Origin of the sequence: Nitrosomonas sp. Nm132, from assembly GCF_900100485.1 — a bacterium.
GTDB lineage: Bacteria > Pseudomonadota > Gammaproteobacteria > Burkholderiales > Nitrosomonadaceae > Nitrosomonas.
On the sequence record NZ_FNDH01000005.1, the window covers coordinates 1 to 115,343 of the forward strand.

The following is a 115,343-nucleotide window of genomic DNA, read 5'->3' on the forward strand; positions in this document are numbered from 1 at the left end:
TTCCTCATCATTTATATCCGTTTTGTATGACATCTCTTAGCTTACTATCAAAAAATCCTTGATTCTAATGGAAATCGTTTTGCCAGACAGCTTCTAAGGAAATATGTTCGCTAAAATTTATAATCTCAATTACTTTATGGAAGGTAAATATGGCTTACAGTAAACTCTTGAAGTAAATTCCTGATTTCGTCGTGAATTTTTAATCACATCTCCTCCGTTTTTTATACAAGCCATTGTCGATTTATCAAGGCTAGCAAAATATTCATTACTTCCAGGTAGTGATGATATCGGGATCACTTCTTCCCGAATCCGTCTACATGTTTCTGGCTCATCTGCTGCGACTGTATCAGTAGCCATTGGAGGTAAAGGACATAACCGACAGGGATCACCTGGACAGAGACATCCCTTACACGACGCCTGTGCCGAGGTAGTTAATAAACCTAAAAAAATGCTTAAAATTATTAAAACTATTATATGTGTTAAATTAATCAGTCTTAATCGCATAAGATATACTCCAAAAATATTTTAACTTTTCTACAGCTAAATTATACAAACAATGCACGGTATAAATTCAATGAGTACAATAACCCCAACAATCAAGTTTTTAAATAATCTGCCTATTCAAATAGAAACTATCCTTCAAACCAAGTTTGATCAGTGGAGGTAATGAATGAAATATCTCGTATTTTTCTTACTCAGTTTAGCGCTATTCCCATTAGCTTCTGCTGAGGATATTCTCAGTCTGCAGCAAAGAGCCAGCTTTGCTTACGAACAGATGAAGCAGGTTGAGCGTGAAGCAAGAATTGCTGAACAGCAAACCGAGGTAAAAAAGGAGCGACTGCAGTATTTTAAACAAAAAACTGCAGAAGCTGAACAAGAGCTTAAGATTACTTACGAGAAATCAAAAGAAGCAAATGTGAGAATGGAAGCAGCTAAAAGAAAGTGGGACGAACTCTCCAGGACGCTTACTCAAGAATGGGGCAAGCAAGAAAACAGCAGATAAGAATGAATACAAAGATTACTCAAATGGATGCCTGAAGACAATAGTCTCATCCCGATCAGGTCCCGTTGAAATCATATCTATCGGCACCTCACATACTTCTTCCAGACGCTTCAGATAATTTTGCGCTGCTTTAGGTAACTGCCTGAAATCTCTTAATCCTTGAGTACTATTACTCCACCCAGGCACCTCTTCATAGACAGGCTCACAGGCTATCAGTTCTTCCGCGCCTGCTGGTAGAATGTTAAGAAATCTTTCCTGTTCAGTCCCTTTACTATTTAATCTATAGCCCACACAAAGCTTCAAGGTTTCGATACCATCAAGAACATCCAATTTGGTAATGCATAGTCCTGATACGCCATTGATCTGAGTAGAGCGTTTCATTGCTACCGCATCAAACCAACCACAACGGCGGCGGCGGCCCGTTGTTGAGCCGAACTCATTGCCACGGCTGGCCAAATGCTCGCCCACAGCGTCATTAAGTTCAGTAGGAAACGGACCTGAGCCCACGCGGGTTGTATATGCTTTAGTAATACCCAGAACATAGTGCAACATCTGTGGCCCTACTCCACTGCCAGAAGCTGCTGCACCGGCAATACAATTACTAGATGTCACAAAAGGGTAAGTACCATGATCAATATCCAGCAATGCTCCCTGCGCACCTTCAAATAAAAGATTATTACCTTCTTTATTGATCTCAAAGAGTAATTGCGGCACATCTGCTACCATAGGTCTAATACGCTCAGCCTGAGCGAGGCTTTCATCAACCGTCTTATTGAGATCGACTGTAGGTACTTGGTAATAATTTTTTAGAACAAAATTATGATAATCGAGTATTTCTTCCAATTTGACTATAAATCGTTCACGGTAAAGTAAATCCTGCAAACGTATTGCACGTCGAGCAACTTTATCTTCATAGGCTGGGCCGATACCACGGCCAGTAGTACCGATTTTATCTAAACCTCTGGCTGTTTCTCGTGCACTATCAAGTGCAACGTGATGGGGTAATATGAGTGGACAAGCTTCGCTGATTCGTAATCTCTGGCATACATCAATACCTGCCTCCTCTAGCATATCAATTTCTTCGAGTAAAGCTTGTGGAGACAGCACTACGCCATTACCAATATAGCAAACAACATTCTCACGCAGAATTCCAGAAGGAACGAGGTGCAGGATAGTTTTTTTATTGCCGATTACCAACGTGTGCCCAGCATTATGACCACCCTGAAAGCGAACGACACCCCCTGCATGATCAGTTAGCCAATCGACTATTTTACCTTTTCCCTCGTCACCCCACTGTGTCCCGATAACTACTACATTTCTAGTCATGTCTCAGAATCTCTTTATCTTGATATATATATGGATAAGTTAAATTCCCACTACTTCCCATACACCATTGTGCAAGATAAGTTTTCTGTCATAGTAGGAGGTATCTTCTTCGTTTTCATTTCCTGGCAATTCTGTTACAACGATATGGCCTTCGTCTCTTAGCTGCTCAACTATCTTTTCCAGTGTCTTGTCGTTTCTTTCGTAAGGTGCCAGAATTCCTTTAGGGGAAGTATCCAATGTGGTCAATCTCGACAATTCCCGTAAATCCATACTAAAGCCAGTAGCTGGTCTTGCTCTTCCAAACGCTTTGCCTATTTCATCGTAACGCCCACCCAACGCAATTGCATTGGCACTTCCTTGTGTATAAGCAGCAAATACCATTCCCGTGTGGTAATGGTAGCCACGCAAATCAGATAAATCGAAAGTTATTTTATCCACATATGTTTTCAATTCTTCCTCAATCACTTCAAGCTGATTCAGTGCACTCTCGATTTCTGGATGATTAGGAAGCATTTTTCGAGCATGTGTAAGGATTTTTCTATCACCATATAATTCAGGCAGAAGCATCAGAGCTTCCCGAATGGATTTATCCAGTCGCTTATCAAGCCTAGTGCATAACAATTCCCTTAGAGTAGCTGTATCTTTGGTTTGTAATATATTGTACAAATCCACTTCAAGCTCAGGGAGAACTCCGGAACCCTTAATCAGGCTTCGGAAAATAGCCACATGCCCAAGATCAAGATGAATTTTGTCAATCCCCGATACTGCGAGACATTTCAACATTACTCGTTGAATCTCAAGATCGCTTTCCAAACCAGGGTGACCAAATAATTCAGCACCAATTTGGAATGGTTCACGAGTACGTGTAATTTCGCAAGGAGCAGTATGTAATACACTATTAGCGTAACAAAGGCGAATCACTCCTTTAGCATTCAATAAGTGTGCATCTATCCGGACAGTTTGTGGTGTCGTATCTGCTCGCAATCCCATCATTCTGCCACTTAATTGATCCAACACCTTGAACATACGCAGATCCATATCGCTCCCGCTGCCAGACAATAACGACTCCACATATTCGAGCAATGGCGGAATAACAAACAGATAACCATGCACAAGGAGTAAATCCAGAATGCTGCGACGCATTCTTTCGATTCGTAATGCCTCAGACGGCAGAACATCTTCGACGTATTCAGGAAGAAGCCAGTTACGCATTCTTGTAATTTAGCAACTGCTCAATTTATTCACTGCTTAGAAAAGAAAGATATATAGGAATTTAGTTTACCAAATAGAGCATAATCAACCCTACCACCATTGAAGTCAAGCCTATAAATCGGATCTGGCCATCTTCCAGTTCTATGAGTTTTCTAAAAGTATCGCGCCAAGCATTAGGGGATGTAAAAGGAAAAATACCTTCCAACACCAACATTAATGCAATGGCCATAAGAAAGGTATCCCACATACAACAATATCTCCAACGAAATCCTTGGTGATCTAGCATTTTCTGTAACGCTATTTACTTTACCAGATCAATTTTTACTAGAATAAAATGCAATACACTGTTTGAGCAACTCAGTCTATTTTACTTTTTTACTGGCCGCGCTATTCAAATATCTGAAAAACTCTGAATTAGGCTCAAGTACTAACATATCTCCCTTATTCTTGAAAGATTGCTTATAGGCTTCCATGCTTCGATAGAACGTATAAAACTCAGAGTTCTTTTCAAAGGCGCCCGCATATATTGCAGCAGCTTGACCATCGCCATCTCCCATAATTTTCTGTGCTTCCCGATAAGCTTCTGCCAAAATTACTTCACGTTGTCGGTCAGCATCCGCACGAATCTTTTCAGCTTCTGCAGCACCTGTAGAACGCAATTCATTGGCCACCCGTTTTCGTTCAGCTTCCATTCTGCGATATACTGAATCGCTAACTTCTTGTGGCAAATCAACACGTTTCAAACGCACATCCACTACTTCAACACCGATTTTTTTTGCATCTAAATTAGCTTTCTGACGCATGATTTCCATAATCTTATCTCGCTCACCAGAAACGACATCATGCACGGTACGGTTACCAAACTCGTCACGCATACTTGAGTTCACAGTTTGTGACAACCGAGTCTGTGCCAACATTTCATCTCCTCGTACACTAACATAATATTGCTTTACATCAACGATGCGCCATTTCACAAATAAATCGACCAGAACGTTCTTTTTTTCTGAAGTAATAAAGCGTTCCGGTTCTTCAGTACTCATGGTAAGAATACGGGAATCAAAGTAGTGTACATTCTGTAACATAGGAATCTTAAAATACAACCCTGGCGAAGTCTTTACGCCAACCACTTCCCCTAATTGAAACAAAATTGCTTGTTCACGTTCATCAACAATATATACTGCAGAACTCGCCACCAAGACTAGTACTGCGGCTATACTCGATAATACTGATGATAATTTCCCCATTTTATCTTACCTCCCGTTCACGACTTCGGAATGATTCACGCGTACGCGTGCTCACATCAGGCGTTTCCTGAATAGTTTGAGTTTGTACCGTCATGGGTGGTTTCGGCATGGTTCCATCCATTTGAATCAACTTATCCAGTGGCAGATACAGCAAGTTGTTCCCATCTTTTTGATCAATCAGAATTTTACTGGTATTGGAAAGTACTTGTTGCATCATATCCAAATATAGGCGATCACGTGTGACACCAGGCGCCTTACTGTACTCGACAAGGATCTGCTCAAAACGGCTAATATCACCCTCTGCACTAGAAATAATACGTTGCTGATATCCACTTGCTTCTTCCAATAAACGTGCCGCGGCACCTCTCGCTCTAGGAATCACATCATTGGCATAAGCTTGACCTTCATTACGTTGCCGCTCTCTATCCTGACCAGCCTTAACAGCATCATCGAATGCTGCCTGCACCTGTTCTGGCGGTTGCGCATTCTGCATCGTTACTCTACTGACAGTAATACCTATCTGATAGCGATCCAGAATAGTCTGCATTATTTGGGTTGTCCGGGCGGTTACTTCCTCACGCCCCTCATATAAAACAAAATCCATCTTGTTTTTTCCGATAACTTCACGAATAGCCGTCTCAGCGATTTGCAACACGGCGTTGTCAGGATCGCGATTATTAAACAAGAAACTCTCAGGGTTATTTAATATGTATTGCACAGCAAACTGGATATCAATAATGTTTTCATCATCGGTCAACATCAGCGATTCTTTCAGTACTTTGCTTCTAACATTGTTCCGATAACCAATTTCTACCGTACGCACCTGACTAACATTAACAGCTTCCACTTTTTCAATTGGGTAAGGCATATGCCAACGCAATCCCGCTTGAGTAGTATCAACATGCTTACCGAAGCGAAGCACGACACCGCGCTGCCCCTCGTCAACAATGTAAAAACCGCTAGCCGCCCAAACAGTTAGCAGCAAAATGACGATAACTACAACACCACCACTGCTACTTTGTCTTTTGGGGCCTTCACTCCCAGGATCCTCATCGCCGCCGCCGCTCTTACGACCCAAAATTTCGTTAATTCTTTTGCTGATATTACGCAACACATCATCCAGATCTGGTGGGTTAGAATTACCTTTCCTTCTTCCCCATTGAGGATCATTTAATCCCATGATAATTTAATCCTTCCTCTCGTTCTAAAAAAGCTGTAGCACTACTGTCGTTCACTCTCCCAACTTCCAAGAAATTCTCTCTTAAGTCAACAGAATTCTGCGCAATTGCTTCTGCCAGGGCCAGTCTAATAAATTCTAACCCTTCTCCAGTCTTAGCACTTAGTCGAATACACGTTATTCTACCATACTCATCCCGCACATAATTTGCAGTCCTGCTCGATTCAGCAAGATCAATTTTATTCAATACTAAAATCTGCGGAATAGTTTCCGCGCCAATTTCTTTAAGCAACTTATTTACCTCCGCAATTTGCTCATTGCGGGATGGACTAGCCGCATCGACTATGTGCAAGAGCATATCAGCTTGCGCTGTTTCTTCCAACGTAGCGCGAAATGCAGCAACTAAAGTGTGAGGCAGCCCACGAATAAACCCAACCGTATCTGAAATAACCAAATGTCCATTGTTCGGAATGAATAATCTACGTGTTGTTGTATCTAGAGTAGCAAACAACTGGTCAGCTGCATATGCCTGAGCACGAGTTAGACTATTGAATAGAGTTGACTTGCCTGCATTAGTATAACCAACAATAGATATGGACATCACCTTAGTACGCTGCCTAGACTTTCGCTGAACTCTTCGCTGGCGTTGAAGCTCTTTGAGTTTTTCTCTCAGATACTTAACCCTCTTGGCTAGCAACCGTCGATCCGTTTCAAGTTGTGTTTCGCCTGGACCACGCAGACCAATCCCCCCCTTTTGTCGCTCCAAGTGAGTCCATCCCCGTACCAACCGTGATGCAAGATACTCTAGTTGAGCAAGTTCAACCTGCAATCTACCTTCGCGGCTTTTAGCACGCTGCGCAAAGATATCAAGAATCAGGCTAGCACGATCAATAACTTGGCACTGCAGCCGCTCAGTTAGATTTCGCTGCTGAATTGGAGAAAGATCATGATTGAATATCACCAGTGACGCGTTGGTCTGATTCAAAAGTTGATAGATTTCATCTATCTTGCCGCCACCAACATAGGTAGCAGGGTCAGGTCGCGAGCGTCTTCCTTCCACAATGGCCACAACCACGAGCTGATCGCTCATGGCAAGCTGACGTAATTCTTCTAGGCTTTCTTTATCACTATCGCCTAGATTGAGGCCTACTAAGATGGCAGTGTTGTTCTTACCTGTTATAAATTCTGTGAAATCAGTCATCACGTACAACGGGTGTTTCAATCGGAATGGCAACAGCCCTAGCTGGAACCACTGTAGAAATCGCGTGTTTATATACCATTTGTGTAACTGAGTTTTTCAATAGCACGACATATTGATCAAATGAATCAATATGTCCCTGCAGTTTTATACCATTAACCAAGTAAATGGATACTGGAATATGTTCCTTTCGCAGAATATTTAAAAATGGATCTTGCAACAGCTGACCCTTGGCACTCATGAACAACCCTCCCCGTTTTATTTCAATTCTAATTATTAGATAAGAGACTCTACTTTATTTTTTTAAGTGGATCCATATCCACCAACAGGATTATCATCAAAATAAACAAGTAGAAGAATGAGATATTGTAGCGTGATGTTAACAAATACACGGGATTAATTTTAAAAAAGATCTAAATGCCGAACTGAGTAAAGTATCCATGATACAAGTAACAATTAAGCTCTGCGGAATTTAGTTATTTATACCAAGAACAGCTTATATGCTGGATTATTACTTTCATCCCAATATCGATAACCGAGATTATCAAGAAAATTTTTAAAATCAGCTTTCTCACTAGGGGGCACTTCTATTCCCACCAACACGCGCCCGAAATCCGCACCATGATTACGATAATGAAATAAACTGATATTCCAGAGATGGCTCATATTATCAAGAAAATTCATTAATGCACCCGGTCTGTCAGGAAATTCAAAACGATAGAGGATTTCATTTTTGACATCTCTAGAGCGTCCTCCTACCATGTGACGAATATGCAACTTTGCCATCTCATTACCGCACAGATCTTCGGTGTGTAATCCACTTGCTTCCAGACCTCTGACTAAATCAAGTGCTTCTTCACGATTACGGACTGATACTCCAACAAATACATGCGCCACTTTAGGATCTGCATAGCGATAATTGAATTCAGTAATGCTCCTTGTTCCCAACATGGCGCAAAACTTCTTGAAGCTACCAGGTTCCTCAGGAATCGTGACCGCCATTACTGCCTCACGTTGTTCACCTAATTCTGCCCGTTCAGAAACATGGCGCAAACGATCAAAATTCATGTTGGCACCTGATGCTATCGCCACCAATGTTTTATGAAGTAATTTTTCACGTTCGACGTAGGCCTTTAACCCAGCAACAGAGAGTGCTCCAGAAGGCTCAAGAATGGCACGGGTATCTTCAAATACGTCTTTAATAGCCGCACAGATAGCATCCGAATCCACCAAAAAAATCTCGTCAACCAGCTCCCGGCACAAGCGAAAAGTTTCCTTACCAACATGCCTAACAGCCACACCATCAGCAAACAGTCCTACTTGTGAAAGTTTAACGCGGCGTCCTTTCTGCAACGAACGATACATGGCATCCGAATCAACTGGCTCAACCCCGATAATCTTAGTATCCGGATATAACCTTTTTACGTATGCTGCAATTCCGGAAATAAGCCCCCCCCCTCCTACCGGCACGAATATAGCGTGAATTCCTGCTCCATGCTGACGCAAGATCTCCATACCGATTGTTCCTTGCCCTGCAATAACGTCTGGATCATCATAAGGATGAACAAAAGTAGCATGCTCTTGCTGCGTAAGCTCTAAAGCATGCTCATATGCTTCATTATACGAATCACCATAGAGTAATACCGTTGCACCCAGCGCCATCACCGCATTGATCTTGATCTGAGGAGTTGTCACAGGCATCACAATCGTGGCAGAACAGCCCAATTTCTGTGCAGCCAACGCTACACCTTGCGCATGATTACCAGCTGAAGCGGCTATCACACCTCGTTTGAGCATGGCAGGGGATAACTTTGCCATTTTATTGTAAGCACCCCGCAACTTGAATGAAAATACCTGTTGCATATCCTCACGTTTCAAAAACACTTGGTTATGAATACGTGCTGAAAGATTGACTGCCTCCTCCAGTGGTGTTTCTACAGCAACATCATAAACACGGGCGGTAAGTACTCTTTCGAGATAATCATTCCTCATAAGATTACGCTTTAGAAATAGTAAATAAGGTTAAGACTATGAATTTTCAAGAGTGCGCAGATTTTATCATGCTAAATAAATTGCAAGTCTAATTAAAAGCATAGATTTATCGGAATAAATTTCCCTTTACATAAAATTTTATTCTATTTCTATCGCTATAGAAATAAGTAGGTTCTTAAAAACGATCAACAGCTAAGCTCCGAAAATACTAATACTACCCTCTATGATTTAGAGGGATCACTTCACACCTTTATCTATACCACCATATAAAATTTATCTCCCGCAGGCGCGCGCGCTATATCAAATTTTTAAATAGACTCTGAGAAAAGCAAGCCGGCTAAGCTTTCAAATCAGGAGGAATTGTAATTGCTTGAAATAAAACTACTTAGATTAAAGCCGGCGTAATAAAGGAAGTTGATTATTGATCAGACTTATTTTGAGACAAATGCTATTTACAGCATGGAGTAAATTGAAAAATCAATGATCTAGTTAAACTGTAACAATAAAGATCCAGAACAAAACAATAAATAAGCTTCTTAATAAAAACTTACCCAGACTATCTTAGTCTGGGTAAGTTTAAGAGCACCTGAAATTCCAGATTATTTAATCTAAGCTAGATCCTTCAAAATCATTTATCAAATGGCTGAGATCTTGGAGTTTCATTATTAGAAGGTGGCAAAATCGGTAATTTAAAATCAGGCTGCTTACCAGTCAGTGTTTTCAAGAACGCTACGATATCAGCAATTTCTTCTTTCTTAAACTCGCGGTTCACTTGTATCTTGCCCATGATATTTACTGCTTCCTCCAGCGTTGCAGCACCGCCATCGTGGAAATAAGGGTATGTCAATGCTACATTTCTCAGGGTTGGAACTTTAAATACATAACGATCTTCTTCTTTACCCGTCATATCCATACGACCTACCGCAGCATTATTTGTCTCATAAGGTTTATAAACACCCATTTTTTCGAATGAATTCCCACCAACTGCCGGACCGTTGTGACATTTTGTGCAACCACTGCTCTTGAATAAATTGTATCCATCCAGTTCTGCTTTCGTCAGTGCATCTTTATCACCTTCCAGCCATTTATCGAAACGAGAATCCGGCGTAACCAAGGTTTCCTCAAAAGCAGCAATCGCAGTCGTGATTCGGTCAATATCCACCTGATTTGAATTAAAAGCTTTCTTAAATTGCTCCTGATATTCAGGAATAGAGCTAATCACTTTTACCGCCATATCGTGGGTAGAAGCCATCTCACCAGGATTAGCAATCGGTCCGCCAGCCTGCTCTTTGAGATCCTTAGCACGCCCATCCCAGAACTGCGCCAGATTCATGCTCGAATTTAATACGGTGGGTGCATTGATCGGACCCTGTTGCCATTTATGACCAATGGAAGTTTTGATATTATCAGTACCTCCCATGCTCAGATTATGGCAGGAATTACAGGAAATAAAACCGGATTTGGATAACCGAGGATCAAAAAACAGCATCTTCCCAAGCTCAACCATTTCTGCATTCTCTGGCTTTACCGGTTTAATGGATTGTATCGGCTCATTAGCAGCAAATACATGGACGGACGTAATCATTACACCAATCGATAATAGCGAGGCAGTCAGCGTACGCATCATCATTGAAAATCTCCTAAAAAACGCGGCTGTAATGGCGCAGCCGGTTACGCCTAAATGTACCCTATCAGAATAAAATTCAGCAAAAATGGTTGGCTATAATTTACCTGGAGCCGGCTACTCCTGTATCACAGGCAGGAAAAATTATTTTTGTGTTTTCACAGAAGTGACAGCAATCTCTGGGGTGATTTGATCATTTTCCCCATAACCGTAATCGCAGCCTTGCCCAATGTCACAACCAAGTAAGTGAGATAGCTCCACAAGCGCCTGCCGATAAACCTGACGCTTAAATTCAACAACTGAGTCAAGCTCTACCCAATATCGATTCCAACGCCATGCATCAAATTCAGGGTGTAGGCTTTTTCTGAGCGACACATCGCTATCATGCCCAAGCAAACGCAGCAGAAACCAAATCTGTTTCTGCCCCCTGTAGCTCCTGCGCCATTCTCGCCTTATCCAGCACTCTGGCACGTCATAACGCAACCACTCTCGAGTGCGCCCCAAAATTTCTACGTGATAGGGTTGCAGTCCTACCTCTTCAGTTAATTCTCGATACATCGCCTGCGTTGGGGTTTCACCCGATTTAATGCCCCCCTGAGGAAATTGCCAAGAATCCTGCCTGACACGTTTCCCCCAGAAAACTTCATTTCTCGAATTCAATAGAATAATTCCAACATTAGGACGATATCCGTTACGGTCGATCATTTGATTCATCCGTCATTTGATACGTCAATTACTAACCATTTTTCCATACTTTCTCCCAGATTAAAAGTCATCATAAAATAAAAATCTGGGCATACTTTCCTTTAATTTACCCATATCTCCCTTTCTTAACTGTATATGATAAGTCGCAACAAGTTTAAACCGTATAGATAACTGTCTTTTTCAGGGTAAAATTCTTCCTCTTTATTTAATATAACGATAAAACATACGGAATCAATACATGCGTGTTTCTCAATTCTTTATTTCAACGCTCAAAGAAGCTCCCGCAGAAGCGGAATTGATTAGTCATAAGCTGATGCTACGGGCTGGTCTCATCAAGCGCCTTGGTAGTGGACTTTATACCTGGATGCCTTTAGGTTTAAGAGTACTGCGTAAAATCGAACACATCATCCGCGAGGAAATGAATAAAAGTGGCGCCATCGAGCTTTTAATGCCGGCAGTTCAACCCGCAGAACTCTGGCAGGAAACTGAGCGCTGGGAATTATTCGGGCCACAAATGTTGAAAATTCAGGATAGACACAAACACAATTATTGTTTTGGCCCTACTCACGAAGAGATTATCACTGATATCACACGCAGGGAAATAAAAAGCTATCGCCAATTACCTTTGAATTTTTATCAGATCCAAACCAAATTTCGCGATGAGATTCGTCCCCGTTTTGGCGTCATGAGAGCACGTGAATTTATAATGAAAGATGCCTATTCGTTTCATACCGCCCTGGAAAGCTTGGAGCAAACCTATCGTCTGATGCATGATACGTATAGCCGAATATTTACCCGTATCGGCTTGAATTTCCGAGCTGTAACAGCAGACACTGGGGCGATGGGTGGTAGCCGTTCACACGAATTCCATGTACTCGCAGACTCAGGTGAAGATGCGATTGCTTTCTGCCCTGATTCAGATTATGCAGCTAATATTGAAATGGCTGAGACCATTTCTCCTGGAAAATCTCGCGAGGCGCCAAATGGCATAAAGCAAAAAATTTCAACACCTGATCAAAAAACCTGTACAGAAGTTGCAGATTTCCTTGGCATCCCCGTACAAAAAACCATAAAAACACTGGCTATTACTGCGGACAATCAGTTTTACCTATTATTACTACGCGGCGATCACCAACTAAACGAAACAAAAGTCAGAAAAATCCCATTTTTAAGCAATTTTGAATTGGCAAGTGAAGAAAGAATTCTAGCCGAGACCGGTTCCAGACCAGGGTTCATCGGGCCTGTGGGGCTAGAAAATTGCATCATCGCTGACAAGGCTGTTATAAAAATGAGTAATTTCGTCTGCGGCGCAAATGAGGAAGGCTTCCATTTCACTCATATCAATTTCGAACGTGACTTGAAATTACCCGATCATATTTTTGATATCCGCAATATCGTTGAAGGTGATCCTTCACCAGATGGTAAGGGCTTACTGGAAATTTGCCGAGGCATTGAAGTTGGTCACATTTTCCAATTACGCACCAAATATTCTGAAAAGATGAAGGCTACTTACCTGGATGAATCCGGTCAGATGAGAGCGATGGAAATGGGATGTTACGGCATCGGTGTGTCACGTGTTGTGGCAGCGGCCATTGAGCAGAATCACGATAAGCATGGCATCATATTTCCCATCGCAATCGCACCATTTCAGCTTGCCATCATCCCGATTGGTTTGAAAAAGAATCCGCAAGTGCAAGCTGAAGCCGAAAGACTGTATCATGAACTTTCTGCAGCTCACATTGAAGTACTGATGGATGATCGTGATGAACGCCCCGGCGTAATGTTTGCTGACATGGAGTTGATAGGTATTCCCCATCGAATCGTTATTGGTGAACGAGGTCTGAAAGATGACATTATTGAATATCGTGGGCGACGTGATGAGAAATCTCAAATGATCTCTCTGAAGGAGATCACTTCATTCATCATTTCAAAAATATGTGGAAATTGATCGGCCTGATTCCGATCCTTATTTCTCCGATTGCACAGGCAGGCGCCCAAATATATGAGCCATTATCCGCCAGCACGAGAACAGTATTGCAACGGGCTGTAAGCGATCAGGCCATTTCACATTTTATTACGTTGCCTGAAGCAGAAAGTAAGGTATGGCTTGTTACTATGTCTGAGCGATTAAAAGGGCGCATGCCTGATCATAATGAACGAGAAGATTTCCTTACTACAGTTCATTATGAGGCCACCCGCGCTGGACTTGATCCACAACTGGTGTTGAGTATTATCCATGTCGAAAGCGGTTTCAGAAAATATGCTATATCGACTGCAGGTGCGCGCGGCTATATGCAGATCATGCCATTTTGGGTTGATACCATTGGCAGCAAAGACCATAATCTCTTCCATCTGCGAGTCAATTTACGTTATGGGTGCACCATACTGCGCCACTATCTTGATATTGAAAAAGGCGATTATTTTCGTACTCTCGGAAGATATAACGGAAGCCTAGGGCAAGCAACCTACCCAGAGCTCGTTTTTAATGCATGGAACAAGTACTGGCGCCACCCCGCAACTCAAGAAGTAGCTCAACATTGAAAGCTCTACTCAGTATGAATCGAATCAGTTGTTTTTCCGAGCTAGCACTTTCTAATAACTCTGTATGAATTTCTCAATATCCTCTCGTGTAAGCAATCCAATCTTTCGTGCTGCGGGTTTACCGTCAGGGTCAAATAAATAGGTACTTGGCAACATCGATAACTCATCAAGCTGCGAAGCAATCTGTCTGTTACCCAATACGATAGGATAAGAAACAGACATCGCCTCGGTAAATTTCATCACGGTTTCCGTATCCGCATAATCCATTGCGATACCAATAATCATGACATCATTCCGATCTTCATAAAGCGATATCAGATCGGGAATCTCCTCCAAGCAGGGAGGACACCAGGTTGCCCAGAAATTTACCAGCACCCACTTTCCTTTATAATCGCTCAACCGGTGTATTTTTCCCTTGCTATCCTCAAATCTGAACTGAAATTCTTCCGCTTGAATACAAAAAGATAGGAAATTCAATAAAAAAAGTAAACAAAGGATAAAGTGTTTCATTTCATCAGATCTGCGGATGGGCTCTCTCAAGCTTACTGTACAGTTTATTAAATGCACTTAGATAAGCTTTGGCAGAAGCAACTACAATGTCCGTGTCTGCCCCATGACCGTTTACGATTCTTCCAGACCTCTGCAATCTGACGGTCACCTCACCTTGCGCATCCGTTCCACTAGTAATGTTATTGACTGAAAATAATTGTAATTCAGCGCCACTATTCAATATCTTCTCGATCGCACGGTAAGTTGCGTCAACTGGGCCGCTTCCTTCAGATTCGGCATGTAGCTCATTATTTTCAGCAGCAATCACTATGCGAGCAAAAGGAACCTCGCCTGTCTCACTATGCGCAATCAGTGAAAGCAATCGATAATGCTCTTCAGGGGCTTGTACCTCATCCGAGACCAGTGCGTGCAAATCTTCATCAAAAATTTCGTGCTTTTTGTCCGCTAAATCCTTAAAGCGCATGAACATGGTATTCAACACTTCCTCCGACTCAAACTCAATTCCCAGCTCCTTCAAGCGGCTGCGAAACGCGTTACGGCCAGAATGCTTACCAAGTAACAGTTTATTGGTCCCCCAGCCGACATCTTCAGCACGCATGATTTCATAAGTTTCACGATGTTTGAGCACGCCATCCTGATGAATTCCTGACTCGTGCGCAAAAGCATTTGCACCAACAATCGCTTTATTAGGTTGTACTGGGAAACCGGTAACTCCTGAAACCAGCTTACTGGCCGGGACGATATGAGTCGTATCTATCCGCGTATCACATGGAAAGAAGTCCTGTCGTGTACGAACAGCCATGACCACTTCTTCAAGAGCCGCATTTCCAGCACGCTCACCCAATCCATTAATTGTACATTCTACTTGTCTCGCACCATTCATGACCGCTGACAGCGAATTAGCCACCGCCAATCCTAGATCATTGTGACAATGAACTGAAAAAACCACCTTATCTGAATTGGGAATACGCTCACGTAGCGTACGGATAAGCTGGCCAAACTGATCTGGCATGGTATACCCCACTGTATCTGGAATATTCACTGTCTTCGCACCAACATCAATGACCGCTTCCAAAACACGGCAAAGAAAACTGATCTCAGAACGGCCTGCATCCTCTGGAGAAAATTCAATATTGTCCGTATATTGGCGCGCCCATTTTATTGCTTTAACTGCTTGCTCGATCACTTGTTCAGGAGACATCCGCAATTTATTCTTCATGTGAATGGGTGATGTCGCAATAAACGTATGAATACGCGCTACATTAGCACCACGTAACGCTTCACCAGCACGGTCTATATCCGCTTCGATAGCACGAGCGAGTCCACAAACCACACTATCCTTAACTGTGTCGGCCACTGCCTTGACCGCTTCAAAATCTCCATTAGAAGCCGCTGGAAAACCTGCCTCAATAACATCTACCCCCATCCGCTCAAGCTGTCGAGCAATGCGCACCTTCTCTTCCTTTGTCATGGATGCACCGGGGCTTTGCTCACCATCGCGCAAAGTCGTATCAAAAATAATCAAATGATCTCGCATCATTTTCTCCATCGAATGAAGTCCGAATTATAAAACAAAGATTAAAAAATTCGGATTCCGAATTTTTTAGATTATTAATGAAATAACGTATTGAATTTAGCGCCCAGGGCGCAGCAGGAAGCCTATTAAATACAACAAGGCCAAAGAAGAGAAGAGGTCTGGAAAAATTGTAGCGTTACTTGTAAAACTTTTCATAGTGGACAATATAAATCGTTTTCGATGTTTCTGCAACAATAAGATCGCTACGTGATATTCTGATTCTGTGCTTCATCGTTCTTTTTGTTCTTACCAAGGTGCCATAATTTCATGAAATAACCGGATAAAGCGTATAAAGAAAACAGACCAAAAAGCACAACTGGTGGATGACTCGGTATCAACACAAAAAAGAACAATAACAATAATAAAATTGAGAAAAAAGGAACTCGTCTACGCAGATTAAATTCTTTACCGCTATAGTAAGGCAAGTTACTCACCATGGTCAGTCCAGCAAATAACGTAGTTGTCCATACCACCCACTTGATGTCCACACCCTGTATTTGAAAATCCAGTGCTACCCATACCAGTCCGGCAATCAGCGCAGCAGCTGCCGGACTAGGTAGTCCTTGAAAAAATCGCTTATCCACTACTTCTATATTGGTGTTAAAACGGGCTAACCGCAATGCAGCACAAGCGCAATAAATAAATGCTGCTATCCAACCCAATTTATCCATATCTTTTAATGCCCACTCATACACGACGAGCGCGGGAGCGACTCCAAAGGAAACCATGTCCGACAAGCTGTCATACTCAGCTCCGAATTCGCTCTGGGTATGGGTTAGGCGCGCCACTCGCCCATCTAGGCCGTCCAACACCATCGCAATGAAAATAGCTATTGCAGAATGCTCATAATTACCATTCATCGCCTGCACGATTGCAAAAAAACCCGCAAACAATGCTGCTGTCGTAAACAAATTCGGTAACAGATAAATCCCTCGCCGTCGCAATCGGGATTTGAGCACAAAGCGAGCTGGGTTTGGTTCATGCATTTTCAGTATGAACTATAAAAACTCTATGATAGGGCATAGAAAAATAAATAGCAGAAAAATAGGAGATAATATTACTCTTCCAGCAAACCATTACACGGCAATCAATAAATCTAATAAACAAGTCAAGTTTACTTAACCTCGTAATTCGGCAAGGATGGTTAGTGTCGCATAAACTTTGTCACCAATATTGACATTAATTTTAGTATCGGCGGGAAGATAAACATCTACTCGTGAGCCAAAACGAATAAATCCAAAACGCTGTCCACGTGAAAGGTGATCCCCAGGTTTGACATGACATAAAATACGCTTTGCAATTAAACCTGCAACCTGCACACAAGTAACATCAATACCTCTATCTGTTTTTATCCACAGAGCATTACGTTCATTCTCTAATGAGGCCTTCGGCAAACTTGCATTAATAAATCTACCCGGGAAATACCAACGGTCATTTACTACACCATCAACAGGACTGCGATTGGAATGAACATTAAATACATTCATGAAAACACTTACTTTAATCGCTTCACGATTAAGATAAGGATCTTGTGTTTTTTCTACAGCTACAATCCGCCCATCCGCAGGGGCTAATATTGCATTAACCTGTAACGGAATAATACGGGGAGGATCACGAAAAAACTGCAGTACGAAAAAAGCAATTAACCATAAAGGCAATGCCCATAGCCAACCTAGAAATATATGAACAAATAATGCAATCAGAAACGCTATGGCAATATGAAACCAACCTTCGCGGGCAATGATAGGATGAGGATAAGATGACATAAATAACTCTGAGAAAAGGTAAACCCGATATTTGATAAAATATCGGGTTAATAAAACTGAGTATTTTAAATCAACCTTAGAGAAATGCGTAGATCATTTCTTACTAATGTTCAACTGCATTATTTCATTACATACTTTTTGAGTAAGAATTTCATTTCGGAACAAATAGTTACTCATTAAAATGAAATTACCTATTTTTGCAATCAGACATTAGTTCTTTACTTGGTCGACTAATTTGTTTTTCTTAATCCAAGGCATCATATCACGCAATTTTGCGCCGATTGTTTCAATCGGATGCTCAGCTGCAAGGCGGCGACTAGATTTGAGCATGGGCGCGCCCGCATGGTTCTCAAGTATAAACTCACGAGCATACTGACCTGTTTGAATTTCACGCAGGATCTTACGCATTTCTGTACGAGTTTCTTCAGTGATAATACGGGGTCCACGTGAAATATCACCATATTCTGCATTATTAGAAATAGAATAACGCATATTGGCTATTCCGCCCTCGTAGATCAAATCCACAATCAATTTCACTTCATGAAGACACTCAAAGTAAGCCATTTCTGGTGCATAACCCGCCTCCACCAACGTCTCAAAGCCAGTTTGAATTAATGCAGTAAGACCACCACACAATACGACTTGCTCACCAAACAAATCTGTTTCCGTTTCTTCACGGAAAGTTGTTTCAATCACTCCCCCCCGTGTGCCCCCATTAGCAGCTGCATAGGATAGGGCCAGATCGCGCGCTTGACCTGATTTATCTTGATGAATAGCAATAAGTGAAGGCACCCCCCCACCCTGAGTATAGGTTGAACGCACGAGGTGTCCAGGTCCCTTTGGCGCAATCATGATCACATCAAGATCGCTACGAGGGGTTACCTGCCCATAGTGAATATTAAAACCATGAGCAAATGCAAGTGTTGCATTATTTTTTAAACCTGCCTCAATCTCAGATTGATATATAGCAGCAATTTGCTCATCTGGAAGCAGCAGCATAACAACATCTGCATCCTTAATTGAAGATGCAATTTCTTTTACCGTAAAACCGGCTTTTTTTGCTTTCTCCCAGGATACTCCATCCTTACGCAAACCTACCGTAACTTCGACACCCGAATCACGTAAATTATTAGCATGCGCATGTCCTTGTGACCCATAACCGACTATTGTTACTTTCTTCTTTTTAATGAGAGATAAATCGGCATCTTTATCGTAATAAACTTTCATTATGCTCCTTATTAATATGTGACAGGTGGCGCAAAAAATATCAAAACAAAACGTTAGGAACTAATACCACATGGGATTAGTTAACCCGAATATTTCATAAATTCGCGTGATGATCACGCAGAATTTTGATTAATAGGGAAGTTTTGAGAAGGAGGGGTGTAGTGATTCATACACCCGACTGAGCAAAATCTTTCTTATTAATCAAAAGACAAATGAGGACACGTGCCAATTTATGAAATATTCGGGTTAATTATCTTTATTAAATCTATCTCTTATAACTTCAGGATTCGCTCTCCACGACCCAAACCGGAAGCGCCAGTCCGAATCGTCTCCAGAATCATATTCCGTTCTATTGTTGCAAGAAATGCATCAAGTTTTGAGCTTGTTCCCGTCAACTCTATGGTGTATGACTTGTCTGTTACGTCAATAATATTGCCGCGAAAAATATCGGCCAATCGTTTTACTTCATCACGATCACTATCGATGGCCCTTATTTTCACCAACATGAGCTCTCGCTCTATATGATCTCCTTCACTCAAATCAACTATTTTGACGACTTCGATTAATTTATTTAGTTGTTTAGTGATTTGCTCAATTACCTCATCCGAGCCTATTGTGACCAATGTCATACGAGACAAGGTTGGATCTTCCGTAGGCGCTACATTCAGCGATTCAATGTTATAGCCACGCGCCGAAAACAAGCCCGCCACTCGGGACAAAGCACCCGCCTCATTTTCCATCAATAAAGAGATAATATGTCGCATTTTTTACACCAGAATCATTTCAGACAAACCCTTGCCACCCGGCACCATAGGGAATACATTCTCCGTCTGGTCAGTGATAAAATCCATAAAAACTAATCGCTCTTTGAGTTTAAAAGCTTCTTTTAGAGCAGCTTCGACATCTTCCGGTTTTTCTATCTTCATACCGACGTGACCATAACTCTCAGCCAGTTTGACAAAATCTGGAAGTGCATTCATATAAGATTCCGAATAACGGTTTCCATGAAAAAACTCCTGCCATTGACGAACCATACCCATATAGCGATTATTAAGATTAATGATTTTAAGCGGCAATTGGTACTGTTTACAGGTCGATAATTCCTGTATACACATCTGTATACTTGCCTCACCCGTAATACAAGCCACTACTCCTTTAGGATTAGCTAATTGCACACCCATTGCTGAAGGCAGCCCAAATCCCATAGTACCTAGACCACCCGAATTAATCCAACGGCGAGGCTTATCGAATTGATAGAATTGTGCTGCCCACATCTGATGTTGCCCCACATCCGAGGTAATAAATGCATCACCTTTTGTCACCGCATAGAGTTTTTCCACAACCATCTGCGGTTTGATGACTGCACTCGTACGATCATACCTCAGGCAATCTCGTTCGCGCCATAAATCTATTTGTTTCCACCATTCCTTGAGTGCATGAGCATCCGTTTCTTCTCTACTGGCCTTGATCAGTTTGATCAACTCTTTCAATACTTCTGAAACACTCCCCACTATTGGAACGTCTACCTTGACACGCTTGGAAATAGACGAAGGATCAATATCGATATGAATTATCTTGCGCTCTTCACTGTAAAAATGCTTGGGATTACCAATGACGCGATCATCGAAACGCGCACCTACCGCAATCAATACATCACAATATTGCATCGCCATGTTGGCTTCATAGGTTCCATGCATACCTAGCATACCAACAAACCGTTTATCTGTAGCGGGGTAACCGCCAAGTCCCATTAATGTGTTAGTACATGGAAAATTCAGCAAGCGCACTAATTCAGTCAATGCATCCGATGCATTATCCAGAATCACACCCCCACCAGAATAAATCATCGGCCGCTTTGCACTCAATATCAGTTGCGCCGCCTTTTTTATCTGCCGGGAATTCCCATCAACCACTGGATTATAAGAACGCATACTTACGCTGCTTGGGTAAGCAAATACCGTCTTTTGTTGTGTGACATCTTTCGGAATATCAACCAGAACGGGCCCAGGGCGGCCGCTTGAAGCAATGTAAAAAGCTTTTTTTATGGTTGATGCAAGCTCAGTAATGTCTTTCACCAGAAAATTATGTTTTACACAAGGACGCGTAATTCCAACGGTATCCACTTCCTGAAACGCATCCTGGCCAATTGCCGCTGTAGGTACCTGCCCACTGATAACAACTAACGGAATAGAATCCATATAAGCGGTTGCAATACCTGTTACAGCATTCGTTACGCCAGGTCCCGACGTTACCAAAGCCACTCCTACATTTTTACTAGAGCGGGCATAACCATCTGCAGCATGAAGTGCTGCTTGTTCATGACGCACCAAAATATGTTTTACTTTATCTTGCTTAAAAAGCTCATCATAAATAAACAATACTGCGCCGCCAGGATAGCCAAAAATATAATTTACGCCTTCTTCCTGCAGGCAACGCACCGTAATCTCGGCACCTGTTAGTTCTACACTCATACTTTGTGTATCCTGGTATCAAAAAAATAAAAAATAAAGATTTTAGCTAGATGCATCTTTGCTCTGCTGTTTCCTGTCACATAAATATATCTCGGCCATAACATCATTATGGCTCTTGGTTTACCCTCAGTTTTCCTAACGCAAGCTGTAAGGAGTCATTGCCGCGATTTCGCAATACAAGAAATACATGCATCTGCATATGTTATATGTTACTAGGAATCTGGATTTTATTCCCGACTAACTAACGCTGACAAAAATACCCTGGTTAATTTAATTAACCAGCGGCATGACTACTGATCTCTGCTAAGGAAATCCTGAATAAGGACTTCCTTAACCCGAATATTTCATGAATTCGCGTGATGATCACGCAGGATTTTGATTAATAGGGAAGTTTTGAGAAAGAGGGGTGTAGTGATTCATACACCCGACTGAGCAAAATCTTTCTTATTAATCAAAAGGCAAGTGAGGGCATGTGCCAATTTATGAAATATTCGGGTTAACTACCACTGCCTGTTCCACCTACGGTTAATCCATCCACTCGTAATGTTGGCTGCCCCACACCCACCGGCACACTCTGTCCCTCTTTCCCACATGTGCCAATGCCTGGATCAAGCGCCATATCATTGCCAATCATGGAAACACGTGTCAGCACATCCGGGCCATTACCAATTAAAGTAGCCCCTTTGACCGGATAAGTGATTTTTCCATTCTCTATCATGTAAGCTTCCGCGGCAGTAAATACGAATTTACCGCTTGTAATATCCACTTGCCCGCCCCCAAAATTTGCGGCATACAATCCCTGTTTCACTGACGCAATAATTTCTTCCGGATCTTTATCTCCATTGAGCATATAGGTATTCGTCATACGCGGCATGGGAATATGGGCAAAAGACTCTCGTCTCCCATTACCTGTAAGGGGTTGATTCATGAGTCTTGCATTCAGACTGTCTTGCAGATAGCCTTTGAGCACGCCATTCTCAATCAATACCGTACATTGGGTGGGATTACCTTCATCATCAATATTCAAAGATCCGCGACGCCGGGCAATCGTACCATCATCCACGACGGTTACCCCATCGGCCGCAACACGTTCGCCAACGCGTCCAGAAAACGCTGAACTACCCTTCCGGTTAAAATCGCCTTCTAATCCATGGCCAATGGCTTCATGCAGCAGTATCCCCGGCCAACCATTTCCCAGGACTACTGTCATGGTGCCTGCTGGAGCAGGCTTTGCATTCAGATTCACTACAGCCTGATGCACTGCCTTTTGCGCATAATCACTTAATATTTCATCGGTAAAGTAAGTGTAATCAAATCGCCCTCCCCCTCCAGCGACACCCTGCTCACGTCGTCCCTGTTCCTCTACTATCACCTGTAGCGATACACGCACCAATGGCCTCACATCAGCAGCCAGCAGGCCATCGCTGCGCGCAATCATGACGATCTCATACTCCCCGGCAAGTGACGCCATAACCTGAATAACGCGTTTATCTATCGCGCGTGCAAAACCCTCAAGCTTCTCCAGCAATGCCACTTTATCGCTATCCTTAAAGTGCGCGATGGGATCCTGAGGAAGGTAAAGCGACCGATGTGCTGCCTGCTTAACGAGTTGAACTGAATGCACCTTTCCCTGGCTAGCAATGGCGCGCGTCGCTTTTGCTGCAGATACCAATGCATCAAGGCTGATATCATCCGAATAGGCAAACGCAGTTTTTTCACCGCTGATTGCACGCACCCCTACACCTTGGTCAATATTAAAACTACCTGATTTAACGATACCTTCTTCGAGGACCCAACCCTCAGAACGATTATATTGAAAATAAAGATCGGCATAATCGATCTGATGTGTCAGTATTTGCCCAAACACCTGATGTAATCTACCTGCATCCAACTCGTATGGCATCAGCAGGCAACGATCAGCAATTGTAAAAAACTCGTTGTTCATCTTAAGATTAAACTCACTTGCCACGGTAGTAGCTTTATCAGTTTGCAGTAAAGAAACCAGACTGGAATCACGCTATTCATCGATACATCAAATTCCTCAATTCTTCCCTGTTCATAGCGAACAGTTTTCCTTCCTATATTTAACATGGCTATAAGCAACGATGTTCCAGCGCGGGCAGACTGGCACGCACGCTGGATTGGTACGCGCGATCCACCGTCGCCACCACAACCCCTGGCCCACGGGCTAGCCGATCAATCACCACACCCCAAGGATCAACGATCATACTATCTCCATTGGTTTCACGGCCATTGACATGAAACCCACCCTGCGCTGGCGCAATGACATAAGCTTGATTCTCTATAGCACGCGCACGGATCAAAGTTTCCCAATGGGCTTTACCCGTAATTGCAGTAAAAGCAGAGGGAGCAAGAATAATATCAACTTTTCCCATCATACGATAAAGTTCAGGAAACCTAAGATCATAGCAAATAGATAACCCTATTCGCCCAAAAGGAGAATCCAGCGCAATCACTTTATCTCCGGCCGCGATCGTTTTTTCTTCTGCGAAACGTTCATTACCCAATGCAAGGCCAAATAAATGAATCTTATCGTAACGCGCCACCTGCCTGCCATCATCGTCATAAACCAGGCAGCTATTATAAATCTTATCAGGCACATGAGATACCAGTGGCACTGATCCGCCCACCAGCCAAACCCCCAAGCGTTTAGCTGTCTCACTCAAAAACGACTGAACCACGCCTTCGCCTGGTTGCTCACGAACACTTAATTTATCGGTATCCTGCAATCCCATGATACAGAAATATTCCGGAAGCACAACCAGCTTCGCTCCTTGTGATACCGCCAGCTCAATCAAACGTAAAGCTTCTTCCAGATTTGCAGACACACTCGGCCCTGATGCCATCTGAACAGCTGCAACACGCAATTCGCCGCCACCCTCCTTTTCAAGCAAGTGCTCTGAAAAAATACTCGAATGGTTCAGCATGATGCCCCCCAGCACTCCCCTCCATTTCCACAGGATTCAGACAAGAAAAGAATCCCGCTCACAAAAACAATAAAGCAACTCATGATACCTCTCTCCCCAAAGAAACAATCCAATCGATACCGGTTAATTCACATTGCGCTTGTATTCTGGCTGTGTTTCTTTAATTTCTTGTGAGCTTTGCGACTTATTCACTATGGGTTCAGCCCACGTCCCTGTTATAGCATATTCATTAAATAAAACACGATCAAATGGATCCTTCAGAGACTGGTTTGCAATCATGGAAGCAATTCCTGCCACGGGCGTAGCCAACCCAAGCGAAGGAAACATTTTGACCAGGAGCGCCTGGGTTTCTTCTACCAAATCAATTTCTCCACTCACAGCAAGATAGGCTGCGCTTCCTGCAATCTGCAGCTCATCTATCGCCGCTACCCCTCTGGTGATTCTAACATCGCCCAATATATCATCGAAACCAAAACCTTGACTGAATACATCATAAAAATCCAATGTCAGTCTGCGAGGAAGTGATTTTAGATCAAAAATCCCCAGCAATTTACTCACCCCTGGCCTAAATCGGGTAAATTGTCCTCGCTGGGCAGTTACGCGCAGATCGCCAGATAAAGAAGGAAAATCTATGGAAAAAGGCTTACCCATCCAGGCTAGCGAACCTTCCAGCTCTCCTTCCCCGCGCGCAATACGCCCTGGATAACCCAAACGCGCCAGAAATTTGCCAATGTTACTTGCTTGCAATTTAGCCTCGGCCCGCATTTGAAAGGGCGCAATGCGATTCTGCCATACGCCCTGCATCAAAAGAGAACTCTCGGCATGCGTAATCTGCAGTTTATCGATATGCCAGCCATCTTTCTGCTGCTGAGCCAGCAACATCAATTTACCTAACGGTTTTTCCCTGGCGATAAACTCGTCAGCACGCAGATCAATGGCGGGCCAATCCTTGGGCTGATGCTTTTTTTCTGCCGCCAGGTCAGACTCCGCAACCGCTTCTGGCATCACCAATTTTTTTAACCGCGCCACAGCCTTCCGTTTTACACCTGCATCCCAGTCTATATTCCCAATGACTTCTGTGCTTGCAACAGAAGTATGCCATTGCCCGCCCTGTTTATTCGCGTTCAAGACAAACTCATTGAAACGGCTTCCCAAGAAATCAAGTCTGCCGATGTTTAGGTTGAAATTAATCTGGTCAGTCAGTAACGCCTTGGTTCCCCGATCAGCCTGCCCTGATCGCGCAGCAATCTCATTATGTCGATCGAACAGCTCTCTCCACTTATCCCACTCCAGCGCGGAAATCGTGCCCTGCACCAATGTGACCGCATCCTTGGGTAATTCAACGGGCGCAGCACGAAAATTCATCACGCCACGCGCTGGAGTGTAATGACCATTTTCTCCCCGTACACGTTGAATTTCTGCCGTCACGACCTCACCGTACCGGAAGCGCAGCACCTCATGGTCTGAATCAATGGATTTCCTCGCAAAACTGAAAGGAATCACCTCTGCAGCAGATTTGGAAAAAGGTTCGGGTAATGAGAAAGCAGCGCCCGCTAGCGTTGATTCAACCATCATATCCATTCCTTTCTCACCCCTATCAAAAACTGCCGACCAATCAGTCGTTCCCTGCATAAACCGCGTCCACAACTGCAAAGCACCCGCTGATTGCTCAGGTTTAAGTGAATGCAAGCGATCGAAATTAACCTTGCCTGCCGCTACAATGCGCATCCTACCGTCTGGCGAAGCGGTAGAGTGAATCGTCACCGGGCCCCCTAGCACTTGGGCGCTCACATCCTCAATGGTGAAAGTGGATTGAGTAAAAGCAAGCAACCCGTTGACCTTACTCAAAGCAGGCAAATTATGGCCTAAATTGATCTCATTATCGATCAACTGGTAGCGCCCCATTAGCTCGATGCGTCTATCATCACTGCGTGGTGAGTATATCGGCATCGTCAATTCCAGTCGCAATTTTCCATTTCCGGCAACATTGCCCAAGCTGGAGAAATCAGCAGCATGTGTATTTACTGGGTTTTTTCCAATCAAATCGATTATTTTTTGAGTCGCGCCCTCAGCATTCCCTGTCAGTTGCAAAATGGGATTTGCCGTGTGCACCTCCGCAATCTGCAGCCGGGTATCCTTCAATACAATATCCGCCATCCTTGCCCGGGAAACCGTCATGTCGAGATGATTATTCTGAAACGAAAGATTGGCCTGAATATCGGTCATATTCGGCCACCCTTCCGGCAAATCTACCGTTGCGTCAGTGATTTTTGTTGAGAGCTTTAAAGCAAGCTTATTGCGCTGCTCTGACAAGGCTCCATCCAACTCACCGCGGACATGAAACCTGGCCTCAGCTAATCGTCCCGTCACAATTGCCTTACCTAGCCAGTTTTGCGTAGCTTCCTGATCAACTAGGAGTGCCCTATACTTATTAAGGTAATTGACCTCTGCATTTGCCAATTCCCCCTCCAGATCAATAGCGCTTGGTTGACCAGGCGTAGCACGATAACGGCCGTGGATCGTTCCGGACATATGGTTATTCGAAAATGAAAGGCGATTGAGTTCAAATAAAGTCATCCCCTGGTCAGGCGATGTCTGCCAATCGGCCTGCGCGATGAGTCTGTCGAGTTCCAGCGGTTCATCCAATGTTTCGAGCAACTTCATGCTGGCTTTATCCGAATCAAGACTGAGTGTCCCCCCCTGATGGGTTGCTTTGATCTTCCCACTCATCCCGCTCACCGAGGAAACTTTGCCCAAATCATTCATGGTCAGCTCGCGGAAGCGCCCCTCCACACGAAAAGATGAAGGCTTTGTCCAATCACCCTGCCAATAGACTTGCGCACGCTCAATTTCTCCCTTAGGGGATAATTCACCGAGCTGCTTGCGCAATGCATCCTCAATCGGCAGGTAACTCGCCAGGGAAGCAACCACACCCAGATCAAGATCATCTATCCACAGTGTGTTCTCCCCGGACATGTCTCCATGCCCTCCCTGCCTTCGCCACAAAATGTTTACCGGCTCGGTGAGCCATTCGTTTTCAATGGCAATGCTCAACTGCCGGGCAAACCATTCCTCTCCCTGCTGTGCCGCGCCGTCATTTCTTTTCCATCCCAGACGACCCCGCAAATGTTCAAGATCAAGCCTGGGGAGATCCTTCGCCCACTGCATACGGGCTTCATGAAGATCCACATCAGCCGTCCAGGATGTGACAAGCTGATCCTCCATGCCGATCCACGCGCGGAAAGCGCCCCTGCCACGATTAAATGCCACATCTTGTGGAAACGATAACCAGGTTTGCAAGGCGGCCAAATCGACATGATCCAGTTGAGCGAATAATCGCCCGCGCCACCGGCCCAATGCATTAATCGATTTTCCCGTAAAATCACCGCGTATCTCCAGGGGAGCGGCCACTTCAACGGGCGGAGTGGCCCTCAGCCCAAAACGGTGTCGCCCGCCCTTATTATGCATGTGTAAATTTACTTTTTTCAGATACAACACTGGCGCTGCCCGCAATTCATCCAGCCAATACACATCCGCGTCGTTGATGACCAACTGGCGCTGGCGCAATAGCCAATCGAAAAAGCCATTATCCGCCTCTTCTTGATCAAAGGCGCCACCTGCCATGTGCATAACGCCCTCAGCGTCACGGCGGATAATCAGAGCCGGCCGTTCAATTCTGATGTTGCGGAAGCGCAACTCACCATGCAGTAATGATCGCCAGGAAAGCGTTCCATTCAGCTCGGTCAGAATCAGCACCGGGACGCCGAGCCGATCATGCACGCGCACGCCATGCAACTGCAAGTAGGGGCGTAACCCGTCCCAATTGGCATCAATGCTCTCTATGCTGATCGCGCGTCCGGCCACCTGAGAAATGGCTGCTGCAATGTTGGGGCGATACCGTTCAATATCAGGCAGCAGCCAATAACGCAACAACAACAGCGACAAGGAAAAAAACAAAATAACCGCAAACACAGTCCATCCGAGCCAACGCAAGATGAAAGTGCTATGCTTAATAAAAGAATGCATCATGGAACCCATTTAATAAGAAGCACAGCCTTATCCTGAAAAAACTGCTTAAAGCAAGTAACAAGAAGATCCTGATAACAATGAATAGCCTATCTAGCAGATTGGCCGCTTATGACACTTCGTCACTTCCGCAGCTCGGGGGCTCAGCACAGAAAACCCATTCTGTCTACGTATCTGCATAGCGGGTCTTGGCAAGTGCAAAATGGCTTATTTTAACCTTGAATATGTTTTCACACACCATCAATCCCTCTGCTGAATCAACGCTTGAGCGCACCCTGCGCTTCAGTCGCTATGCGCAACGTCTACTGGAAAGCGAACCTGAGCTACGCGCCTATCTGGTAGAAACCCTCCACAGCCCATTCTCACGCGAGGAAATGCGTGCATTCCTGGGCACGGCCTGCGCGAACTCAAGCCTGGCTGAAACAGACTTGCATAGCGCCCTGCGCAAACTCCGTAAACGGATCATGCTGCGCCTGGCTGTCCGCGATCTGGCCGGTATGGCGGATCTGACTGAAGTCATGGTCACCATGACCAACCTCGCGGAGATTACCATTGGCTTTGCGCTCGACCATCACCAAAACTGGATGACCCAGCCCAGTCAGTTTGGTTCACCCATCGGTGAAAAAAGTGCCACTCCCCAGCAATTATTAGTGGTCGCCATGGGCAAATTGGGAGGAGGCGAACTCAATGTTTCCTCCGACGTCGATCTGATTTTCATCTACCCGGAAGATGGAGAAACGAATGGCAGAAAACCCATTTCCAATCACGACTTCTTTGCTCGGCTGGGACGTAAGCTGATTGCCAGTCTGAATGATTACACGGTGGATGGCTATGTATTCCGCGTCGATATGCGCTTGCGCCCGCATGGGGAAAACAGCCCTTTGGCCATCAGTTTCGACATGCTTGAGGACTATTTCGTCACGCAAGGGCGGGAATGGGAGCGCCATGCCTGGCTCAAAAGCCGCGTCATTGCAGGACCCGCCACCGCGACCGCGACGCTGATGGAAGACATCACCCGTCCTTTCGTCTTTCGCAAATATCTGGATTTTGAAGCCTATGAAGCCATGCGCCGCATGCATGCGCAACTGCGCAAGGAAGTGGATCGCCGTGAAATGCATGACAACATTAAGCTGGGCCCTGGCGGAATCCGTGAAATTGAATTCATCACCCAGGTTTTTCAACTGATACGCGGCGGACGGGATGCGGATCTCTGCATCCGTCCGACGCTGACCGCCCTGCAACGCCTGCAGCAAAAACCGCCCCTGCCCGCCCAAACCATCACGGAACTGATCGATGCCTACCGCTTTCTGCGCAAGCTGGAACATCGCCTGCAATATCTGGATGACCAACAAACGCAGAATCTGCCGGAAAATGCCGAAGATCAGGAACTCATTGCCGCGGCCATGGGATATCCCTGCTTTGCCGACTTCATGCAGCAATTCGATATTCACCGCAACAATGTCACCCGCCATTTTGAATTGATCTTCGCCGCTCCGCGCAAATCTCCGGCCCATGACATCCTGGCGAGCCTGTGGCAGGAACAGACCGGAGACAGCACCCAAGTAGAAGCCGCCACCACGCAGCTCACGACGCTGGGGTTTACCGAGCCTGAAAAAATCTCGGCGCGCATCCAGCAATTCTATGGCGGCCATTTTTTCCAGCAATCACCGCCAGCCAATCAGCAGAAAATCAAATCGTTGATGCCTATTCTGGTCGAAGCCATTGCCCCGTTTCTGCCCGTGGAAGCCACGCTGGAACGCATGCTGCAGCTCCTGGAACACATCGGTCAACAAACAGCTTACCTGGCCCTGCTGCAGGAACACCCGCAAACCCTGCCGCGGGTCACTAAGCTGGTCAGTGCCAGTCAATGGGCAAGCAATTATCTGGGCAGGCACCCCATCCTGCTCGATCAGCTGCTGGCGCCGCGTGGCCCGTATCAACTGCCGGATTGGCCGGTGCTCAGGCAGGAACTGGCGCGCCAGCTCAACCATGCCGACAGCCCCAAAAGCAATCTCACCGAATGGCAAATGGATGTGCTGCGGCACTTCCAGCATGCGCAGGTTTTTCAGTTGCTGGTGATCGACCTGGAAGGCAAGCTGCTGCTGGAATCGCTCAGCGATCATCTGACCGAGCTCGCCGATCTCAATCTCAGCAACGTCCTCAGCCTGGCCTGGCGAGGACTCAAGAAAAAACATCGCGACCAGCCCGCTTTCGCCATCATCGGTTATGGCAAGCTGGGCGGCAAGGAGCTCGGCTACGCCTCCGATCTCGACATCATCTTCCTGTTCCAGGACAACCACCCCGATGCGCAGGAGATTTACACCAAACTGGGACAGAGCATCAACACCTGGCTCACCAGCCACACGTCCGCCGGGGTGCTGTATGAAACGGATTTACGGCTGCGTCCCAACGGCGCCAGCGGCCTATTGGCCGGCTCCATCGAAGCGTTTACCGAATACCAGCATAACCAAGCCTGGGTATGGGAGCACCAGGCCTTGACGCGCGCGCGCTTCGTCACCGGCGATCAGCAGGTGGGGAAGCTGTTCGAGCAAACCCGTAAGGAGATTTTATGTGAACCGCGCGATCTCGCCCGGCTCAGGCAGGAAATCCTGATAATGCGCGAGAAAATGCTGGACGCCCACCCTAATCCCACCGCGCTGTTCGATATCAAACATGACCGTGGCGGCATCATTGATGTCGAATTCATCGTGCAGTACCTGGTGCTGGGCTATGCCCACGTCTATCCGCAGCTTACCGGCAATATCGGCAATATCGCGCTGCTGAAACTGGCTGGAGATCTGGGGCTCATCCCGGCAAAATCCGCCGAGCAGGTGCGCACCGCCTACCGTGAATTCCGCCGCCTGCAACACCGCCTGAGATTAAGCGGCGACCCCGATCTGGCCGGCTCAGCAGCTTCCCCGGAAAAATCCGCCGGCTTTGCGCGCATTGAAGCCGATTACCTCAGCCATGCGCGCCTGGCGGTATTGCAACTGTGGGAAGAAGTGTTTGGCGGATAAACCGGGTCGAATGGACTAATTGGAAAATAGCCCTTAATAAAGCGCTTATTTCCCACTAAGCTTTTTTTTATGAAGAGTCGTTATACTTCCAGTAGCATGCTTTTTAGCAACAAAGCGGGCGCGAATTCTGCCCGTATATTCCCACACTGGGTGTGGCCGTTATTTTTTAACCCAAAGGAGAGTGATTCATGCAACAGATGCAAAAAGGCTTTACCCTGATCGAACTGATGATCGTGGTGGCGATTATTGGTATTTTGGCGGCGGTAGCGATTCCGGCTTATCAGGATTACACCATCAAAGCTAAGTTATCAAATGCAATTTCAGGAGTAAATTCATTAAAAACTGCTATTGCAGTTTGTGGTCAAGAGGCGGGAGGGGTTCTTGACAATTGCAACTCTAAATCTAATGGTGTTCCAGATGTTTCAACTTTGACTTCCAAGGAAATTACAGAAGCTAAGGTTGCTGCTGGGGTAATAACCATTAAATTAGCAACCGGAATCAGTAAAGATGTTGATGGCAAAACCATAATCTTTACTCCCAAGTTTGACGCAAACGGCAACAATTTAAAATGGACGAATTCCACTGATATTGCTGCTGGTGTAGGTAAGGAGCATATTGAAAAAACTAATGAAGCTGCAGCTGCAGCGCCAGCACCATAACCAGCCCGCGTAGGGCGCAACCCGCGTAAGGCGCAATAACCACCGGGCATTGCGCCATATGTGTCTATATTGAACTTCCGGTGCAATGCGCTGCGCTGATTGCACCCTACAAGTTGTACCCCACCGCCTGAACCGCTCTCGAAAAACCTTGAGCGGCTTTTTTTACTTCCGGATGTTATTCCGCCTAAACTAAAAGACAGGGTCCTACCTTACCCCCTGTCGCTCACGCCGCTTCCATCCTGCCAACCAACCCGCGTAAGGCGCAATAACCATCGGGCATTGCGCCATATGTGCCCATATTGAACTTCCGGTGCAATGCGCTGCGCTTATTGCACCTTATAACCCAAACCGCCTAAAAAAACTCCGCGGTGGTTTTTTTATTGCTATTTTTTAATACCTCTGATGCTTTTATATCAGTATGACTTTCATGATTATCCACATACCCCCACTTCCTGAACTGAGACTGTAACTCGGGATCATCTTTAAATGCCTGAAAATAAATATACTCAGGCGCGAGATCTGCACCATTAGGCCAAACGATTGTTTCCAGCTCTTCGTCAACAACAAAGCTTGAAAATACCGATTTATCTTTTAATGGCTCAAATACCAAACCTTTTAAAGCGCCTGATAGATCGGCCACGCCCTTCCTGCCATTATTAAATGACACGGCTATTTTATAATCTTCCAAATACTCGGCGCTGATAACATGAAGAAACATAATAATCACTCCAGTGGTTCTATAGCCTTTGGGGTTTCACTTTTTTGACAAAGTTCCCAATTCTTGATTAATTCACTTTTATGCAGTTCATACCATTCAAGCACATGCCCTAATGCACGTTTTGGAAATTTTCCTTCTACCACTCCATTTAAAATATTTACAGTTATCTCATATTCTGAATATCTTGCATGAAAATGCGGTGGTGCATGATCTTCCCAATACATCACTATGATTATCCCTAGGAATCTACTAATTACCGACATTTGAAATATTTGTTTGTTTTTCAATCACTTTCACTGGGAGTACCTTTCAATTACATAACAATCGTAAATTACAAAACTAAAACTACCCTCTTTTCCAGGCCAGGCAGAAATTTACTTTTACTTGATGCACACCGCCCGTACCTGATGAATGTCAGTAATGCCCTGTAACACTTTATCGATGCCATCCTGTTTCAAGGTGCGCATGCCATCATTGAGCGCGGTCACGAGCATTTCGGCTACCCGCGCATGTTCCTGGATGTTCTTTTTCAGCGCATCGGTTGCGGTCAGGAGCTCATGTAACGCCACCCGTCCGGCATAACCTGTGCCATTGCAGCGATCGCAGCCAACCGCTTCATACAGCGTGATCTGCCTTTGCTCACCGCCATATTCCTGCAGCCAGCGGCTTTCGATTTCCTGGTAAGCCGCTTCAGGGCTAACCTTGAAATGATCGATATATTTCAATTCTTCGCAGTATTCTGTCAACAACCTGCGGATTTCTTCGCGCGGTGCGATATGGGGTTTCTTGCACTTGCACAGGCGCTTGGCCAGGCGTTGTGCCAGAATACCCAACAAAGCATCGGAAAAATTGAACGGATCCATGCCCATATCCAGCAGGCGGATGACCGATTCCGGCGCGCTGTTGGTATGCAGCGTGGCAAACACCAGATGACCGGTCAGCGAGGCTTCGATACCGATGCTGGTGGTTTCCTTGTCGCGCATCTCCCCCACCATGATGATATCAGGATCGGCGCGCAGAAAAGACCTCATCACCGCGGCAAACGTCAGACCGGCCTTGACGTTGACCTGTACCTGGCGCAATCCTTTCTGGGTGATCTCCACCGGGTCTTCAGCCGTCCAGATTTTGGTTTCGGGGGTATTGAGGTGCTTCAGCACCGAATGCAGCGTCGTGGTTTTACCGGAACCCGTCGGGCCACAGACGAAAAATAACCCATAGGGCTTGCTGATAATTGACTTGAGTTCCTGCAGATTGCGGGAAGTGAAATTCATTTTCTCCAGCGGTATCGGCTCTCCTGCAGACAGGATCCGCATGACCACATCTTCCAGTCCACCGGCTGAAGGGAGCGTGGCTACCCGCAATTCGATATCGAGCGGCGCAAATTTCCTGAACTTTATTTTGCCATCCTGCGGTTTACGCTTCTCGGAAATATCCAAATCACACATGATCTTGATCCGTGTCACCAGCGCATTGCGGTAGCTTGCCGGAATTTCGATATAGGGCATTAGCGTGCCATCCTTGCGAAAACGGATCTTGGTTTTTTCCTTGCCCGGATAAGGCTCGATATGAATATCGGAAACACCCATCTTATAGGCGTCTACGATGATCTTGTTGACCAGCTTGACGAGCTCGTTTTCAGAAGCGGCAGAAGCTTCGTCTACCTCGATTACAGATTCTTCCTCGTCCTCCTGGAGGTTAAAGAGCATGTCATTGATATTGCCGGTATCTTCCAGGACAGCGCCTTTTCCAGCCCCATAAAATAAATCCAGGGTCGCCTTGAACTCTCGCTGGGTGCAGACGGTATAGATGATGTCGTGCTTGGGGAAAATCTGATTGACGACACGCAGCGCCTTGATTCTTTCAGGATCAAGCGTCAACACCACCAGACCTTCTGCTGTGTCGTCAATCGGTAGCCAGTGGTTGCTTTCGGCAAAATCCCGCTTGAGATGCTTCAACACTTCCATCGGCTTAATCCGCTCAGCCTGGTACGGCTCATAGCGCACACGGAAGTAGCTCGATAGCGCTTCGCCAATTTGCGCCGGGCTGATCCGAAACTCATCGATCAGCACATTTTCCAGATCACACCCCTGTTCACGTGCAGATCGTGCCGCCAGCTCAAGTTCAGAAGCTGACAGGACCGCATTTGCAATCAAATGATCATATCGGGATTTGGCGAGTAATTGCTGCTTCTGGCGTTGCTTGAAAGCAATGGCCAGTACCTGGCAGATTTCGCCTGCTCCCTCAACAATCATGTTGGGAAAAGGGGTATCCTCCTTATGATTGATGGCTTGCAGCACACCCAGTAATTCGTTATCCCCTGCATTCAGAATCGGTACTGCCAGCATTTGCCTGGTTCGGTAGCCGGTTCGTTTATCCCCTTCCTTGAGAAAGCGCAAGCGTGCGTCCACTTTCACCAGTTCATGCTGATCGTAAACATCCTTCAAATTGACGATTTTTTTGTTCAGGCTGACAAAACCCACAATACTGTGTTCGGTAATCGGTCGCTTCAAGTCCTGGAATAAACCGACGCCAGTCTTCACCCGTGAAATAATAGACGATTTATCTTCACTCACCGTATAAACGATCAGACGATCTGCATTGAACAAAGCGCAGATGTCCTTACTGACTTCCAGCATGATCTCATCGAGATTGTTGGCAGCCTGAATCCTGTTGACGATCTCGTGTAATTTCTGCGAAAAATTCTGCTGGCGATTGACCCCAGAAAAATTATCTGATAATGGTTCCAGTGCGATTTGCATATTCATAATGATATTTATTCAGGAAGATCTCCATGCAAAAGATTACCCATTAACCTGCGAAGATCGCGCCTGGAAATCACTTCCAGGCGCAATCAGTCAGCGCATTCTTTTATTTCAGGTGCGATCAGCTCAGCCTCGCCTGCCGAGATGAGCTCGTACTGCATAGATGGCCGATCACTATTGGGAGTATTGGCAACATCGGGCTACTATGCCCATTAGACGCATGCCTAATGCGGGTTTATCTTTACCAGCTTACCCAGCTTGTGAATTTCAAGATGTGATTACCTTCTTGCCCTGATATTTAACACGACTTGCCTACAGGGCATTTCTGGTAACAGCAGAGGAATTACACCCGATTCCTGTTATTTGATCAAAAGGACCGGAATCGGTGAAAGATGGATCAATTTGCTCGCGACTGAACCGAGCAACACGCCTTGTACCGAGCCAAGTCCACGCGGCCCGATAACAATCTGGTCACACTGTTTTTCTGTCGCAAATTGAACGATCATTTTTGCCGCATCGCCGACTGTCACATGGTACTGATAGGCAACACCTGCCTGGTCCAGCAGATCGCGCGTTTCTTTTAAATCCTTCAATCCTTCTTCCTGATGATATTCCCGGATACTTTCCTGGCTGATAAACATGGAAACATCGCCACGCAAAGGAAACTGCACATTGAGCAAGTGAATTTGCGGCACTTCCTTATACCAGCCGAGCAGCTGGATAAAATGAGCAATGGCCTTGTTACAAGCAGTGGAACCATCTACCGGCAGCAGCATTTTTAACATGATGCACTCCTCTAAATTATGTTTTTCATCCCATTCCTGATAGCTAGCCCGAATATTTCATAAATTGGCACGTGTCCTCACTTGCCTTTTGAAATATTTGGGCTAGGTCGGTTTATTCGTATCATCCGTAAGGTCGACTAAAGCAGTGGTATTTTTCTGTGCTCTAGCTGCCAGCCACTTTCCGCTGGCGATTACGACCAGCGCAGTAAAAACTGGCATAAACCAGTGTAGAAAAGCAGCATGAGCATTGACCCATTCTTTAGTCACCGTATCGGTAATGACCATATCGCCCGCAATCCAGCCAAGTAATCCAGCCCCCACAAAAATGGTGACGGGAAAACGATTCATCAGCTTCATGACCAGTTTACTGCCCCAGACAATGATGGGAACACTTACAAGAAGACCAAAAATCACCAGCATCAGATCGCCTCTGGCAGCGCCGGCAATGCCTATCACATTGTCCAGGCTCATAACGGTATCAGCGATGATAATCGTTTTAATGGCTCCCAGGAGAGTGGTATTCGCATCGATTTCATGCGCGTCGCCCGTCGATTCCGGCAACAACAGTTTGATCCCTATCCAGAGCAGCAGCAACGCGCCCACGAGTTTCAGAAAAGGGAGCGTCAGCAGATTAAGCGCGAAAAAAACCAGTCCGACGCGTATCGCTATCGCACCAAATACCCCCCAGAAAATTCCCAAATTACGTTGCTTCTCAGGCAATCGCCGACAAGCAAGCGCAATAACCACTGCATTATCTCCTCCAAGGACGATGTCAATCGCAATAATTTGTAGTGCCGCAACCCAAAATTGGGGATCAGAAAAATCCATATTCTACTTCTCTCAAGACATGGTAATAAATTTAAAAATTTCATCTTTCTGTTGCATCGTGTCACGATAACCCAGATCGACCAAGGCACGACAATAAGCAGCTTCAAATAAAACATAACTCAACAATCTCGAACCACTCGGTCCCATTGCACCCACTGCCCGATATAAAAAACGCATGGTAGGTGGCAAGGAATTGGCATGCTGCAGCGCGATTTCGTTGATTCTTTCGCTAGGCGAGATCACCATCGATTTTATGGTACGCAGTAAAATACCCCCTTCTTTTTTGGCCTCAGGTGGAATGAGCGCTAACGTTCCATTAATGCGCTGCAAACGCTCCAGATCAACTTCCAAACTATCGACAAAAATACTGCTCATCACATGCCCGGCAATTTGCGCTACGGGGGGATAACTGGTTACTTTGACACGCTCGTCAAGGGACTCTTTTCTCTTGTTTACCCCAATCACCAGGATGCGATCCGCGCCGAGATGCAATGCCGGGCTCAGCGGCGCGAGCTGTCGCATGGAGCCATCGCCAAAGTACTCGCGATTTAGCCGGACTGCTGGAAAAATAAAAGGAATAGACGAAGAAGCCAGTAAATGCTGAATGCCAATACGTGCTGCCACGCCCACGCGCATCACGCGGCTCCAGGGGGAGATACTTTTATTGCCTTGATAAAACGTGACCGATTGTCCTGAAGTATATCCCCAGACAGTTACACCCAGTGCATGCAGCGCACCCATGTGGATACTCCGTTGAATACCGCGAAACGGCAGACGGCAGCCGAGTAGTTTCCTTAAAGGGGAATTATCCAGCAGCGCAAAAGGCGTTTTCGCCAGCTTTCTTGATACCAAGGAACCGACACAATGCATTGTGTTGCGAACGACACCTGGCAAATCTGCGCGGTGCACCTGGTCAACATGCAAATCCCCCCACACTGCCTCCAGTTGCCGCACCCCTGTGGCAAAATGAGTAGCCGACATGGCCAAACCGGCTGCATTAATGGCGCCGGCTGAGGTTCCACAAATAACGGGGAAAGGACTATGTGCATGGGGAGGGAACATCTCAGCGATTGCCCGCAGGACGCCAACCTGGTAAGCAGCGCGCGCGCCCCCACCCGTCAAGACGAGACCTAACTTGGGTAATGGCGCGGCAATATTATTCGGTTCATTCACTGGCAGTCGGCTTCTTTCTTACCTTCTCAAGGGCATCACACAAAGTTTCTTCCGATAAAGCATTCAAGTTGACTGATAATGCACGGGCAAATTCACAAGCATCCCCAGGCAATATTTTATTATCAAGTTTAGCAATAAGTTGCGCTGCTGCGCCGGCTATTTTCAGAAGACTCTGCCGTTCACTCATCAGTATTTCTATTTCTGCACGCAACATCGAAATCTCGCGCGCTTCTAATTGGGTATGCATCATAATCGTTTCCTCCAGTCAGGTATACTGCCTCAATCATTGCCCCACTTTAACAAAATCATTTCTTGAGCAAATAACCAAGCTCTCAGCCATTTGCCATGCTTTTCCTATACCGGCACAATCAGTAAACTACGGAACCCCTACCATCAATAACCAGAGGATGACATGTCACACACTGCGCTTTACCCAGAAATCGAACCCTATCACCAGGGAATGTTACCACTCGATGCGCGGCATACCCTATATTGGGAACAATCAGGCAACGCTGAGGGAATACCGGTATTATTTCTACATGGTGGGCCAGGTGCTGGATCAGCACCTGGCCATCGTCGTTTTTTTGACCCCGCTCACTACCGCATTATCATTTACGATCAACGTGGCGCTGGGCGTTCCACCCCTCTGGGCGAGACTCATGACAATACTACGCCCCATCTTATCGAAGATATTGAAACATTGCGGCAATATCTCGGTATCGAAAAGTGGCTGGTATTCGGGGGCTCCTGGGGCAGCACCTTGGCGCTGGCATATGGAGAAGCGCACCCGGCGCGTTGCCTCGGCTTTATTCTACGAGGCATTTTTCTGTGCCGCAAAAGCGAAATCGACTGGTTTCTCTACGGGCTGCGCCATTTCTTTCCTGATGCCTGGCAAGATTTCGTCGCACCGTTATCCCCACTCGAGCGAAATGACATTCTCGCGGCTTATTATCGCCATCTGATGGACCCTGATCCGGCTATCCATATGCCTGCCGCCCGTGCCTGGGGTCGCTATGAAGGCCGGTGCTCCACTTTGCTGCCGAGCCCGGAAACCGTCAATTATTTTTCAAGTGATACGGTTGCGCTAGGGCTCGCACGCATGGAAGCGCATTACTTCAGTCATGATATTTTCTTGCCACAAAATGCCTTGCTGGATAATGTCACAAAACTTCACCCTCTTCCTGCCATCATTGTGCAGGGACGTTATGATGCCGTGTGTCCGATCGTCAGCGCAAATGACTTGCACCAGGCCTGGCCTCAGGCTGAATATGTGATTATCGAGGATGCGGGCCATTCTGCCTGGGAACCCGGCATTCGATCGGCACTGGTTCAGGCCACCGATAAGTTCAAAGCAATGCTCTCTAATATGAAATAGCTTTACCGTTTTCTCAGTTGCGAAAGCTGCGTGATATCGAGCAAGCCGGCAAACTCTTTGGCAGCTATTCTTTCGCGATACGGTAAAACGCCCAGCAGGGGACAATCAAGACGCTTTTGCAGCGCGCGAATGTTTTCTGCCTGGCTCTCCATATGAGGATCAATCTGATTGGCGACCCAGCCTGCCAGCGATAACCCGCTTGCGTGGATAGCGCGGGCGGTCAATAAGGCATGGTTGAGACAACCGAGCCGCAATCCTACTACCAGCACCACGGGCAGTGCCAATGCACGCGCCAGGTCGCTGGTATCGTGCCGCTCATCGAGAGGCACCAGAAAACCCCCTACCCCTTCAACAATGATGATCTCCGCCCTTTCCTGCAATGCATCAAAAGCCTGTTGTATGACCGCCAGATCAACGACGATACCGGCTTGCCTCGCAGCAATATGCGGCGCAATCGGTGGCAGCAACGCATAAGGATTGATCAGCGCACGCGCGGCTGAAATGTTACTGGCTTCGGCAAGACGCTCCACATCGACCCACTTACCCTGCTCGCAGCCTGCCGCAATGGGTTTCATGCCGACCGCTGATTTACCCGTCATGGCGAACGCATGCAGCAGCGCACAGCTCGTGATGGTTTTACCCACGCCGGTATCCGTTCCGGTCACGAAGTAGCCCGCTGGCATCATACTCAATGCTTTATTCCAGACCGAGTTTCCGTCTGGTCTCGGGTTTGAGTGCCGCCTGCCGCGGCTCCGGCTTCCAGGCGTGGCCATATACCACTTCATAGGTCGCTGGCAGCTTCCCTGCCTGCCGCAATGATTCATAGTGGGCCACCACCTGCTGCCATGTTCCTTTTCCGGTTAGTCCCCGCCGCCTGCCATGCGTCACATTGTGCGCGCCGATCGCCTTGAGATCGCGCAGGATGCCCATGACGTCATCGTAAGTGAGGGTAATGTACTCCATGTCCATCACTGGCGTGGCAAAACCGCTATGCACCAGCAGATCGCCGATATCGTGCATATCCATGAAGCGATTGATATGGCTGTAGCCATCCACCGTTTTAAAGGCCTGCTTTAATTCTTTCAGGGTATCGGGCCCGAAGGTACTGAACATCAGCAACCCTCCGCTTTTTAGCACACGGCGGGCTTCCGTGAATGCCTGCTTGAGATCATTACACCACTGTATGGTCAGACTCGACCAAATCATGTCTACGCAAGTATCCCGCAGCGGAAGCTGTTCGATATCTCCGCCCACATAATGCGCCACGCGGCGCTTTGCCAGCGGCAACCACTGCTGCCAGCGAGGAAGCGGAGGCCGCGCTTGAAGATGCATCGCCAGGGCGATATCCACTGCCACCAGTTGGCTGCGCGGATAACGCTCGGTAAGCTTACGGCTGCCATAGCCCGTGCCGCTGCCCATGTCCAATATCTGGTCAGGAGCGTATTTGATGTAATCCAGGCGTGAGAGCATGCGTTCGCATACTTCACGCTGCAATACGGCCGATTGATCATAGCTGGCCGCTGCGCGTTCAAACGCCTGGCGCAACTGGCGCTTATCTAAAATGTGATCATAAATCATACAAATTGGCTACAAACTGATCCGGATACGATAAAAACGGGGCATGACCACAGTGTGGAAAGCCGATAAATTTTGCGTGAGGCAAATGCCGATGCATCCATCTGGCTGCATCCACATGCGTGATCACATCATTTTCTCCATGCAAAAGCCATACCGGTTGAGAAACATCGGCTAATTTCTCCCGCAGATCATTCGTCAACAGAATCTGCAAACCGGCCCTGAGCGCGTCACTATCGGGTTGTTTATATTGCGACAATTGATTACGCAATTGCGCCAACACATTCGTCATGTCACGGCTGCCATTGACTTGCAGGGTAAAAAAACGGTTTAAGGTTTGCGCATAGTGGCGTTGCAGATTTTCCATGAAAAGCTGCAACGTTGGTTCATCCATTCCCCATCGCCAATCATCCCGTTTGACGAAACAGGGCGTGGTCGCCACCAGAATAAGCTTGCTTACCTGCTGTGGCACGGATAAGGCCAGCTTGATCGCGACCTGCCCCCCAAGCGACCAGCCACACACGATACTCTCCGCAGGTAAAATCTCCGCAACACTTGCTACGATCTCTTCGAACGAATAGGACTCCCAAGCCGGACTCTGGCCATGCCCTGGCAAGTCGACCAGGTGCAGCCGGTAATGCCTCGCCAGTTGCTCACGGACACTGCCCCAGATACCGCTGTGCATGGCCCAGCCATGCAGCATCACGAGATCGGGGCCCTTGCCTACAATGTCGACATGGAGTCGATTCATATCATGCTGCTATTTTTCATGTTATGCGTTCTGCCTATTTCCGGTTAAATGATTTTCGCTAAATCACGTAATGTTTCGATTAATTGCTCAATGTCTTCCTTGTGGTGCGCAGCCGATAAGGAAATACGCAGCCGGGCCTGGCCCTGCGGAACGGTTGGCGGACGTATCGCCGGCACGAGAATGCCTCTGTCGCGTAACGCCTCGCTTAAACGCACGGCTTCATCACTGCGCCCTACCATCAAGGGCTGAATCGGGGTCATCGAAGGCAATAATGGCCAGCGCAATGATTGCAATCCCCTTTTCAATTGCATCATGAGTCCCATTAGTTTTTCCCGTCGCCAGGTTTCCTGCTCGATCAATGACAGGCTGGCCAACAGGGTATGAGCCAATAACGCGGGTGCAGCCGTGGTGTAGCAATAGGTGCGCGCAAACTGAATGAGGGTTTCGATGATGTCGGACTGAGCCGCCACAAAGGCCCCGGAAACACCCGCTGCTTTACCGAGTGTGGCCATGTAAATAAGGTGAGATGAGTGCAGATTAAGCTCGTCAAACGTATGCAGCACCCCTTGACCGTTTCTGCCGAGCACCCCAAAGCCGTGCGCGTCATCGAGTAACAGCCAGGCATCATACTGTTCACATAACGCCAATAGCTTAACGGCAGGCGCAATATCGCCATCCATGCTGAATACGGCATCGGTTACCACCAGTTTACAGGCCGCTTCTGATTCAGCCAGAGACTGTTCTAGTTTTGTTAAGTCAAGATGAGGATAACGCGTGAAGGTTGCCCTGGAAAGCAGCGCGGCATCATTGAGTGAAGCATGATTAAGCTTGTCAGCGAATACGGCATCCCCGCGACCAACCAAGGCCGTCACCACCGCCATGTTAGCCATGTAGCCGGTAGAAAACAATAATGCCTGGGGCAAGCCAATAAAATGCGCCAATGCCTCCTCGAGTGCGTGATGCGCCGCAGAATGGCCGCTGATCAGATGAGAAGCGCCTGCTCCCACGCCATATCGTTGCGCGCCCGTACAAACCGCTTCAATCAGCGCGGGATGGCTGGCGAGTCCAAGATAATCATTGCTGCAGAAAGCAAGATAGGGCTTTTCTGCGATCGTTACATGCGTTGTCTGAGGGCCTTCGAGCATCAGCCGGCGACGGTATAGCCCCGCGTTTTCACGCTCCCTCAGTCGGACTGAGAGATTTGTCAGCATTCCAGTTATAAGGCGCGTAACCCCAGTTTCTCAAATAGCGCTTTGTCGTTTTCTGCTTCAGGATTGCCTGTCGTCAGCAGCTTATCTCCATAAAAAATGGAGTTGGCTCCTGCTAGAAAACACAGCGCTTGCACAGCCTCTGACATTTGCCGTCTGCCAGCGGATAATCTGACCATCGCTTTCGGCATGGTAATGCGGGCAGCCGCGATGGTGCGTACGAATTCGAATGAATCAAGCGCCTCGGTACCATAAAGGGGTGTCCCCTCAACTTGCACCAGATAATTGATCGGCACTGATTCAGGATAAGGATCCAGATTGGCCAACTGGGCAATCAACCCGGCGCGCGCAAGCCGGGATTCACCCATACCGACAATCCCGCCACAGCATACATTGATGCCTGCCTTGCGCACTTCCTCGAGCGTATCGAGCCGATCTTGGTAGTCGCGCGTGGTAATGATTTCACCATAGAATTCGGGTGAGGTATCCAGATTGTGATTGTAATAATCCAATCCGGCTTGTTTGAGTTGCTCTGCCTGACCTGATTTCAGCATGCCTAAAGTCGCACAGGTTTCGAGCCCCAGTGCTTTTACCGCCTCAATGATTGCAGTCATGCGGTCGATATCTCGCTGTTTGGGCCCACGCCACGCTGCGCCCATACAGAACCGTGTCGCCCCTTCTGCTTTGGCTGCCGCTGCAGCCTCGACAACGGTATCCGGCGACAGCATGTCCTGATTGTCAACGCCGGTATGATAGCGCGCGGCCTGCGGACAATAACCACAATCCTCCGGGCATCCCCCTGTCTTGACAGAGATCAGGGTAGATAATTGGATCGCATTGGCATCATGATATTGCCGGTGAATCGTTTGTGCTTGATGCATCAGATCAGTAAAGGGTAAATCCAGTAAAGCCTGGATTTGTAGAATACTCCAACGCGCCACACGACCCCGGTCATACTGATTGCCAATAGGTTTCTCTTGGTCGCTTAAAATGGACTTTGTGCTAGATTCAATCATAATTAACGGTCAAAAAACTTGGCTCTATCTATAATAAGGTGCCTGAAATCATCAAGGATTAGGCTTTAATTGTCAAATTTTCTTTCTAAATTTTTGAACAGGCGATTAAATTTTACGCAAATGCTGTTACCCACAAATTGCCTGCTGTGCCTGGCATCCTGTGAAGGTGATTTATGCTGCGCATGCCATGATAACTTACCTCGGTTACCCTCTGATCATTGTCCATCATGCTTATTACCAACGAGCGATTCACGCATCTGTGGCGCGTGCTTGGCAAGCTATCCCAGTTGGACCCGCGCGATCGCGGCATTACGCTATGCTTTTCCCATCGATGCCATAATCCATTCGCTGAAATATCAGGAAAATCTGACCGTCGCGCCTGTGCTGGCCAATCTATTAATGGCGAAAATGAATCATTGCGCTCCACCAGATGTCATCATTCCGGTTCCACTGCATCCGGTTAGATTACAAGAAAGAGGTTTTAATCAAGCACTGGAAATTGGGCGGCATCTATCCAAGAAAATGGGTGTTCCCCTCTTGCCGCATGCTTGTGTACGTACCCGAGACACGCTTTCTCAGACTGAGTTATCCTGGAAGAAGCGGCGCAGCAACCTGCGCAATGCATTTGCGTGCACCACGCGCTTTACGCAAAAGCATGTCGCCATACTGGACGATGTCATGACCAGCGGGGCGACATTGAATGAATTGGCAAAGGTAGTGCGCAAGCAGGGAGCCATCGAGGTCAGTGTATGGGCTATTGCGAGAGCGATCCCGTCATCCACTTCAATTAAAACAGTCGAGCTTTGAATTATTTTGCAGGAAACGCCCTATGTTTGATGTCATTCTCTATCAACCTGAAATTCCTCCTAATACCGGCAATATCATCCGGCTTTGCGCGAATACAGGCGCAACGCTTCATCTTATCAAGCCGTTAGGTTTTCTCCTGAATGACAAGCAGCTACTTCGCGCCGGGTTGGATTACCATGAATTTGCCAATGTGGTATTACATAAAGGCTGGCAAGAATGTATTCACAGCCTGCCAGGGCGGCGTATTTTCGCTGTATCCACCAAAGGCACTCAACGCTACGATCAGGTTAGCTATGCCAGCCAAGATGCTTTTCTTTTTGGTGCAGAAAGCCGCGGGCTACCGATTGAGATTATGGAAAGTTTTTCAGATAATCAACGTATCCATATCCCGATGCTGCCCGAACGTCGCAGCCTGAATCTTGCTAACGCGGTTTCTATCGTCGTCTACGAAGCCTGGCGACAACGAGGGTTTTCGTAAGCGAGAAATTTTAAAAATACCGCTACATCTCATGCATTTAGCCCGAATATTTCATAAATTCGCGTGCTGATCACGCAGGATTTTGATTAATAGGGAAGTTTTGAGAAAGAGGGGTATAGTGACTCATACACCCGGCTGAGCAAAATCTTTCTTATCAATCAAAAGGCAAGCGAGGGCGCGTGCCAATTTATGAAATATTCGGGTTAGCTTTCCAGTCGAACAGTCAGCTACGGTTTTTTGGATTTAAACCTTTAGCGCATATTTAGGTTGTCACTCAAGATCCGTGGTGTGACAAAAATCAGGAGCTCCCGTTTGTCATCCCGTTTCGCATTATTCTTGAAGATGTTGCCAAGTAGCGGCACATCGCCCAGTAGGGGCACTTTGTTTGTAGTGACCTTTTCCGCTCGCTCGAAAATCCCGCCAATTACCACCGTTCCACCATTCACGACTAATACTTCGGTTGTAATTTGTTTGGTATCAATAGCTGGCCCAGCAGGGGTATCCGTACCACGTGTATCCTGATTGACTTGCAGTTTCATAATAATATTGTCATCAGGAGTAATCTGCGGCGTCACCTTGAGAGCCAGTACAGCTTTTTTGAATTGAATCTGCGGCCTGCCCAGTTGGCTGACAATCTGAAAAGGTATTTCAGTTCCTTGCTCAATGGTGGCTTCTACCCGGTTAGCTGTTACCAGGCGCGGACTGGCGATCACTCTACCTTTACTATCTGATTCCAGCGCGGACAATTCCAGATTGATCAGCGAATCATCGTTGATCTTGATTAAACTGAGCGCTAAAGCAGCTGGTCCTCCTGCCACACCCGCCATCGCAGCCGCGGGTAAATTGACGTTAAGATTCCCTCCACCTGCCGGAGTGGCGCCCGCTGCGAGTCCACTGGAGCTATCCAGATTGCCAGAAATTCCCAGATTACGGTTTCCAATCTGGGTAGCATTTTGTATCCCAAATCGAGCGCCCAGATTGCGACTAAACGTATCCGTCGCTTCCACGATACGGGACTCGATCATGACTTGACGCACGGAGGTATCAAGGTTACTGACATGTTTGGCCACCTCTGCCAATCTGAGCGGAATATCGGTTACAGTTAAAGTGTTGCTGATATCGTCTATTTCTAACGTTCCACGTTGACTCAAAATTCCTTTGAGAGGAATTGAACTCGCCGTGCGGTAATTTAACTTGAAAGTTTCGGTGCGCAATGGTTCTAATTCGGAAATTTGCTGACGAGACTCCAGCTCGAGTTTTTCCCTGACAGCCAGCTCCTCACGCGGGGCGACAAAAATAACATTACCCATTCGACGCTTATCGAGCTCATGAGACTGGAGCACAATATCCAAAGCCTGGTCCCAAGGAACATCTTTCAGACGCAAGGTAAGATTTCCTTTAACTGAATCGCTGGCGATAATATTCAGATTAGTAAAATCAGCCAAGACCTGCAATACCGAGCGAACCTCCACATTCTGAAAATTAAGCGATAATTTCTCACCGGTATATCCCCCAGTCACCAGTTTCTTGTGTGCAGGAACATCGGCACCCTCAACGATCGGTTTAACCTCCAGAATAAATTTAGTGCCAGCCTGATAGGAAATATGCTCCCACCGCCCTTTTGGCTCAATGACCATCTGCACGCTATCGCCTTTTGTCATTGTTTCTATGGTTTGTACCGGCGTTGCAAAATCGACCACATCCAGGCGCCGCTCTAAATTAGGCGGCAAATACGCCTGGGTGAATTCGACCATGATTCGATTCCCCTGCTGGTGGACATCGATTCCCGCACCCAGCGCGGATAGATCGACTTCCACACGGCCTTCGCCATTCGCACCACGCTTGAAATCGATATCTTGCAGGCTAGGCAGCTTTTTCTTCTGAAGTTCTGCCGTTTTAAAGGAACGAGCGGCAGTGCTGGCCACTTCTCCCGCGTCAAATCCACTTAGCGAAATAAGGACGTGATTTCCGTCAACTTTACTCTCATAAGTCATAGGCCTCAACAAATTCATCACCAGGCGGGTACGGTTTTCAGTTTGAGCAATGTTAATACTATGCAAATCGCCGTCACCCACTTCCTGTACTTTTTTACCGAGTGCATTCACAGCATTGATAAAATCAAAATAAATCCTGGCCGGATTATTCAATGAGATGCCCACTGGAGCAGAAACAAGCGGTTGATCCAGTGATACCTTGATCATGATCCGCCTATTCCGATCGCTCATAACATCGATTGCATTGATTTTACTCTGCAGCGTTGTCCTCCCAGGCGCCAACTCATCCGCCGTAACAACGGGAATATGAAATAACAGAGACAATAACATCAATTGAGATGCATATTTCCATGCATGGAAAAATTCTCTTGCTATCGCCATTTTCATTATTTCTGTCCCTGAGCCTGTAACATGAGCGCACCACGGCGCTCGGTCCAATCATTGGCGCTGTCTTGTATGATTTCTTTTAGTTTGACTTCTGTCTCAGAAATGCCTGTAATCAACCCGAAGTTCTGACCTAAGTAGTTGCCGGCCTTGACACGATACACCGTGTTATCAGGAGCTCTCACTAATGCAAAGATTTGCTTGTTTCGCTGCAGCGTTCCAACCATTGCCAGATTCTCCAGCGGGAAGTTCTCTAATGCTTCCTTGCTGCGCTTTAGGTCAGGCTGGAGTGCGCCATGACGCTTTGACTGATTGTTTTTCCGGGCACTGAAAGGATCTGGAATATTAAACGCTTCATAATTAAACTGTGCAAAAGACTTGATTTCAGGCAGTGGATCAACCTTGCCATGCAATCCTTCCCCGGATTTGTTGACAAACTCCTCAAGATCGCTGTAGGTCCCTTCACTGCAGGCAGAAACCACAAGCAATAGCACACACCCTAAATGATAAGACCATTTGATCATTTATTTCCTTTGCTATTGCTCTTGCTCTGGCTGGCAAGTTCTTCGTCATCAAGATAGCGGAAGGTCTTTGCAGTAGCATTCAGTACTAGATGCTGCTCTTTCCCAGGAGTAATATCGATATCATTTAATGTCACGATACGCGGCAATTGAGAAACATCACTTGCGAAGGCGCCGATATCATGATAACTGCCTATCACACGAACAGTTACCGGTAATTCAGCATAAAATTCCTTAATCGTTTCGCTGGCCGCGGGTTTAAATAATTCAAATTGCAATCCTCGCCCCAAACCAGCCCGATTGATATCCACCAGCAAAGCATCTAATTCAGATTTATTGGGCAGCTGTTTCAGCATTACGCTCAGCGCCTGTTCAATCTCCTGTAGTTGCTGCCGCATGATCTCCAAGTTAACAGCACTCCTCTTTTTAATCAGGTAAGTTTCCTTGAGGGTGACCTCCTCTGCTTGGGCTCTTTCAAGCGCTTCCGATTGCTCCTGCCAATCTAGAAAATAACCTATAACGATGATGACTACCATCAAGGTAGCCAATGCGGCGGCCTTGATGACTGCTGGCCAGTCACCCGGATCATTGGGATCAAGAAGCCGCAACTCTTCCAACATATTCATTGCTATCCACCTTCGCAGCTAATTAGAAATATTCGCCGGAGTATGCTGACTATTAAAACCATTCAATAATTCAGCAAGCTTCACGTTCAAATCAAACTCATTCAAGCGCACATTGTTGACATTAGCTGCCTTGATTTCGATCAATAAAGGAGATTCAAATCTGGGTGACGCGTCCAGGTTTCGCATTAAGGTAGATACCCATGCATTAGATTGCGCATAACCAGAGAGACGAATATGCTGATTCGTCTGCTTGAGGCTCTTGAGATAAACTCCATCCGGCATGAGTCTTGCTACCTGATCTAATATATGAACGACGTTGGTACGATTGGCTTGTAATGTCTCCACTACCCCTTTACGTACCAGCAACTCCTGGATTTGCTGTTTAATTTGCTTGATTTCTTCAATTTGTTTGTCAAGAATCGCAATCTGGCTCTGCAGGTATTGATTACGCCCACTCTGATACTCAATTTTTCTCGAGATAACCTCATGCATTCCCCAGACTATCCCTACCCCCAGTACACAAGTGATTCCAGCGAGCATGGCAAACTGCTGTTGGCGTGCCTTGCGTTTAAGCTCACGATGTGGAAGTAAATTGATACGTATCATGATGGATCAAAACCCCGCATTGCCAGACCACAGGCAATCATTAACAAGGGTGCATCTATTTTTAGCTGCCTGGGAGCAATACGGTTGGATAACTCCATATTTATAAAAGGATTGACGACTTGTGTTATCACCTGAGTACGTTCAGTCACTATTTCCTCCAAGCCTGGAATCACTGCGCATCCGCCAGAAAGAAAAATATAGTTAACCTGTGTATATTGAGTAGAAGTAAAAAAGAACTGCAAAGCGCGGGTTACTTCCAGCGCAAGTGTTTCGCAAAAGGGTTGCAATACCTCCGTGTGGAAGTTCTCAGATAAGCTCCCATTGCGCTTGGCTGCTTCTGCTTCTTCAGAGGTCAAATTAAACTGATTCTGAATTTCCTGGGTTAACTGATCTCCCCCAAATGGCTGATCACGTGTATAAACAAATTCTCCATTGTAGAGAACATTAAGATGGGTAATGCTCGCGCCAATATCGACCAGCGCAATTACTTGGTCCTTGCCTCCTTCAGGCAGTTGACGCTCGATCAACTCAAAAGCGGTTTGGGCTGCAAAGTGCTCGACATCCATCACCGTAGCCTTCAGACCGGCAATGAATGCGGCAGCAACACGATCCTCCACTTTTTCTTTGCGTGAAGCAGCGATCATGACTTCCACTTCATCCGGATGATCAGGTATTGCTCTAACTACCTGAAAATCCAGATTTACTTCGTCCAGAGCAAAGGGAATATATTGGTTAGCCTCTGTTTCAACTTGAAAAGCCAGATCATCTTCCCGCTGTCCGGCTGGCACGACAATTATTTTGGTAATGACAGCCGCCGCGGGTAGTGCAAGTGCGATGTTCTTCACACGCGTCCCCATACGTTTCCAGGCACGACGGATACTGTCTCCAACAACTTCAAGATTATTAATATTTCCATCGAGAATGGCTTCTTTCGGCATAGGCTCAATTGCATAGCTCTCCAGGCGCAATGTATTCTCAGCTTTATTAACCATGGAAAGCTCGATCATTTTCACCGATGAGGAACTAATATCTACCCCTAGGAGCTGGGGTGACTTCGTAGAGAAGAAAGTAAGGTGGATATCAAAGCTTTTATTGAACATTGATTTATTAGAAGCAATATCTTAAAGTGAAGCTTTTTCTGGGCGGAATGCATATAGAAATCTTTATCGACGTGCGTTGAAACTGCCTAGCCAATCTATAATTTCTATAATTTCTTTAGCAAGCTGCTAGACCGGATAAAAATTCTGGCAGATCCCAAAACAGTTTGATTTGTATAAAAACAGCAGATATACCCTCTATAATTAGAGATTGATTTCTTATCTCACTTAGTTAGAAACTTTATTTCCCATGTTATTCCGTTGGCTGGCCTATCCCTTTCTAGCAGTGCTGGCAGCAAGCTTGATTGGTGTTTTGCTGATCGTTTTTGCAGCACTCATTATTATTCCGACATTACCTTCACTCGAGATATTGACTGATTATCGACCTAAAATACCGTTACGGATCTATAGCGCAGAAGGATTATTAATCGGAGAATTCGGGGAAGAACGTAGAAATTTTATAGAAATAGACGAAACACCAACCTATCTTAAGCAAGCTATTCTGGCTGCTGAAGATGATCGTTTTTATCAGCACGGTGGGGTTGATTACATCGGTGTTTTACGAGCCGCTTATTCCAATTTCACTGGAGGGGGCGCCCTTCAGGGCGCGAGCACGATTACTATGCAGGTTGCACGTAATTTTTTTCTGACCAAAGAAAAAACCTTGACCAGAAAATTCAGTGAAGCATTACTTGCATTCAAGATTGAGCACAGTCTGAGTAAAGATAAAATTCTAGAACTCTATATTAATCAGATATACCTGGGCCAGAGAAGCTATGGTTTCTCGGCAGCAGCCCAAACCTATTTTGGAAAGTCACTGGATGACATAAATCTAGCCGAAGCAGCCATGTTAGCAGGATTACCCAAAGGCCCCTCACGATTTAATCCAGTCGTCAATCCCAAGCGTGCAAAGATACGTCAGCGTTATGTATTGAAACGAATGCATGAACTCAACCTTATCTCCAGCGAAAAGTTAGCTATGGCAGAGAAACAACCGATAGCTATACATCGCCAAGTACGGAATTTTGCCATGCCGGCTGAATACGTAGTTGAGATGGCTCGACAGGTAATATATCAACGCTTTGGCGAAGAAGCGTATACGCGTGGAATTAAAGTTTTTACAACAGTGACAAAGTCTGATCAAGAAGCGGCCTATGAAGCGCTCCGTAAAGGCGCATTAGAATACGATAACCGCCATGGTTATCGAGGCCCTGAAGCTTTCATTGAGTTACCTAGAAATGATACAAACCTGAAAAAAAATCTAGAAGAGGTTTTGCAGCCATTTAATGACAGCAATGACATCCACATTGCTGTCGTGTTATCCGCCAGTTCAAATTCTGTTAAAGCTTATCACAAAGGTGGAGAGGTTATTCAGATGAGCGGAGATGGTCTCAAATTTGCCAAAAGATTTCTTACCGATGACCCTAAAGTGAGTAATAAACGTATTCGTCCCGGGGCATTAATTCGGATACAAAAGAACGAGAAAAATGTCTGGCAAATTGTCCAGCTTCCTCAAGTTGAAGCCGCACTCGTTGCAATTGATCCGATGGATGGAATGGTACGTGCCTTGGTCGGAGGATTTGATTTCAATCTCAATCAGTTTAATCATGTCACACAAGCGTGGCGACAAGCAGGTTCTAGCTTCAAACCATTCATTTATTCAGCTTCATTGGAAAAAGGATTTACCCCTGCGACTATCATCAATGATGCGCCTTTATTTTTCAATGCGGCACAGACCGGCAATAAGTCCTGGGAGCCTAAAAATTTTGATGGCAAATTCAGCGGTCCAATACGCATGCGCGTTGCATTGGCTCAGTCGAAGAACCTTGCATCCATTCGCATTCTCCAGGCAATCGGACCACGCTATGCCCAGGATTACATTACTCGTTTTGGTTTTGACAGCAATCGTCATCCGCCTTTTCTACCTATGGCACTAGGAGCAGGTTCCGTTACCCCCATGCAAATGGCCGCAGGTTATGCAGCTTTTGCTAACGGCGGTTTTCGTATTTACCCTTACTTCATTGATAGAATAGAAGATGATCAAGGCAGAATTCTTGATCATGCTCGACCCATGGTTGCTGGAAAAAACGCCAAGCAGGTGATCGATCCACGGAATGCGTTTCTTATGACCAGCATGATGCAGGATGTCATTCAACGTGGAACAGCCACCTCAGCAAAACGACTTGGCCGCAATGATATTGCCGGGAAAACGGGCACGACCAGTAATTTTATTGATGCCTGGTTCTGTGGTTTTCAGAAAGATCTGGTCACGATTACCTGGGCAGGTTTTGATGAACCCAGAACATTGGGCAGGAATGAAACTGGGGGACGCGTCACCTTACCCATCTGGATAAACTACATGGAAAAGGCGTTAAAAAATATTCCTGTTGCCACTTATGCTCCCCCCAAAGGAATCACTGTAGCCAGGATCAACCCGGGAACCGGATTGAGAGAACAGGGAGGAGCGATAAGTGAATATTTTTTCCACGAACAGCTTCCACCCGAGGCTGATTTACCTGCTGAGGAATTTGGGTCGATAGAAGAGTTGTGGAATCAGTCATTCTAAAATTAAGTTTTTTGGCTTACAGACTTTTCCTCAACCAGGTTGCCACATCCATTGCGAAATAAGTCAATATCGCATCTGCTCCTGCACGCTTGCAGGATAGCAAAGACTCTATGACGCAAGCCTCTTCATCTAGCCAGCCATTCATTGCAGCTGCCTTGAGCATGGCATATTCACCACTGACCTGGTAAACGAACGTGGGTGCGCCAAATTTTTCCTTTACCCTGCGTACGATGTCAAGATAAGGCAATCCTGGTTTTATCATGACCATATCGGCTCCTTCTTGCAGATCCAGCCGAACTTCCCATAGCGCTTCGTCCGAGTTGGCCGGATCCATTTGGTAAGTATATTTGTTACCGGAGCGCAGATTAGCTGAAGAACCCACTGCGTCACGGAATGGGCCATAAAAACTGGAAGCATATTTTGCTGAATAGGCGAGAATGCGAGTATGAATATACTTATTGTCATCCAATGCAGCGCGAATGGCAGCAATCCGTCCATCCATCATATCCGAAGGTGCAACGATGTCTGCTCCCGCTTGCGCGTGGACAAGCGCCTGTTGTTCCAGGACCCTAACTGTTTCATCATTCATCACATAACCACTGGCATCAATCAGTCCATCCTGACCATGACTGGTATAAGGATCAAGTGCAATGTCAGTAATAATCCCTAATTCCGGAAAATTCTTTTTCAATTGACTAACCACTTGAGGTACCAGCCCCTCAGGATTGAACGCTTCGTCCGCAGTTAAATTCTTTAATGAAGAATCAATGACTGGAAAAATAGCTATCGCAGGAATACCAAGTCGTAAGCACTTTTCAGCCTGAGGCATGAGCAAATCGACACTTAGCCGAACAACGCCTGGCATGGATGTTACTTTCTCTTTTCGTTTTTTCCCATCCAGTATAAAGACAGGATAAATCAAATCGTCTGCTCGCAAATGATTTTCTCGCACCAGACTGCGGGAAAAATCGTCGCGACGCAAGCGCCGCATTCTTTTTTGTGGAAATTGACTAATAAATGACATGATTAAAATAAAAATATAATTAACTGGGAACTTACTAGAAAATTCTGTCTCTTATGGATAGACGATGTTTTTTAATCGTCTCTCGCCTTCCCTCCCTGAGGCGGGGCCTTTGGTATAAGGCGATTCCCCCCGGTTTTTTTCCCCTTTAACCGGGGTTTTTTTCGTCTCTCATTCAATATTATCTTGTTGAATCATTGCACTGCCTGATCTGAACCAATCAGTTAAAATCGTAGTTGCTTCTTCAACGCCACTTGCCAGCATGCTAGAAAAAAGTTGTGCCGTACATTGTGGATATCGTTCAGTTAGAAAACAACTGACTTCTTTCAGTACGCAAGCAGCCTGACTGCGACTTAGTTTATCCGATTTGGTTAATAGAATATGCACCGGCTTTTTCGTTAGAGAAAACCATTCTAGCATCTGCAGATCAAGCTTGGTCAAAGGGTGACGTATATCCATAATGAGCACCATACCGTACAGCACCTCTCGAGTCTGCAAATAAGTGCTGAGTAGATGCTCCCAATGCTGGCGGATTGCTAAAGGCACTTTGGCATAACCATAACCGGGAAGATCAACCAGAAAGTTATCATCCTCAACTCGAAAAAAATTAATATGCTGTGTTCTTCCAGGCGTTTTACTCACATAAGCAAGGCGACCACGTTTGGCAAGTGTATTAATCGCACTGGATTTACCGGCATTAGAACGCCCAGCAAAAGCAACTTCCACACCAGATGCCCGAGGTAGAGCCCTCAACTGATTGACGGTAGTGTAAAAACTGATATTCTGAAATAAAGACATATACCTATTCTCTACTAAGCTATTTCAGACTTTTCTTGAGCAATTACCTTTAATCCTTCTAGTACCAAATTATCAACAAATATAGGAAGAGGTACCTTAATATGAGGTAGCAATAAAGTAGCACCGCCACCGCTGATAATACAATCTGGCGTATTGCGACCCAGGTTAGCTGAAAGTAGTGTATACATATGGTCTATTGCGCCTATCAATGCGTGAATTACTCCGCTGTGAATGGCATCAGAAGTCATTTTGGGAAAGTCTTGGAAATGACCTTCGGTTAACGTTAATAATGCAGTCTTATTCACGAGCGCCTGCTTCATTAAATCAAAGCCAGGCAAAATGATTCCACCTAAAAACTCGCCTCTATCAGAAAGCGTATCTACTGTCATTGCAGTACCTACATTGATGACGAGGCAGCCTTGCCGCCTCATTCTCCACGTAGCGATCAAAGCTGCCCAGCGATCGCTACCCAATTGCGCCGGATTTGAGTAATAGTTCCTGACACCACACTGATAAGCAGTAGCCGAAATCCAACATGGTATTGCTTTCCAAATAACGAACAAATTTAATAGCGCCGCTTCAGCAAACGGTCCCGCTACATTGGAAACGATAATAGATGATGGCTCCGGCAACTCTCGCCAAATCTGGTTCAGCAATGCGCGTTGATTCTGAGCGATAATTCCCCGTTCATGCCAGTCGCTACCATTGTGTAGCCCCCACTTGATAGTAGTATTACCAGAATCTATAGCTAAAAGATAAGGCATAGGCTTTATTTTAGCCTAATTTACGCAGACTGATTTCACCACCATGAAAACTTTGCTCGCCCGTCAAAGTGCTTACCAGCAACGACCCATCCGATGCCACACCACGCGCCATGCCTTGTTCTATAAAGCCATTCGGCAAATGTAACTCAATCAGTTTATTTTCAAAGGCATGATAACGTACCCACTCATCTCTAAATGGTGAAAAACCCTGCCGATCAAAAATATTTAATATTACTGCCAGTTCTCTCAGTAAAACAGCCAATAATTTATTGCGATCAGGAATCTCATGAATAATGGCATAGATGTCTGTCGTTTCTTGATCTATCTTAATCTTAATATGCTCAGGCAACCTTAGATTGATCCCGATACCGATCACTGCAGTAGCCGGTCCAAGCATATCACCTTGTAACTCAATTAACACTCCCCCTAGCTTGATAAAATCAAACAGGAGATCGTTTGGCCATTTCAGAGTCACACCATTGATACCGACTGATGCTAACGTTCGAATGATTGCAACACCTACTGCCAAACTCAACCCGGATAGAAAATTGACACCTCGCTGAAACTGCCATGATAATGAGAAAGTCAGACTGTCTCCTAAGCCTGTATGCCATTGCCGACCGCGACGCCCCCGCCCCCCAGTTTGCAGTTCGGCGGCAATGACACGAATTTTCTCATTATGTGTGCCTTTATCCCTCGTAACGCTATACAGTAATAAACTATTAGTAGATTCAGTAGTCTCTAAAATTTCAATATGAAAGATATCTGCTTCCCTAGCGAGATGCGCCTGAATCACAGTTTTGTCTAACCACTGTACAGGATTAAGCCAGTGATAACCACGGCCTCGGATCTTGTGAAGAACCACGCCTAACCTGTCAAGGCCATATAAAGCATTTGAGATACTCGCACGCGACACGCCCAGAATTCGGGAAAGTTCTGTTCCAGAATGGAATTCGCCATCACTTAATTGTCTTAAAATAGCAAATGTAAGCGATTTCACATTCAGATCTGCGTAAGAATTTACGAGTATTTAAAGCGAGAATAGTTTATGACTAAGTATTCAATCTAAAAATTGATTTTACTTTGAATACTTTTAACCATTGGCGTCCCCAAGGGGATTCGAACCCCTGTACTCACCGTGAAAGGGTGATGTCCTAGGCCTCTAGACGATGGGGACCAGAATATAGTAATAACGGCATTGAGAGAAACTGGTGGAGATAAGCGGGATCGAACCGCTGACCTCTTGCATGCCATGCAAGCGCTCTCCCAGCTGAGCTATACCCCCGACTGAAGGAGAGAGAATTATACTGGTGCACTTGATTATTGTAAAGTTGAAGATCAATCTGGGAAGTTAAATATTTGTTGATTTATTCGTTTCAGCGTCTCTGTCTTTCCGAGCAACTCCAATATCGCATCAATTGAAGGTGTCTGCGCTTCACCTGTAACTACTATACGTAAAGGCATGGCTACCTTTGGTAATTTCACATCAAACGTTGCGGCTGCTTTCTTGATTTCATCCTGAATAACCTGGCGGCTCCATTCAATAGATGCAAATTTATCGATTAAATAAAGTAATATCGATTTTGTCTCCTGGTTGAAATGCTGTGCTTTGAGCTCATAAGATGGTTCAAGTGGGCGGAAGAAATAAACAGCCGCATCGGCAAGTTCACTAATTGTACTAACCCTTTCTTTAAGTAAATGAATTACTTTCAATAAATATGGCCCATTAGGTACAACACAATCATCTTTCTCAAGAAATGGTGTGATCAATTCAGCTATATGTAAATCCTCTTCGTTTTTAAGATAGTGTTGATTAAGCCACATCAGTTTTTCCGGATTAAATTTTGCAGGAGAACGATTTATTGTTGCCAAATCAAACCACTCGATCAACTGATCAGTACTGAATATTTCTTCATCACCATGGGACCACCCAAGTCGTGCGAGGTAATTTACAAAAGCCTTGGGTAAATAGCCCTCCTCGCGATAATGGATCACCGAAACTGCCCCATGTCGCTTAGATAACCTTTCACCATCGGCGCCCAATATCATAGGCACATGTGCATACTGGGGCATGGGTGCGTCAAGTGCTTTAAGAATATTAATCTGACGGGGTGTATTGTTGACATGATCATCGCCACGAATGACATGGCTAATGTTCATATCCAGATCATCGACGATAACACCGAAATTATATGTAGGTATGCCATCACTTCTCAGCAGGACAAGATCATCAAGCTCACTATTGGCTACCACAATTTTGCCCTTGACCAAATCTTCAAAGACCACATGTCCATCCGTGGGATTCTTAAAGCGTATAACCGGCTTAACCCCAACAGGAGGAGTTTGTTTTGTATCACGCCAACGCCCATCATATCTTGGCTTTAGGCCAGTAGCGCGCTGCTGTTCCCGCAGCAAATCCAACTCCTCCTTGCTGGCATAACAGCGATACGCCAGGTTATTTTGCAATAATTGCTCAGCAACCTCATGATAACGCGCCAGTCTCTGCATTTGATAAAAAGGACCTTCATCATAATCAAGCCCTAACCAAGTCATCCCATCAAGTATAGCTTGCACTGACTGTTGAGTTGACCGCTCAAGATCAGTATCCTCAATTCTTAAAATAAATTTACCACCATGTTTGCGTGCAAATGCCCAAGAAAAAAGGGCCGTTCGAGCCCCCCCAATATGAAGATAGCCGGTAGGGCTAGGAGCGAATCGTGTGCGTACCATTATGAAAATGCTATAAGTAATATCAATTAGAAACTGAACAGTCTACGTCATTCTGCAAAGATAGTGTTCCACTTGGAAATATCTTTTAATTTATATTTCCATTAATAAAAAGATCTCTTAGTGAATAAGATCTAACGATCCTTTTTATTCTTTTATTTAATCTCATACTATTTGCTATACTGGACAACTTTAAAAAAACTTTAAAAACACTTCAAAAAAACATGAGTGAATACCTTTTTACTTCTGAATCTGTTTCCGAAGGACACCCTGATAAGGTAGCAGATCAAATATCTGATGCAGTTCTAGACGCCATATTGAGTCAGGATAAAAATGCACGGGTAGCCTGTGAAACGATGTGCAGCACAGGATTGATTGTCTTATCAGGTGAAATTACAACACATGCTTCGGTCGATTATAACGTGATCGCACGTGACACAGTTAAAAAAATAGGTTATACCAGTTCTGACATTGGCTTTGATTGGAACACCTGCGCTGTACTGACAGCATTCAATAAACAATCACCTGACATTGCACAAGGGGTTAATCGCAGTAAAGAAGAGGAAATGGATCAAGGCGCAGGTGATCAAGGATTAATGTTTGGCTTCGCCTGTGATGAAACACCTCAATTAATGCCGATGCCAATTTACTATGCTCATCGTTTGGTAGAAAAACAATCACAATTAAGAAAGGATGGACGCCTGCCGTGGTTGCGACCTGATGCCAAATCTCAAGTATCCGTCAGATATATCGATGGCAAGCCGCAGCATATAGATACTGTCGTTATATCGACGCAACATGATCCGGATATCTCTCATGCCACCCTGACTGAAGCAGTTATCGAAGAAATTATAAAGCCAGTCCTTCCCAAGGAAATGTTAGGTGGAAATATTCGGTATCTGATTAATCCTACGGGGCGTTTTGTGGTTGGCGGACCTATGGGTGATTGCGGCTTAACAGGTCGTAAGATTATTGTAGATACTTATGGTGGTACCGCCCATCATGGAGGAGGTGCTTTCTCTGGCAAAGATCCCTCCAAGGTAGATCGTTCTGCTGCTTATGCGGTACGTTATGTTGCAAAAAATATCGTAGCGGCTGGCCTTGCTGGCAAATGTGAGGTACAAGTTGCTTACGCCATTGGTGTTGCACGTCCCGTTTCTCTGATGGTTGAAACTTTCGGTACCGGGAAGATCCCTGATGAGGAGCTAGCTAAACTAATAGAACGACATTTTGATTTACGCCCAAGAGCGATTATTCATGAGCTTAATCTGTTACGGCCAATTTATGCAAAAACTGCCGCTTATGGGCATTTTGGCCGGGAAGATGCAGATTTTACTTGGGAAGCAACTAATATCGCCGCACAACTTCGCGCTGATGCTGGAATCTGATTGACTCAATTTCTAAAATAGAATCTATTACCTGAAATTATTATTCCCCATTTGCTTAAGTACAAGCTTGATTTATTCCCATTTACTGAGGAGCGCTGCAACGGTTATTAATCCGTGAGGCTCAGTTCATGCGGCTAACGAAACAACGGCGCTCGTTCATTTTAGGAGAATTTAACTATGAGCGGCCAGTTTACTGATTATAAAGTTGCTGATATTTCCCTGGCAGACTGGGGAAGAAAAGAAATTGCCATTGCAGAAACAGAAATGCCTGGCTTGATGGCATTGCGCCAAGAATATGCAGATCGGCGGCCCCTGGCTGGTGCACGGATAGCGGGCTCACTGCACATGACAATTCAGACAGCAGTATTGATCGAAACACTCGTTACTTTGGGAGCTGAAGTTCGCTGGGCCTCCTGCAATATTTTTTCAACACAAGACCACGCCGCTGCAGCGATTGCTGCAAAAAATACTCCGGTATTTGCCTATAAAGGTGAATCACTAGAAGATTACTGGGAATATGCTCACCGTATTTTCGAATGGTCAGAAAATGGAAAAACAAGCCATGCTAATATGATTCTGGACGACGGTGGTGATGCAACCTTACTCCTGATCCTTGGTAGCAAGGCCGAGAAAGACCCTTCCGCTATTGCAAATCCTACCAACGACGAAGAGCGTGCACTTTTTGCAGCCATCAAATTACGAATTGACAGTCAGCCTAACTGGTATTCTGAAAAGCTTGCCGGTATCAGAGGAGTCACTGAGGAAACGACTACAGGGGTTCATCGGTTATATGAAATGCAAAAAAAGGGCGCTTTGCCGTTCCCTGCTTTCAATGTTAATGACTCAGTGACCAAATCAAAATTTGACAACCTTTATGGTTGCCGAGAATCTTTAGTAGATGGTATCAAGCGTGCAACTGATGTCATGATTGCCGGCAAAATTGCAGTGGTATGTGGCTATGGCGATGTGGGCAAGGGCTGCGCGCAATCACTGCGTGGTTTGGGTGCGACTGTCTGGATCACTGAAATCGACCCAATCTGTGCGCTGCAGGCGGCTATGGAAGGCTATCGTGTGGTAACCATGGATGATGCCTGCGATAAGGCAGATATTTTTGTTACCGCAACGGGTAATATTCGCGTGATTCACCATGATCATATGCTCAAAATGAAAGATCAGGCGATTATATGCAATATTGGACATTTTGATTCTGAAATAGATATCGCTTCAATTCAGCCATATCAATGGGAAAATATCAAGCCACAAGTAGATCATGTGATTTTCCCAACAGGCCGCCGGATTATTGTATTAGCTCAGGGCAGGCTGGTAAACCTAGGCTGCGCGACTGGCCATCCCTCATTTGTCATGTCCAGTTCTTTTACGAATCAAGTATTAGCGCAAATCGAGCTCTGGCAAAATGGAGAAAATTACCAGAAAGAAGTTTATGTGCTTCCTAAGCACCTGGATGAAAAAGTAGCGCGCCTCCATCTTGGAAAATTAGGCGTGAAACTCACCGAGTTAACCGACGAACAAGCGCAATACCTTAATCTGGGTAAAAACGGACCTTACAAACCAGAAACATATCGATATTAACGATGCATCAGAAACAGGAAAGGTTTGAATAGAATAAAAATTCTTGCTTAAGTAATGCTTTCTATATAGATAATCCTGCCAGGGTAGTGAAATTAATTAGCTACCCTTACTTTGTAATGACGATAGATACAATAAGTTGAGATCACAAAAAAATTTTTCGCCCACTTTCAGCTTTGAACTTTTCCCTCCACAAACCCCGGAAGGAGTGGAAAAATTACGAGCTGCACGTCAGCAGCTCGCTCAATTCAAGCCAAAATTTTTCTCAGTCACCTTTGGCGCAGGAGGCTCCACCCGCGACCGCACCTTCGAAACAGTACTCGAAATCCTGGCAGAAGGCCATCCTGTTGCGCCCCATCTTTCCTGTATTGGTTCTACTCGCGAAAATATTTACTCAATCCTAAGTAAGTACCAGGAAAACGGTATTCGCCACATCGTTGCCTTGCGGGGAGATTTGCCTTCCGGGATGGCTCAGTCTGGTGAATTCCGTTATGCAAACGAGCTGATTACATTTATTCGCAAAGAGTTTGGCAATACATTCCACATGGAAGTAGCCGCTTATCCCGAATATCATCCACAAGCCCGTTCTGCCCAGGAAGATTTCAGGAATTTTAAAAACAAAATAGAAGCAGGTGCAGATTCAGTCATTACGCAGTTTTTTTATAATGCAGATGCTTATTTTCATTTTGTTGATATGTGCGAGGCTGCCAACCTGAATGTTCCCATTGTTCCTGGTATTATGCCAATCAACAAATTTTCTCAACTGGTTAGATTCGCAGACACTTGCGGTGCTGAGATTCCTCGCTGGATCAGAAAAAAACTGGAAGGATATGGAGATGATATTGCGTCTATCCACGCTTTTGGACTCGATGTAGTCACTGATTTATGCGAGCAGCTGCTTAAAGCGGGTGCACCGGGACTCCATTTTTATACGCTCAACTCTGCTGTTTTGACCACAAAAATCTGGCAACGGCTTGGCTTATAGATCATATCGCAACTCTTCTCCAGAATATTCCTGATTTACTTATCTATCCCGAATATTTCATAAATTCGCGTGATGATCACGCAGGATTTTGATCAATAGGGAAGTTTTGAGAAAGAGGGGTGTAGTGATTCATACACCCGACTGAGCAAAATCTTTCTTATTAATCAAAAGACAAGTGAGGGCACGTGCCAATTTATGAAATATTCGGGCTATCTACCTATATAGGAGCTAGGAACTGTGGGAGGAAATACAAATACGTAGCTGGATAAAAAGTGACTCTGGAATATGCGATGGCAACGTTGTATTGGCATGATTATGAAACTTTCGGTTCTGACCCGAGATGGGACCGGCCGGCCCAGTTTGCTGGCCTAAGAACCGATGAGGCGCTTAATGAACTCGGTGATCCTCTGGTCATTTATTGCAAGCCAGCCAAAGATATTTTGCCCCAGCCAGAGGCCTGCTTACTCACTGGAATTACACCTCAAATGGTGGATAAGCAAGGCTTGCCTGAACCAGAATTTATTGCAAAAATTCACACGGAACTGACACAGCCGGGAACCTGTAGTCTTGGTTACAATACATTGCGCTTCGATGATGAAGTAACGCGTTTTGCCTTATATCGAAATTTCTACGATCCTTATGCCCGCGAATGGCAGCATGGAAATTCGCGCTGGGATCTCATCGATTTAGTGCGAATGACTTATGCCTTGAGACCAGAGGGCATTATTTGGCCAAGGCATGATGATGGCAAGCCCAGCTTCCGTCTTGAGGATTTGACAGTGGCCAATGGTATCGATCATGGCTCCGCACATGACGCACTATCGGATGTCAAAGCGACCCTCAAGCTGGCGCGCTTGTTACGTGATAAGCAGCCGCGTCTATATAACTGGCTTTTTCAGCTTCGTAATAAGCATAAAGCAGCTTTGTTATTGGATTTGATTAATCACACTCCGGTCATTCATACTTCCCGTATGTATCCCTCAGAAACAGGTTGCACTACTGTGGTGATGCCGGTAGTTCAGGAGCAGGGAAACGGTAACAGTGTTCTAGTTTATGATCTGCGCCACGATCCCGCTCCTTATTTAGAAATGAGTGCCGGGGAGCTCGCAGAATGTCTGTTTACTCCTCAATCAACGTTACCTGCAAGCATGTCGCGCTTACCCGTCAAATCCGTGAAGATCAACAAATGCCCAGCGCTCGCTCCTCAAAATGTTCTTGATACCCCCACTGCATCACGAATTAGTCTCAATATAGAAGCTTGCAATCAACATTGGCAGTTGTTGCATAAAAATACCGCGTTTATGCAGCGTGTCGCGCTAGCCTATTCCAGTAGGGAATTTGAAGCATCCAGAGATGTAGATCTAGCACTTTATGACAATTTTTTTAGTGAGCACGATCGCCTCCTCATGACAGAAGTGCGTGATGCCTCGCCTTTGCAGCTGGCACACAATCATTTTGATTTCCAGGATAAGCGGTTGCATGAATTGTTATTTCGATACCGTGCGCGCAATTGGCCCGATACCCTCTCCAAAAATGAGTTACCGCAATGGGAAACCCTCCGCTGCCAACATCTTACAGAAAAGAATTCCGGTAATAGCATTACCTTAACTGAATATGCCGAGAAAATTACCCGTTTGCGTAAAACCTATGCAGAGAATGCTCATCTCTTGGAAATATTAGATTCTATTGAGACATGGGGTAGAGAATTAGCTACAGAAAACAACCTACCTTGGGATTGATTAGAAATGAAAGAATAATCCTTCAACTCTGGCAAACTCAATTTTCTTCATGTAGTGTTTCACTCCACATGAAGCTTAAGTTATTGCTGTTGGCTAACCTTTCATTGAATATCGAAATGATAAAGAACTGAGAAAATCAGCTAAGTCTACCATCTGGTGGATTGTAACCCTAGCGTGAATCGGGCTATTAGGATTAGTATAGAAATTAATCATGCAAGCAAACTTTAATCTACCTAGAAAAATATGAAAGTATGGCCCGGACAACCTTATCCATTGGGAGCCGTTTATGATGGCTCTGGAACAAACTTCTCAGTATTTTCGGAAACTGCCGAACGGATTGAGCTGTGCCTTTTCGATGAGAAAGGGAACGAGACGCGAGTTGATCTACCAGAGGTAACGGGCTATTGCTGGCACGGCTATCTGCCATTCGTCGAACCTGGCCAACGCTACGGCTTTCGCGTTCATGGACCCTGGGATCCAGCCAACGGTCAATGCTGTAATCCTGCCAAGCTACTGCTCGATCCTTATGCCAAAGCGATCGACGGGCAGGTCAAGTGGAACGAAGCTGTTTTTTTATACCGTTTTGGCAAAGGCCTGGAAGCTCAAAACAACAGCGATAGCGATAGCGCACCATTCATGCCACGAAGCGTGGTGCATCAACCCCATTTTGAATGGAACGGAGATCGCAGGCTGCAAATCCCCTGGCATGAGACCGTCATCTATGAGACTCATGTCAAAGGCCTCACTGCCAGACATCCAGATATTCCACCTGAGATACGAGGCACTTATGCTGCCCTGGCACACCCGGCAATTATTGATTATTTCAAACAGCTTGGGATCACCGCAGTCGAGCTCATGCCGATCCATTATTTCATTCATGACAAGCATCTGATAGATCAAGGTTTACGAAATTATTGGGGATACAATTCCATTGGCTACTTCGCGCCTCATAGCGAATATGCATCCCAAAAGCGTCCCGGTGCTGCTGTGGCTGAGTTCAAACAAATGGTCAAAACATTGCATCATGCCGGAATTGAGGTCATTCTGGATGTGGTATACAACCATACAGCAGAGGGGAATCATCTCGGCCCGATACTTTCTTTCAAGGGAATCGATAACGCGTATTATTACCGCCTTTGCGACGATCGATGCTATTACAAAGATTACACCGGCACCGGTAACAGTCTGAATATGCGCAATCCCTTCGTGCTGCAACTCATCATGGATTCCCTGCGCTACTGGATTCTGGAAATGCATGTTGATGGATTCCGTTTCGATCTGGCTGCCACTTTGGCGCGAGAACTGCACGATGTAGACCGCCTCTCAGTGTTCTTCAATATCATCCAGCAAGATCCTGTCGTCAGTCAGGTGAAGCTCATCGCTGAGCCTTGGGATGTCGGTGAAGGTGGTTATCAGGTGGGAAATTTTCCCCCAGTATGGACCGAATGGAATGGTAAATATCGAGACTGCGTACGTGATTTCTGGCGAGGGGAGAATCAAACACTCGGGGAGTTCGCTTCCCGTTTTACCGGCAGTTCCGACCTTTACGAAAAAACTTCCCGCCTGCCATACGCCAGTATCAACTTCGTCACCGCTCATGATGGATTCACTTTAAATGACCTCGTTTCTTACAATGAAAAGCATAATGACGTCAACAATGAGAAAAGCCATGATGGTGAAAACTACAACCGTTCGTGGAATTGTGGCGTTGAAGGCATGACAGAAGACCTGAAAGTGCTCCAGTTGCGAAATCGCCAGAGGCGAAACTTCCTGGTCACACTGCTTCTTTCTCAGGGTGTGCCAATGCTGCTGGGAGGAGACGAGATCAGCCGTACGCAGAAAGGTAATAATAATGCCTACTGCCAGGATAATGAGATCTCCTGGTATGACTGGGAAAATGCAGATAAAGACTTGCTTACTTTTTGTCAGAAGCTCATCGAATATCGCAAAGACCATCCTGTCTTTCGTCGTAGACACTGGTTTCTGGGTCAGCCCATTCATGGAAGCGAGGTAAAGGATATTGCCTGGTTTACGTTAGAAGGCGAGCAGATGTCTGAAAAGCATTGGGGTCTGGGGTATGCCAAGTCACTTGGCGTTTTCTTGAATGGCGCAACGATCCCGAATCCCTATCCACGTGGCGAACCGGTAAAAGATGACAATTTTTACGTGATTTTCAATGCACACCATGAAGCGTTGATTTTTACCTTACCCAAGACCAATTGGGGGGCGCTCTGGATTAAGGAATTCGACACTGATATTGGTTGGCTGGAAAATGAGGAAACGCTTAAAGCAGAAAGCCAAATCAAAGTGGAAGACCATTCCGTGGTAGTGTTGCGGCAGGTAACCTAGCTAGCCACACCGGTCGGTAGCAGCCAGTTACCCCGGATATTTCATAAATTCGCGTGATGATCACGCGAATTTATGAAATATCCGGGGTAGGTGGGATAACTTCCGCTTTCGGGCGTTAGTTCACACCCGATTTCTTCGCATAGCATCCCGTTTGTTTCTGTATCCAGGCTGCCACTTTTATCTTTTACTTCCGATAATGCCAGCACCCGCCTCAAAAAGCGATTAAGTCGCTATTAGTGATGATGATCGTGCAGATTGTCATCACGATGCGTTTCTCCGAACGCCGCATATTGTTCAGCAGTCATGCCGGGAAGTTTGTGAAGAAAAGCAACCGTTGCCCAGATCGCCTCGTCATTGTGCGTGAGCCCCCATGCGGGCATAGCCGTCATTTTGAGACCATTCTTGATTACCCAGAAGTATTTTTTTGAGAGATATAACTTCTCATCTGCATCAATTACTGGCTCTCTTTTATAGAATACCGGCGCTTGTGGGTAGAGACCCATTGCCAGTTCGGTGGGTTGCTCACCGGGCGCCAAATGGCATTCGGTACACATGGCATGGTAGTGCTTGAAGCCTTTCGCAAGCATATCTGCACTATCAAGCGCGGGAACTTCCAGCTCTTCCGCACGCGCTTTTATTGAGCTTTCACGTACCCACGTAATCATCTTCTCCGTGATCGCCCAATGTTTCTCAGTTGCAGCCATGTTGTAGGCGCCAGAGCCTAGCACGATAAACGTAAGCCCGAGCGCTGCTAGTGCTACGATGACAAGCAATTTCATTTTCATTCCTCCTAAATGGTTATTCAGAACGACTCATGACGGTTTATGCATATAAAGTACCACATTGACTCAAGCTCCGGAAACAAATTACTCTACTCTGCAGCAGGTTGGAGTTGAAAATAAATCATAGCTGAACCAACTCATTCTCTACCATATCGCTTGACAATGATTTATTCTGAGCGCAGCATCTAATCGAAATGTGTGATTAACTCGAATATTTCATAAATTCGCGTGATGATCACGCAGGATTTTGATTAATAGGGAAGTTTTGAGAAAGAGGGGTAGTGATTCATACACCCGACTGAGCAAAATCTTTCTTATTAATCAAAAGGCAAGTGAGGACACGTGCCAATTTATGAAATATTCGGGTTAAGAATACTGAAATTTCTATCTTTCATGGGTTTTCACTTACTTCATTGCATTCTTCTCTCACGCAATAGGAGAATTTCAAATGAAAACCATTACCATCGAAACCCCTCTCGTTTCCGAATGTAGCGTAACTGAGTGCGCTTATAATCTCGACAGCAGCTGCCACGCTCGGGCCATCACCATCGGTGACGGAGTGCATCCCAGTTGTGACACATTTTTCGATAACAGGAATCTTCACACTAAAGCTGCTGTGCGCATGGCAGGGATTGGTGCCTGCAAGATTGAAGCATGCAAGTTCAATGATGACTTTGAATGCATAACTGAAAACATCCGGGTTGGACACAGCAAGGACGAGATTAGCTGCCTGACATTTGCACCGCGCTGATCTCCGAGTACCAAAAAAAGGGATTCCAGCGGCCTTATTAATAGACTCGCATCCCGCATCCATTTATGGGCTGGGCTTATCAGGCTGTCTGTGCACAGTTCTTTAATGCCCAGGAAGCGGGAAATAGCGTGTGCCTGTAATCTCATTTAAAGCAGGAAATTCAGCATGGAATAAGCTCTCAATTTTTCTCTGCTTCAATCCTAAGAATGGAATCGCGCGAGATGCAAATGCCGCCGCACCTAGACTCACAAAACGATGCCGAGCGATTGCTGGACATCGTGCGCGGCCTTACTCATGAGCTGCGGCCGAATGTACCCGCTACCGGGCACCTTGGTTTGGATCATTCACTGGAGCGCGACTTCGGGCTGGACAGCTTGGCGCGCGTGGAATTACTGAGCCGCATTGAGCGCGAATTGGGTGTGAAGCTGAGTGAGAAAGCATTCGCCGATGCTGAAACGCCACGTGATTTGCTCAAACAGATGGCAAGCACTGTAGCTGCCGAAACGCCTGCTCTGGCTGGAACACCCGTGTTTGCAGAAAAACAGGTGTACCATCCGCCGGAAACTGCAACCACGCTGACCGAAATACTGGATTGGCATGTCGCAAAGCATGCTGAGCAAGTGCATATCACGCTTTATGATGAAGAAGAGCATACCGAGGACATTACCTATCGCATCCTGCAGGAGCAGGCCAAAGCATTGGCTACCGGTCTGCTGTGCCAGCATGGGTTAAGCTCTGGCGACAAGGTAGCAATCATGCTGCCCACTGGACGTGAATTCTTCGCCGCTTTTTATGGCGCGCTCTATGCTGGCTGTGTGCCGGTACCGTTATACCCGCCAGCGCGTCCTTCGCAAATCGAGGATCACATGCGGCGCATTGCTGGCATCATCGCCAATGCTCAAGCCAGCATTCTTATCACGATTGACCAGGTAAAACCATTGGGACGACTGCTGCGCGCGCAGTGCAAGTCGCTTCGTGCGATTACAACCATAAAGGATTTGTCTGTTCCCGACGCCCCCTCCTCCTTTCCGGAGCTGGGGCCGCAGGACATCGCCTTCCTGCAATACACTTCTGGCAGCACCGGCAATCCCAAAGGTGTCGTGCTCACTCACGCCAATCTGCTCGCCAACCTACGGGCGATGGAACATGCTTCGGGCATTACTGCCGCAGATACCTTCGTGTCATGGCTGCCGCTCTATCACGATATGGGACTGATTGGCGCCTGCATGGGCAGCCTCTATGTCGGATTCCGGCTGGTGCTGCTGCCGCCACTCTCCTTTCTCGCCCGGCCGGGGCGCTGGTTATGGGCGATCGACCGGCATCGCGCTACCGTTTCAGCGGCTCCCAACTTTGCCTATGAGTTATGCGCCAATAAGCTCGATGATCGCGATCTGAGTGGTCTGGATTTAAGCTGCTGGCGGCTGGCCTATAATGGAGCTGAGCCCATCAGTGCGCGCACGATCGATCATTTCGTTGCGCGCTTCGCTCGCTATGGTTTCAGCCGTACTGCCATGACGCCAGTCTATGGATTGGCGGAATCCTCTGTGGGACTGGCTTTTCCTCCGCTGGAACGCGGGCCGCTGGTTGATCATGTGGATCGCGACGCACTCACCCGTTCGGATATTGCGCGTTGCGCGCAGGCAGACGACCACTATGCGCTGCACATCGTTTCCTGCGGCCTTCCCCTCCCCGGCCACGCGATCCGCATTGTTGACACTGCCGGACGGGTATTGCCCGAACGGACTCAGGGACGCGTGCAATTCTGTGGACCGTCTGCGACCAGCGGTTATTTCCACAACCCCGAAGCGACGGCGCACCTGTTCGATGGACGGTGGCTCAATAGCGGCGATATGGGCTACATTGCGGCTGGAGAGCTTTATCTCACCGGACGCGAAAAGGACATCATCATTCACGGCGGACACAACATTTACCCGCAGGAACTGGAGGAAGCGGTAAGCCAGGTGCGCAGCGTGCGTAAAGGTGGAGTAGCGGTATTCCCGGCCAGTAATGCGCACACTGGTACAGAACGGCTGGTGATACTTGCTGAAACACACGAAAGCAGCGCCATAGAGCGCGACCGGATACTAGCCGAAATCAACAACCTGGCCGTCGATTTGGCCGGCATGCCAGCCGATGATATCGTGCTGGCACCGCCGCGTACGGTACTAAAGACCTCCAGCGGCAAGATTCGCCGTGCTGCCTGCCGTGAGCTATACGAGCATGGCGCAATCGGCAGCACCCAGCGTGCGCCGTGGTGGCAAATAGTACGCCTCGGCGGTGCTGCTGCCATCGCGCAAGTTACTCATCTGCTGCGACGCAGCGCCGAGTGGGCATGGGGAGCATGGGCCTGGACGGTTTTTGCTACTATTGTACCCTTTGCCTGGCTGCTCATTGTGCTGGCACCCGGGCTTTCACTGCGCCGACGCATCGCCCGAGCGTGCGCGCGCCTGGCGTTTGCGCTGACCGGACTGACGCTGCGGGCAGAAGGCTTGCAGCATCTCAATAACCGCACGCCCGCGATCTTGGTAGCTAATCACGCCAGCTATCTAGACGCGCTCCTGCTTACGGCAATCCTGCCGGCTAAATTCGCCTATGTAGCTAAACAAGAGCTGCAGCGCAATCCGGCCGCCGCCATCCCCCTGCGTCAACTGGGCAGCGCATTTGTTGAACGTTTCGATGACGCACGCGGTATAGAAGACGTACGTAAACTAGAGGAGCGAGTCCGCGCCGGGGAATCCATGGTTTTTTTCCCCGAAGGCACATTTCGGCGTGAAGCTGGACTAATGCCATTCAGATTAGGGGCGTTTCTGACTGCTGCACGATCCGGCACTCCCCTGCTGCCGGTTACCCTGATCGGCACCCGCTCCTTGCTGTGTGCTGGACAGTGGTTCCCCCACCGCAGTGAGCTGAAAGTGCTGATTGATAAACCCGTGCATGCGGCAGGGCATGATTGGCAAGCGGCATTACAACTACAGGGCGCGGCGCGCCGCCAGATACTGGCGCAGCTTAATGAGCCTGACGTCGCTGCCTGATTCAGCAAACCCAAACCATCCAATGATGGTTTTCCGTTAACCCGAATATTTCATAAATTCGCGTGATAATCACGCAGGATTTTGATTAATAGGGAAGTTTTGAGAAAGAGGGGTGTAGTGATTCATACACCCGACTGAGCAAAATCTTTCTTATTAATCAAAAGACAAGGGAGGGCACGTGCCAATTCATGAAATATTCGGGTTAACGCTTATAAACTATTTGCAAATTCCAATTATCTCAAGCGTAACCAGCGATCAATCAAAGATCAATGGTCACCCGCAAAACAGCGGCCAGCAGTACACTGGTTTCAGTCATCTCAATCAATGCTCCCGCCGTATCCCCTGTCATACCATGGATACGCTGCATCATCATAAAGCGCAATACCAGAAACGTCAGAATGGTCGTAACAAGCAGCCAGAAATAAGCGATGCCCGTAATCTGCAGCAAAAGCAAGGGGGTGGCGGCGACCACAAGCATGTTCAATTTGCGGGGTTGATGAGTGGCCAGGGATGTCCCCAAGCCATGACTGCGTACATAGGGAGTGGTTAAAAACAATAACGGAATCAGCGTTCTGGCCAGTATAGTCGCGCATAATAGGGCAATCCATTCCTGCGCAATAAACAGGCTATGCAGGGCGACAAATTTAAGCAGAATCACCAGCATGATGGCTGCCACACCCACCGGGCCGCAGTTGGGGTCTTTCATGATCGCTAAGGTTTTTTCAGTATTTCCCATGCCGCCAACCCAGGCGTCCGCGCTGTCGGCCAGGCCATCCAGATGCAGCCCGCCAGTGAGCAGAATCCAACCAGTAAGCAGCAGGGCGGCTGCCACCAGCGGGGGAGCGTCACGCAATAACCAGCCCAGCGCAATCAGCAATGCTCCAATCATCAAACCAACCAACGGATAAAACGGCAGGGAATAACCCAAAGTTTTCTCACCGGGTGGAGAAGACAAGTGTACCGGCAATCGGGTAAGGAATTGTAATGCGGCCAGAAAGGGTTGGATCATGCCGAATTGTCGCTCTTGAGAGTCAACTGGCAGCCGTTTTCATGCCATTTCGCCTCCACAGCGTGCATGGCAGCATAAGGCACGTCAAATTCCAGCAAGCGCTCCAGTGGCTGCTGCCGGATATGGCACAGCAGCAAGCGCATGACGCCGCCATGAGTGATCAACAGGATATTCTGGCCGGCAAACTGAGCCTGAATGTCTTGCCATGCCGCTAGCACGCGCACCTTAAAATCCAGTAAATGCTCTGCTTGGGGAGGCGGGTTTTCTAACGGATTCTGCCAGAAGCGGGCAAGTGCATCAGCATCAATCCGCATCAGCTCGGCTGCTGTGCGCCCTTCCCATTCGCCGAAATGGATTTCCTGAATGCGTGCGTCCTGGGTGAGTGGAATGGCGCAGCGTTCAGCCAGCGCCTGCGCAAAATGCGCGCAGCGTATCAAGGGAGAAGTGATGATATGTTGCCATCGCCTGGGGGCTCGCTCCACCCGCCTCCACATCTGCTGCCACCCAGCCTCGGTCAAAGCATGATCAGAACTGCCGCAATAACGCTCAGCATTTCCTATGTCGCCATGTCTGAGCAAATCAATATACGCTTTGGTAGCCGCCATTTATTGCTTCTTGGTCGAAACCCGGGCGGCAGCAAAAGTCGCCATTTCATTATGCAACGCGCAAGCCAGGCGCAACAGATTGACCGCTACGGCAGCGCCACTGCCTTCACCCAGGCGCATGGCCAGATCGAGCAGCGGAATGGCGTTAAGTACCTTGAGAACATATGCATGGCCAGCTTCGGCGGATTGGTGCGCATAAATAAACCAGTTTTTACTACCCGCAAAAATCTGCTCAGCAGCGAGCGCCGCCACGGTGCTGATAAATCCATCAATCAGCAGCGGCAGACCAAGTTGGGCGCCACGGATATAAGCACCCGCTAATGCGGCAATCTCGAATCCACCCACGCGGCGTAATGCTTCCAGAGGTGAGTGAATATGGGAGTAGTGCAATGCCAGCGCTTGTTCGATGACACTGATTTTATGGGTAATTCCTTTGCTATCCAGTCCACTGCCTGCTCCAGCTAGTTGTGTGGGCGATGCATGCAGCAGCAAGCAGGCAAGCGCGGTCGCACTGGTGGTATTGCCGATGCCCATCTCACCCGCTATCAATAACTGCATGTTGTTTGCCCGTGCCTGTTCCGCACAGATACGGCCTGCATTGAGTGCCGCCGCCAGCTGGCTTTCGCTCATCGCGGCGGTGTGCATAAAATTGGCGGTGCCCGCTCCCAGATGATAATGTTTAACACCCGTCAGGAGATCAGTTGAATGCACGGTGCCCAGATTGATGATTTCCAGTTGCGCGCCAAGCGCGCGCGCCAAAACATTAATGGCCGCGCCGCCGGCGGCAAAGTTCCTGATCATCTCGCAAGTGACCGATTGGGGAAAAGCGGAAATGTTCTCTGCAGCAATACCGTGGTCTGCAGCGAATATCGAAATCTGCACTCGTTCAGCGCCGGGTTGCAGGGTATGTTGTAAGGCAGCCAGATGAACCGCAAGGCCTTCCAGACGGCCAAGCGCACCCGGCGGCTTGGTGAGCTGCGCCTGATGCTGCAGCGCTGCCTGGCGCATCTGTTCATTGGCTGCTGCGAGCGGCGTCTTAAGCCAGTCAAGTGCGGTATCGCTAGTCACAAGGATTTCCCTTAAGAGTGTGCGGCAGACCAGCCACCATCAGAATAACCTGCTCGCATTGCCGCGCAACCAGTTGATGCAGCTTGCCTGCTTCGTCGCAGTAGCGGCGGCTTAATTCACCCATGGGGATAATCCCCATATTGGTTTCGTTGCTGACCAGAATAATGCGCCCGGGTAAGCCCGGCAAAACAGATAGCAAGGCCGCATACTCATGTTCAAACACGGTGGTGTCGGGATGGATCAGCAGATTAGTCAGCCAGAGCGTCAGGCAGTCAACCAGCAGACAGTGATTTTCCATCGCCTGCTGGCTCAATACCGCAGCCAGGTGCAATGGTTCCTCGAGCACCTGCCAGTGAGTAGGACGGTTGGCCCGGTGCAGGGCAATGCGCGCCTGCATTTCAGCATCCTCAATGGTGGCCGTAGCAATATAAGTGATTGGCAAATGGCTCTGAATCGCCAGACGTTCCGCCAATCGGCTTTTGCCGGAGCGCACCCCACCCAGAATCAGTGTTTTACTATCATTCATGCGGACAAGCCTTGCAGGTTGAGTAACTGATAGAGTCGGTTGGTGTCCAGGTACTGGTCAACACTATCGGCCAGTCGATTAATGGCGGCATCGCGGACGGCCTGGTAATTGGACCGTTGATTGCTGTCATCCAGACCGGCCCAGTTCAATAATGCCGCACATGCCTCGGCAGATTCAAACAGGCCATGCAGATAACTGCCCATAATCAGCCCATCTTCACTGATGGCGCCATCTGGACCCTGTGCCAAATAGACTGCCGGTGGATAGTTTTTCTGGAAGATGGTCACGCCGCAATGGATTTCATAGCCGGTCACAGTCACCCCTTTATGGCCAAGTGTTCCCTGCACATTGCGTAATAATTTATCGGGTTGTAATGTCGTGTCCATGTCAAAAAAGGCCAGTCCCTGAGCGCTGCCTGTTTCGCCTTCCAGGCCGTCGGGATCATGGATCCAATTTCCCAACATCTGAAAACCGCCACAGATGCCGATCAGCTTGCCACCGTAGCGCAGGTGCCGCCGGATGACCTGTTCCCAGCCCTGTTTGCGCAACCAGTCCAGATCGGCGCGCACGCTCTTGGAGCCAGGCAGAATAATCAGATCTGCCGGTGGGACGGTTTCTCCGGTGCTGATAAATTGCAGCTTGACCTGCGGATGCAGGCGCAGGGGATCAAAGTCAGTGTGGTTACTGATGCGCGGTAGCACTGGCACAATAACCCGCAAGCATTCCTTGTCCGAAGCAACAGTGTCAGGTGTATGCAGCAAGGCATCTTCAGCTTCAAGATGCAATCCATGTAAATAAGGCAGTACACCCAGTACCGGTTTGCCGGTATATTGCGCCAGCCAGTCCAGACCCGGCCGCAATAAGGCTATATCTCCGCGAAAACGATTAATAACAAAGCCCTTGATGCGCGCCTGTTCACTTTCACTGAGGAGCGCCAGTGTACCGACCAGATGGGCAAAAACGCCGCCACGGTCAATATCCGCAATCAGAATCACCGGGCAATCGACTGCTTCGGCAAAACCCATATTGGCAATATCATTGGCGCGCAAATTGATTTCCGCCGGTGAACCAGCCCCTTCCACGATAATCCGGTCGTACTGCGCAGCTAGCCGCGCATGGGATTCAAGCACTGCATTCAGCGCAATGGATTTATAGCTGTGAAAACCAGATGCGTCCATATTGGCGATCGCATGACCGTGTATGATGACCTGCGCACTTTTATCCGTGGTGGGTTTCAGTAATACCGGATTCATATCGGTATGAGGCAGCAGACCAGCGGCAAATGCCTGTACCGCCTGGGCGCGACCAATTTCCCCACCATCAATGCTGACCACACTGTTCAACGCCATATTCTGCGGCTTGAAAGGCGCAACGCGGACGCCCTGACGTGACAGCCAGCGACACAACGCGGTAACCAGCATGCTTTTGCCGGCATCTGACGTGGTTCCCTGGATCATGAGGGTTTGCGGGTTCATGTATGTTCCGTTAAATTCGAGCCAGCGCCCTGTCTAGCCGCTGCCATTCCATTTCAGTAGCGGGCAAGCCCAATCGCAGGCTGCCTGGGTCACTGAAAAATCGGGTCAGAATACCCTGAAGCGCCAGTTTTTCAAATACATAATGAGCTTCTGCTGAACGCACCCATTGAAAAAAGGCAGTGCCACCATCGGGTGGGAGATGATGCTGACTCAGCAATGCATGGAAGCGTTGACTGTCCTGCAGCAAACGCTGACGAGCTTTCCCCTGCCAATCATCATCCTGCAGCGCTTGTATGGCTATCCAGCGTGCCGGCGCATTGACCGCCCAGGGACCAAGCAGGTTATTCAGCGCTACCAGTAATTTTGGGTGGGCGCAGACAAACCCGACGCGTGCGCCAGCCAGTCCAAAGAATTTGCCTAAAGAACGCAATACAATCAAACCCGGTCTCGTTGTGTAGGCGGCAATGCTCAATTCAGGTGTGGCGTCCATAAAAGCTTCATCCACAATTAGCCAGCCACCACGTCCGGTAAGTTGCGCATGCCAGTCGAGTAGCCGGGCGATGGGAAATACGTCGCCTGTGGGATTATTGGGATGAATAATGATCAGCACATCGGTATCTGGCAACGCGGCATCTATTTGTTCAGGGGTAACAGCAAAGACCGTATGGTGGTGACGTTTCCATGCGTGCGCATGCTCGGCATAGCCGGGATTCAACACGCTGACACGGGAAGGCGCTCGCAGTTGTGGCAATGCTTGAATAGCTGCTTGTGAACCTGCGACCGGCAAGAGAAAATCGGTTCCATAATAGCGGCAGGCAGTCGCGTTCAGCTCATCCTCCTCCTCAGGCAGTCGCACCCAGGTAGATGCAGGCGGTGTTCTGACAGGCCAGCCATTTGAATTGATGCCGGTGGAAAGATCGAGCCAGTTCTCCAGCGGAATCTCAAAGCGTGTTGCTGCCGCCCGTAGGCGGCCACCGTGATGCAAGGAGCCTGGTTGACTAAGCTGATGATGCAATGTATCCAATGAACCCTTCTCCTGAGCAGATAATAACCAGCCAGAGTAACAGCGAGCGTTTAATCAAATTTAAAGCGCGATCAATGTCGTCGATTCCGGGTACATGCCCTGTTCCTAATAACGGGCGGAATTCCAGTTTGCTGTGATAACAAGCTGGTCCACCGAGTGAAAGGCTTAGACTGCCTGCACCCGCTGCCATGACTGGCCCTGCATTGGGGCTTTTCCAGATGGTTCCTTGCGTTCGCCAGCATGCCAAGGCTTGACGTACTTCACCAGTGAGCGCATAGCTGAGTGCAGTCAGCCGCGCCGGGATAAAGTTCAAACAATCATCCAGCCGTGCTGCCACCCAGCCAAAATGGCGGTAGCGCTCATTACGATAGCCCCACATGGCATCCAAGGTATTGACTAGGCGATAGGCGATGGCGCCAGGCGCACCCGCAACGACAAACCAGAAAATGGCACCAAAAATGGCATCATTGCCATTTTCCAAAACGGACTCAATGGTTCCTTGCGTGATGCCGGCACGATCCAGCTCAGCGGTATCGCGGCTTACCATCAAACTCACCTGATGGCGTGCTGCCGCCAGATTATCTGCCAGCAATGCATGCTTTACCCTGCTGGCGTGCATACCCAGGCTATTCCAGCCAATCGCCAGATATAGCACTAAAACGTCAATGGCAACATGCCAGGAGATAAAATTGATGCAAGTCGTCAGAAAAATCAATGGGGCAACCAGCAGCAGGACGGCCAGGCTACCGTGCAGCCTGGAATCTGCGTAAATAGCGCGCTCAGTCAATTCAGCCAGTTTCCCAAAGCCAACCAGTGGGTGAAAGCGGCGCGGCTCACCCAGCCATGCATCCATGAGCAATGCAGTCAGAACAACCAGGGTGATGTTCATGTTTCGCTGCCGCCCCAAGTGTTGTGGAATACCAATTCGTCCAATGGACGCTCATCTGCCCAGCCTGCCAGTTTTAACATCGGGGCGGGATAGAATGCTGCCACATGACCCAGGCATAAAATAGCCACAGGTTTACTGCCCGCCGGCATATGCAATAATTGGGCAAGTTGTACCGGATCAAATAATGAAACCCAGCCCATGCCCAACCCCTCGGCACGCGCAGCCAACCATAAATTTTGAATGGCGCACGCAACCGAAGCCAGATCCATTTCCGGCAAGGTGCGCCGGCCAAAGATATGCTGTTCACGTTGATCACCCAAGGCGGCCACAAGAAGTTCTCCACACTCCTGAATGCCGTCTACTTTCAGGCGCATGAACTCATCGCCCCGCTCAACCAGCGCACCGGCTGTACGAATACGCTCTTCTTCTACCAGGGAGACCAGGGCGCTGCGCAGCCGGCTATCCGTAATACGAATAAAACGCCATGGCTGCATCAAGCCCACACTGGGCGCCTGATGTGCAGCGGCGAGTAAGCGTTTGAACACCACCGGATCAACTGGATCAGGGAGAAAATGGCGCATGTCGCGACGCTCGGCAATCACCCGGTAGACGGCCTCTCGTTCTAATTCGTCGAAGTCATGTAAGTTCATGGTGAAAATAAGGCAGCCGTTACAGTTGGGTTTGAAGGCATGTACCAGTGCATATAGGAAGCCGTTAAACGCCCCAAATGAAATAGTGCTTCAGGCCGGAGCCCTTTTCTTGCGGGTTGTGTCAATGCTGATGGTTGAACGGCCGTTTCCAAAAGTGAATGGTGAAAGGTATGACCGCGTAACTCTCCTTGTGGGAATCTGGCAGAATGCAGGCCTAAATTAACCAGATTTCGCTGCATCGTTGCTTTGCCTGAAAACAGGTTTAGAAAATCAACTGTTTTCCCATGATGATCCGTGAGTGTTGAAAGCAAATAAAGCATGCCGCCACATTCAGCAACAATAGGTTTACCAGCCGCATAATGGGCATGAATGGCTTTGTGTACGCTGAGATTGGCCGCAAGTTTTTCCATGTGTAGCTCAGGATAACCGCCAGGCAGATAAAGGCTATCTGCTTCAGGTAGCGAAGTATCGTCAAGCGGTGAGAAAAATTTCAGTTGCGCGCCCATGGCTTGTAGCAGATCCAGATTAGCCTGATAAACAAAACTAAAAGCGGCATCGGTAGCGACTGCAATACGCATTCCTTTGAGCTTTGGCGTTATAGTGGGCAAATTGTCTGGTGCCTTAAAGGTGATAGCAGGCGGCAGTTTGTGTAAGCCGGTCAGAGCTAAGTTTTCAGCTAACTGCTCCAGATATTGATCCAAATAATTAATTTGGTTTGCCTGTACTAGCCCCAGGTGTCGACTGGGTAGTTTTCCATTTATATGGCGTGGGAGTGAGCCAAGCCACGGCAGATATTTGGGCATGCTCTCTTTGAGCATTTCTTCGTGAATAGCGCTTGCAACTTGATTAGCCAATACACCGATAACTTTGCATGCTGGGCGGAAGGTTGCCAGCCCGTGTGCCACAGCACCAAAAGTTTGAGCCATCGCAGTAGCGTCAATTACTGCTAACACTGGAATGCCAAATGCCACAGAAAGATCAGCACTGGATGGCTCGCCATCGAAAAGCCCCATGACGCTCTCGATTAGAATCAGATCTGCAGTAGCAGCAGCCTGATATAAAAGTTGCTGGCAATGTGATTGACCCCCCATCCACAAATCCAGTTGATACACTGGATGGCCGGATGCTTGCTCCAGAATCATGGGATCAAGAAAATCCGGGCCAGCTTTGAATACACGAACCTCTCGCCCTTGATTTCGATGAAACCGGGCGAGTGCAGCAGTCATTGTTGTTTTACCTTGTCCTGATGCTGGAGCCGCAACGAGTAGTGCTGGGCACTGTTTCACAAATCAATCCCTTTTTGTGCCTGAATACCGGCCCGAAAAGCATGTTTGATGTCACGCATTTCGGTTACCGTATCGGCTGCCTCGCAAAGCGCTTCGGAAGCAGCACGTCCGGTAATGACGACATGCTGCATGGCCGGACGACTCTTCAAGTCATTCAAAACCGTGGTTAAATCCAGCCAGCCAAATTTAATCGGATAAGTCAGTTCGTCGAGAACAATCACATCCAGCGTTGGATCGCACAGCATATCACGCACAATGGCCCAGCCGCGTTGCGCCGTTTCGGTATCCCGCGCCAAATCCTGCGTATCCCAGGTAAAACCTTCTCCCAGAACATACCAGATCACATTTTCCTGGCGCCGGAAAAAAGCTTCTTCGCCGGTATCTGAGCGACCTTTGATGAATTGCGCGACACCCACCCGCATACCATGCCCCAGGGCGCGTGCAATCATGCCAAATGCCGAACTGGATTTGCCTTTACCATTACCAGTAAGAACCAGCAATAAGCCTTTTTCCTGGTCCGCGCGCGCAATGGCGGCATCAATGACTTCTTTCTTGCGCTGCATACGCCCACGGTGGCGCTCTGCACGCTCGGAATCTGCCATTTCATTATCTGGTTGTGGTTTGATGCAATGACACGAAGATTCGGTCTCGCGATCGCGTTCGGAATCGACCATTTGGTTATCCAGTTGTGGTGTTGTGTGGATTGAATTGCTGACGTATCAATGCAAAGGCTGCGTGTGTGATTATCGCAATACCCGCATAAAACAGGAATGATTCGATATACATCGGGAAAAAGGTGATCAGTCGCTCACCGAATTCGACCCATGTAGTATCTTCAAAGCGGCCAGAGAAGAAATAAAAGCCGCCACTGGAAAATAATTCGCACAGCGTTAAACCCGCTATCATACTGAGAGAAAGCGGCATCAACGTGCGCCATGTAAATCGATGCTGATTGGCATACCAGCGGCCAGCCAGCCATAATGAAGTATAAGCAGGTAATAAAAATACATAGGCTGGCGTCAGACAGAAACCGCTGGTGCCGCCCCAGGTATAAGCTGCAAAATCAAGTCCCCAGCAGAGCGCCAGAAAGCCCAGTAATGGCCAGGCTGAACGCAAATAAACACCGGCCAGAAAGAAGACTGCCCAGGAAGCACCCGGCAGACTATGCAATGATGCAAAATGATGACCGCGCGTGATCATCATCAGCAATACCAGCGCAAGACCGATACCCATTTGATTGCGAGTGGATAAAATGAACATTTAGTGACTCCTTGTTAAGGTTGATAACGTAAGGTAGCGAAGAAATTACGCCCCGGCTGATTGAAAAATGCTGCTGTTTCATAATGTTCGTTAAATAGATTCTCGATACGTCCCAGTAGACGCCAGTGTTTGCTCAGTAAATATTCAGCGCGCAGATCGAATTTCACATAGCTGTCAAGCTTGCGCCTATTGCTCAAATCATCAAAGCGTTCGCCTTCAGCAAGAAACATGGCGCCCAACCTGTATCGACCAAATTGGCGATCGATATCCAGGCGAAATGACTGTTCTGCCCGTCTGGGCAATATATTACCCTTATTGAGCCCAGAAGAACGATTTTCCGGATCCAGAAAAGTGAGATTGCCATTTAATTGCCAGCCTTTAATCTGGGTGCTGAGAACAGCTTCCAGTCCACGGATACGCGCCTGATTGATATTAGCCGGTGCACGGATGCTAGCGTCAAACGCAATCAAGTCATCAATGCGGGTTTCATACACATTCAATGCCCAGTTGCCCCAGCCAGCGTTGCCGCGTGCGCCAAATTCAAAACTGCGTGACTCTTCCGGGCGCAGATTGGCATTGCCAAAGCCCGGAAAATAAAGCTCATTAAAGGTAGGCGCTTTAAACGCACTGCCAAAACTGGCCATCAGACGTATTTTGTCGGTGATGGTATAACCCCATCCAGCTCCTCCTGTGACCCGGCTGCCAAATTGCTGATTATCATCATGCCGCAGCGATAACTGCAGGTTATGTGCGGCAAGAGTCGCCTGATGCTGGGCAAACACGCCCCAATTGCTACGAGAAGTCACAGCGTATGCATCTGTGCTGTTGACATGATCATGCTGATAATCCGTACCTACTGTCAGAAGCTGGTTTTTGCCAAAAGATAAATTATTCAGTAAGGAAACGGTATTGCGCTGAGTGTTGAACTTGCTAAAAGGGCTTGAAGAAACATCGTCAATGAGATTTTTGGAATCTTCTCGACTATGGCCACCGATCAAGTTGATTTGCCAGATATCAAAAGGCGAGTAACGCACGGCGCCACCGAAGACCTGCTGAATCATTTTAGTTTTATTAAACTTACTTACAGGAGTTTCATCAAACTTAGATTCATCGAATTCGGCTTTTCCATCAGATTGTAGGAAATTGGCATCGATTTCCAATCCGTTCTGGAAACGATAACCTGCACGAGCAGAACCGGATATATTCTGGTAACCATCCCTGTCCGTGTCTGGTTCTTTGGTACCACAACCCGCGCCACTCGAGCCAGTACAGGCATTAAAACCGCTTGTGCCGATACCGCTTACCATCAGATTAAACCAGCCCTGCTTGCTTCCGCCGGAAAGTCCAACCGAACCATTCAGCGTACCGTAGCTACCCCCACCAAAACTAAAACTCGGCTTAATATCAGCGCCATCCCCCTTGCGGGTAAAAATCTGGATCACGCCACCGATTGCTTCGGAACCATAGAGGCTGGAACGCGGGCCACGCACAATTTCAATGCGTTCAATCTGTTCAATGGGAATATTCTCGAATGCAGTCGTGCCCGATGTGGCCGATCCTACCTTGATACCATCAATCAATACCAGGACATGATCGGATTCAGTGCCACGCATAAATACTGAAGTATTTTTTCCGGGCCCACCATTATTGGTGATGTTGATACCCGGCACACCGCGGAACAGATCCTCGACTGATCTTGCCTGCTGGCGTTCTATATCCTTGCGCGAGATCACCGTCACCGAAGCGAGCGATGCATCGACTGTCTGTGCAGTGCGTGTTGCTGTAACGATAATAGGCTTTTCTTGATGATCTGTATTGTCAGCCAATACAGTCGTAGCTGCGCCAAGCCATAACCCAGCCATTGCCGATAGCCGGCATTTTTGCATGATTTCATTCCTCCGCGCACACCCGCGCGTTGTCAGGTTAACAGGTCCGTCTTGCAGAGGAATTCAGTAATAGACAAGCAGATCAGCTTTAACAAAAGTTGATCAGAATGCCGGTTATTGCCCTCCGCAATACCAAAGTATTTAACTTCAGGCCGGTCTCCGGACTCATGAGCGGAATTCATTCCAGATCTGCGCCTTCCCATGTCATCACACAGTGGCCTGATGCAGATCGCTAACCCATTTACCGTTGCGGGGGCAGTGCTGGCATAGCCTGAATCATATCAGAGCGCACCAGCTTCCCGTTTAACCTTCAAGGTAAAAAAACCTTGAAGGCACCTGAAGTAAGAGGCGCGCAGAGTACAGAAAAGAAAGATGGGAGTCAAGTTGGATGTTGCTAGCAGTTAGATGCTGCTAATTGTGAAAGAAAATAAAACACAGTCTCCAGGCGATATAAAATTGCTCGGTATCATAACTGTAGTGTTTGAGCCCGGGTTTATTTCGCACTAGCCCGGAAGCCGTAACCTATTCATCATATTCATGGATCTAACAAGGTTTGTTATGATGACAGCTAAATGAACACATTTTCATAAATTATAAGGAATTAACATGCAATTTGCCGTGTTAGATTTCATTTTTGACGTAATATATTGCGTCATTTCGGACGCCTAATTCTGGTTAGGCGGAATAAAAATGCGCGCAGAATCGATCTCTTCATTCACAACATGGGTGGCCAAAATGGACACGGCACTTATCTCCTCACTCACTGCATTAGCTGCAATGGTATTTGCTCCCATGGTTTCCATCTATGTCGCCAAGCGGCAAATTCGTGCATCCGTCGTATCTGTCAATCGCCAAGCATGGATAAACCGCCTAAGGGATGAGCTTGTTTTTTCGTTTGTGAAGTACGCTTGGTGCCGTCCACATATGCAGCGGACGCCATCGCTTTGCCAGAGGCAATCAAGCGCTATGAGGGCATAACACTCAAAGAAGAAACAGTTAAATTGCTTCTAAATCCGACGGGGCCTGAACACATTAAACTTCTCCGTCTAATGAAAGCTGCAAGAGAAACAGCACAGAGAGCAATTGACAAAAAACAGGGCATGGCAACAGAACTCGACCTATCCGCAGACCTTATCGTGAGCCAATCACAGAAAGTTTTAAAAACTGAGTGGGACAGAGTTAAGAGTGGTGAGTAATCCGCCCAACCCGGCAGTCAAGAGGGACTGCGCAAAAGCGCGCAGCCCCTTACTTTTACGTTATGCCTCTGAGGACACGTAGTGCCAGAACACCAAATTGATCCCCACTTGATACCTTGGAGCGAGGTTGAGGAAAAGAAAAATGTGTGGAAATCTCTCTTGCTGGGAAATGGCTTCAGCATGAACGTCTGGCCGAGATTTGGATACAAGAGCCTCTATGAGGTCGCGCAGAGCGAGTCTACTGAATCGCCGCTTGACGCCAATAGCATTGCACTGTTTGAGAAGCTTGATTCGAATAATTTTGAAGATGTTCTGCGCGTTCTGTTTCATGCTCGCCTGGTCGACGAACAATTGAAATCGCCCCAGTTGGCTCAGATTGAGGCTCTTTACAAGACCACAAAGAATGCACTCGCTGCCGCGGTCAACTACTCCCATGTTCCTCATGGATTCAATGGCTTGATCGAGATAAATAAATCATTCCGCAGCTTCAGTAACGTCTTCACAACAAACTACGATTTGATCCCCTATTGGGCAATCATGCAGGAAGATCTGTGGCGATTTAGGGACCTGTTCTGGGGGCAAGACAATACTTTTGATCCAAAGAACACTGAAGTCAATGCGGATCCATGTGTTATTTCTTACCTGCATGGAGCAATCCATCTGGTTGAACTCCCGGACGGAAGGACGAAGAAGCTGACCGCAAATGGGATTAGTTCACTCTCAGAGTTGTTTGATCTCGATCATCCAAATTACTTCCCACTGTTTATTTCGGAAGGGTCTTCCGAAATAAAGCTATCAAGGATCAAGAGAAATGACTATCTTCGCTTCTCATTTGAGAGGCTGCAATCCACCGATGGAAACCTGGTGGTCTTAGGTCACTCCTTACATAAAGACTATGACCAGCATCTGTTGGATGCATTGCGCGATGGAAATTTGACTTCTATTGCTATTGGAGTTTGGCCCTTGCAGGAGCCTGAGCAGATAGTCCTCTTCAAATCTCGGGTGCTTGCGGAAATCAAGAGCAAAACAGTCTACTTCTTTGATTCAACGACTCACCCGCTCGGCAATCCGAGATTGAAGTATGAGGCATAACTCAAACGTTAGCTTTCAAAGAGGCTAGATAAGTGCTCGACTTCAAAGAACTACCTCCTAACGGGCAAGGCTTTGAATTATTGATCAGAGAGTTATTATTCCAGCAAGGATATTTAGTTCACTGGAGCGGTAAAGGTGCAGATGGTAGGCGGAATTGAGTCTGCGTCGAAAAACGAGGTAGCTTCTTTCAGCAGGATGAGCGACACTGGCTTATCCAGTGCAAACACAATGCACATAGCGAAAAATCACTGGCGATAGGTGTCAATTACTCTAGCTATGACTTCATAGTTCACCTCACATTGGTTTGCAGGCGCGATATAAAGCGACGGGGCCGAGCATAGTGCGATAACAAGTAGTCTCCACTACCGGATTGAATCCTGCATCTGCCATAAAAATTGGCAATAGACCCAGAATATTATCGTGAACCTCTTCAAACCAGCGTACTACCCAAGAAATTAGCCACATAACTGAATCATGCGGCTTGCCGAAATCTGCCACATGCAGTTCGCCGCCAGGCTTGAGGACGCGGAAGGCTTCTTTGAGCATACGCTGCTTATCCTGCTTCGTCAGGTGGTGCAGCAACAGACTGGCGAATACGCGATCGAAGCTTTCGTCCGGATAGGGCAGACAAGTCGCGCTACCCTGTCGCAGGATGATGATCTCCCCCGCCTGCTCGACCTTTTTTCGTGCGATATCCAATACCTGAGGGTCCACATCAAGTCCATATACGGCAGCTTCCGGTTGAGTTTGCCTGATCAGCAGAGTAAGCGTGCCCGTACCGCAGCCGACATCTAGCACAGTTTGACCAGACTGGATGTACCCTTGCGTGATCAATGCAGTCTTTAATGCCTCTTCATGAAACAGGAACTGCATCATCGGATCGTACCAACGGGTCATCCAGTGGAAATGAAACGCTGGGATATAACGAGGAGTTTTCTTCATGACGATAAACCTCTCTCATGCGGTGGAAATTGTTTTACTACAACGAGTGGCGCCCAAATAACCTGACTTCTCAATAGAATTAGCATTGCAAAAATGGCAAAGATCTCTTTTCCGAGAAAATTTTTGTGTCTTTTCTTTTTCAATCAAGCGCAAATTCGGAATTTCCTTAGCCAGAGCATAAATAGCTGGAAAAATGATCAGCGTCAGCACAGTAGCCGAGACCATCCACCAACCATTGGAGCTGCAATGCGTCGCGTTACTTCGGAATCGGCGCCAGTGCTTAGCATGACAGCAGTAGAGCGATAGGTGTCAACGTACTTTTCGCCTGAGTACGTCATTTAAGTACTCAACCAACCTGGAAATTTCCTCTTGAAAGATTCTAATTGACAAGAAAATGTTTTTTCATTAACTTTACAAAAATTTTACAAATACATCACAAATAATTAACATAAAAATCACGAATAATTAACAATTTTGTACTTTGTTATATGTAATATTTTTAATTACTGAGGGAGGACGATATGAAAAAAGGAAAGTTTGTTGCCATATGCTATTCTTTGAGTATAACGGTAGCGTTATTGGTACAGGTGCTGTTTTAATTGTTAGAAATTAAGAGCATTGGGATCAGGCCTTACCCTTACCATTGACATTCGCTGAATTTCTAAAAGTCAAATACCACCAGCCTCACGGCGGCATTTGACTTTAATCAATGAGTCATCAAGTCCTATTTGATATTAGGGCAATCGACGTAATCATGATGTGCGGTGATAACCACCACACGATTTTCCTGATTTGGCATACTGTCAGAGCCAGCGGCTTCGCCCATCGCTTTGACAACTAATTGGTCGGGACTAGCGCCACTTGCCACCAAGCGTTGTATCACCGCATTGGCTCTTTTTTCTGATAACTCCAGGTTGTAATCTGGTTTACCGACAGTGTCCGCCGATGCAGTAACCGTTGCAGTCACATAGGGATGCGCTTTTAACCAACGCCCCACCCTGTTAATGGTTTCATCTTTGGTTTTAAACGGTACAGCACTGCCGCTATTAAAGTAGGCAACTGAATGATGAATCTCGCTCGCTCTCGCTTCATGAAGGTTCTGACTATGCACTTCTGTCAGCCATTTGCACATCTCTTTCTCAGATTCCAAACGATGGTGTGCAGCTGATCTAGCGGCATCCAAAGCCTTTTGTTTCTCATCGATGTTCCAGTAGTGACCCTTCTCAAGATGACCCAGGATATTATTGGCTACTTCCAGATCTTTTTCAGACATCTCCTCATGTAACATGGCTTGACCATAGTGACCAGATCTGGCCGCATCAATCTCAGCTTTCAAATCCGCAGTGTCCATTTTAGGCGTGGCACAAGCTGTCAGGAAGAGTACTAAAGCCGCAAGCGGGAGGTAAATATATTTATTCATGATGATATCCTCGTGACTGAATTAGTCGAAACAGGCTTACTCGCCATTATCCAATGGACCGTAAATAGTCCAATAGCCGGGATAATTCAAACCAAAATAGCGGCTATCTTCACTAAAACGATCCCAGACATAGGCTGGCGCGGCAAACTCGTTAGTTGGAATCGGCGAAGTCAAAAACTCAGCACCACCAACCAACGTTCGGCTCACGCCATGTGCAACTCCTCGAACCAAGCCCCAAGTCAAGCCTACAAGTATGTTTTGTTCATAGGAAATATTGATGATATTTTTCGGGATTTCACCGAGCCCGAAGACCATATTAGCCAGACCTTGGCTTAGTTTGCTGGTAAAACCGGTCATATAGTCTTCTGCCTGGGCTGTTGTTGCCATCATTAGTGAACAGGTTAGAACGCAGGTGGCAAGAATTTTATCTTTACTCATGATGAGCTCCTTGTTTTTCAGATTTGATACTCGGCGAGACCTTGCACACAGGCATGAAAAAACGCGCAGATCCCATTCCAGATTCTTACCTTGATAAAACACATCTACAAATCAGTGCGTTGTATGTGATATAAACGCCCTTTTTTGTCAAGCTCTAATGCTTCATCAGATTATCGAAATATGCCCACTAAATATATACGTGCAAACACGTAGGGAAATTATTACTAAGAATCGATCAGAAAATCCTTTTTTAGGACTCAAATTATGCAATAAATCCAAAGTTTGAATGCATTCTCACCTCATATTTATTGGTCTTAGGCCTTCCTCTTCTTTTTGCTGAAACCCTCTGCCCTGTTCGCATTTCAATCTGTTGTTTAAAACGCTCATGACTAACCCACAAACCCCTGTTAATGCAATGCCTTATCTCTTTCTGTCTGCTTTAAATAAATCTCATGAACAGACAATAAATTACTTTGCATACCCAGTGCATGACATTAATCACTAGGCCAACTATGATCGGCTGGATCTGAAACCATACCAGCCCGAACTGGATTTAACTCGACATAAGGATACAATCCCAGCAAATATACTCATCGCACTTCAAAATCAGGCAGCTATACCTTCTCCCGCTGGGAGAAGGCTGGATGAGGGATAATAAAAACCGAATTTTGAAGTGTGATGAGTATAGTATCCAGTCTACACAAGCAAAGTAAATGGACATGATTTGTCATTAATACCCCGGCATGAATAGAAACTTCATACTTTTTTGCCTATTCTTCCAACCATCCGAGATGATGCGCCAACATATCTTCATCTGAGGCAAAACAGACTTGACGATTATTGCCTCTCTGGATGATATGCTGCGGAACTCCTATAGGTGATACCAGTGTTAATCGCGCCATGTTACTCATAACATCCTTATTAAAGGTCCGATAATTAGAGCATGTTTTATTTCACTCCGACTCCAATTACTCTCTGACTCTAATTACTACTAGAGGTGATACCCAATTGAAAAATACATTTTTACCGTGGCTACCGAATGAGACCAAAGCCTACGCCCATCAATGGTTCTTTATGGCAGCATGTGTGTATGCCATCCTGATGGTGCCATTGGCCATGCTGGCCAGGCATGGCTATGGGCCGGAGGCACTGGCTGCGCCAACCGGCCACGCTTTTGAAATGCTGTTTGGTTTCGCCTTGGCTTTGATCGCCGGCTATCTGCTGGGCCCCATGCCTGCACGACGATTAGCTTTTTTCCTGTTTTTTTGGCTGCTGGCACGGGTAATGGGATTGATCGCCTTAGCCAATTGGCTGACTTTGATCAGTAATGCAGTGTTTGTCACACTGCTTGCCTGGCATTTACTCCCTCGTCTGTGGGTTGCGAAGAAATGGCGTAATCGTATGTTGGTGCCATTACTCGGTCTGATTTGTGCGATTACGATTGTCATCGCCTGGATTGACCAGCTTGGCCATCACGGCTTACATCGCTATTTGCTGGATGAAAGCGTGCAATTATTCGCCTTGCTAATGCTGTTCATGGGGGGGCGCATGCTGGCGCCTACCGTGGCCGGAGAGTTTTATCGCCAAGGCATGGAGCTTGAAGCAAGGGTTCAGCCGCGTATCGAAGCCGGGTTGATTGTGACGGTCACAGCAGCTTTCGTGCTTGCTCCGATAGCGGCTTCAGCATCAGGCTTTTTACTGATCATGAGTGGGGCTTTGGCAGGTATTCGTCTGATTCGCTGGCAATTGTGGCATTGCCTGGCGCGGCTTGATCTAATCTGTCTTGGGGTGGGCTACGGTTGGTTGGCGCTGGGACTCGTACTGCTGGGTTGGGTAAAGCTGAATGGGGGCGATCATTTTAGCACGGCGGTTCATGCGATCACGGTGGGTGCATTAGGCACACTCTCTGCAAATGTTATCGTTCGTGTGACACTACTGCATGTGAAGCAATATCCTTCACGGATACCACAGATCGTAGCGATGACCGGAATCATGACTGTTGCCGCAATTACACGCATTGGCGCGGATTTTAGTACACATCGAGAAATGTTATTGGCTGCAGCCGCAGTAGCCTGGAGCGCGAGCTTTCTGTCTGTTCTATTTGTTTTGCTGGATTGCCTAACTAACACGCCACGTCGCAAATCCACGTAGCCTGAACATTACATGATAATGCTAAGGATTAACAAATAGATAAGCTATAATGCAAATGCATACAATTTCATCTTTCAGTATCAGTTGAACAAAAATGTTCACGTGATCTAGATGAAGCATAGGGTCATTGAGTCATTAGCTAGCCCGAATATTTCATAAATTGGCGCGTGCCCTCACTTGTCTTTTGATTAATAAGAAAGATTTTGCTCAGTCGGGTGTATGAATCACTACACCCCTCCTTCTCAAAACTTCCCTATTAATCAAAATCCTGCGTGATCATCACGCGAATTTATGAAATATTCGGGCTAGCTCCTGCTCCTATCTCCGCTCTCTTTCCATCGAGCGCCGTATCGAAATCTCCTTAACCAGCACATAAATGGCTGGAAAAATGATCAATGTCAGCACTGTGGTTGAGACCATGCCGCCGACCATCGGAGCGGCAATGCGCCGTGTTACCTCGGAGCCTGTGCCACTGCTCAGCATGACGGGCAACAACCCAAGAATACTGCCCGCAATGGTCATCATGACTGCGCGTATCCGCGTCACGGCACCTTCAGACACAGCAGCATAGAGATCGGAAATAGTGATTTCCTCACCGGCTGCCTGGCGTTTTACTTGCATGGCAGTAAGCGCCTGATCAAGGAAGGCCAGCATTACCATACCGGATTCCGCGGCAATCCCGACTAAGCCGATGAAACCTACCGCTACTGCGATACTTATGTTGTAGCCAAGCCAATACATCAGCCAGATACCGCCAACCAGGGAAAAAGGTACCGACAGCATCACGATCAATGTCTCGGTCAGACGATTGAAGTTCAAATAGATCAGCACAAATACGATGAGCAGCGTGAGCGGTACCACCACCTTCAATTTGTCGGTGGCGCGTTGCATATACTCAAACTGGCCGCTCCAGGTAGCATAGTAACCAGATGGGAATTGCACTTGTTCCCGGACTGCTTGCTGCGCATCCGCGATATAGCCACCGATGTCGCGATCGCGGATATCGACAAAAATGTAAGTGGACAACAATGCATTCTCGGTACGGATGCTCGGTGGCCCTTTGACCAGCTTGATTTGCGCAAGCTGGCCAAGTGGAATCATCGCTTCCCCCATGGTGGGTACCAGTACTTGCGTCGTAATGGCTTGCGGGTCGCTGCGCAGTTCGCGTGGATAGCGCACGGTCACCCCATAGCGCTCGCGCCCTTCCACAGTAGTAGTAATCGTTTCGCCCCCCAGTGCGGTCGTAATCACCTCCAGCAGATCGCCAACAGCCAGCCCGTAACGAGCAAGCGCCATCCGATCCGGTTCGATATCAAGGTAATAGCCACCCGTAGTTCGCTCGGCATAAACGCTGGTGGTACCGGGCACTGTTTTGATCGCCATCTCGATCTGCTTACCAAGTTTTTCCAGTTCACTCAAATCGTTGCCGAATACCTTGATACCGATGGGTGTACGGATACCCGTTGCCAGCATGTCTGTCCGGTTCTTGATCGGCATGGTCCAAGCGTTGGCGACACCGGGTATTTGTAGCGCCTGATCCAGTTCAGCAATCAGCTTGTCGATGGTCATACCGGGGCGCCATTCACTTTCCGCTTTCAGGTTGATGATCGTCTCAGTCATTTCCAGTGGCGCCGGATCAGTAGCGGTATTGGCACGCCCAGCCTTGCCGAATACCGATGCCACTTCCGGAAAACTTTTAATGATTTTGTTCTGGGTCTGCATAATTTCTGCCGCTTTGGTGATAGAGATGGCCGGTAACGTCACGGGCATATAAAGCAGTGTGCCTTCATTCAATGGCGGCATGAATTCGGTACCGAGTCTGAGCACCGGATAAATGGTCAGCCCCAATACGGCAATCGTTATGACCAGAATGCTCTTCTTCCATTGGATGATCCAGGGAATGATCGGTTGATACAGCCGGATCAGGAGGCGGCCCAACAGATTATCTTGCTCGCGTGGAATACGGCCACGAATCAGCAACAGCATGAGCGCTGGCACCAGGGTAATGGAAAGCAGCGCAGCACCCCCCATGGCAAATGTCTTGGTAAAGGCAAGTGGCTGAAACATCCGTCCTTCCTGAGCTTCGAGCGTAAATATCGGTAGAAACGATACGGTAATAATCAGCAGGCTGAAGAACAGTGCAGGGCCGACTTCCTGGCATGCCGTAATAACAGCATCCCTACGCGCCGATGCGGAAGCCTGCCGATCAAGGCGCGCAAGATGTTTATGCGCATTCTCGACCATGACGATGGCCGCGTCAGTCATCTCGGCGATGGCCAGTGCGATGCCCGCCAGACTCATGATATTGGAACTGATGCCCAGGTGAAACATGACAATAAACGCGATGAGCACGCCGATCGGCAGCATCATGATCGCTACCAGCGCACTGCGCACATGCATGAGGAAAACCACGCACACCAGCGCCACGATGATCACCTGCTCGATCAATACTTCGCTCAGCGTCTCGATAGCACGCTGGATCAGTTCAGAGCGGTTATAAACCGATTGAATTTCAATGCCTTCCGGCAGACCCGGTTTGATCTCATCGATTTTCGCTTCGATATCGCGGATGACATCGAGCGCATTTTCACCATAGCGCGCAACGACGACCCCTGAAACAGCTTCGCCTTCCCCGTTGAGTTCAGTAATCCCACGTCGCTCATTCGGCGCCAGCTCAATCCGGGCGACATCGCGCAGCAATACCGGCATGCCCTCATGCGCTTTCACGACCAGATTCTCCAGATCGCTGATGCTGCGCAGATAACCTTTACCGCGCACCATATACTCGGTTTCCGCGAGTTCGATCACGCGCCCACCCACATCACGGTTACTCTGCGCAACCACTTCGATCACTGTTTTCAGGGAAATACCATAAGCTTGTAAACGCCGGGGATCAACCGTGATCTGATAGGTTTTCTCGAACCCACCCACACTGGCCACTTCCGAAACACCCTCGGCCGCGATCAATTGATAACGCAGAAACCAGTCCTGAATGCTGCGTAACTCATCCAGCGTACGGTCTTGAGCAGTAACGGCATATTGATAAACCCAGCCTACCCCAGTTGCGTCCGGGCCGAGTGCAGGCTTCACATCACTTGGCAATTTGTTGGCTGCGAAACTCAGGTATTCCAGTACACGTGAACGCGCCCAGTAGATATCAGTGCCATCTTCAAAAATGACATAGACAAACGATACGCCAAAAGCTGATAGTCCACGCACCACTTTTGATTTAGGCACGCCCAGCATGGCTGTGGTCAAGGGATAAGTCACCTGATCTTCAACCACCTGCGGTGCTTGTCCGGGATATTCGGTATAGATGATCACCTGAACATCGGATAAATCAGGAATCGCATCGACCGGGGTTTTCCATACGGCATAGACCCCCCAGGCAACGATAGAGAGTGTTGCCAGCAATACTAGGAAAATGTGCCGAACCGACCATTCAATGATATTGCCAATCATTTCAGCGCCCTCTCAATGTATTTTTGTACTCGTTGGCAGCAGGGCTAGCGTCTACTGGATGAATGTGTACGATGACGTACTCACCGGCTGATTCCTCGGTGATTTCAAAGGCAACCTTCTGGCCGGGTTTCAGCGGACGAAGGTATGCCGGATCGGCAACCCGGAAATCCATCAACATCGAGGGCCAATTAAGACTGGCGATCGGCTCATGCGCAAGCGTAATGGTAGTACGCGCAAAATCAATCGCTGCTATGCTGCCTTCACCCCGATGCGTTGCTGATGACAATTCTTCGGCAAGCGTACTGGATTGGGCGGGTGATTCTTCCTCCGGCACCAAAGGGTGGCTGCCGTGACCAAAGCTACCCAGCGCTGCTTTGAGATTACTTTCTGCATCGATCAGGAAATTTGCCTTAACTACCACGGCTTCTCCTGCTTCCAGCCCTCCTAATACCTCAGCATAACCATCGGCATGCATGCCGAGTTTTACGGTTCGTGGTTCATAACGACCTTCACCGAGATCCACCAGCACCAGCCGCCGGGTGCCGGTATCGAGCACCGCCGAATCAGGAATAGCAAGGACTTTGTTCTTACTATGAAAGGAAGCAAACTCCACGCGTGCATACATGGCAGGCTTAAGCAGTCCGTCAGCATTAGGCAGCTCGATACGGACGATAGCGGTACGTGTTTCAGGCGTCACTTTGGGATAGATAAACGCCACCTCGCCACTAAATACCTTATCCGGGTAGGCATCGACTCTGATGGTCACCATCTGACCAGGATGAATCATGCCCAGATCCTGCTCAAACACATCAGCCAGCACCCACACGCGGGATAAATCGGCAATCTGATAGAGTACTTCTCCAGGCTCGAAACGCTTCCCTTCTACGGCCAGTTTCTCCAATACCACCCCATTGGCTAAGGATCGTAGCGTGATATACTGCCTGGCCGCGCCCTCACGCTGCAAACGCTGCAGCTCAATGTCCGAGATATCCCAGTTGCGCAACCGCTGTAATGCGCTCTCAACCAGTCTTTGCATATCAGATCGAGCATTCTGGCTTCCCTCGGCTACCATCTGCATACCTTTCATTGCGATCAGATATTCATGTTGTGCCGCGATTAGATTGGGGCTGTACACATCCATCAGCGGATCACCTTTCTTGACTGTCTGACCCGGGGTATTGATATAAAGCCGTTGTATCCAGCCTTCAAACTTGGGCGTCACCGTATATAGCAAACGCTCATTCGCCTGGATCGTTGCCACCGCTCTGACCGTGCGGATAAGCTCACGTAATGCTGCCGTTTCAGTTCGCACCCCCAGTTTCTGTATTTTTTCGGTACTGATTTTGACTACGGAACTATCGGATGATGGCGCTTCCCCCTCGTAAACTGGAAGGTAATCCATTCCCATGGGGTCTTTCTTGGGGACGGGAGACGTATCCGGCAGCCCCATCGGGTTACGGTAATAAAGAATCTTACTCTTGGAGGTAATAGTCACAGGTAAATCAGCTACTGCAATCTCAGATCGGGTGCTGCCCCACCAATACCCTGCAACCAGCGCACCGATGATCAGTGCAGTGGCTATGATCAATTTTATGAGGAATAATCTCATGCGAAATCTCGTTATTATGGCTGTGTCAATTCATAAGGCGCTTTGCCGGTAAGCAGATCGATTTCCGCAAGCGCCTTGTTGTAGCTGGCTATCGCTGTCACCAGGCTGATTTCATAATTGAATACGGTCATTTGGCTGTCAAGCAGTGTCAGAAAATCAACCTGGTTGACTTTATAGGCCACCAAGGCGGATTCAACCGTCAGCCTGGCCTGCGGCAGGATGGTGGTTTGATACAACCGGGCTGATTTGAGATTTTGCTCGGCCGTTGCCACCTGCTGGCGCAGTTTCGCCGCAAGCTCGTTACTTTGCGCCTGATACAGGTCTAATGCCTGATAGTGCATCGCTTGCGACTCCGCAATACGAGGTTCGATTTTGCTGGCGCGCCATACTGGCAAGTTAATGGCCACGGTCAGCGAAACCATATCAGGACGCTGCGTGTTATCCAGCATTCTGTCACGCTGCCCATACGATAGGCGCACATCAAAATCGGGAAGGTATTCCTTATGCGCCAGATCGAGTGTTTTCTTGCTACGTGCCGCAAGACTTTGCAATGCCAGTAATTGCGGACGCTGCGCCAAGGCGACTTCCTGCAACGATTCCAGATTCAAGGATACTTCCCGTATCTGCAGGGACTCAGGTATCAGCACCACCGCCTGGGTGCGACGTCCGAGCGCGAGGGTGAGCTCCGCTTCAACCATAGGCCGCTCCCGTTCAAGCCTGAACAGTTCATCCTGCATTCTGGATACCTGCGTCTGCGCCTTGAATGCATCGGCCTGAGTACCCATTCCCACTTGGTAGTGATCTATAGCCAAGTGAGTAAAATTTTCCAGAATCAACTTGTTTTTCTCGACCAACTTGGTCATTTCGAGGGTGAGCCCGAGCTCGAAATAAGCAACTCTGAGATCACGCATGACCCGGTTCACAGTTTCCTGATAGCCGTAATCACTCGCCTCCGCATCCTTACTGGCGACTTCCTTACGCAAGCCCCGTTTTCCTGGAAAAGGAAAACGCTGGGACAGGCCTATCATCTTCATGGTCATATCCTCACGATTGAATGGCGAGGAGGTCAGCGGTGCATTAACCACTCCTGCTTCCAGCATGGGATCATCGAGCGCTTCTGCAGGTGAGATTCTCTGCTGAGCTGCTTCACGTTCTCGTAGAGAAGCCTGAATTTCCGGATTATTTTCTAGAGCCTCTACAATCAGGACAGTCAGTGGCGTAAAACTGCCGGCATTCAGTGTGATCGCGTCATTCTGGAATACTGCCCGCGTAACCTGGTTATCCATCAAATCCAAATGAGTAGGGTCTGAAATCTCTGCCTGCACGTTTACCGGGATCATCATCCCTAATACCAAGAGTGCGATGAATCCTCTGTTAATCTTTGAAAATAATTTCTCGAAATCTTTTAAGAATGAGGCGATCATCTTGATCTCCTTAATATATCAATGCGTTATTGATACACGCCAACCTCAATAGCCATGCCTATTTATCAGGCTGAATATGCATAACCAGATAGACATTATTCGATTGAGTCAATATGAAAGTCACAGTATCACCCACCTTGATTCCCGACATGAACGCACGCTCCTCGATCCGATCAATACGAATACAACAACACAAACATTGACAAAAACAACCGTTACGTTTCTATTCATGATATCTCCTTAATAAATAAGCGCCCATACATTAATCATGACGGTCCAGGCAGGCGAATACATCCTGGTACACTGACAGGATATGTCGTGCTTTCCTTCTGACGAGGAAATCAAAACAAGCCTGAAGAACGATTGAAGGTATTTTGAATCAAGTGGAATTTTGCTTACACCAACAGACAAGCAGAAATCCAGTCAATTAATGATGAGAGGAAGGGATAGGAATGAAAAGACGCAGGAAAAGCAAATACAAAGGCGGTCCGATCGTAGGCACGAATGCGGCATAAGAAGGATGGGGCGAGAAGCTGGGGAACAAACCCATCACAAACATTACCACTGGTGATCCTACGATAACGTCAAGCAACGCGATTTCACCAGAAGGTTTAGGCTTGCTTACGGAATATTCACAGTTGGCCAGGCAGACTCGCTCAGCAGGTGAAGCCGGTTCAGCACAAGCCCCCTCCGTATGCGCCATGCTCTGCTGCGCTGGCAGATAGGGCATCACGAGACAGCCCTCCAGCATGATCTTTACCTGCACCGCCAATAGCGAAATGAGTAATAACCCGCTTAATAACCGTTTCGAATACCGAAAGGAAGGCAAGCTGGAGCAGGTATAGAGGGTCGAATGCTTCATTCCAGACAGCAAGTTTTAATACTCAGTATAGAGTTGGGTCTTACTGTGTTATTGATCAAACACTACTTGATTTCTACAGCCATTTTACGATGGGAATCAGCCATATCCATATTTGCTTTTGCAGCTTGTTCGTAAAGACGGATCAAAGCCCCAGTATGCTCCTGCAAATCTTGGGCTCGTCTGCCATAGTATGGAGCATTGATTTCGTATTTCTCAAGCATTTTCTTATACTCTTGTGCTTTTGACTGTAGATCTTTAGCAACCCCTTCATAATGCCTAGCTAGCGCCTCATGGTCAGCAGCGGTTTTAGCATTCTGAATAGCTTGCGTCATATCCATTGGATGAGGATGCATGTGTGCGCACGAAGTCAGCAGGCCAAGAACAATTAAAACTAAAAAATTAGTCCATATTTTCATGTTGCTCCTCCTCAATTAAGAAGTCAGGAATTGAGATTTTTTTGATGCAGTTCCTGCACCACTGCAATTTCTTATTGTTGGCTTATTTTAGGGATATTGCAACTTATTCTAAATAAATTTAGACTCTGATGCCTCCTGGCACACTGCCAGGATACAATTAACCCGAATAGTTCATAAATTCGCGTGATGATCACGCGAATTTATGAACTATTCGGGTTAATGATGAGAGGAAGGAATGGAAAGGAAAGGAAAAGACGCACTATGCTCTGTCGCATGCGAAAGAAATCATCATAAAGGCCTATGCTCTTGCTTCTTTGACCTCATCCCCTATGCGTCACCAAAAATTATGAATTAATAATTCCAATCCTAGAAAATTCCGTACCCTTTGAATATCCCTCAGCGCCAACACTTATACGAATTGCGAAGGAATCTCAGTGAGGATTAGACAAAATTCACTCGCCTTTATGAAAAATTCGGGTTAGGTTTGCAATTATTGAGCAGTGACTCGATAGCAGTTCTGAGGGGCGATACGGGCATTGCCAAAGCTAATTGATTCAAATCTTGAGCGGCGCTTTGGCTAAGCTGTGGTTTCTGTTTGGATGAAATGCTCATTGAGTTTCTACGACAACGAGCATCCACAACGATTTGGATTGAAACCACTTGAGAATCAAACTTGCTGAGCAATGACGGAGTGATTTGTCTTAATTTTGCCGCTATAGCGCTACTATCCGCATATATTATGAGTATTCCATCAGAAAATTTTCCAATGACGCATCGTTTAGCTAATTGAGGAGAAATCATTCTCAAAAAGAGATGTTGTATTTGAATTATTTGATTTGCTGACACGAATAAGCTCTGATGAGCTGGCATTCCGCTAAGGATACTAAGAAAATTATCCACTCTACGCGTAGTCATATTTTATGCTATGCAATCTTTCCAGGAAAATATGTTCATTTAAACTGTGATTAACCGCATCTTATTGATATAGTCAGGTGAAGTCTAAAGGCGCCACCCACTGTAGCACTGTTTCCCATAGACATAACCTTGCGTTCCTCTAAGTTATTTTTAGTTTAATCCAAGTATGAGTCAAACGCATATTGAGGAACCATAATAGCAGATTTTCTTGCCATGCTCTTATGTTAAAGCGATAGCAAAATTCGTTAAAATACGTTGTATTCGTTGAAATATTTTTGTAAGTATCTTGACGATACCCTGTAATAGGCTCACAGCAGAAAATACTTCGAAAGTATCATTGGCGATGTGTACTTGGAGGAATCATTCTCTGGGTTTGTCAGGGAGTATCACCCAAACAGCATGATTCTGAGTTTTACCGATCTCCGCCAGTAAAGGTAATCATCACTACTGGATCGTTCCAGTAAAGCCATTACCGTTCGTGGTGAACTTGTCAAACCGCTAAGCAACTGACATCGGCCCTCGACAGGCTCAGGCCGAACGGCGTTTTCTGTAACCGTTATGCTGGAACGGTCTACTACTCACCCCCCCTGATCTGATGAAAGAGATTGTTAAAAAAAATTATGATATCCCTTCCTGATCAATGCCAAATACCGCCGCATGTCAATGCAGCCGATTACTACTCTCTTCAATGTTCATATCAGAGGTTAACAAGCTGTTGAGAAAAAATTAATTTACGAACCTGAATCAGGATTCACACTCATGGCGTAGCTTCTGAGGTAAAGAAATTTTTCTCAGAAGCTACGGGCTAATGCTTAATAATAGCATTAGCGACATCATCTTCGCTCATAGCTGGCAGCGTATTTTGAACTGTTGATGGAAGCGCTTCGGGTCTATGTTCCAGCGCTAATTCCAGAACCTGATCTATCCATTTTACTGGTTGAATTTTTAGCTTGTTCTTTATATTTGCCGGTATTTCATTTAAATCTTTAATATTCTCTTCTGGTATCAGTACCATCTTAATACCACCACGATGAGCTGCTAATAGTTTTTCTTTGAGCCCACCTATTGGTAATACCTCTCCACGCAATGTTATTTCTCCTGTCATGGCCACAGTTGCACGAACCGGTATTCCTGTTAATACAGAAACCATAGCAACGCAAATACCAATACCTGCACTAGGTCCATCCTTTGGCGTTGCACCTTCAGGCAAATGAATATGAATATCTTTTTTAAGATAAAAATCATCTGCTATGCCAAGTATTGTTGAGCGACTACGAACTACTGACAAAGCAGCCTGAACAGATTCCTGCATCACCTCACCTAATTTACCGGTAGTAATTGTCTTTCCTTTACCAGGTAATGCCACTGCCTCAATTGTTAGCAGCTCTCCGCCCACTTCTGTCCATGCCAAGCCAGTAACCTGTCCTATTTGACTCTTTTCCTCTGCTATGCCGTAAGCATAACGATGAACACCTAGGTAATTACCAAGATTGCGCGAATTAATCGTAACTTTCTCTTTATCTTCCCCTTTTTTGCTTAATATGGCCCTCACAACTTTACGGCAGATCTTGGAAATTTCTCGCTCCATGGCCCGTACACCAGCTTCCCTCGTATAGTGACGCACGATATCTCGTAGAGCAGATTCAGAAATTATCAACTCCCCTTCTTCAAGCCCATGATTCTTCATTTGCTTAGGTAATAAATATTGCCTAGCAATATTGAGTTTTTCATCTTCCGTATAACCCGATAATCGTATTACTTCCATACGATCAAGCAATGCGGGAGGTATGTTCAGTGTGTTAGCTGTGGCAACAAACATTACATCTGATAAGTCATATTCAACCTCAATGTAATGATCAACAAAAGTACTATTTTGCTCTGGGTCAAGTACCTCCAATAATGCAGAAGCTGGATCTCCACGAAAATCCATTCCCATCTTATCCACTTCATCCAATAAGAATAATGGGTTTCTGACGCCAACCTTAGTAATATTCTGCAGAATCTTCCCAGGCATTGCCCCTATATATGTACGACGATGACCGCGTATTTCTGCTTCATCACGCACCCCTCCCAAAGACATACGCATAAATTTCCGATTCGTAGCACGAGCTATAGATCTACCAAGCGAGGTCTTACCCACTCCAGGAGGACCAACAAGGCAAAGGATCGGTGCTTTTAGTTTGCTAACTCTTTGTTGTACAGCTAAATACTCTATTATTCTTTCTTTAATCTTTTCTAATCCATAATGATCTTGCTCTAAAACGGCTTCTGCCGTATTAAGATCCTTACAAATTTTACTTTTCTGCTTCCACGGCAATGAAACTAACGCATCAATATAATTACGAACAACTGTAGCTTCAGCTGACATCGGTGACATCAGACGTAGCTTCTTCAACTCTGACTCAGCTTTTGTATGCGCATCTTTAGGCAATGAGGCGGATTTAATTCTTTTCTCGATTTCCTCTAAATCAGCCCCCTCCTCTCCTTCGCCCAACTCTTTCTGAATGGCCTTAACTTGTTCATTCAGATAGTAATCTCGTTGACTCTTCTCCATCTGACGCTTAACTCTTCCACGAATACGCTTTTCTACTTGAAGAATATCGAGCTCTGTTTCCAACAAACCCAGTAGATGTTCTAATCGCTTCTGTACATCAAAAATTTCAAGTATTTCCTGCTTTTTCTCTAATTTCAGGGGAAGATAAGCAGCGATTGTATCAGCCAATCGTCCAGCCTCATCAATACCCGCAAGAGATGCCAGAATTTCAGGGAGTATCTTTTTATTTAATTTTACGAACTGATCAAATTGCGATATGAGGGCGCGACGTGTTGCTTCTATTTCTGGAGTATTTACACTGTCAATAGAGATTTGAAGTGCCTTTCCTGAGAAATAAGATTCTGAGTCAATAAATTCCAAAATACGAGCCCGGTAACTTCCTTCCACCAAGACTTTAACGGTACCATCAGGAAGCTTAAGCATTTGAAGCAGACTCGAAACACAGCATATGCTATAAAGATCTCGTGGAGCAGGGTCATCTTTAGCAGCTGATTTCTGTGCTACCAACAAGATATTCTTGCCGGACTCCATAGCAAGCTCTAATGCCTTTATAGATTTTGGCCGCCCAACAAATAGGGGTATTACCATATGCGGAAAAACAACCACATCACGTAATGGTAATAATGGCAAAATCAGTTGATTTGATTCGTTATCTACCGAGGTCATATTTACACTTTAGGTTAAGCACCAATAGTCTAAACTAGGGCGCTATTCTATTCAAAAATATCGAATTGGAAATACTACAATGTATCGCAGTTATTTAATGCGCTTCTTAATTTGATGATTTTTAGCTAACTTTACTCCGAGTGCAATAGTTAAACTTAGCTATCATTTTTTAAGCTTGCTTTGAATTCTTAGTAATCTTTGGTTGATCTGAATAAATCAAAATAGGTTTGATATCACCATTTACTGATCCATAATCAATCACAACTTTAGAAATATTCTCAAGTGAGGGTAAATCATACATTATATCCAACAGTGTCTCTTCCAGAATTGATCGCAGACCACGTGCCCCTGTTTTGCGTATCAATGCTTTCTTGGCTATTGCTTTAAGTGCCTGCTCACGAAATTCTAATTCAACACCTCCCTCCATGTTGAATAGTTTCCAATATTGCTTGACAAGAGCATTTTTAGGTTCGGTTAAAATTTGGATCAGAGCAGGCTCATTAAGTTCATCTAATGTCGCAATAACTGGCAAGCGTCCAACAAATTCCGGGATTAAACCATACTTAATCAGGTCTTCAGGCTCGACTGCCTTTAATACCTCATTAATTTCTTTATGGTTATCGCGATTGATTATTTCAGCACCAAAACCTATACCACCCTTTTCCGATCGTGATCGTATTATTTTATCTATCCCATCAAATGCTCCACCACAAATGAACAAAATATTGGTAGTATCTATTTGAATAAACTCTTGATTGGGATGCTTACGTCCTCCCTGGGGAGGTACTAGGGCAAGTGTTCCTTCTATTAGCTTTAACAACGCCTGCTGCACGCCTTCACCGGAGACATCCCGAGTGATAGAAGGATTATCAGATTTACGCGAAATCTTATCTATTTCGTCAATGTAAATAATGCCACGCTGAGCCTTCTCCACATCGTAATTACATTTCTGCAGTAATTTCTGAATGATATTTTCGACATCCTCACCCACATAACCCGCTTCGGTCAGTGTCGTTGCATCCGCAATAATGAATGGCACATCCAATAATCTAGCTAGCGTTTGAGCTAATAGGGTTTTACCAGAACCGGTTGGGCCAATTAAAAGAATATTACTTTTTGCAAGTTCTATATCATCAGTATCACTGACCTTGGTCAAATTCCTTAAACGCTTATAGTGATTATATACAGCGACAGAAAGAATCTTCTTGGCTGATTCCTGACCGATAACATATTGATCTAGAATCAGGCATATTTCACGAGGTACAGGCAGATTTGATTTCGCTAATTTAGCTGTTTCATTAACTTGCATTTCCTCGCGAATAATATCGTTACAAAGATCGATACATTCATCGCAAATAAATACAGATGGTCCCGCTATCAGCTTTCTCACCTCATGCTGGCTTTTGCCACAAAAGGAACAATAGAGAAGTTTATCGCCATTCATTTTCTCAGACATAATTTAACTCCACAACCATTGAGTAAATGCCATTTTAACAAAGGAAAGTATTGAAATCTGATTAAACAAAGCAAGCCCATTTCATTTCTTATTATCTCTACTCGTCAATACTGCATCGACAAGACCATACTTTACCGATTCTTCTGCACTAAGAAAATTATCACGATCCGTATCTCTCTCGATCGTCTTTATTGACTGCCCGCTATGCTTAGCCATGATCTCATTCAAGCGACTTTTCAAATACAAAATCTCTTTAGCATGTATTTCAATATCAGAAGCTTGCCCCTGAAATCCCCCCATGGGTTGGTGAATCATAACGCGGGAGTTGGGCAAACAAAAGCGTTTACCCTTTGCTCCAGCCGTCAACAACAAAGAACCCATACTTGCCGCCTGGCCAACACAAAGCGTGCTGACATCGGGTTTTATAAACTGCATCGTATCGTAAATAGCAAGTCCTGCAGAAACCAAGCCACCGGGAGAATTGATATAAAAAGAAATATCTTTATCTGAACTTTCTGATTCCAAAAATAAAAGTTGAGCAACAATCAAGTTTGCCGATGCTTCAGTAACTGGTCCTACAAGAAAAATAATCCTTTCTTTTAATAATCGTGAATAAATATCATAGGCACGCTCACCCCTCCCGCTGGTTTCAATAACCATCGGAATCAAACCTAAACCTCTCGTCTCCAAATTAACTTGCTCCTGTTTAAGCTGACGCATGAGGATAACCCATCAAATCCTCAAAAGCTATCTCCTGGTCAATCACCTTGACCTGCTCCAATGCCCATGAAACGACATTATCTTCCAATACTATTGACTCGATCTCTCTCAAACGCTCAGGCGACGAGTAGTGCCACTTAACCACTTGCTCAGGATTTTCATAACTCTGAGCATAATACTCTACATATTTTTTTATCTGTTCCGACTTAACATTCAAATTATGAATTTTTACTAACTCAGCCAAAATTAAACCCAATTTCACACGCCGCTCAGCTCTTTCCAAAAATGATTCTGGCGAGAGAGGGATTTCTTCGCTGTGTATGCCTTGTGTTGCAAGGCTATTTTTGGCATCTTGAACTAAATGTTTTACTTCTTGCGCAACTAAAATTCTTGGCGCATTACATATCGCCGTATCAAGTAAGCATTGCATGATTTGTTCTTTCAGTTTTGCTCGGGTCCTTTGAGAAACTTCACGCTCCAGACTTAATCGAATTTCGTCATACATTCTTTTCATATCGCCATCTTGAATACCAAGTGATTTGGCAAATTCATTATCGATATCAGCTAATACAGGCTCCTCAACTTTGTTGAGCTTGACATTAAATACAACGGGTCTTCCCGCAACTTCTTTATCGTGATAATCATCAGGAAAAACCATTTGAAATGATTTCTCTTCTCCCAAACTCATACCGAGAATAGCATCTTCGAAATCTTTTAAAATGTATCTATCGCCCAGCATCAAAGCAAAATCATTCGCCTTGCCACCCTGGAATTCATTCCCATCGATCAGACCGCGGTAATCGATATTAACTCGATCACCTAATGCTGCTGGTCGATGAACCAATTCATATTTGGCTCTCTGTTTTTGCAAAATATGCAATGTTTTTTCAACTTCTTTATCATCAATTTTTACCACAGGCTTATTCACACTGAGAGCACTCAAATCACCAAGCGTTATATCCGGATAGACCTCAAATGTCGCACTAAATTCATAATGAGCATTATTTTCTTCAGATTGCTTAGCTTTAAAATGTGGAGCTCCGACAACTCGTAAATTTTGCTGCTGGACAGCTTCTTGAAAATGCTTCTGCAACATTTCTCCCAACACTTCCTGACGCAACTTCGCGCCAAATTGTTGAGCCACTATTCTTAGCGGTACTTTACCAGGGCGAAAACCTTGTACTTTTACTTTTCCAGCCAAGCGCTTTAGACGATCGTCTACTTCCACTTGGATATTTTCTTGAGAAATCGAAATATCAAGATTTCGTTCCAAAACATTGGGATTTTCAACGTTTGATTGCATTAAATCTTCCTAAATAACTGCCAAATAATTACCAAGATGAATAAATATGTTGCGTAATATAAGCCGAAAAAGACTTAAACTCGATTCTCTGGTGCGAAAGGGGGGACTCGAACCCCCACACCTCATCGGCGCCAGAACCTAAATCTGGTGCGTCTACCAATTCCGCCACTTTCGCGTATTACCCTGTTTTTACCACTATTTAATTATACCTTTTTATTCATAATATCGCAGCCGAACTATCTTGCATCTTGACAAGACACTACTTTACCACTCACTCCCCTGCTATCTGGCCCCATAAAGAAAAGATAAGTCCTCATCAAATCCTGAGGTTGGAGCAATAAATGTTTTATTTCACCCGGATGTGTTTTTGTGCGCTGAGGTGAGTGAACAGGACCAGGAATGAGCGCATTGATACGTAAGTTTGGCAATAACTCCCACTCTTGGGATTGAATTTTAACTAATGCTTCTACACCTGCCTTAGCTACTGCAAACCCACCCCAATAAGCAGAGGGCCCATGACCATGTGTATCTGATGTCATAATAACACTGGCATCGGCAGATGCTTTGAGTAATGGCAGGCAAGCTCGATTAAGTGTAGCCGGCGCAAGTAAATTAACTTGCATGATTAATCGCCATTGCTCTAGCGTATGGTTCTCCAATGGCATTGGGCCAAAGGTAAATGCAGCATTATGCAATATCCCATCTAGTCTGCCTAATTGCGATGCAATTGCATCAGCGATCGCCTGAAAATCTTTCTCTACTGCTTTCTCAAAATCAAAAGGAAAGATAATGGCCTCTTCTCTGCCTAGCGCTTGAATATCATCGTAGACACGCTCTAGTTTTTCAACTTTGCGACCATGCAAAATGATTGTAGCACCATAAGTAGCATAAGCTATCGCAGCAGCGCGCCCAATCCCCTGCCCAGCCCCGGTAACTAAAATGACTCGTTCGCTAAGTAAATCTTTATCCGCTTGATAATTCTTTAAATTGTTCATCAAAATAAGAGCAATAACATGAAAGACTATCTATTTTATACCTAACTCATTCTAAATCAGTTGCAATACCATGCCATTGCTTATATATGAAGAGTTTATACTTTAAAAGATACATAAAAATTAATCGCCACAGCAACAGACTGCCGAAGCAAAGTCTGTCACTGTAGCGATCCTCACATAATCCGAAAATGGATAGGGTTACATCTCCATACCACCCATACCACCCATACCACCCATGCCGCCCATACCAGCACCAGGACCAGCAGATTCTTCTTTTGGCGACTCCGCTACCATTGCATCAGTCGTCAGAATGAGACTCGCAACAGAAGCAGCGTTTTGCAATGCTGAGCGCGTAACTTTGGTAGGATCTAATACACCCATGGAAACCATATCTCCATATTCGCTCGTGGCCGCATTGTAGCCAAAGTTACCCTGACCTTCTTTCACTTTATTAGCTACCACAGAAGGCTCATCACCACAGTTGGCCACAATTTGACGCAATGGCTCTTCTAATGCACGTAAAACGATTTTAATACCTGCATCCTGGTCGTGATTATCACCTTTCACTTTGCTTACGGTATTAATCGCCCGCAACAACGCTACACCACCGCCGGGGATAATCCCTTCTTCCACCGCTGCGCGTGTAGCATGCAGTGCATCTTCGACGCGTGCTTTTTTCTCTTTCATTTCAACTTCAGTAGCCGCGCCTACTTTGATGAGCGCTACACCACCCGCCAATTTTGCCACCCGTTCCTGGAGTTTTTCCTTATCGTAATCACTCGTAGCTTCTTCGATCTGAGTACGAATTTGAACCACACGCGCTTCAATATTCTTAGCGTTACCTGCACCGTCGATAATGGTGGTATTTTCTTTGCCAATCTCAATTCGCTTAGCTTGCCCCAAATCTTCCAGTTTGGCTTTTTCGAGCGACAACCCAACTTCCTCAGCAATCACTGTACCACCCGTGAGGACTGCAATATCTTCCAACATCGCTTTACGGCGATCACCAAAGCCAGGCGCTTTGACTGCGCAAGTTTTAAGTATTCCGCGTATGTTGTTTACCACCAGCGTAGCCAGCGCTTCGCCATCCACATCTTCAGCGATGATCAGCAGAGGCTTGCCTGCTTTGGCTACCTGCTCCAATACTGGCAGTAAATCACGGATATTGGAAATCTTTTTATCGTGCAACAACACATAAGGGTTTTCCAGCAATGCGATTTGTTTTTCCGCGCTGCTGACAAAATAAGGAGAAAGATAACCACGATCAAATTGCATCCCTTCAACGACCTCCAGCTCGTTCTGCAAGCCTGAGCCGTCCTCAACCGTAATCACCCCTTCTTTACCCACTTTTTCCATTGCCTCAGCAATGATCTTGCCTATTTCCACATCGGAATTGGCTGAAATACTGCCAACCTGCGCAATTTCCTTGCTTGTGGAACAGGGTTTGGAAAGCTTTTTCAAATCTTCAATGGTTGCCGTAACTGCTTTATCGATACCGCGTTTTAAATCCATTGGATTCATGCCAGCAGCCACATAGCGCATTCCTTCTTTTACGATGGATTGCGCCAATACGGTCGCGGTCGTGGTTCCATCACCGGCCACATCAGATGTTTTGCTCGCGACTTCCTTGAGCATCTGGGCGCCCATATTTTCGAACTTATCTTTCAGCTCAATCTCTTTGGCTACTGAAACACCATCCTTGGTAATCGTAGGTGCGCCATAAGAGCGCTCCAGCACTACATTGCGACCTTTTGGACCCAAGGTGACCTTAACCGCATCTGCTAGAATGTTGACCCCATTGACCAAATTATGACGGGCCACATCACCGAATCTTACTTCCTTTGCTGCCATCATCTTTCTCCTAATATACAGTTATATTATCTAATTACTAAAAATCTCGAACCCAATTAACCTTCGACTACTCCCATGATATCTTCTTCGCGCATTACCAGATATTCTTCACCTTTTATCTTTACGGCCTGACCAGAATATTTTCCAAACAGCACCTTGTCGCCCACCTTGACTTCCAGCGCGCGAACTTTACCATCATCACCCACTTTACCTTTCCCTACAGCGACTATCTCGCCTTGGTCTGGTTTTTCTGTAGCTGAATCGGGAATAACAATTCCAGAAGCGGTCTTGCGTTCTTCCTCGAGCCGCTTGACAATAACACGGTCATGTAAAGGGCGAATATTCATAGCTGTTTCTCCTAATAATGATTAAAAAAACATGAACACCAATAACGTAAATAACGTTGGCCTGGACAGGGAAAGTCCCGCAGAGGCATTGGCGATAACATAAATAGCATTAGCACTCATCGCCAACGAGTGCTAATAATAGGATCTATTAGAAGGAATTTCAAGTCAATGAGTGATAAAAATTTGTCAGAGCGCAGCCAAAAAGCCGTATGGCACCCTTGTACCCAGATGAAAGAACATGAGATTTTTCCTCCCGTTTCCATAGTAAAAGGTCATGGAGTCTGGTTATACGATTCCAATGGCAATTGCTATATCGATGCAATCAGCTCCTGGTGGGTCAATCTGTTTGGCCATTGCCACCCTCACATCAATAGCGCCCTCAATGATCAGCTCAGCAAGCTTGAACATGTCATGCTTGCTGGTTTCACGCATGAACCCGTCGTATCACTATCAGAACGACTATGCAAATTAGCGCCGGGCAACCTGGGACATTGCTTTTACGCCAGCGATGGCGCTTCGGCGACTGAAATTGCTCTGAAAATGAGCTTTCACTACTGGCAACAATGTGGTCTGACTGCCAAAATCGATTTTATTAGCTTGCAAAACGGCTATCACGGTGAAACGCTGGGAGCCCTGTCAGTAACCGATGTCGCGCTTTTTAAACAAATCTATGCACCCTTACTGCGACCTACCCAGCACATGCCCTCCCCGGACTGGCGTAATGCAGTGGAAGGAGAATCTCCTGAGGAACATGCATTGAAAGCAGCCAATAAGCTGGAAAATTATCTCAATGAACATCATGCTCATACTGCCGCACTCATCCTAGAACCGCTCGTTCAAGGTGCCGCAGGAATGGGAATGTATCATCCTGTTTATCTACAGCGTGCCAGAGAAATCTGCAGTAAATATCAAGTACATCTGATTGCAGATGAAATTGCAGTTGGATTTGGTCGTACGGGGACGATGTTCGCTTGTGAACAGGCCAGCATCACGCCTGATTTTTTATGTTTGTCAAAAGGATTGAGCGGTGGTTATTTGCCGCTTTCAGTTGTCATGACAACTCACACCATTTTTCAAGCTTTTTATCATGACAAGACCTCTCAGGCTTTTTTACACTCACATTCCCATAGCGGCAATGCTTTGGCCTGCCGGGCTGCGCTGGCCACACTCGACATCTTCGAGCAGAACAATATTCTTGAAGCCAATCGTATTAAAGCAAATTATCTCAACCAACTGTCACAATCGCTTCAATCTCATCCCAAGGTAAGCAATTTTCGTAACTGCGGCATGATATGGGCGTTCGAAGTCATTACTGATGACCCTACTTTTACAAACTCTTTCTTTAAAAAGGCGCTCGATAAAAAACTATTGCTGCGCCCACTCGGCAATACTGTTTATTTCATGCCCCCCTACATTATTAATGAAGATGAAATGGATTGGCTGGTAAAAAGCGTATTGCATATTCTTGATACGTTTTGATACAAAATAAAGGGAAACCATCATCATGCAACTCACTTTCTTGGGCGCCGCCGGTGAAGTCACTGGCTCAAGCTACCTGATCCAAACCACTCACACACGTTTTCTTGTGGATTGCGGCATGTTCCAAGGGGGGCGTGAGGCAGATCGTAAGAATAGAACGGCTTTCTGCTTCGATCCGGAACAGATTGACTTTGTTCTGCTCACCCATGCTCATATTGATCATTCCGGGCTACTCCCCCGCTTAAGCGCATGGGGTTTCAGAGGCCCCGTTTACACGACTGAAGCCACTATCGATCTCCTTAAGGTCATGCTCAAAGATAGCGCCTATATCCAGGAAAAGGAAGCTGAATGGCAGAATAAAACGTTAAGACGCAAGCACCTATTCTCCAATCACGAAAATGCCCCACTTTATACCGTTACACAAGCAGAAACCTTTCTTAAACAATTGCGTGGCGTAAGCTATGACACAGAAATTTCCCCTCACCCATCAGTACGCTGCAAATTCCGTGATGCAGGACATATACTGGGTTCCGCCATTATTGAACTATGGATAAAATCTGACACAGAGCAGAAAAAATTGGTATTTTCCGGTGACCTTGGACAACTCACCCACCCTATCGTACGCGACCCAACGCCCATTCAGCAAACCGACATCCTGCTAATAGAATCAACCTACGGTAATCGCCTGCATCGAACCATGACCGATACTCTGGATGAATTGGTTCATGCTATCAACGATACGCTATTGCGCAAAGGCGGCAACATCGTCGTACCCGCTTTTGCTGTAGGACGCACACAGGAATTACTCTTTCTGCTGGTGGATCTTCACCGTCAGGGCAAGCTTGGAGAGATGGATATCTATGTAGACTCACCCATGGCGCTTGCCGCCACAGACATCACACTAAAGCATGCCAAACTGCTAGACAAGGAGGCAACCGAGACCCTGCAGTGGTTCAACAGTAGCGGCAGAAAATTAAAGATAAATTTTATCCAAGATGTTGAAGACTCGATCACACTTAACACGGTACAACAAGGCGCAATTATTATTTCTGCCAGCGGCATGTGTGATGCGGGGCGTATCAAATATCACCTCAAATTTAATCTTCCCAGACCCGAATGCTCCATCCTCATAACCGGCTTTCAAGCTGCAGGAACACTGGGGCGAAGATTGGTTGATGGCGCCAAGCAAGTTCACATCTTCGGACAAGAGATACCTGTTCGCGCGGACATCTACACCATTGGCGGTCTTTCCGCACACGCGGATCAAGCAGGTTTGCTGAGCTGGTTGAAAAATTTCAACAGTGAACCAGAAAGAATCTTTGTCGTTCATGGTGAATCAAGTAGTGCCGCTGCATTGGCAGATGCCATTGAACAAAAGCTAAAGTGGCACGCCATTGTGCCAGAACGACTCACCTCAATCCCGCTTTGAACGAAACACATCTGTTACTACAGCAACATCAATGCCATCCCCGGCAAAATCGCTTCAATGAGCGATAACCATAGTCGCGTGAATACTCCATCATCACTCATGCATTGTGGTCGATTTTGGTTTGGGGCCGGTCCCACGTAAGTGGGTCAGGTGTTGCAATAAATCAAACCAGAATGGTGCACCAAAGAGTGAGGCCGATGCAGTGATCAGCCAGCCAAAAATAATTAACAGGAAACCAGGATAATCATAATGATAAAATTCAAGAAAACTGGAGCAGCCAGATTCTGTTTTGCAAAATCGCTGATTCTGCCAGCCAATAGGCAGCTCTTCCAATTGTTTAAAAGAATCAGTCATGGCCCGACCCTTGTCCTCGACAACGTCATCATTAGCCGTAAGCACCCTATCTTCTGCGATGGGGGCTGAAAGAGGAAGGCTAGTCGTCATGGTAATTCGGGCGGCTAAAGTCGGTTGTTTCCACAATGTTGAAAAAAGGTGAATGCTATCGATATTCAACATCGCCGCCAGCACGAAGGCAATGCCAAAACACCAAACCTGCGATTGCCGCTTGAACGAACCAGCCACCCGGTCCATTCCTGCATCAAACCAGGCAACCAGTTGCTCATGCAATTTCTCCATTTTACCGGCTGATCTTTCATACATACCACGAAGCAGTTTGCGAATTTGCTCATCCTTGATGGCATCAATATCCTCGCTGAGTCTTGCAAAATCATCAGGTACGGATTGGATCGCATCGATCAAGGCAAGTGAGAAATTTTTTGAATCGATGTAGGAAGGGCGGCTCCCGAGATCTGCCAGCGATGTAGCTGCGCCGTTACCTGTCGGATGCACCAATGCATGATTGTAAATTCTTAAAAGCAGTTCCTCGCCACAGGGATTGCCAGCATTCAGGAGCTTTTTAATCCCTGTCAACAAACTCTTCGAGCGAAGACCGAGAAAAGATGCGATGGACTCATAAATGGAACTCGTAATCAATGCAACCGATGCATAGCAAAACACCAATCCAATCGCAACTTCCACAACTGTGCCACTTAGCATTTTGCCCTCCTGGACATGGATATCACTTCACTTTACTTGTCACGTACTTTCGAGCAATCATTCATATAATCAGGATTAAACCCGAATATTTCATAAATTGGCACGTGCCCTCACTTGTCTTTTGATTAATAAGAAAGATTTTGCTCAGTCGGGTGTATGAGTCACTACACCCCTCTTTCTCAAAACTTCCCTATTAATCAAAATCCTGCGTGATCATCACGCGAATTTATGAAATATTCGGGTTAAAGGCCATTGCGTCCGCCTTCCTTACTTTGAGGTGAGCTGATATTTCCTGGCTGCCAGATTGCCGATCTGCTTGCCCATCGCAGCGCCAGTCATGCCTGAATTACGATAGTGCACCCCATCATAAATACGTGCATTGATCACCTCCTGCATGAAATCGTCGATTTTCACCCAACTCCGCACCGCTCCCCCCGCTGCATTGCTGGTTGTGGTCAATAACGGCGTAGCACCCGTTCCGATCTCTGCTTGCAACACGGTACCGACAGCCGCAGAAACGATGCAATGCGCACAGGGATACTCGGGATGCATGGGGGTATCAATGAAAGGTATCCAGGATGGATCTCTTTCCGTCGCGTCATTGCCATCGATGTCGCCATTGCGGATTGCAGTCACGGGCCGCCAGAAGCCATAATGATACTTGGCATCGAATACAGCGATCAGCGCATCATCTGATGCTTGGGTGACTGCCGCAAATAGCCTCGCGTTCTGCGTAATTTCTCTTCCCGGAACATTTGCGACCGAGCGCACGATGCCATGGTAAATCGGTGGCATGACTTCTTCCCAGAAACGGGCAATCTCAGTCTGTCCACTCGTACGCTGCTGACTGTCCTTACGACCAAGCGCTTTGACCTCATTATAGTCACGCGCCCACAATTCACTACCTAGTTCAGGCGGTGGCGTTGGGCAAAACTGGGCAGGATTCGACATCAACCAAGGCTTACGCTGCGCCCACTGGGGTGCTTCCGGAATTACCGTAGGGATGTAGGTGCCAGCACTCGTAGGCGGACGATAGGTTTCTAATCCAGTAGCTCCATCCTCTATACGCAACGCCAGGATCGCTGCAGCCGCTTTCTCACCTATGGCAATACCTCCAGTTTTTGCTGGCCCATCAGCAATCGCCGCGAGAGCAGCCTGATAGACACTATCAATCGCTGCCTGTTGAGCGGGTATGAGTTTCGATAATATCGCATGGTTTGCAGCCGCGACTGCGGCCTCAACCGATGCCCCGGAAGCGGTCTCTAGCTTCAGATCACTCACTGGATATCGCTGAGTGATCGCATTGGTAGCTTCATAGACTGCTGCATGCACCATTGCCAGTGCCCGCTCTGCAGGTAGCGGTCCGATATTGGCGTTAACAACGATATCTCCAGCCCGCTGGTTCCATTCTGTCACGGCATCCGCATGCGCTGACGAAATCGTAAATCCCCAAACAACCGTGATCAAAAGCACTATTCGCTGGCATTTAATCCTGTATTCCATACCATTCTTTCCTTTTCTGTCCCAAACTTAAAAAACTCCCAATCATCCTTCCTGCGACAATTTGCCACATTTTCAATGCCTGCTTTCGCAGTAATAATAAGACACCTACAGCTTTCACTTCATTCAGTATGCTCATACTCATCCTTGTATATCAGAAACGATTCTCATGCAAATGTTCTTAATTAGAAGGATGGGTACTGTGGTAATTGAAACACGCTATCAGGTGCATCACCGCTAGTTAAATAAAACCATTGCCCTTCCGCTACTTCACCTGCCTTTTTACTGAAATAATGTAAAAGGACAGGTGTTTTTTTGCGAGCATCTACTGTCGGAAAGTATTTTGAAATACATGATTCAGGCCAGCCGATTCACGCCAACAAGCTAGCCCGAATATTTCATAAATTCGCGTGATGATCATGCAGGATTTTGATTAATAGGGAAGTTTTGAGAAGGAGGGGTGTAGTGATTCATACACCCGACTGAGCAAAATCTTTCTTATTAATCAAAAGACAAGTGAGGGCACGCGCCGATCGCTGATCCGCGCAGCACGCTTTTTCCACCAGATACAGACGCCTGTCACACTGAGCATAGCCACGACAAGCTCCATTACCGAGATTGGGATACGCCCCGAATGCAGTGGGAATTGCGCTTGGACAAAAATATCCGCCGCGGTTCCCTTCCAAGGCTGGCGATCACCCAGATATTGTCCATCCACTCTATCATAATTATAAGCGCTTATGGCCGACGCCCCCGATACATGATTGGCGTTCGGATAGAAGAATTGCACACCATAAATACCAAAATTCCGGGAGCAAAAGAATGCCCCCTGTCCATAAGCTCACTGCCCGATGCAAATCAATCATATTTTCATATGTGATCTTCGGCAAAACCAATTTAAGCTCTCCCGCATCGCCCAATTTCTTACACAAACCTCCAAAGGTTACCGGCGTACAACCTGTCTGGC

At 46.6% G+C, this 115,343-nt stretch carries 98 protein-coding genes, 3 tRNA genes and 2 riboswitches; of the genes, 21 read left to right on the forward strand and 80 right to left on the reverse strand.

From position 1 onward, the window contains the following. The first annotated feature begins 670 nt into the window (after window positions 1–670). Window positions 671–1,003: a hypothetical protein gene (locus BLP80_RS03155; RefSeq protein ID WP_090540076.1), complete on the forward strand. Its 333-nt coding sequence runs from the start codon at window positions 671–673 to the stop codon at window positions 1,001–1,003. Window positions 1,004–1,018: 15 nt separating this feature from the next. On the opposite strand, the gene BLP80_RS03160 is transcribed toward BLP80_RS03155, so the two are convergent. The 10 genes from BLP80_RS03160 to BLP80_RS03205 form a co-directional block, all read right to left on the reverse strand. Beyond that, on the reverse strand, window positions 1,019–2,329 hold the full coding sequence (locus BLP80_RS03160; RefSeq protein ID WP_090540078.1) for an adenylosuccinate synthase: 1,311 nt from the start codon (window positions 2,327–2,329) through the stop codon (window positions 1,019–1,021). A gap of 39 nt (window positions 2,330–2,368) precedes the next feature. Beyond that, entirely contained in the window at window positions 2,369–3,541 is a 1,173-nt protein-coding gene (locus BLP80_RS03165) for an ATP phosphoribosyltransferase regulatory subunit (protein WP_090540080.1), read from the reverse strand. Between the two features lie 61 nt (window positions 3,542–3,602). Then, window positions 3,603–3,788 (reverse strand): DUF2065 domain-containing protein, encoded by a 186-nt coding sequence (locus tag BLP80_RS03170; RefSeq protein ID WP_090540082.1) that lies wholly within the window; start codon window positions 3,786–3,788, stop codon window positions 3,603–3,605. Window positions 3,789–3,903: 115 nt separating this feature from the next. Continuing rightward, window positions 3,904–4,785 (reverse strand): protease modulator HflC, encoded by an 882-nt coding sequence (gene hflC / locus BLP80_RS03175; RefSeq protein WP_090540084.1) that lies wholly within the window; start codon window positions 4,783–4,785, stop codon window positions 3,904–3,906. A gap of 1 nt (window position 4,786) precedes the next feature. After that, the gene (gene hflK / locus BLP80_RS03180; protein WP_090540086.1) at window positions 4,787–5,965 is read right to left on the reverse strand and encodes an FtsH protease activity modulator HflK; all 1,179 of its coding nucleotides are present in this window, start codon (window positions 5,963–5,965) and stop codon (window positions 4,787–4,789) included. Further along, window positions 5,952–7,163, reverse strand: a complete 1,212-nt coding sequence (gene hflX, locus BLP80_RS03185) for a GTPase HflX (RefSeq protein ID WP_090540088.1) — start codon at window positions 7,161–7,163, stop codon at window positions 5,952–5,954. The genes hflK and hflX overlap by 14 nt, the downstream gene beginning before the upstream one ends. Continuing rightward, window positions 7,156–7,401, reverse strand: coding sequence for an RNA chaperone Hfq (gene hfq, locus BLP80_RS03190; RefSeq protein WP_090540090.1), 246 nt, complete (start codon window positions 7,399–7,401; stop codon window positions 7,156–7,158). The genes hflX and hfq overlap by 8 nt, the downstream gene beginning before the upstream one ends. A gap of 239 nt (window positions 7,402–7,640) precedes the next feature. Beyond that, window positions 7,641–9,152, reverse strand: a complete 1,512-nt coding sequence (gene ilvA / locus BLP80_RS03195) for a threonine ammonia-lyase, biosynthetic (protein WP_090540091.1) — start codon at window positions 9,150–9,152, stop codon at window positions 7,641–7,643. A 628-nt stretch (window positions 9,153–9,780) separates the two neighbouring features. Continuing rightward, entirely contained in the window at window positions 9,781–10,782 is a 1,002-nt protein-coding gene (locus tag BLP80_RS03200) for a cytochrome-c peroxidase (RefSeq protein ID WP_090540093.1), read from the reverse strand. Between the two features lie 138 nt (window positions 10,783–10,920). Continuing rightward, on the reverse strand, window positions 10,921–11,481 hold the full coding sequence (locus BLP80_RS03205; RefSeq protein WP_090540275.1) for an RNA pyrophosphohydrolase: 561 nt from the start codon (window positions 11,479–11,481) through the stop codon (window positions 10,921–10,923). A gap of 238 nt (window positions 11,482–11,719) precedes the next feature. On the opposite strand from BLP80_RS03205, the gene BLP80_RS03210 reads away from it, so the two are divergent. Together BLP80_RS03210 and BLP80_RS03215 are read left to right on the forward strand one after the other, a co-directional pair. Continuing rightward, on the forward strand, window positions 11,720–13,429 hold the full coding sequence (locus BLP80_RS03210; RefSeq protein WP_090540095.1) for a proline--tRNA ligase: 1,710 nt from the start codon (window positions 11,720–11,722) through the stop codon (window positions 13,427–13,429). Further along, window positions 13,417–14,022, forward strand: a complete 606-nt coding sequence (locus tag BLP80_RS03215; RefSeq protein ID WP_090540097.1) for a lytic transglycosylase domain-containing protein — start codon at window positions 13,417–13,419, stop codon at window positions 14,020–14,022. The genes BLP80_RS03210 and BLP80_RS03215 overlap by 13 nt, the downstream gene beginning before the upstream one ends. 51 nt (window positions 14,023–14,073) lie before the next feature. Here BLP80_RS03215 and BLP80_RS03220 read toward each other — a convergent pair whose 3' ends face one another. From BLP80_RS03220 to BLP80_RS03265, 10 genes are all read right to left on the reverse strand, one after another. Beyond that, a complete protein-coding gene (locus BLP80_RS03220) occupies window positions 14,074–14,499 on the reverse strand; it encodes a TlpA family protein disulfide reductase (protein WP_371128801.1) in 426 nt (141 codons plus the stop codon). Window positions 14,500–14,536: 37 nt separating this feature from the next. After that, window positions 14,537–16,069, reverse strand: coding sequence for a 2-isopropylmalate synthase (locus BLP80_RS03225; RefSeq protein WP_090540100.1), 1,533 nt, complete (start codon window positions 16,067–16,069; stop codon window positions 14,537–14,539). 242 nt (window positions 16,070–16,311) lie between these two features. Beyond that, the gene (gene pssA, locus BLP80_RS03230; protein ID WP_090540101.1) at window positions 16,312–17,094 is read right to left on the reverse strand and encodes a CDP-diacylglycerol--serine O-phosphatidyltransferase; all 783 of its coding nucleotides are present in this window, start codon (window positions 17,092–17,094) and stop codon (window positions 16,312–16,314) included. A gap of 132 nt (window positions 17,095–17,226) precedes the next feature. Beyond that, window positions 17,227–17,874, reverse strand: coding sequence for a phosphatidylserine decarboxylase (locus BLP80_RS03235; protein WP_090540103.1), 648 nt, complete (start codon window positions 17,872–17,874; stop codon window positions 17,227–17,229). Window positions 17,875–18,084: 210 nt separating this feature from the next. Further along, a complete protein-coding gene (gene ilvC, locus BLP80_RS03240; protein ID WP_090540105.1) occupies window positions 18,085–19,101 on the reverse strand; it encodes a ketol-acid reductoisomerase in 1,017 nt (338 codons plus the stop codon). A 272-nt stretch (window positions 19,102–19,373) separates the two neighbouring features. Continuing rightward, the gene (gene ilvN, locus BLP80_RS03245) at window positions 19,374–19,865 is read right to left on the reverse strand and encodes an acetolactate synthase small subunit (protein ID WP_090540107.1); all 492 of its coding nucleotides are present in this window, start codon (window positions 19,863–19,865) and stop codon (window positions 19,374–19,376) included. A 3-nt stretch (window positions 19,866–19,868) separates the two neighbouring features. Beyond that, complete coding sequence (locus tag BLP80_RS03250) at window positions 19,869–21,572, reverse strand: acetolactate synthase 3 catalytic subunit (RefSeq protein WP_090540109.1); 1,704 nt, start codon at window positions 21,570–21,572, stop codon at window positions 19,869–19,871. Window positions 21,573–22,068: 496 nt separating this feature from the next. Next, on the reverse strand, window positions 22,069–23,517 hold the full coding sequence (gene tldD / locus BLP80_RS03255; RefSeq protein WP_176754248.1) for a metalloprotease TldD: 1,449 nt from the start codon (window positions 23,515–23,517) through the stop codon (window positions 22,069–22,071). 148 nt (window positions 23,518–23,665) lie between these two features. Then, a complete protein-coding gene (locus tag BLP80_RS03260) occupies window positions 23,666–24,520 on the reverse strand; it encodes a carbon-nitrogen hydrolase family protein (protein WP_090540277.1) in 855 nt (284 codons plus the stop codon). Between the two features lie 123 nt (window positions 24,521–24,643). Next, window positions 24,644–28,549 carry a YhdP family protein gene (locus BLP80_RS03265; RefSeq protein ID WP_176754249.1) on the reverse strand — a complete coding sequence of 1,302 codons (3,906 nt, stop codon included), beginning with the start codon at window positions 28,547–28,549 and terminating at the stop codon, window positions 24,644–24,646. Between the two features lie 221 nt (window positions 28,550–28,770). Here BLP80_RS03265 and glnE point away from each other — a divergent pair, with 221 nt between their 5' ends. Together glnE and BLP80_RS03275 are read left to right on the forward strand one after the other, a co-directional pair. After that, on the forward strand, window positions 28,771–31,563 hold the full coding sequence (glnE, locus tag BLP80_RS03270) for a bifunctional [glutamate--ammonia ligase]-adenylyl-L-tyrosine phosphorylase/[glutamate--ammonia-ligase] adenylyltransferase (protein ID WP_090540115.1): 2,793 nt from the start codon (window positions 28,771–28,773) through the stop codon (window positions 31,561–31,563). A gap of 188 nt (window positions 31,564–31,751) precedes the next feature. After that, the gene (locus tag BLP80_RS03275) at window positions 31,752–32,222 is read left to right on the forward strand and encodes a pilin (protein WP_090540117.1); all 471 of its coding nucleotides are present in this window, start codon (window positions 31,752–31,754) and stop codon (window positions 32,220–32,222) included. Between the two features lie 352 nt (window positions 32,223–32,574). Here the strand turns inward: BLP80_RS03275 and BLP80_RS03280 are convergent, their stop codons facing one another. From BLP80_RS03280 to BLP80_RS03310, 7 genes are all read right to left on the reverse strand, one after another. Continuing rightward, window positions 32,575–32,940 (reverse strand): DUF2442 domain-containing protein, encoded by a 366-nt coding sequence (locus BLP80_RS03280; RefSeq protein WP_090540119.1) that lies wholly within the window; start codon window positions 32,938–32,940, stop codon window positions 32,575–32,577. A gap of 5 nt (window positions 32,941–32,945) precedes the next feature. Further along, window positions 32,946–33,203: a DUF4160 domain-containing protein gene (locus BLP80_RS03285; protein WP_090540121.1), complete on the reverse strand. Its 258-nt coding sequence runs from the start codon at window positions 33,201–33,203 to the stop codon at window positions 32,946–32,948. 117 nt (window positions 33,204–33,320) lie between these two features. Continuing rightward, the gene (locus tag BLP80_RS03290) at window positions 33,321–35,699 is read right to left on the reverse strand and encodes a GspE/PulE family protein (RefSeq protein ID WP_090540279.1); all 2,379 of its coding nucleotides are present in this window, start codon (window positions 35,697–35,699) and stop codon (window positions 33,321–33,323) included. A gap of 362 nt (window positions 35,700–36,061) precedes the next feature. Next, window positions 36,062–36,487, reverse strand: a complete 426-nt coding sequence (locus tag BLP80_RS03295; protein WP_090540123.1) for a universal stress protein — start codon at window positions 36,485–36,487, stop codon at window positions 36,062–36,064. Window positions 36,488–36,589: 102 nt separating this feature from the next. After that, the gene (locus BLP80_RS03300; protein WP_090540125.1) at window positions 36,590–37,315 is read right to left on the reverse strand and encodes a TerC family protein; all 726 of its coding nucleotides are present in this window, start codon (window positions 37,313–37,315) and stop codon (window positions 36,590–36,592) included. Window positions 37,316–37,327: 12 nt separating this feature from the next. After that, window positions 37,328–38,488 carry a patatin-like phospholipase family protein gene (locus BLP80_RS03305; RefSeq protein WP_256324930.1) on the reverse strand — a complete coding sequence of 387 codons (1,161 nt, stop codon included), beginning with the start codon at window positions 38,486–38,488 and terminating at the stop codon, window positions 37,328–37,330. After that, the gene (locus BLP80_RS03310) at window positions 38,481–38,738 is read right to left on the reverse strand and encodes a hypothetical protein (RefSeq protein WP_371128800.1); all 258 of its coding nucleotides are present in this window, start codon (window positions 38,736–38,738) and stop codon (window positions 38,481–38,483) included. Before BLP80_RS03310 ends, BLP80_RS03305 begins: the two co-directional genes overlap by 8 nt. A gap of 162 nt (window positions 38,739–38,900) precedes the next feature. Between BLP80_RS03310 and pip the strand changes: the two genes are divergently transcribed. Further along, entirely contained in the window at window positions 38,901–39,863 is a 963-nt protein-coding gene (gene pip, locus BLP80_RS03315) for a prolyl aminopeptidase (RefSeq protein WP_090540127.1), read from the forward strand. A gap of 2 nt (window positions 39,864–39,865) precedes the next feature. Here the strand turns inward: pip and bioD are convergent, their stop codons facing one another. Genes bioD through bioB form a run of 5 tightly spaced genes read right to left on the reverse strand, consistent with a single transcriptional unit; the run spans window position 39,866 to window position 44,410 of the window. Beyond that, the gene (gene bioD / locus BLP80_RS03320) at window positions 39,866–40,546 is read right to left on the reverse strand and encodes a dethiobiotin synthase (RefSeq protein WP_090540285.1); all 681 of its coding nucleotides are present in this window, start codon (window positions 40,544–40,546) and stop codon (window positions 39,866–39,868) included. A gap of 13 nt (window positions 40,547–40,559) precedes the next feature. Beyond that, the gene (gene bioC / locus BLP80_RS03325) at window positions 40,560–41,441 is read right to left on the reverse strand and encodes a malonyl-ACP O-methyltransferase BioC (protein ID WP_090540129.1); all 882 of its coding nucleotides are present in this window, start codon (window positions 41,439–41,441) and stop codon (window positions 40,560–40,562) included. Continuing rightward, window positions 41,431–42,189: a pimeloyl-ACP methyl ester esterase BioH gene (bioH, locus tag BLP80_RS03330; protein WP_090540131.1), complete on the reverse strand. Its 759-nt coding sequence runs from the start codon at window positions 42,187–42,189 to the stop codon at window positions 41,431–41,433. Before bioH ends, bioC begins: the two co-directional genes overlap by 11 nt. Window positions 42,190–42,233: 44 nt before the next feature. Then, on the reverse strand, window positions 42,234–43,400 hold the full coding sequence (gene bioF, locus BLP80_RS03335; RefSeq protein ID WP_090540133.1) for an 8-amino-7-oxononanoate synthase: 1,167 nt from the start codon (window positions 43,398–43,400) through the stop codon (window positions 42,234–42,236). Between the two features lie 5 nt (window positions 43,401–43,405). Continuing rightward, window positions 43,406–44,410, reverse strand: a complete 1,005-nt coding sequence (gene bioB, locus BLP80_RS03340) for a biotin synthase BioB (RefSeq protein ID WP_371128802.1) — start codon at window positions 44,408–44,410, stop codon at window positions 43,406–43,408. 273 nt (window positions 44,411–44,683) lie between these two features. On the opposite strand from bioB, the gene BLP80_RS03345 reads away from it, so the two are divergent. Further along, window positions 44,684–45,220 carry a ComF family protein gene (locus tag BLP80_RS03345; RefSeq protein WP_256324931.1) on the forward strand — a complete coding sequence of 179 codons (537 nt, stop codon included), beginning with the start codon at window positions 44,684–44,686 and terminating at the stop codon, window positions 45,218–45,220. 22 nt (window positions 45,221–45,242) lie between these two features. Next, window positions 45,243–45,698 carry a tRNA (uridine(34)/cytosine(34)/5-carboxymethylaminomethyluridine(34)-2'-O)-methyltransferase TrmL gene (gene trmL / locus BLP80_RS03350; protein ID WP_090540139.1) on the forward strand — a complete coding sequence of 152 codons (456 nt, stop codon included), beginning with the start codon at window positions 45,243–45,245 and terminating at the stop codon, window positions 45,696–45,698. A 251-nt stretch (window positions 45,699–45,949) separates the two neighbouring features. Here trmL and pilQ read toward each other — a convergent pair whose 3' ends face one another. Genes pilQ through BLP80_RS03375 form a run of 5 tightly spaced genes read right to left on the reverse strand, consistent with a single transcriptional unit; the run spans window position 45,950 to window position 50,929 of the window. After that, on the reverse strand, window positions 45,950–48,079 hold the full coding sequence (gene pilQ, locus BLP80_RS03355) for a type IV pilus secretin PilQ (protein WP_090540141.1): 2,130 nt from the start codon (window positions 48,077–48,079) through the stop codon (window positions 45,950–45,952). Further along, on the reverse strand, window positions 48,079–48,600 hold the full coding sequence (locus BLP80_RS03360) for a pilus assembly protein PilP (RefSeq protein ID WP_090540142.1): 522 nt from the start codon (window positions 48,598–48,600) through the stop codon (window positions 48,079–48,081). The genes pilQ and BLP80_RS03360 overlap by 1 nt, the downstream gene beginning before the upstream one ends. Then, entirely contained in the window at window positions 48,597–49,223 is a 627-nt protein-coding gene (locus BLP80_RS03365) for a type IV pilus inner membrane component PilO (protein WP_090540144.1), read from the reverse strand. Before BLP80_RS03365 ends, BLP80_RS03360 begins: the two co-directional genes overlap by 4 nt. 18 nt (window positions 49,224–49,241) lie before the next feature. After that, the gene (locus BLP80_RS03370; RefSeq protein WP_090540146.1) at window positions 49,242–49,829 is read right to left on the reverse strand and encodes a PilN domain-containing protein; all 588 of its coding nucleotides are present in this window, start codon (window positions 49,827–49,829) and stop codon (window positions 49,242–49,244) included. Beyond that, window positions 49,826–50,929 (reverse strand): pilus assembly protein PilM, encoded by a 1,104-nt coding sequence (locus tag BLP80_RS03375; protein ID WP_090540148.1) that lies wholly within the window; start codon window positions 50,927–50,929, stop codon window positions 49,826–49,828. The genes BLP80_RS03370 and BLP80_RS03375 overlap by 4 nt, the downstream gene beginning before the upstream one ends. A 247-nt stretch (window positions 50,930–51,176) precedes the next feature. Between BLP80_RS03375 and BLP80_RS03380 the strand changes: the two genes are divergently transcribed. Then, a complete protein-coding gene (locus BLP80_RS03380) occupies window positions 51,177–53,492 on the forward strand; it encodes a penicillin-binding protein 1A (protein ID WP_090540149.1) in 2,316 nt (771 codons plus the stop codon). A 16-nt stretch (window positions 53,493–53,508) separates the two neighbouring features. On the opposite strand, the gene hemB is transcribed toward BLP80_RS03380, so the two are convergent. The 7 genes from hemB to gltX form a co-directional block, all read right to left on the reverse strand. Beyond that, on the reverse strand, window positions 53,509–54,516 hold the full coding sequence (hemB, locus tag BLP80_RS03385) for a porphobilinogen synthase (protein ID WP_090540151.1): 1,008 nt from the start codon (window positions 54,514–54,516) through the stop codon (window positions 53,509–53,511). A gap of 168 nt (window positions 54,517–54,684) precedes the next feature. Then, window positions 54,685–55,311, reverse strand: a complete 627-nt coding sequence (gene yihA / locus BLP80_RS03390; RefSeq protein WP_090540153.1) for a ribosome biogenesis GTP-binding protein YihA/YsxC — start codon at window positions 55,309–55,311, stop codon at window positions 54,685–54,687. 14 nt (window positions 55,312–55,325) lie between these two features. Then, the gene (locus BLP80_RS03395) at window positions 55,326–56,075 is read right to left on the reverse strand and encodes a type III pantothenate kinase (protein WP_090540155.1); all 750 of its coding nucleotides are present in this window, start codon (window positions 56,073–56,075) and stop codon (window positions 55,326–55,328) included. Window positions 56,076–56,085: 10 nt separating this feature from the next. Further along, window positions 56,086–57,075: a biotin--[acetyl-CoA-carboxylase] ligase gene (locus tag BLP80_RS03400; protein ID WP_090540157.1), complete on the reverse strand. Its 990-nt coding sequence runs from the start codon at window positions 57,073–57,075 to the stop codon at window positions 56,086–56,088. A 101-nt stretch (window positions 57,076–57,176) separates the two neighbouring features. Further along, window positions 57,177–57,252, reverse strand: a tRNA-Glu gene (locus BLP80_RS03405). A 32-nt stretch (window positions 57,253–57,284) separates the two neighbouring features. Continuing rightward, window positions 57,285–57,360 (reverse strand) — tRNA-Ala (locus BLP80_RS03410). A gap of 53 nt (window positions 57,361–57,413) precedes the next feature. Next, window positions 57,414–58,805 carry a glutamate--tRNA ligase gene (gene gltX / locus BLP80_RS03415; protein ID WP_090540159.1) on the reverse strand — a complete coding sequence of 464 codons (1,392 nt, stop codon included), beginning with the start codon at window positions 58,803–58,805 and terminating at the stop codon, window positions 57,414–57,416. A 221-nt stretch (window positions 58,806–59,026) separates the two neighbouring features. Between gltX and metK the strand changes: the two genes are divergently transcribed. The 5 genes from metK (at window position 59,027) to glgX (ending at window position 66,850) form a co-directional block, all read left to right on the forward strand. Beyond that, window positions 59,027–60,190, forward strand: coding sequence for a methionine adenosyltransferase (metK, locus tag BLP80_RS03420; RefSeq protein ID WP_090540161.1), 1,164 nt, complete (start codon window positions 59,027–59,029; stop codon window positions 60,188–60,190). A gap of 81 nt (window positions 60,191–60,271) precedes the next feature. Next, window positions 60,272–60,351: riboswitch (S-adenosyl-L-homocysteine riboswitch) on the forward strand. A 16-nt stretch (window positions 60,352–60,367) separates the two neighbouring features. Next, window positions 60,368–61,780 (forward strand): adenosylhomocysteinase, encoded by a 1,413-nt coding sequence (ahcY, locus tag BLP80_RS03425; RefSeq protein WP_090540163.1) that lies wholly within the window; start codon window positions 60,368–60,370, stop codon window positions 61,778–61,780. Between the two features lie 136 nt (window positions 61,781–61,916). Further along, window positions 61,917–62,762: a methylenetetrahydrofolate reductase [NAD(P)H] gene (gene metF, locus BLP80_RS03430; RefSeq protein ID WP_090540164.1), complete on the forward strand. Its 846-nt coding sequence runs from the start codon at window positions 61,917–61,919 to the stop codon at window positions 62,760–62,762. Between the two features lie 290 nt (window positions 62,763–63,052). Beyond that, window positions 63,053–64,501, forward strand: a complete 1,449-nt coding sequence (gene sbcB / locus BLP80_RS03435) for an exodeoxyribonuclease I (protein WP_090540166.1) — start codon at window positions 63,053–63,055, stop codon at window positions 64,499–64,501. Window positions 64,502–64,744: 243 nt separating this feature from the next. Then, window positions 64,745–66,850 (forward strand): glycogen debranching protein GlgX, encoded by a 2,106-nt coding sequence (glgX, locus tag BLP80_RS03440; RefSeq protein WP_090540168.1) that lies wholly within the window; start codon window positions 64,745–64,747, stop codon window positions 66,848–66,850. A gap of 233 nt (window positions 66,851–67,083) precedes the next feature. Here the strand turns inward: glgX and BLP80_RS03445 are convergent, their stop codons facing one another. Then, complete coding sequence (locus tag BLP80_RS03445; RefSeq protein ID WP_090540169.1) at window positions 67,084–67,629, reverse strand: c-type cytochrome; 546 nt, start codon at window positions 67,627–67,629, stop codon at window positions 67,084–67,086. Between the two features lie 451 nt (window positions 67,630–68,080). Here BLP80_RS03445 and BLP80_RS03450 point away from each other — a divergent pair, with 451 nt between their 5' ends. Both BLP80_RS03450 and BLP80_RS03455 read left to right on the forward strand, forming a co-directional pair. After that, on the forward strand, window positions 68,081–68,383 hold the full coding sequence (locus tag BLP80_RS03450) for a DUF1540 domain-containing protein (protein WP_090540171.1): 303 nt from the start codon (window positions 68,081–68,083) through the stop codon (window positions 68,381–68,383). Window positions 68,384–68,610: 227 nt separating this feature from the next. Beyond that, window positions 68,611–71,415 carry an AMP-binding protein gene (locus tag BLP80_RS03455; RefSeq protein ID WP_218120361.1) on the forward strand — a complete coding sequence of 935 codons (2,805 nt, stop codon included), beginning with the start codon at window positions 68,611–68,613 and terminating at the stop codon, window positions 71,413–71,415. A 259-nt stretch (window positions 71,416–71,674) separates the two neighbouring features. Here BLP80_RS03455 and BLP80_RS03460 read toward each other — a convergent pair whose 3' ends face one another. The 13 genes from BLP80_RS03460 to BLP80_RS15560 all read right to left on the reverse strand — a co-directional run bounded on the left by BLP80_RS03460 (window position 71,675) and on the right by BLP80_RS15560 (window position 83,896). Continuing rightward, the gene (locus BLP80_RS03460) at window positions 71,675–72,424 is read right to left on the reverse strand and encodes an adenosylcobinamide-GDP ribazoletransferase (RefSeq protein ID WP_218120362.1); all 750 of its coding nucleotides are present in this window, start codon (window positions 72,422–72,424) and stop codon (window positions 71,675–71,677) included. Next, entirely contained in the window at window positions 72,421–73,029 is a 609-nt protein-coding gene (locus BLP80_RS03465) for a histidine phosphatase family protein (RefSeq protein ID WP_090540173.1), read from the reverse strand. Before BLP80_RS03465 ends, BLP80_RS03460 begins: the two co-directional genes overlap by 4 nt. After that, window positions 73,030–74,097, reverse strand: a complete 1,068-nt coding sequence (gene cobT / locus BLP80_RS03470; RefSeq protein ID WP_090540175.1) for a nicotinate-nucleotide--dimethylbenzimidazole phosphoribosyltransferase — start codon at window positions 74,095–74,097, stop codon at window positions 73,030–73,032. After that, a complete protein-coding gene (cobU, locus tag BLP80_RS03475) occupies window positions 74,090–74,623 on the reverse strand; it encodes a bifunctional adenosylcobinamide kinase/adenosylcobinamide-phosphate guanylyltransferase (protein WP_090540176.1) in 534 nt (177 codons plus the stop codon). The genes cobT and cobU overlap by 8 nt, the downstream gene beginning before the upstream one ends. Further along, entirely contained in the window at window positions 74,620–76,098 is a 1,479-nt protein-coding gene (locus BLP80_RS03480) for a cobyric acid synthase (protein WP_090540178.1), read from the reverse strand. The genes cobU and BLP80_RS03480 overlap by 4 nt, the downstream gene beginning before the upstream one ends. 10 nt (window positions 76,099–76,108) lie before the next feature. Further along, window positions 76,109–77,122 carry a threonine-phosphate decarboxylase CobD gene (gene cobD / locus BLP80_RS03485; protein WP_256324932.1) on the reverse strand — a complete coding sequence of 338 codons (1,014 nt, stop codon included), beginning with the start codon at window positions 77,120–77,122 and terminating at the stop codon, window positions 76,109–76,111. Next, window positions 77,097–78,011, reverse strand: coding sequence for an adenosylcobinamide-phosphate synthase CbiB (gene cbiB, locus BLP80_RS03490; protein WP_090540180.1), 915 nt, complete (start codon window positions 78,009–78,011; stop codon window positions 77,097–77,099). The genes cobD and cbiB overlap by 26 nt, the downstream gene beginning before the upstream one ends. After that, on the reverse strand, window positions 78,008–78,661 hold the full coding sequence (gene bluB, locus BLP80_RS03495) for a 5,6-dimethylbenzimidazole synthase (protein ID WP_090540182.1): 654 nt from the start codon (window positions 78,659–78,661) through the stop codon (window positions 78,008–78,010). Before bluB ends, cbiB begins: the two co-directional genes overlap by 4 nt. After that, on the reverse strand, window positions 78,658–79,947 hold the full coding sequence (locus BLP80_RS03500) for a cobyrinic acid a,c-diamide synthase CobB (protein WP_090540184.1): 1,290 nt from the start codon (window positions 79,945–79,947) through the stop codon (window positions 78,658–78,660). Before BLP80_RS03500 ends, bluB begins: the two co-directional genes overlap by 4 nt. Next, window positions 79,944–80,549: a cob(I)yrinic acid a,c-diamide adenosyltransferase gene (gene cobO / locus BLP80_RS03505; protein ID WP_090540293.1), complete on the reverse strand. Its 606-nt coding sequence runs from the start codon at window positions 80,547–80,549 to the stop codon at window positions 79,944–79,946. The genes BLP80_RS03500 and cobO overlap by 4 nt, the downstream gene beginning before the upstream one ends. Window positions 80,550–80,625: 76 nt before the next feature. After that, window positions 80,626–81,207 carry a hypothetical protein gene (locus BLP80_RS03510; protein ID WP_090540186.1) on the reverse strand — a complete coding sequence of 194 codons (582 nt, stop codon included), beginning with the start codon at window positions 81,205–81,207 and terminating at the stop codon, window positions 80,626–80,628. 14 nt (window positions 81,208–81,221) lie between these two features. After that, window positions 81,222–83,093 (reverse strand): TonB-dependent vitamin B12 receptor, encoded by a 1,872-nt coding sequence (gene btuB / locus BLP80_RS03515; protein ID WP_090540188.1) that lies wholly within the window; start codon window positions 83,091–83,093, stop codon window positions 81,222–81,224. Between the two features lie 132 nt (window positions 83,094–83,225). Then, window positions 83,226–83,448, reverse strand: a riboswitch (cobalamin riboswitch). Between the two features lie 310 nt (window positions 83,449–83,758). Continuing rightward, the gene (locus BLP80_RS15560) at window positions 83,759–83,896 is read right to left on the reverse strand and encodes a hypothetical protein (protein ID WP_176754250.1); all 138 of its coding nucleotides are present in this window, start codon (window positions 83,894–83,896) and stop codon (window positions 83,759–83,761) included. A 105-nt stretch (window positions 83,897–84,001) separates the two neighbouring features. Between BLP80_RS15560 and BLP80_RS03520 the strand changes: the two genes are divergently transcribed. Both BLP80_RS03520 and BLP80_RS03525 read left to right on the forward strand, forming a co-directional pair. Beyond that, window positions 84,002–84,289, forward strand: coding sequence for a hypothetical protein (locus BLP80_RS03520; protein WP_176754251.1), 288 nt, complete (start codon window positions 84,002–84,004; stop codon window positions 84,287–84,289). Between the two features lie 81 nt (window positions 84,290–84,370). Then, window positions 84,371–85,381, forward strand: a complete 1,011-nt coding sequence (locus BLP80_RS03525) for a DUF4917 family protein (RefSeq protein WP_090540192.1) — start codon at window positions 84,371–84,373, stop codon at window positions 85,379–85,381. 294 nt (window positions 85,382–85,675) lie between these two features. Here the strand turns inward: BLP80_RS03525 and BLP80_RS03530 are convergent, their stop codons facing one another. From BLP80_RS03530 to BLP80_RS16100, 5 genes are all read right to left on the reverse strand, one after another. Further along, the gene (locus BLP80_RS03530; protein WP_090540194.1) at window positions 85,676–86,323 is read right to left on the reverse strand and encodes a class I SAM-dependent methyltransferase; all 648 of its coding nucleotides are present in this window, start codon (window positions 86,321–86,323) and stop codon (window positions 85,676–85,678) included. Between the two features lie 15 nt (window positions 86,324–86,338). Beyond that, window positions 86,339–86,533 (reverse strand): hypothetical protein, encoded by a 195-nt coding sequence (locus tag BLP80_RS03535; protein WP_143002220.1) that lies wholly within the window; start codon window positions 86,531–86,533, stop codon window positions 86,339–86,341. 514 nt (window positions 86,534–87,047) lie between these two features. Further along, window positions 87,048–87,743 (reverse strand): OmpA family protein, encoded by a 696-nt coding sequence (locus BLP80_RS03540; RefSeq protein ID WP_218120363.1) that lies wholly within the window; start codon window positions 87,741–87,743, stop codon window positions 87,048–87,050. Between the two features lie 36 nt (window positions 87,744–87,779). Then, entirely contained in the window at window positions 87,780–88,181 is a 402-nt protein-coding gene (locus BLP80_RS03545; protein WP_090540201.1) for an exosortase system-associated protein, TIGR04073 family, read from the reverse strand. Between the two features lie 770 nt (window positions 88,182–88,951). After that, window positions 88,952–89,083, reverse strand: coding sequence for a hypothetical protein (locus tag BLP80_RS16100; protein WP_256324933.1), 132 nt, complete (start codon window positions 89,081–89,083; stop codon window positions 88,952–88,954). A 106-nt stretch (window positions 89,084–89,189) separates the two neighbouring features. Between BLP80_RS16100 and BLP80_RS03555 the strand changes: the two genes are divergently transcribed. Next, complete coding sequence (locus BLP80_RS03555) at window positions 89,190–90,332, forward strand: NnrS family protein (RefSeq protein ID WP_256324934.1); 1,143 nt, start codon at window positions 89,190–89,192, stop codon at window positions 90,330–90,332. A 318-nt stretch (window positions 90,333–90,650) separates the two neighbouring features. Here BLP80_RS03555 and BLP80_RS03560 read toward each other — a convergent pair whose 3' ends face one another. From BLP80_RS03560 to groES, 14 genes are all read right to left on the reverse strand, one after another. Continuing rightward, on the reverse strand, window positions 90,651–93,794 hold the full coding sequence (locus BLP80_RS03560) for an efflux RND transporter permease subunit (RefSeq protein WP_090540205.1): 3,144 nt from the start codon (window positions 93,792–93,794) through the stop codon (window positions 90,651–90,653). 1 nt (window position 93,795) lies between these two features. Further along, window positions 93,796–95,403, reverse strand: coding sequence for an efflux RND transporter periplasmic adaptor subunit (locus BLP80_RS03565; RefSeq protein WP_090540207.1), 1,608 nt, complete (start codon window positions 95,401–95,403; stop codon window positions 93,796–93,798). A 14-nt stretch (window positions 95,404–95,417) separates the two neighbouring features. Beyond that, window positions 95,418–96,827 carry a TolC family protein gene (locus BLP80_RS03570; protein ID WP_256324935.1) on the reverse strand — a complete coding sequence of 470 codons (1,410 nt, stop codon included), beginning with the start codon at window positions 96,825–96,827 and terminating at the stop codon, window positions 95,418–95,420. A 427-nt stretch (window positions 96,828–97,254) separates the two neighbouring features. Beyond that, window positions 97,255–97,689, reverse strand: a complete 435-nt coding sequence (locus BLP80_RS03575) for a hypothetical protein (RefSeq protein WP_090540209.1) — start codon at window positions 97,687–97,689, stop codon at window positions 97,255–97,257. Between the two features lie 62 nt (window positions 97,690–97,751). Continuing rightward, window positions 97,752–98,105 (reverse strand): hypothetical protein, encoded by a 354-nt coding sequence (locus tag BLP80_RS03580; protein ID WP_090540211.1) that lies wholly within the window; start codon window positions 98,103–98,105, stop codon window positions 97,752–97,754. 462 nt (window positions 98,106–98,567) lie between these two features. After that, on the reverse strand, window positions 98,568–98,951 hold the full coding sequence (locus tag BLP80_RS03585) for a DciA family protein (protein ID WP_176754252.1): 384 nt from the start codon (window positions 98,949–98,951) through the stop codon (window positions 98,568–98,570). A gap of 874 nt (window positions 98,952–99,825) precedes the next feature. Then, complete coding sequence (gene lon / locus BLP80_RS03590) at window positions 99,826–102,240, reverse strand: endopeptidase La (RefSeq protein WP_090540215.1); 2,415 nt, start codon at window positions 102,238–102,240, stop codon at window positions 99,826–99,828. 169 nt (window positions 102,241–102,409) lie between these two features. Continuing rightward, window positions 102,410–103,696 carry an ATP-dependent Clp protease ATP-binding subunit ClpX gene (clpX, locus tag BLP80_RS03595; protein ID WP_090540217.1) on the reverse strand — a complete coding sequence of 429 codons (1,287 nt, stop codon included), beginning with the start codon at window positions 103,694–103,696 and terminating at the stop codon, window positions 102,410–102,412. Window positions 103,697–103,777: 81 nt separating this feature from the next. Further along, complete coding sequence (clpP, locus tag BLP80_RS03600) at window positions 103,778–104,416, reverse strand: ATP-dependent Clp endopeptidase proteolytic subunit ClpP (RefSeq protein WP_090540219.1); 639 nt, start codon at window positions 104,414–104,416, stop codon at window positions 103,778–103,780. Then, window positions 104,403–105,719 (reverse strand): trigger factor, encoded by a 1,317-nt coding sequence (gene tig, locus BLP80_RS03605; protein WP_090540221.1) that lies wholly within the window; start codon window positions 105,717–105,719, stop codon window positions 104,403–104,405. The genes clpP and tig overlap by 14 nt, the downstream gene beginning before the upstream one ends. Window positions 105,720–105,808: 89 nt before the next feature. After that, window positions 105,809–105,894 (reverse strand) — tRNA-Leu (locus BLP80_RS03610). 61 nt (window positions 105,895–105,955) lie between these two features. Further along, entirely contained in the window at window positions 105,956–106,714 is a 759-nt protein-coding gene (locus BLP80_RS03615) for an SDR family NAD(P)-dependent oxidoreductase (protein WP_090540223.1), read from the reverse strand. Between the two features lie 198 nt (window positions 106,715–106,912). Continuing rightward, window positions 106,913–108,565: a chaperonin GroEL gene (groL, locus tag BLP80_RS03620; protein WP_090540225.1), complete on the reverse strand. Its 1,653-nt coding sequence runs from the start codon at window positions 108,563–108,565 to the stop codon at window positions 106,913–106,915. Window positions 108,566–108,621: 56 nt separating this feature from the next. After that, on the reverse strand, window positions 108,622–108,912 hold the full coding sequence (gene groES / locus BLP80_RS03625; protein ID WP_090540227.1) for a co-chaperone GroES: 291 nt from the start codon (window positions 108,910–108,912) through the stop codon (window positions 108,622–108,624). Between the two features lie 168 nt (window positions 108,913–109,080). Here groES and bioA point away from each other — a divergent pair, with 168 nt between their 5' ends. Next, window positions 109,081–110,391, forward strand: coding sequence for an adenosylmethionine--8-amino-7-oxononanoate transaminase (gene bioA, locus BLP80_RS03630; protein WP_090540229.1), 1,311 nt, complete (start codon window positions 109,081–109,083; stop codon window positions 110,389–110,391). A gap of 25 nt (window positions 110,392–110,416) precedes the next feature. Next, complete coding sequence (locus BLP80_RS03635; protein WP_090540231.1) at window positions 110,417–111,820, forward strand: MBL fold metallo-hydrolase RNA specificity domain-containing protein; 1,404 nt, start codon at window positions 110,417–110,419, stop codon at window positions 111,818–111,820. A gap of 93 nt (window positions 111,821–111,913) precedes the next feature. On the opposite strand, the gene BLP80_RS03640 is transcribed toward BLP80_RS03635, so the two are convergent. The 3 genes from BLP80_RS03640 to BLP80_RS03650 form a co-directional block, all read right to left on the reverse strand. Beyond that, the gene (locus tag BLP80_RS03640; protein WP_090540233.1) at window positions 111,914–112,876 is read right to left on the reverse strand and encodes a hypothetical protein; all 963 of its coding nucleotides are present in this window, start codon (window positions 112,874–112,876) and stop codon (window positions 111,914–111,916) included. Between the two features lie 267 nt (window positions 112,877–113,143). Beyond that, entirely contained in the window at window positions 113,144–114,379 is a 1,236-nt protein-coding gene (locus tag BLP80_RS03645) for a vanadium-dependent haloperoxidase (protein ID WP_090540235.1), read from the reverse strand. A 502-nt stretch (window positions 114,380–114,881) separates the two neighbouring features. After that, window positions 114,882–115,094 carry a PepSY domain-containing protein gene (locus BLP80_RS03650; protein WP_256324936.1) on the reverse strand — a complete coding sequence of 71 codons (213 nt, stop codon included), beginning with the start codon at window positions 115,092–115,094 and terminating at the stop codon, window positions 114,882–114,884. Window positions 115,095–115,343: the final 249 nt, after the last annotated feature.

Excerpts from the sequence above, each read along its gene's own strand:
- bioC (WP_090540129.1), bottom strand. The coding sequence starts at position 41,441 with ATGATTTATGATCACATTTTAGATAAGCGCCAGTTGCGCCAGGCGTTT.
- BLP80_RS03285 (WP_090540121.1), bottom strand. The coding sequence starts at position 33,203 with ATGTCGGTAATTAGTAGATTCCTAGGGATAATCATAGTGATGTATTGG.
- hfq (WP_090540090.1), bottom strand. The coding sequence starts at position 7,401 with ATGAGTGCCAAGGGTCAGCTGTTGCAAGATCCATTTTTAAATATTCTG.
- ilvA (WP_090540091.1), bottom strand. The coding sequence starts at position 9,152 with ATGAGGAATGATTATCTCGAAAGAGTACTTACCGCCCGTGTTTATGAT.
- BLP80_RS03580 (WP_090540211.1), bottom strand. The coding sequence starts at position 98,105 with ATGAAAATATGGACTAATTTTTTAGTTTTAATTGTTCTTGGCCTGCTG.
- cobU (WP_090540176.1), bottom strand. The coding sequence starts at position 74,623 with ATGAATGATAGTAAAACACTGATTCTGGGTGGGGTGCGCTCCGGCAAA.
- bioF (WP_090540133.1), bottom strand. The coding sequence starts at position 43,400 with ATGCTGACAAATCTCTCAGTCCGACTGAGGGAGCGTGAAAACGCGGGG.
- BLP80_RS03210 (WP_090540095.1), top strand. The coding sequence starts at position 11,720 with ATGCGTGTTTCTCAATTCTTTATTTCAACGCTCAAAGAAGCTCCCGCA.
- BLP80_RS03235 (WP_090540103.1), bottom strand. The coding sequence starts at position 17,874 with ATGTCATCTTATCCTCATCCTATCATTGCCCGCGAAGGTTGGTTTCAT.
- BLP80_RS03365 (WP_090540144.1), bottom strand. The coding sequence starts at position 49,223 with ATGAATATGTTGGAAGAGTTGCGGCTTCTTGATCCCAATGATCCGGGT.
- tig (WP_090540221.1), bottom strand. The coding sequence starts at position 105,719 with ATGCAATCAAACGTTGAAAATCCCAATGTTTTGGAACGAAATCTTGAT.
- BLP80_RS03265 (WP_176754249.1), bottom strand. The coding sequence starts at position 28,549 with ATGATGCATTCTTTTATTAAGCATAGCACTTTCATCTTGCGTTGGCTC.
- clpX (WP_090540217.1), bottom strand. The coding sequence starts at position 103,696 with ATGTCTGAGAAAATGAATGGCGATAAACTTCTCTATTGTTCCTTTTGT.
- bioD (WP_090540285.1), bottom strand. The coding sequence starts at position 40,546 with ATGCCAGCGGGCTACTTCGTGACCGGAACGGATACCGGCGTGGGTAAA.
- ilvN (WP_090540107.1), bottom strand. The coding sequence starts at position 19,865 with ATGCGACATATTATCTCTTTATTGATGGAAAATGAGGCGGGTGCTTTG.
- cobO (WP_090540293.1), bottom strand. The coding sequence starts at position 80,549 with ATGGCAGATTCCGAGCGTGCAGAGCGCCACCGTGGGCGTATGCAGCGC.
- bluB (WP_090540182.1), bottom strand. The coding sequence starts at position 78,661 with ATGAACTTACATGACTTCGACGAATTAGAACGAGAGGCCGTCTACCGG.
- cbiB (WP_090540180.1), bottom strand. The coding sequence starts at position 78,011 with ATGAACATCACCCTGGTTGTTCTGACTGCATTGCTCATGGATGCATGG.
- btuB (WP_090540188.1), bottom strand. The coding sequence starts at position 83,093 with ATGCAAAAATGCCGGCTATCGGCAATGGCTGGGTTATGGCTTGGCGCA.
- bioA (WP_090540229.1), top strand. The coding sequence starts at position 109,081 with ATGAGTGATAAAAATTTGTCAGAGCGCAGCCAAAAAGCCGTATGGCAC.
- BLP80_RS16100 (WP_256324933.1), bottom strand. The coding sequence starts at position 89,083 with ATGGCGCGATTAACACTGGTATCACCTATAGGAGTTCCGCAGCATATC.
- hemB (WP_090540151.1), bottom strand. The coding sequence starts at position 54,516 with ATGTCATTTATTAGTCAATTTCCACAAAAAAGAATGCGGCGCTTGCGT.
- BLP80_RS03545 (WP_090540201.1), bottom strand. The coding sequence starts at position 88,181 with ATGAGTAAAGATAAAATTCTTGCCACCTGCGTTCTAACCTGTTCACTA.
- BLP80_RS03200 (WP_090540093.1), bottom strand. The coding sequence starts at position 10,782 with ATGATGATGCGTACGCTGACTGCCTCGCTATTATCGATTGGTGTAATG.
- BLP80_RS03215 (WP_090540097.1), top strand. The coding sequence starts at position 13,417 with ATGTGGAAATTGATCGGCCTGATTCCGATCCTTATTTCTCCGATTGCA.
- ahcY (WP_090540163.1), top strand. The coding sequence starts at position 60,368 with ATGAGCGGCCAGTTTACTGATTATAAAGTTGCTGATATTTCCCTGGCA.
- bioH (WP_090540131.1), bottom strand. The coding sequence starts at position 42,189 with ATGAATCGACTCCATGTCGACATTGTAGGCAAGGGCCCCGATCTCGTG.
- hflX (WP_090540088.1), bottom strand. The coding sequence starts at position 7,163 with ATGACTGATTTCACAGAATTTATAACAGGTAAGAACAACACTGCCATC.
- trmL (WP_090540139.1), top strand. The coding sequence starts at position 45,243 with ATGTTTGATGTCATTCTCTATCAACCTGAAATTCCTCCTAATACCGGC.
- BLP80_RS03615 (WP_090540223.1), bottom strand. The coding sequence starts at position 106,714 with ATGAACAATTTAAAGAATTATCAAGCGGATAAAGATTTACTTAGCGAA.
- BLP80_RS03375 (WP_090540148.1), bottom strand. The coding sequence starts at position 50,929 with ATGTTCAATAAAAGCTTTGATATCCACCTTACTTTCTTCTCTACGAAG.
- BLP80_RS03560 (WP_090540205.1), bottom strand. The coding sequence starts at position 93,794 with ATGATTGGCAATATCATTGAATGGTCGGTTCGGCACATTTTCCTAGTA.
- BLP80_RS03295 (WP_090540123.1), bottom strand. The coding sequence starts at position 36,487 with ATGTTAAAAATGCTGCTGCCGGTAGATGGTTCCACTGCTTGTAACAAG.
- BLP80_RS03395 (WP_090540155.1), bottom strand. The coding sequence starts at position 56,075 with ATGCCTTATCTTTTAGCTATAGATTCTGGTAATACTACTATCAAGTGG.
- BLP80_RS03445 (WP_090540169.1), bottom strand. The coding sequence starts at position 67,629 with ATGAAATTGCTTGTCATCGTAGCACTAGCAGCGCTCGGGCTTACGTTT.
- BLP80_RS03155 (WP_090540076.1), top strand. The coding sequence starts at position 671 with ATGAAATATCTCGTATTTTTCTTACTCAGTTTAGCGCTATTCCCATTA.
- BLP80_RS03205 (WP_090540275.1), bottom strand. The coding sequence starts at position 11,481 with ATGATCGACCGTAACGGATATCGTCCTAATGTTGGAATTATTCTATTG.
- BLP80_RS03540 (WP_218120363.1), bottom strand. The coding sequence starts at position 87,743 with ATGAATAAATATATTTACCTCCCGCTTGCGGCTTTAGTACTCTTCCTG.
- BLP80_RS03280 (WP_090540119.1), bottom strand. The coding sequence starts at position 32,940 with ATGTTTCTTCATGTTATCAGCGCCGAGTATTTGGAAGATTATAAAATA.
- BLP80_RS03575 (WP_090540209.1), bottom strand. The coding sequence starts at position 97,689 with ATGAAGCATTCGACCCTCTATACCTGCTCCAGCTTGCCTTCCTTTCGG.
- BLP80_RS03640 (WP_090540233.1), bottom strand. The coding sequence starts at position 112,876 with ATGCTAAGTGGCACAGTTGTGGAAGTTGCGATTGGATTGGTGTTTTGC.
- BLP80_RS15560 (WP_176754250.1), bottom strand. The coding sequence starts at position 83,896 with ATGGAAACCATGGGAGCAAATACCATTGCAGCTAATGCAGTGAGTGAG.
- gltX (WP_090540159.1), bottom strand. The coding sequence starts at position 58,805 with ATGGTACGCACACGATTCGCTCCTAGCCCTACCGGCTATCTTCATATT.
- BLP80_RS03480 (WP_090540178.1), bottom strand. The coding sequence starts at position 76,098 with ATGAACCCGCAAACCCTCATGATCCAGGGAACCACGTCAGATGCCGGC.
- BLP80_RS03300 (WP_090540125.1), bottom strand. The coding sequence starts at position 37,315 with ATGGATTTTTCTGATCCCCAATTTTGGGTTGCGGCACTACAAATTATT.
- BLP80_RS03370 (WP_090540146.1), bottom strand. The coding sequence starts at position 49,829 with ATGATACGTATCAATTTACTTCCACATCGTGAGCTTAAACGCAAGGCA.
- hflC (WP_090540084.1), bottom strand. The coding sequence starts at position 4,785 with ATGGGGAAATTATCATCAGTATTATCGAGTATAGCCGCAGTACTAGTC.
- BLP80_RS03360 (WP_090540142.1), bottom strand. The coding sequence starts at position 48,600 with ATGATCAAATGGTCTTATCATTTAGGGTGTGTGCTATTGCTTGTGGTT.
- BLP80_RS03510 (WP_090540186.1), bottom strand. The coding sequence starts at position 81,207 with ATGTTCATTTTATCCACTCGCAATCAAATGGGTATCGGTCTTGCGCTG.
- BLP80_RS03635 (WP_090540231.1), top strand. The coding sequence starts at position 110,417 with ATGCAACTCACTTTCTTGGGCGCCGCCGGTGAAGTCACTGGCTCAAGC.
- pip (WP_090540127.1), top strand. The coding sequence starts at position 38,901 with ATGTCACACACTGCGCTTTACCCAGAAATCGAACCCTATCACCAGGGA.
- BLP80_RS03455 (WP_218120361.1), top strand. The coding sequence starts at position 68,611 with ATGCCGCCGCACCTAGACTCACAAAACGATGCCGAGCGATTGCTGGAC.
- ilvC (WP_090540105.1), bottom strand. The coding sequence starts at position 19,101 with ATGAAAGTTTATTACGATAAAGATGCCGATTTATCTCTCATTAAAAAG.
- BLP80_RS03165 (WP_090540080.1), bottom strand. The coding sequence starts at position 3,541 with ATGCGTAACTGGCTTCTTCCTGAATACGTCGAAGATGTTCTGCCGTCT.
- BLP80_RS03310 (WP_371128800.1), bottom strand. The coding sequence starts at position 38,738 with ATGATGCATACCCAATTAGAAGCGCGCGAGATTTCGATGTTGCGTGCA.
- groL (WP_090540225.1), bottom strand. The coding sequence starts at position 108,565 with ATGGCAGCAAAGGAAGTAAGATTCGGTGATGTGGCCCGTCATAATTTG.
- BLP80_RS03565 (WP_090540207.1), bottom strand. The coding sequence starts at position 95,403 with ATGAGATTATTCCTCATAAAATTGATCATAGCCACTGCACTGATCATC.
- BLP80_RS03460 (WP_218120362.1), bottom strand. The coding sequence starts at position 72,424 with ATGATCCAACCCTTTCTGGCCGCATTACAATTCCTTACCCGATTGCCG.
- BLP80_RS03250 (WP_090540109.1), bottom strand. The coding sequence starts at position 21,572 with ATGAGTGTAGAACTAACAGGTGCCGAGATTACGGTGCGTTGCCTGCAG.
- BLP80_RS03170 (WP_090540082.1), bottom strand. The coding sequence starts at position 3,788 with ATGTGGGATACCTTTCTTATGGCCATTGCATTAATGTTGGTGTTGGAA.
- sbcB (WP_090540166.1), top strand. The coding sequence starts at position 63,053 with ATGGCAACGTTGTATTGGCATGATTATGAAACTTTCGGTTCTGACCCG.
- BLP80_RS03290 (WP_090540279.1), bottom strand. The coding sequence starts at position 35,699 with ATGCAAATCGCACTGGAACCATTATCAGATAATTTTTCTGGGGTCAAT.
- glgX (WP_090540168.1), top strand. The coding sequence starts at position 64,745 with ATGAAAGTATGGCCCGGACAACCTTATCCATTGGGAGCCGTTTATGAT.
- pilQ (WP_090540141.1), bottom strand. The coding sequence starts at position 48,079 with ATGAAAATGGCGATAGCAAGAGAATTTTTCCATGCATGGAAATATGCA.
- groES (WP_090540227.1), bottom strand. The coding sequence starts at position 108,912 with ATGAATATTCGCCCTTTACATGACCGTGTTATTGTCAAGCGGCTCGAG.
- BLP80_RS03570 (WP_256324935.1), bottom strand. The coding sequence starts at position 96,827 with ATGATCGCCTCATTCTTAAAAGATTTCGAGAAATTATTTTCAAAGATT.
- glnE (WP_090540115.1), top strand. The coding sequence starts at position 28,771 with ATGTTTTCACACACCATCAATCCCTCTGCTGAATCAACGCTTGAGCGC.
- BLP80_RS03275 (WP_090540117.1), top strand. The coding sequence starts at position 31,752 with ATGCAACAGATGCAAAAAGGCTTTACCCTGATCGAACTGATGATCGTG.
- pssA (WP_090540101.1), bottom strand. The coding sequence starts at position 17,094 with ATGCATGAACCAAACCCAGCTCGCTTTGTGCTCAAATCCCGATTGCGA.
- tldD (WP_176754248.1), bottom strand. The coding sequence starts at position 23,517 with ATGAACAACGAGTTTTTTACAATTGCTGATCGTTGCCTGCTGATGCCA.
- BLP80_RS03450 (WP_090540171.1), top strand. The coding sequence starts at position 68,081 with ATGAAAACCATTACCATCGAAACCCCTCTCGTTTCCGAATGTAGCGTA.
- BLP80_RS03465 (WP_090540173.1), bottom strand. The coding sequence starts at position 73,029 with ATGGCGGCTACCAAAGCGTATATTGATTTGCTCAGACATGGCGACATA.
- BLP80_RS03160 (WP_090540078.1), bottom strand. The coding sequence starts at position 2,329 with ATGACTAGAAATGTAGTAGTTATCGGGACACAGTGGGGTGACGAGGGA.
- BLP80_RS03260 (WP_090540277.1), bottom strand. The coding sequence starts at position 24,520 with ATGCTGAACCATTCGAGTATTTTTTCAGAGCACTTGCTTGAAAAGGAG.
- metK (WP_090540161.1), top strand. The coding sequence starts at position 59,027 with ATGAGTGAATACCTTTTTACTTCTGAATCTGTTTCCGAAGGACACCCT.
- hflK (WP_090540086.1), bottom strand. The coding sequence starts at position 5,965 with ATGGGATTAAATGATCCTCAATGGGGAAGAAGGAAAGGTAATTCTAAC.
- yihA (WP_090540153.1), bottom strand. The coding sequence starts at position 55,311 with ATGTCTTTATTTCAGAATATCAGTTTTTACACTACCGTCAATCAGTTG.
- BLP80_RS03225 (WP_090540100.1), bottom strand. The coding sequence starts at position 16,069 with ATGCGAGATCATTTGATTATTTTTGATACGACTTTGCGCGATGGTGAG.
- lon (WP_090540215.1), bottom strand. The coding sequence starts at position 102,240 with ATGACCTCGGTAGATAACGAATCAAATCAACTGATTTTGCCATTATTA.
- BLP80_RS03380 (WP_090540149.1), top strand. The coding sequence starts at position 51,177 with ATGTTATTCCGTTGGCTGGCCTATCCCTTTCTAGCAGTGCTGGCAGCA.
- clpP (WP_090540219.1), bottom strand. The coding sequence starts at position 104,416 with ATGCGTCAGCTTAAACAGGAGCAAGTTAATTTGGAGACGAGAGGTTTA.
- BLP80_RS03530 (WP_090540194.1), bottom strand. The coding sequence starts at position 86,323 with ATGAAGAAAACTCCTCGTTATATCCCAGCGTTTCATTTCCACTGGATG.
- BLP80_RS03645 (WP_090540235.1), bottom strand. The coding sequence starts at position 114,379 with ATGGAATACAGGATTAAATGCCAGCGAATAGTGCTTTTGATCACGGTT.